This window comes from Paenibacillus sp. FJAT-27812 (assembly GCF_001273905.1).
GTDB lineage: Bacteria > Bacillota > Bacilli > Paenibacillales > Paenibacillaceae > Pristimantibacillus.
Genome location: NZ_LIGH01000001.1, coordinates 3402225 through 3517567, shown reverse-complemented (window position 1 = coordinate 3517567; position 115343 = coordinate 3402225). Strand labels below are relative to the sequence as shown.

The window sequence follows — 115343 nt, the reverse complement described above, 5'->3', positions numbered from 1 at the left end:
TTGCGGGGGCTCTCGATCTGGTGGCAGGTGCTTTTCCCGGCATTATTTCCTTTCTTCGTCATTTCGGAGCTGCTGCTCGGCATCGGTATCGTGCATTTCTTCGGTAAACTGCTCGATCCGTTAATGAGACCTTTATTTCGGCTTCCCGGCATTGGCGGCTTCGTCATCACGATGGGTTATATATCCGGATATCCAGTAGGGGCAAGGCTAACGGCTCAGCTGTGGGAGCAGCGGCTCGTCAATCGTGCAGAAGGAGAGCGGCTTGTCGCTTTTACAACGACATCTGACCCTATTTTTCTAATAGGAGCCGTATCGATCGGTTTCTTCCAAAATGTAGCGCTCGCGCCTGTGCTGGCAGCAGCCCATTATGGCGGAGGGCTTATTATCGGCCTCCTCATGCGATTCCACGACCGTCATGCACCGCCTTCCTCTGTCGATAAAAATCGGGCTGTCGCTGGCGAAGCAAGAAAACGCCGACCTTCGCGAATCGCCGAAGCGCTCAAAGCGATGCATGATGCACGCTTGCTTGACGGGCGCGGACTCGGAAGGCTGCTGCAGGATGCCATCCAGTCAGCGCTTAAGCTTATGATTGTCGTGGGCGGCCTGGTCGTCTTTTTCTCCGTCGTCATGGAGATGCTGACGCATGCGGGGATCGTTGAGGCGATGATTGAGGCGCTCCGTTATTTATTCAACGCAATCGGATTGCCGGAGAAGCTGGCGGATGCCGGCATATACGGCTTGTTCGAGGTGACGCTCGGCGCGCGGGCTGCCGGAACAGCCGGTACAGGGCTCATGCACCAAGCCGCAATTGCTGCCTGGGTGTTGTCTTGGGGCGGCATATCGGTCCACGCTCAAATCGCGAGCCTGCTGAGCAAAACGGATATGCGCTACCGTCCCTTGATGCTCGCCAGATTGCTCCATGGATTTATCGCCATGGCGCTTGTCTACTTGCTTTGGGGCTGGATGGCCCCTTAATTCGCCGCAATGCTTTATGACAGCGCCGCGACTCATTGAATTTAAAGGCAATTTCCTTTATCATCTTAAGTACTATGGAGATCGGAAGGAGATTTACCTTTGAAGTATGCGGTTATTGATCGAGGCGATGCTTTATCCAAATCGTTAGCGGAGAAATTTCACACCCTAGCTGCTGAGCGCGGCTTCAAGCGAAACGATGAAACGCCAGAAATCGTCATTTCCATCGGTGGAGACGGTACGCTTCTGCTGGCTTTTCATAAATATGTCGATCAAATTACGAATGTTGCGTTTGTTGGCATACACACCGGACATCTCGGCTTCTATGCCGATTGGCAGGCAGACGAGCTTGAGGATCTAGTTGCTATGATGGCCGAGGAAACACCTAGAATAGTAAGATACCCGCTTGCCGAGATCGAGCTTGAGACGCCGACTGAATCCCGTCATTACTTATCATTAAATGAGTTCACCCTCAAAGGTGTCGACGGAACTTTGGTTGCCCAAATTAATATCAATGACGAAATGTTCGAAATGTTCCGAGGTGACGGTATCGTAATCTCCACCCCTTCGGGCAGCACCGCGTATAACAAAAGCTTAGGCGGAGCCATCGTTCATCCGTCCATTGAATCTTTGCAAATCGCAGAAATCGCATCGATCAACAATCGCGTTTATCGTACGCTTGGCTCTTCGGTACTGCTGCCGCAGCATCATCATTGCGATATCATCTCCAAAAAAGAACAGCGGCTGCAGCTCACCATTGATCATATCAGCATCATGCGCAGCGACATCCGCTCGATCCGCTGCAGCGTGTCCAGCCGAAAGGTCAGCTTTGCCCGGTATCGCCCTTTTCCTTTCTGGAACCGGGTCCGCGAGGCTTTCCTCGGGTACGACGTACGGTAAGCCGGTAAAACCAAACAAACAAAAAAAGACACGACAGCGCCTGTTACAGGCGCTCCGTGTCTTTTTTGTTTGGTCGGCTCGTTTCGGTGGAAGCGGCCGCTGTTTCACTGGCTGCAAGACGGAACGGTTTTTTGCCACGATTGTCGTTGCCCTTAAATCCGCCCTTGCGCTGCTGCTGTTGCTCACGCTTGCCGCCTTGTTGTTCACCGCTATTTCGGCCTTCGCCGGCAGTCGAGCTGTCGCTGCCGGATTTGCTTTCATTATTATTGCTGCGGTTAGAGCTTCTATGGCGATTTTCTCGGCTGTGGGTATGGTTCCGATTATGTCTTTCATGCGATGGCGCAGAAACAGCTTCCTTCGCGCTTGCAACCTCATCATCGTCTGCATCCGCGCCCTCGGAAACCTCTACTAAACCAGCTGCTGCAGCAAGCAGATCTGCAGCTTCTATACGAGGCCGCTGATCGTCCGCGTCCAAATCATAATCGTCTGGCTCCCGCTTTGTGCTTTGCGTTTTTTCGAGAATGAAATAAGCGCAGCCAAAATTGCAATATTCATTAATATAATCCGGCATGCCGGAGAGATTGCTCTCCTTCGTAGCCTTCTGATGATTATCGCGGAAAAAGCCCTTCAGCCTAAGCTGGCTATAACCCCAGTCGCCTACGATAAAATCGTAGCGCTCGAGCACCTCGCTGTACCGATCGCGAAAAGCTTCTGGATTCCAGCCGTTTCGATTTTCTTGAACAATTTCGTATGATTTTCCGCCGATATGAATTAAAGCCATGTTCTCCACCTCATCTTGAGCGTCAGTTACATACTGCTCGAGCAAGCACCGGAGGAAATCTCCCGGTCAAATCCCGCTTCTACGGTTTCTGCAGCAATCGCTGCGTGTGCCGAATCGGTTTGCTCATGCGCATGGTAAGAGCTGCGTACTAGCGGTGCGGATTCTACGTGTCTGAAACCGCGCTTCAGCCCTTCTTCTTTTAATTTTGCAAATTCATCTGGGTGGACATAACGTACGATCGGCATATGCTTAGGCGTTGGCTGCAAATATTGACCTAATGTCAAAATATTGACGTCGTTGGCGCGAAGATCATCCATCGTCTGCAAAATTTCATCCCATTCCTCGCCCACGCCAAGCATGATGCTTGATTTGGTTGGAATTTTCGGATTCATTTCTTTTGCCCGTTTTAGAAGCTCCATCGTACGGCTGTATTTCGCTCTCGCGCGAACGCGATCCGAAAGCCTCTCCACTGTTTCTACGTTATGATTCAGTATGTCCGGATTAGCATTCATTACAATTTGAAGCGCGTCTTTATTGCCTAGGAAATCAGGAATAAGCACCTCTACGCGGCAAAACGGCATCCGTTTGCGAATCGCATGTACTGTAGCGGCAAAAATAGAAGCTCCGCCATCCTTAAGATCATCGCGCGCTACCGAAGTAACTACGCAGTGCTGCAGACCCATTTGCTCCGCAGCTTCCGCGACGCGTTCTGGTTCGTCCAAATCAAGTTCGGTCGGCATGCCGGTCTTAACTGCGCAGAACCGGCAGGCACGCGTACAAATATCGCCCAAAATCATAAAGGTAGCCGTGCGGTTAGCCCAGCACTCATAGATGTTTGGACAGCGCGCTTCCTCGCATACAGTATGTAATGTCTTGGAGCGCATCATATTTTTAATTTCGGCAAAGTTGCCGTCTGTCGCTAATTTTATTCGAAGCCAATCCGGCTTTTTAAGTGTTTCTTGCTGTTTCATGGGGTTTACCTGCTTTCAAGTTCATTTATAATTCGTAAACTCATGGGGTTATTATAACATGTTTCGAAAAAAAAAAGCACTTTCTCAGCTATTCGTTTCCTTACGATCACAATATCAAGTGCGGATAGAAATTTGTGTTTACGACTTCATTCCTGATTCTCCTGGCTATGGAACGTTAAAAGGCTGTACGCCCGCTTCAGAGGACCATCCCTCCAGCATCTCGCTGCACACTCAAAATTAAATAAACAAGCTCATATATCGCCCTGAACGAATAAAAACCAATGATTTGCAAATTATAACGTCATATCCGTCATGCTTTTGGAAGGGTGAGACGTTTGAAACTGACTATTTCTATTGTCGCAGCCATAACTGCTGCTTCCATGCTCATTGTCTTCCCTGGCGGTCATCAGGCAAAAGCATCATCAGCCACCAAACCGCAGAATCAGGCGGAAAATGAGCAAGCGGCAGCAGCCGAACCCGATCCTCTTCCGGCTAGGAGAGGCTTGTATGAAAAATTAAGTTTGTTTACCGAAATTCCATGGAACTGGATTGCGGCAATCGATCAGTATGAGCGGTCCATGTCTAAGGTTCGGCCCAAGGCTCGTCCAATGCTTGGCAGCACCGTAGGCGTATTTATCGATCAAGAGAACTGGGTCGGCCCGCTTAATCCAAATACAGAGGACAGCTCGCCTGCCTCGATTCGTTTCTTTAACGGTATCGGGCAAGATGGAGACGGCAACGGCCAAGCCGAGCGAACGAGCGATGTTGATTTGCTCTACTCGCTTGTAAGACGCGTTGCTTCCTATGGAGTCTCAGAGGATGACTTTGCAATCGGACTTTGGGAATATTATCAAAATAATCGTTCTGTACAGCGCATTCAGCAGTTTGCCCGCATTTATGCAGCGTTTGGAAATCTTGACCTATTCGAGCACGCCTTTCCCCTCCCGGTAGGCAACAACTATGCCTATAACAGCACCTGGGGAACCGGCCGAAGCTGGGGGGGAAGACGAACCCATGAGGGAACCGATATTTTCGCCAATCATGGCACTCCTGTCCGAAGCACCTGCTACGGCATCGTTGAAGTAAAGGGCTGGAATCCTTACGGGGGCTGGCGTATCGGCATTCGTGACCTGAACAACTTTTACCATTATTACGCGCATCTGTCCGGCTACGACAAAACCGTCAATATCGGCGATGTGGTCAAACCCGGTCAGGTCGTAGGCTGGGTCGGCAGCTCCGGGTACGGCAAGCCGGGAACCTCTGGCAAATTTCCCCCGCATCTCCACTATGGCGTATACAGCGACCGCGGCCTCATTGAGTGGTCGTTCGACCCCTATCCCATGCTGCGCCGGTGGGAGCAAGCGGAGCGTAAACGAATTCGTGCCGGCAATTAATGCAGCATACGGCTTTACAAAAAAAACGACTTTATCGTCTTCTTATGCAGAGGACAATAAAGTCGTTTTAATTATGGGGCTACTCTGTGGAAGCATTGCCCGGATGGTTTGAAGACTTGTTTTGTGCGTTCGAGCCGCCTGATTCCTCCGTTGATCCTTCCGTTGACGCTCCCGAGTTCGTGCCTCCCTCATTAGAGGATTCGGCATTACCGTTATTTTGAGGATTTGCCGTCACGCCGCTTCCTGTGCCTTGGCCAAGCGGAACGGATATGTTAGGCGCTTGCGCGGCAGATTCGCCAACCGGCTTGCCGGTATTGTCATAATAGTACATAGGCACATCGCCGACCACGAGCAGATACGAAATCGGGATATCGGTCTCCACGATTTCCGGCTCGGTATCAAACGGGATAATAATCGTAACCTCCGCAATGATCCGTATATAGACTTCCACTAAAATCATATTGATGCCGGCGTCCTTCTGACGCGTGCTAAGATCAACCTTTACGGCGCCTACCGGCTCGAATTTAACCGGCACTCTAGGCCCGTAAGAGGAAATGATCGCACTGTTCAGCGCATGCCCGATCGGAATATGCTCAGGGATATCCTTCATCTCGTTTAAGGTCTTTTGAACGGTGTTGATCGTTTGCGAAGTAATGCTCATATGCTCGGCGTAATTCAGCATGAATCCCGAGATTTTACCGTTGCTGTTCATTTTCCAGTCAATCAGCTTATCGGTATCCGACCTTGTCGCAACCTGCTCCGTTATGGCTTTGTTAATCGCCTGCGTTGCGACCTGCTTGACCCGAATCTTCGCGATATTCATAAGCGGCGGACGTAAGTTCCGTTCAATATATACGAAGGACTGTATCGAAAAAACCATCATCACGACAAGTGTAATAATGACGATTGTACGGCGCCTTATCCGGGGTCTTGTTGGATTTGTGCCCCAGCTGCCTCCCGTGTCGCTGCTCTTGCTTCGCACACCGCTTCCAAATCGCAGCGCTTTGCGCCGAGTTCCCCATTTTCCGCCGCTTGCGCTTGGTCGCACTCCCCATTTGGGTGAGGATGTGCTTGCTCCCGAGCCCCATTTTTTCGGCGTGGAGCGTGACGAGGCCGAGCTGCCGCGGCTTCCCCAGCTGACCGTTCTTACCTTTGAGGATGGACGGCCTGACCACAGCTGCATCCGGCTCCCGCCAAAAGGTCTGAACCGCCAGCCTCTCCTCCCCCATTTCGCCAATCCGATCCCCTCCCGCATCATCCTGCCCGCTTCTCTTACCCATACTTATGCCATACTCGGCCAAAAAAGAAGACGACCTTACCCTGATCAGGAAAACGGAAATCGGGATGGGATGCCGCCCATCAACAACAAGAGAGGATAAGCCCCATTCGGCTTATCCCCTCTTTCTTGTTATCCAGCTTGCTTCATTATTACTTCGCAAGCGTTACAGTAATCTCGTCTCCAACTGCCCAAGGAGAAACCGCGCTAACTTTGTACGTCATGCCGGCAGCCAGCTTGCCGCCATTTGCCAGGTCAAAAACGCCTGTTGCCCCTTTGCGCGATGTCAGCTTGTAGGTCGCCGTCAGCTTGCTTCCGTCCGCTCCGGTCAATTCGATGCTGCGTACCGCAAACAGCTCATCCTTCGGATCTGCTTTTAGCGTAAGCTCAAGCGAGGTCTCGTTCAGCGCCTTGGCCGATTGCATCTCAAGCGGCGCAATCTCCTTCGCGACAAACGTGCTGCTCGCGATATTTGCCCATTCCGAGGTTACCCTATAGTTGACGCCCGGCTTTAGAACTTCACCTGCTGGCAGACGGAACTTCGGCGCTTGGCGTCCGTCTGTCGCTTGTGTGAACAAGACGTATGCCGCTGTCATCGGCGCTCCGCCCTCCGGCGTAATCGTCACCTGCTTGGCGCGCATGGAAGATATAATTTCATAGGTTTTGCCGTTGTAGCTATTGTTTTCATCAAGAATGAAGGCCGTTGCCGCCCGGCCAACGGAGTAAGCTGAAATGACGTTGCCGTAATCCGTAATGCCTTTAGACAGCTCCGATTCCACCTCGAATGTATCGTATGAAACCTGTCCGACGCTGCTCATTTCTATTTTTTCTCCGCTTCCGGTTACCGTTGCCGCAGCTTCTCCTTTATAGGTTAGCTCGTAAACCGTACCTGCCTTCTGAGGCGTTGTAGGCACAATATACGTGGAGATGGAGCCGGTTTTGAGCTGCGGCACGTTCTGCATCGAAAGCCCGTTATCGAAGCTGAAGTTTTTGAGCGCCTGATCAAGCGCAGCATCCTCAGCTGTTAACGGCTCCGAGAATGTAACCTCTAGCGTAATGGTATTCAATGATTTTGCCTGCACGACTTTGGCATCGGCAGAAGGCTTCGCCTTTTGCGAGGTTACGACAAGCTGAGCCAGCTCGCCGCGCGTGATCGTTTCCGGCTTCGCATTCACGGCTTGCGCCCAGTGCTTCATGGAAGCGGCATCACGGCCAAGCGCCTTGGAGACAACATTCGTCAGCTCAGTCTCGGTTACCAGCGCATTTGGCTTCATCTGTCCGCCATCTGCCTGCATAACGCCCATATTAACTAAAGTCGCCGCATAGTCGAAATACCATTTGCCTGCAGCTAAGTCAGTTACGCCTGCCGGCTGTTCCTTGTTTATCGTAAGTCCAAGACCAGTTACGACGAGCTTCGCAAGCTCAGCGCGCGTTACCGGCGCATTTGGCTTCAGCAAGCCGTTTCCGTAACCGTTCAATACGCCTTGCTTCACKAGCTCTTGAATCGCTGCCAACGATGCCCCGGCATCCTTGATATCCTGAAAGCCTGCGGCCGCCTTAACTTGTACGCTGCTGTTTGCTAACACGTTAACAGGTCCTGCCACCGCTGCCGAAGCGCCAATTGCAGCTGCCAATACGATTGCTGCCATTTTATTCGAAACGAAATTCATTATTGTTTCCTCCTCATGAGTGCTGTTCCTTAACTTAACCCCATGATAAAGGACAATCCTAAACCTCCTGCAAACAAAACATTAACAAAAGATAAACGGCGCCGAAACTTTTCTGAAACAATGCTAATTATTTGCGCTAAACGGTCAGACGATAGCCTGCGCCCCATATCGTATCTATATATTGCGGATTGGACGGGTCCGCTTCGATCTTCTCTCTAAGCCTGCGTATATGAACGGTTACCGTTGCAATCTCGCCAAGCGAATCCATTCCCCACAGCTGCTCGAAAAGCTCCTGCTTGCTGAATACATGATTCGGATTTAAAGCTAGAAACGTGAGCAGGTCGAACTCCTTCGTCGTAAACTGCACCTCTTGATCGTTAACGTACACCCTGCGCGAGGAGGAATCGATCACCAAGCCGCGAATCCGAATCTTATCCGAAGCTTTAGCCTCACGCTTGCCCATCAGGCGCTGATAGCGCTGCAAATGCGCCTTCGCGCGGGCAACCAGCTCGCTAGGGCTAAACGGCTTCGTAATGTAATCATCCGCACCGAGGCTAAGGCCGCGAATCTTATCGATCTCCTCTTTCTTGGCGGATACGATTAGAATCGGAACTTCCTTCACCGCTCGTATTTGGCGGCAAAGCTCGTAGCCATCCATCCCCGGAAGCTGCAAATCGAGCACGATCAATTCATATTCGACGTTCATCGCGGCACGCAGTCCTTCCGTTCCAGTCAAGCAAATATCCGCCGCAAAACCATGCAGCTCAAAATAATCCTTCTCCACCTCAGCTATAGAAGCTTCATCTTCGATGATGAGTATTTTCGTCATGATCGTCCTCCAATGTCCTGAGCGAGCGGCAGCCTGATAATAATCGTGGTCCCTGCTCCAAGCTTGCTCTCGGCTTGAATCGTGCCGCTGTGGCCTTCAATAATTTGTTTCGTTATCGCGAGTCCGAGGCCGCTTCCGCCGGATTGCCGGCTGCGCGACAGATCCTCCCGGAAGAACCGTTCAAATATAAACGGAACCGCTTCCTCCGATATGCCCGGGCCGTTGTCGTGAATCGACAGCCGGACAAAGCCATTTTCCACTTTCAAATCAATCCTGATTTTTTTGGGCTCAGACGCCATATATTTCACGCAATTATCAATAATATTGGTCAAAACGCGCTTCAGCTTATCGCGGTCGGCAAGCACTACGGAAGAAGCAGCATGATCCATGCTCCATTCCAGCTCAATGCCGATATCCTGCATATCATAGTGCAAATCCTCGGCGTAGTCCTCTATGAAATGCCCGATGCTGATCGCCTCAAACGTGAACGGCAGCTGCTTTAAATCAAGCTTCGAATAAAGAAACAGCTCATCAATCAATTGATCCATATCGTCGGCCTTCGTCAAAATCGTATTCACATAACGATCCATCTTCTGCTTCGTATCCGGAACGCCATCCCGAATGCCTTCGATGCTCGCTTTGATGGAGGTGATCGGCGTTTTCAAATCATGGGTAATATTCGCGATAAGCTCCTTGCGATTTTGCTCGTACTGCAGCTGCTTCTCGACGGACTGCTTCAGCTTCATGCGCATATCCTCGAACGCTTCGCTTAAGCGGGTAATTTCATCATTGCCTTCCGCGCGCAGCTCGAACTCCAAATTGCCTTCCTTGATTCGCTCCGTCGACTTCCGAAGCAGATCAAGCGGCTTAATGATACTGCGCGTGAATACGAAGTACAGCAGCATATTCATCAATAGCAGGACGAAGAAAAGCACCCCAAGGATGATCGGCAGCAGCGTGCGGATAACCTCGGCGAACGGACTGCGCTCCCGGATAACATACATGCTGCCCCTCGTCCGATCAGGAAAATAAAAATCAAATTTGGCATAGCCGTAAAAGTGATCCCCGATTTGCAGCGTGCTGCGGATCGCATTATTTTCCATCTCATAGCCAGGCAGATACGTAATGAGCTTCGGCTGCTTGACGGATAGAGAGGAGTAGACCTGTTTATCCTCCTTACGTATGAACAGCTCCGCTTGCACAGCGCGAAGCTTATAATTATATTCGTCAAGCAGCGTCTTATCGAGCAGCGCATCCGGTTCATTTTTGGCCAAATACTTCAGATCAAGAAAGATCGTCTCCTCCTGCCCGGACAACGGATTAACGGAATAATGAATGTTGTAAAAGTCCTTTACGCTTCGCACATCGCCCGTGATCGCCACCACAAAAAGCAGCGCAGCAGCAAGAAACAATACGATCGTAACGATTAAAATAAAGGTGTAGGACAGCAGCAAGCGTACGCGTATCGACATAATGGTCTCCTTCTGGCCATTCGGCTCTCGTGACTACAATGTAACATAGCTACAGCCAAACGAACAAAGAGGACTTTGCAACTCCAATAGACATGGGATAGACTATAAGAAATCATTTTCCGTATTGAAGGAGTTTACCTATGGCCATAAACCGACGACTGAGCACCGATCAGGATTTTGAAGAGGTTATCGAGCAGCAGCAGCGCATCCGCGTTTTTCAGGACAATCAGCTTATCGATTCCAGCTCGCTGGTCGTACGCTTTGACGATAGCATCATCGTGACTCAGTCAGGAGTCAGTGATATTGCCTATCACAACCGTAAGGAATGCGAATTTTTTGTCCTTCGAAAGCGCTAAGCCACAGCCTAAAAAACGGTGTCGTCCTGTTCGCGTACGCGTGACAGAGTGACGCCGTTTTGCTTTTAAAAAAAAGACCGCTTCGCGCACCCATTAAGGTCGCCAAGCGGTCTCTTTTTGAAGTTATGTTATCGCTAGTCGGCTACTTGTTTAACAAGTGAACGAATTGCAGCAGGCGCATAATGATCGTCGCTGCTTCGGCACGGCTAGCCAGGTCAAGAGGAAGGAACCTGCCTTCGCCTTTGCCTTCCAAAATTCCAGCGTCAGCCACAGTGTTCACTGCCTCCTTCGCCCAGTCATGGATTGCCGCCTCGTCTTTAAAGCTGTCAGCTGCAGCCTTTGACTGCTCACCAATTGCTCCCGCGGACTCAGCGAATTGCAGCGCATTGGCAGCCATTACCGCCATTTGCTCGCGCGTAATCGTCGTATTCGGACGGAAGCTGCCGTCTTCAAACCCTTTTAGAAGACCATGTGCTGCCGCGGCTCCCACTGCATCTGCGTACCATGCTGTCGATGCAACATCGTTGAAGGAAACCGATGACGTGGCTGCTGCATTTTGAAGGCCAAGCGCCCGCACTAGCATGGCTGTAAATTCCGCTCGCGTAACGGTTCGGTTTGGCGCAAAGCTTGCTGCGGTTACACCGCTCACGATCTGCTTGGAAGCGAGCAGCTCGATATTTGCTTTTGCCCAGTGGCTGCTAATGTCTGCGAATGTTTTGGCATGTATAGCTGCCGCATAAATGCTATTGCTCGTGCTCATGACCGTCACAGTCGTCTTCCCTGCCGCTGGCTGGAACAATGCCGGCACGTAACGGAATTCGCCGGTCGCCGGATCATAGACGAGCGCTGTCGCTGTTTTGGCATCAAGCTCCCCTTCCACCATTAGTACCCGCTTCACATATACCCCTCCGAAGCTGTTCACCTCTGCCGACTTCCCGCCATCCGAGACGAAAATACTGAATTCAACTGGTGTGCCTGCAAGCTTCAAGCCTGCTGTCGTTGCCCGCTCGCGAATATCGTCCAGCGCCTGTGCGGCAAGCGGTTTAATGGTAAAGGTTAAGATGAGCTTCTCATTAATAACAAGCTTCGTCTGCTCCAGAACGCCGCTTACAAGCGAAAGCGGGAATTCATAAGCTGCATCCTCATGCTGTGCGACGATGACAGCTTTGGGACTGCTCTTTGCTGCTTCCAATAAAGCCAGGGCGGAGAAGGCTAGCTCTCCTTTTGCGGTGAGCGCCCCTTTCTCGAAGACGATGCGCTCCAGCTTATTTGCAGCTTGTGCTTTCAGCTTGCTGTCATTTTGCGCGGTATCGACTGAGCCTCCTGTCGTCTGTCCATTCGAGCCAACATTTCCGTTGCCGCCTTCGCCTTCCGATCCCTCTTCCGTCTCATCATCCGGGCCGCCTCCCGGAATAATAACTTCTTTTACTTCAACCGTATACACTCTGCTTTGCGTGCCATAGGTTACGGTAAGCTGCGCCTTGCCTGCTTGAAGCGCGCTAAGCTGTTTATCCTCGCTAATGGCGGCAATGGCAGGCTGCGCAATCGTTACGACTGCATCTGCGGTAACGTCTACGCCTGCCTGATCAAACACCTTCAAGGCTTGCTTATCGCCTATTGCCAGTGACAGCGGTCCTCTGCTGCCGTCGTCAAGCGAAATTCGGAACGGCTTAGGCCGATTCGCGAAGCCTTCGTTCTGCTCGGAAAACGCAAGCTGTCCGTTCGAATGCGCAAGCATCGCTATTCTTTCGCCGCGCACAATGACGTTATCTACTTGAACGGAGCCTGACACCCTGCTTGTCACATCAATGCCGTTCGTGCCCATGCCGTCGAGCACGATATTTTGAAGAGTCACATTGCTGATGTTGAAGCCTTCGCCATGGACGATCAAGCCCGCATACGTGCTGTCCAGCGCAACGTTGTTGCGTACAATGACCTCGCCATTCAAATCCTTCTCGCCTGCAAAAATCCAAATCGCCCCAAGGTTGATGTTGTAGGCCGAGTCGGCGCTGCCCGTGCGGAGCAGCGTATTGCGCTCAACAATCGTCGTGCCGCTGAACGCCACCGGATTAAAGCGCGTCGATACGGCGATGCCCGCTCCGTTCGTAATCGTATCCGTACCGATATTATCCTGCAGCTTATTGTCCTGCCCGCCAAAAATAACGAAGTTATCGGCAAGCCAAGGCAATGCCACCGTATTAAAACGGGCCGTGTTGTTGATGCTTGCACGTCCTTCTGCCGACCACATCGCAAGGCCGTCGTCGCCCGGATAACGAATATCCGATTGCTCCATCATGCTATTGCTTGTGCCTACGGAGAAGTTGATGCCATCGGCCATCAAATTGCGCAAGCGCAGGCCAACCATGTGCAGGCCATCCGTTATTTCATCGTTTCCCCTAACCTTTGAAAGCCAAAGCCCTGTTTTGGAGTGCTCGACCCAAACATTTTGAATGACCGAGCCTGTGCCGAATCCGCCATAAAAAGCATGGGTTAACGCTTCGTCATCGCGAATGTTAAGATCGCCGTCGATAAGCAGATCGTACACCCCAATATTGTCGCCTTTCCCGATGAACCTCGCTCCAATGAGCTTCGTATACCACATGCCCGCTCCGCGAATCGTCACGTGATCCAAATCGATGACATCCGCCTTAAGCTCGAATTCGCCGGCTGGGAACCAAACGCCCTTGCCTTGCTCCTTCGCCGCCTTCATCGCTTCATGGAAGCTTGCCGAATCATCGCTGCCGTCAGCTGAAACAGCGCCATAATCCGTAACCGAGAGAAAACCTTCCGGCATCGCCAGCGGTGCAGCGACCTGCTCAAAATCGACGAGGTCAATCACGTAATAGTCCGCGGCATTGCCGGCATCCTTTTGCAGGCGAATCGTTGCGCCCGCCGGCACATCGCCGATCCGTTCATGAATTTCATCGAAGAACCGATGCGCATTGCCCTGCTTCGGATCATTCGACCAAGGGTAGCTGCCGTATTCCCAGCCATGCTTCGAGCTTAACGCGACATTTTGCTTAAACACGCCGTTCACGTAAAGGGCTAGCGTCTCATTGCGTCCCGCTCCATCTGCGCTGTCGGGAATGACATAACGCAGCACGAGTGAATTCGCCGCCTCAGCCAGCGTGAATTCTACATAGTCGCCTTCGTCCGTCAGCTTAACCGCTTGCCTGCCAGACGCCTCGGAAGCCATTTCGCGATAGCTGCGCGAAGGGCCGATCAGCTCGCCGTTTGTCGCACCATGCTCTGCTTCATAGGTCACATATGGAACGGTAGCTCCGCGGTATGCGAAACCAACGCTGTTCTTCACGAGCAGGCTGTCGAGCAGCACATTGCCCGAATCTGCCGTATCCTTTTGCAGCGTAATCGTATTGATGCCCTTGCGGAGCTGTGGAGCAATAACCAACTTGGACCAAGCTTGGGAGCTGCCTGCCGGCTTGAACGTTACCTGCTTCATCCGCTCGCCATTCACGTATAGGCTCAGCTGCGCTGGGGCGCCGGACAAGTTCAAATAACGAAGCTCAGTCCCAAAGCTGCCTGCCGCTTGCGCATGGACGGTGAAGCTGATTTTGTCGCCTGTTTCCGTGAAGCTGCCCGCGTATCCCTCGCCCTTATAACTTTTTTGCGAAGCGTTAAATTTGATACTGCCTGAGACAAAAGCTTTCTCCGCTTCATAGCGCTGGTCGGAAGCTACAGGCTCAAACTGCCATAGCTCCTCTCCTGCTGCGCTCGAAACGCCGTATTGCGCTTGACCTTCGGCTAGCAGCAGCGATCCATCTGCTTGCGAGGCATTGCTAAGCCGCTTGTAGCCCACTCGCTCCTCGATCGTCCACTGTGCGTTGTCATAACCTCTAATCTCGCCCGAGAAAGCTTCAAGGCCGTTGTCGCCAAGCGACAATAGATGCCCGGTAGCTTTATTTTTCAGCAATCTGCGTCCGTTGAAGTCTTGAAGCAGCCAGTGCGAGCTTCCATTGTCTGCGCTTGGCGCTCCGATCAGCACCTTGCCGCTGCTTTCATATAAATAGCGCTGGCCGGTTTTCGCTTTAATGCGGACATAGCCCGTATCGTCAAAAATAGGCGTAGCCGTATCGTTTGTTTTCGCTTCGCCCATCGGCGGTGTCTTAAACTGCTCCGGCGCGTTCTCGAAGGTCCACTGCACCGTACCGAAGGAGGTTGGATACAGACCGCGTTCAGCATATCCGGCGTTGTTTTGGACATGGATAAGCTCGTCATTGTACTTGCCGTTTAGGCTGCGAATAAAATATTCGGCGCCGCTTGCCGAATTCTCGACCGCCCAACGGGATGCAACATCTGCTACGTCAGCCTGCTTGCTCTCGATAAACGCATAATCTCCGCTCATCGCCATGTAATGGCCGGTCGCACGGTTTTTCAGCCTCTGCGCGCCGCCATCGGACTCGATAATCCAATGGCTGTAGCCATTGCTCTCGGCAAGGGCGCCGTACAGCACAATGCCTCCGTTATTTTCGTACAAAAACTGGCCGTTCGCCTTATTCTTAATGCGGATTGGCGCTTCGGACAACGGCTCCTGCCTCAGAACAACCGGCTCGATGGCGAATTGCGCGCTGTCTGACTCCGCTACAAGCTTGCTCACCTTCGTAAAACCGTCGCCGTCGGCATATAGAAAATGGCTCGCCCAGCCGCTTTTCAGTACAACATAGCTGTCTGCCGACCCTTTCTCCATAAGCCACTTCGCGCTGCCCCAGCAGGTGCAAATGTCGCCTTGCGCCACTATTTGCTGCGTTGGGGCATCCTGCTCGACGTCTCCGCCGATATGCTCCATCGAGATGTAATGGCCGCTCTTCAGATTTTTCAAGCGTACCGAGGTTGGCCCGTCGCCTGTTTTCTCCAAATACCAAACGGAGCTAGAATCGGCTTCGGGAAGGTCGCCGTATTTCACCTTGCCAAGCTCATCGCCTGCTTCGGCAACTTCATAGAGATAGCTGCCTGTTTGTTTATTTTTCAGCCTTACGTTCGTGAGCACTGTGTCTGCCACGGGAACGAACCGCCAGCGCGGACTGCCCCAGCTTGGATTAATGACGCCATACTCCGCGTACTTGGTCAAATTTTGCAGGCTTATATATTTTTGTTGGCCTGGGACGTCATTGGCATCCTGCACGCTGTGGATCAGCTTCGAGCCGCCGGCGTCCTCAATGACCCACACCGCACTCGTCCAATCATCCTGAACCTCCGTTACATCCATGCGCCCATCGGTCATATTTTGAAGGTTGATGAAGTGGCCTGTCGCTCTATTCTTTATCCGTTTGCGTCCATTAAAGCGCTCAACCAGCCATTGTCCCTTAAAATCATTTTCTGCGATGTTCCCGTATTTCAACTGCCCGGCATCATCCTCGTACAGCACGAAGGTTTGCCATTCGTTCTGTATGCGAATATATTGGGGCGATCCATCCCCGCTAAAGGCAGGGTCCTCGAACAGCCACTGTGCCGCGTCCTCGTTTGGATGAATCACGCCCGCTTGCGCAGAGCCGATGCCATCCTGCTTGTGCAGGTACTCTCCCGTACCCACCATGCTTTGCACCGTTTTGTAATCGTCATAGAGAGTAGAATTGCTGATAGACCATTGATCCTCTGGGGCACTTTCCGTCAGAGCAGCCGCTTTAAGAGGATCGGTTGCATGCTCAAGGCCGGCCCTTGTCATATAATGAGCAGTCGCTAAATTGCGAAGCCGCTTCTTGCCGTTAAAGTCCTCTCTCACCCACTGGTAGGACGACTTCTGGCCAGCCTGCGCCGTAAGCGCGCCATATTTCACCTGGCCGGCCTCTTCGTGCAAATAAGCAGTGCCTACCGCCTCGTTCGTAAAATTAACGATTCGGTACGGCTGTGCATCCGGCGCGAGCTCGATTCGCCAGTGGGCATTATCACGGTCCAGCACCGACCAATTGTTCGAGCGCGCATGAATATCGTCAAACTGCGTATTCAGCACAAAAGGCTGCGCCGGGTCGGCTTGAAACGCTTCGACATTTTGAAAAGTAACAAAGCTTGCATCCGCCGCTCGCGCGACCATCCACTCGCTTTTGACCGTATCGTCGAGCGTCAACGCTTTGATCGGCTCCCATAATACGCCTTGCGTAATGTAGTGACCAGTCGCCCTGTTCTTGATGCGGTACGTATCCGGCGTCGTTCCGGCTACCAGCACCCAATGCGAGCTTCGATCCGTTGCAGCTATATCCCCGTAATCGACAAAACCATCCGCAGCCTCGTACAAATATTGTCCCGCTCGGAACTTATTCGCTAGACGAATCGGCGCGGCTGACTCCACCGGCTCAAGCGCCCACTGCGGGCTCTCAAAGGTGATGTTGATATCGTTGCTCACCTCGGCAAAGCCTAGCTGATCCTCCTGATGAATGACAAGATTCGCATTTTCAGCTACGGTCGCGCTCTTGATCACCACGAAACCTGCGCGGCTGGACTCATGGATCGTCCATTGATCCGCCAGCGTGCTTTCCGTAATCTCGCGGCTGGTCAGAGCATCTCTACGCTGCCCTACTTCAGCAATCGTGATGTAATGGCCCGTCGCCCTGTTCTGAATTCGTTTGTTGCCGTCATGCTCCAGAATGAGCCATTGCGAGGACTCGTCCTCATAGCTCGGGAAGCCGTACCGAACGACTCCGCTCTCGTCCTCGTACAAATAATTGCTTTGCCATTTGTTCTGAATGCGAACGTAGGTAGATTGCGTAACGGAAATGGCCGCCGTCTCCAGCTGCGCCTCGACTTCCGTTTCTTGCGGTGGCGGTGCCGCCTCATTCGCATAAACCGGCACAGCCGTCAGCATAAGAAGCAGCGCCAGCATAAATGCCAGTATCGACCTGGATCTTGCACGTTTCATTGCACAGACCTCCCAAAGGTTTGCAAGTGCAAACTAAACTCGAAAGCACCCGCATATGTAAATCGATCATCCTCTTTCATCATAATTTGGAATCGCTTTCATAACGATGTGCATTTCTAAATAAAGTAGGTGTTATATTACGGAGACCGTGACAAAAGAAACGAGCCTGAAGAATCGCTTCTTCGGCTCGTATCGTGTGTAGGGCGATGCAACGGGATTAGCAGGAAAAGCTCCATCTAATTTTCCTCAATAAAAGCTGTGAGATCATTTAGCTGGAAAAGCTCCCGCTAATCGGACCATTTTCTCCGAAAAAGGACCAAAATCAAAAAATTAACAGGAGAAATTCCCTTTAATCCTAATTTCCGTTCAAAATCGCTAGAATTAACGGGAGCTTTTCCCGCTAATTATGAAATAACTAGAAAACCTCCTGCTAATCGCACCGCTTCCGCCGAAACGGCTCACACTTCCCTACGCACACGAAAGGGCACCGAAAAATCCAACTTTTTCAGCACCCTCACTTATAATCGCTCGGATTCATCCCTACGATCCCAGCAATCCTATTAACTTAAACAAGCCCCTACTCTTCCTCTACTACGCCAAGCTCGCGGTTTTTCTCCTTGAACCGCTCATTATGGGAGGAGACATAAGCCATCGTCGGAGCTTCCGGGTCCATATACAGCTTAGCGCTGTTAAGCGCCAATACGCCGTCCGTGAACGTACCTGCGATCAGTCCAACCTTGCTGCCATAGCTCACGAAATCGCCTGCGCCGAAGATGCCGGGAATGTTGGTCGCCATTCTCTCGCCGACGTTCGCATTCCATACGCCCATATCGATGCCCCAGTCGCGGATAGGCCCAAAATCGCTCTTCATGCCATGGTTCACGATGACCGCATCAACCTCAAGCTGCATGCTCTCCTCCGTGTCCACATGCGCAATCGTCACCTGCTCGATGCTTTCCCCATTGCTGCTATGCAGAGCCAGCACCTGATAAGGCGTCATCACATGAACCGAGGATTGCTTCATCTTGGACACATTTCTCTCATGCCCCCCGAAGCTGTCGCGCCGGTGCACGACCGTCACGCTTTCAGCAATGTACTCCAGTTCATTTGCCCAGTCCACCGCTGAATCGCCGCCGCCGGATATCAGCACCCGCTTGCCGCGAAATTTTTCCAGCTCCTGCACCGTATAATAAAGGTTCGTTACCTCGTAGCGGTCGGCTCCTTCGATCTCCAGCTTCGCCAGCTTCTTAATGCCATAACCGATAGCCATAATGACCGTTCTTGTACGATGACGTTCACCGCTTGCTGCCGTTAAAATAAAGGTGCCATCCGCCTGCCGCTCATAGTCCGTAATTTGCTGGCCGAGTATGATCGTTGGATCAAACGTTTTGGCTTGCTGGATCAATTGGGCAGTTAGTTTCTCGCAGCGAATGGGCGTCACTCCGCCGACATCCCAAATAATTTTCTCCGGGTAAGAAAGCATCCGCCCGCCAAGCTGATCCTGCGCTTCAATCAGCTTCGTCTTTAAATCGCGCATGCCGCTATAAAATGTAGTATATAAACCGCCTGGCCCTCCGCCAATTATCGTAACATCATATAATTCCAATTGTTCGTTCATCGTTTGCCTCCAAACGCTCATTATCATCGCTTTTTTTGATACTGATTATCAATATCACTCAATACATTGTAAGGCACAATGCCTAACGATGACAATGGACAAAAGTGATCATTTTATAAGACATATCCAACATTTCTCAGCTTGCCGACGATTGCTCCTGTTTCTCGCCTGTAAGCCAAGCAGCCAGCTCCTCCGTCTGTGACAGAGTGGCAATCGGGTCAAAATACCAGGAGCGGTCCTTGCTCCAAATATAAACGCGGTCATTTTTTACAGCGTCGATCATTTTCCAAATGGGATCTGCTTTCAAATCAGCAAGCGTTAGCGCATCAGACGTCAAAACAATATAATCGCCAGCAAAATCGGCAAGCTTCTCACCGGAAACCTCAACAATCTGCTCCTTCATTAATTGCTCTGATACTTCAACAGGAGCTTTAAGCCCGAGCGCTTGATAGACTGCTTGACCGCCCCTGCCGAAATTATCGCCGAATACGCCCGTGTTCCCGCCCCAATCCTGCATTACGGAAAAAGTAGTCTCGCTTGGAATTGCCTGCTCTACCTTCTCTTTGGCTGCGGCTATACGTTTGTCGTAATCAGCCAGCCACGCCTTTGCCTCTGACTCTTTCCCCAGCACCTTGCCAAAAAAAGCGAGCTCTTCATGGGCATTTTTCAGCTCGCCAAATGGAACAACAATAGTCGGCGCTATTTTACTATATTGCTCATGTGCTTCCGCATTGCCTGTAACGATCAAATCCGGCTGCAAATCGACTACTTTCTCTAGCGATACGCTCTCGTACTCTCCGATATTTTCCACGCCTGCAAGCGCCTCTGCAAAATACGGGTTTTTCAAATTCAGTTCCGGCGTTCCGATTGGCTTCACATTGAGTGCAATAAAGCTGCCTAAGTACAGATCAACAACGATGCGCTCCGCCTTGGCAGGAATCTCGATATCTCCTTTAACCGTAGCGATCACTCTCGTCTGGGCTTGTGTCTCAGCCGTAGTGGAAGGCGCCGATTCCCCCTTCGCAGCCGCTTGTGTTTCCACGGTTGTGCTATTGGCGTTTAACGCTCCCGTAGAGCAAGCGCTCATAAATAATGCAAAACAAAACAATAGAGTTGCTGCCATTGATAATTTCAGACCTTTGTACATGGGTAAGTTGTTCTCTCCTTTGCATTGATAATGATTATCATGTCGATAAACATTGTAACGCCGGAGTTTGCTTGGAACAATGGACGATCGGCTCGATCTATATAGACGATTTTCCCCTCTTCTGCTGGCTTCTTTGTAGCTGCCCGGCGAAATGCCGGCATACTTTTTAAACACTCGGGTGAAGTATAAGCGATCCGAATATCCGACGCTTTCGGCTATCTCCTGAATCGTTGCGTCAGTACGCGCCAACAGCTCCTTAGCGTTATTGATTCTTACTTGAATGACATAGTCAATGAGACTGTACCCCGTCTCCTTCTTAAACACCTTGGACAAATTTTTGGCGCTATAATTTAAGGTTTGTGCCAGCTGGTCCAGCGTAATCGGGTCCTTGTAATGCTCATGAATGTAACGGAGCGCTTGTGCTGCAAGCTCGGGTTTAGTTGTATGTATGCCTTGATCCTGCAATTGACGGAATGCCTCATATACAAATTGATAAAACAACGCATTCACATGAAGCCGCTCGAGCGGCTGCGCCGCCTGCCACTCCTCAGCCATCGCTTTAACGATATGGAACAAGGAGACCGGATATTGCGGCGCAAAGCCATATTGAAGCTGAAATGGGCTTAGTCTCTCCGCTAGCGACAAAATCTCTTGCCTGCATGAAAGCGAAATTACCGCCTTATAGAAAATTAAATAATATTCAAACTCCGCCTCCGTCAAAATAATATCCAGGCACATTCCCTTGCCGCCATGCAGCATATGGAACCTCTCCGCCTCATGCTGCTGACCATCCAAACTCACCTTGGCGCTGCCTCTGCTCGTAAATAAAAATCCGCTGGCAGGCAGCCGATAGGCATGCAGTTTCTCACCAAGCTTCATTTTATGATGACGTATATCGAGCACTTTAATCGAAGCATGATTCCACAGCTTGATTAGGTCATTCCATTCCATCTTCTCACCTCAACTTCTTCCCGATAAGTTTCCCGCGCAGCATGCATTAAGAAGTATTTTAGTGATAATCATTCTCAATGTCAATTTCTTTCTTCCTGCCGCCCAACGGTCTATCCGATCCATCCATCTACACTAGCACCTGGTACTATAAGAAGTTGGTACTTTTGGTTATAGGAATATGCTGTAAACTAAAGACATCAACAACAACTCGATTCGGGAGGCCATTTCAAATGGAAAAAATGGAAACTGTTCATGTTCGTAAGCCCGCAAACTTTTATCGCCGCCGCAACACCCCAACTTACACGTTTATGGCATGGGCCGCCTTTCTGCTCGCTTGCGGCTTCGAATTCGTCGGCATCTACACGCTCAAGCAGCCTATGTCCGTGCAAGGCTATTACGCCGTAACCGGCATTCTACTAATCATTACCTCCTTCCTCTTGCAAAAGGTAGCGCGCGACAACGATGAGGATAAATTTCTCAAGGATTATAATCCCGGCTACAGAAGCCGCAATACCTCAGCTTTTTCGTTCATGGCATGGGCTGGCTTCATCCTCGCCATTCTTGCTCAATATATCGGAATTTATGTGCTTGAGGAGCCGCTTTACGTCAAAGGCTACTACGCGATTGCCGGCGCATTCCTAATCGTAGCTTGCCTAGTCCTGCAGAAGACCATTAGAGACAACGAGGAAGACGGATTGCATACAAATGCTGCGGAGGATTTCGAAGGTTAAAAGATAACGAAAAAGCCTCCCCTCTTGAATACAGAAGGGAGGCTTTATGGTGTACTACTATTCTACTTTTCTACTTTAATGGAGTCAAAAAACTTCTCTTGCACGACCTTAGCCGACTTATCCAGCAAGCCTTGAAGATCGGCGCCTTTTTTGGAGAATATTTCTTGCAGCACGTTTGTTACTTCGCCGTAATAGTCCTGCGTGTTGTATTGTGCTTCCGGCTTGCCGTCTAGCAAGGAATCGGATTCTGCATTGTATTTGTATACGTTGTCGTATTTGTTAAAGATCGCTTGCGCTTTTTGGCCGTATTCCGATGATGGGCTGTAGTAGTTCATTTGCGGCGGAATAAAGAATTTGCCTTCTGCTTGGCGCTTCTTGATATCCGCTTCAAGCGACTCTAAACCTTTATCCGTGAAGTAATCAAATGTGATGTAACGGAATGCCATTTCTTGCTCGTCTTTCGTAGCGTTCGGGTTGATAACAAGGTAGTCTCCGCCGAGCACGCCTGTATGCTTGCCGCCCTTTTCAGCTGCCGGCATTGGGAACGTCAACACATCCTCAGGCTTCAAGCCGCCTTGGTTAAGCGCTTGCTCAAGTACGCCCTCTGCTCCTGCAATAACCATTGCCGTACGGCTTTGTCCGAAGGCTCCAACCGCATCGCCCCATCCAAGTGCCCAGTCCTGAGGAATCGCATTCGCTTCCCATCTCAGCTTGTTATAGAACTCAAGTGCTTTCAGTCCAGCCGGAGAATTAAAGGCAGCTGTTACTTTGCCGTCAGCTACGGTTTGAATCTCGCCGCCTGCTTCAAACAGGAAGTTGGTCCAGTTCCAGCCTGCTTCCGTGCCTTTGCCCATCGGTGCGATACCCGCGATGCCTTTTTTCGGATCAGCAACTGCTTTGGCTGTGTTGTACATATCATCCCAGGTCCAGTCATACGACGGAACCGCTACGCCTTTCTCATCAAGCATTTTTTTGTTTACGACAGTTGTCGTAACGTATGCTTTTTGAGAAACGCCGTATACCTTGCCATCAATGATGAACTGGCTTTGCAGCACCGGATTGATTTGATCCTTGAATGGATAGGAATCCCAAAGCTCAGTAATATCGGCTACCCAGCCGCGCTCTTGCAAAAATTTCGCTTCAGTCGCCCAAGTGTTAAAGAACGTTGGCGCTTCGTTAGCTGCCATTTTAATGCCGACTTCGCTTGGGTTGTAGTGCCAATCGCTTTTCACGATTTCAACGTTAGGGTATACCTCGTTAAAGCGTTTAATTTTGTCGTCTTCCAGCTTGCGGTTTTCAACTTGGTCCGGCAATGGATAATAAATGCTGATCGTAATTTTTTTATCTTTAATATCTTCCTTAGGCGGCTCCGTTTCTTTGCTTCCCGCATTGTTTGTTGCCGCATTTGACGGTTTATCGGTTTCCTTCGGATCGTTTTTCGTGCCGCTGCCTCCGCTGCAAGCAGCCAGAATCGAGCATAGCATAACCATGCAAATCACGATTGCTACATTTTTCTTTAGCATTGATATTCCCCTTCTCATTTCGTATTTTCGCTACATCCCCATCATAAAGGAGGCGTTTTCATTTGGGCGAGGTGTATTCTTATTCCGATCATGTGTATGTCTACGAACTGCTTATCCCTTCACCCCGCCGAGCTGGAGCCCGCGCATAATGAATTTTTGGAACACTAGAAACACAACGATCGGCGGCATCATCACCATGGTGAGGATAGCGAAGCGAATATTGGTATTCAGCCTTTGCGCGCTAATGACGTATTTATATACCGCTGTCGCAAGCGGGTATTTGTCATCGCTGTGCATAACCAGAGAAGGCCAAAACCAATCATTCCATGCGGTCGAGAAAACGAATATGGCCAGCGTCGAGAAGATAGGAATCGATAGCGGCACCGCGATTTGAATGAAGCATTTCCAGTCCGATGCCCCGTCAATGCGCGCCGCTTCGATCATTTCATGATGAATGCCGTCGAAGAAATTTTTAAGCAGCAGCAGGTAAAAGGCGCTGGCACTCGCCGGAAGCCAGAATGCGGCATACGTATTCAGTAGTCCGAGGTCCTTTAGGTTCAGGAAGTTCGGAATAATATAGGTGCTTGGCGGGATGAACAGCGTAATCATAAAAAAGAAGTAAATCCCCCGTTGAAAAGGCACATTGAGCTTAGACAGGCTATACGAAGCTAATCCAAGCACGACTATCGTCATGATCATATTGCCGCCAAAAATCATAAGCGTATTTTTCAAAAACAGGGGCAGATTCATAAAATCCCAGCCGGCACTGTAATTGTCAAAATGCCATTCCGAAGGCAGGAAACGCGGCGGGAACGAGTTGACCTCCGTATTGGTCTTTAAACCGTTAAACAATGCGGTTAAGACCGGATAAAGCATGGAAGCGACCATGCCGACAATGACAATAACGACAAGCAGAAAACCAAGCTTGTTTGTATTTTTACGGTGGTCATAACTCGATAAGATTCCTCTGTCTAAGCTCTTCATTGCTTGCCCGCCTCCTTGTTGTTCAGCCTGAATTGCAAGAGCGCCAACCCACCAAGGACAACGAACATAAGCACGCCAAGCGCCGAGGCAACCCCGTAATCCAGCCGCGTAAATGCATATTTAACGATAAGCAGCGAGTATGTGAGCGTTGCTTTGTTCGGGCCGCCGTCGAGCAGGGCAAGCTGCGATTGAAAGCCTTGCGTAGTCGCGATCAGCTGCAGCAAGAACAGCAGCAAAATTAAGCCGCGAATCGACGGAAGCGTAATATGCCAAACGCGGCGGAAGATGCCCGCTCCGTCAATCTCGGCCGCTTCATACCAATCCCGCGGGATGCTCAGCACGGCTGCCAAATAAATGAGCATGCCTGATCCGAACTGCTGCCAGGTCTCCATAATGACCAGCGAGATCATCGACCAGCTTTTATTCGTCAGGAAGGCGATTTGGTCAGAGCCCAGCTTCGTCAGCAGTCCGTTGATCGGTCCGACCGGATCATAAAACCATCTCCATAAGCCGTAAAGCACGACCGCCGGAATCACGTTTGGCAAATAGGCAGCGACGCGCACGAAGCCTTGAAAGCGGCGCAGCTCGGATATCGCAATGGCGAACAAGATCGGAACCCAGAAGCCAATGGCCAAACATAAAAACATGTAATACAGCGTATTTTTCACGCCGATCCATACGTCCGGATCATTGAATATCGTCTTGTAATTATCAAAACCGACAAATTCATTCCCTTTTACAAAGTCAATCGTGTAGAAGCTGTAAATAATCCCTTTCGTTATCGGCACCCACAAAAATAAAATAAAAATGATGGCTGCCGGCAACAGAAACAAATAGCCCGAAATATGCTTTTTCCACCTGCCAGCCTTCCTCTGTACCTGGGTATCGAGCGGCTCGCCTACTGCAACTGGTTGGTTCATCAGGTCTCCCTCTTTTCTTTTCTATCGCTCTATCCTATTTTAGAAGCAAGGCGGCTGGCTGGTAATGTGCATATCTAAGGCAATGATAGCTATTTTTACTTCATCTTATTTCTTGTCATCCTTCTTAAGCTCGCTCGGGCTCATTCCGTAATATTTTTTGAAAATTTTGCTAAAATGCTCAGGCGATTCGTATCCGACTCGCTCGGAAATTTCATACCTGCGCAAATCGGTGTGCAGAATAAGCTTCCGGCTTTCCTCCATCCGAAGCTTGATTACGTATTCCCACAGGTTGTAGCCCGTGTCCTTCTTAAACAAATAGCTTAAATAGTTCGGGCTGACATGGTTTTTCTGGGCAACCTCATGCAGCGTAAGCCCCTTCTGCGCAAAATTGCGGTCGATATAAGCCTTCGATTTCTCGACGATTAAGCTATTTTGCTCGCTTAGCTCCTCTGCCGTCGGGTCCTGCGTGTACGTGCTCCAATTAAAATCGCCGTAATAAAACACGTAATGGTCGCGATGCTCCCGGTTCCACATAATCGCCTTGCGCGCCTGCTCGTCAAGCATGCCGACAAACTCGATGCCCCTCACGATTTGGCTAATGCCGATAATGCAGTGCAGCCCTAAATATTTATGGATGTTGTAATAGAGGCTGCGTCCGATCATATCCAGCTGATTAATTTTGTTTACGCTCGACTCGCCAAACTCGCTCTCATCCCATTGGATAAGAATGCTGATTTCCTGATTCGGCGAGTAAAAGGCAACATGATTCCATTCCTTATCCAGCAGCTCATTTGCAATGTTAAGGGCGGCATATTGCAGCAGCAGCGCATCTCTAGCTGGAATCTGATGATCCTTTACCGCTAAATTCAGGCGCAGCTTGATTACGGCAAAATAGGGTCCCTGCAGCTTAATCGCATAACGCTCATAGAGCATTTTTGTCAGCTCTCCCGAGCTTTCTTGCGAGCCGGACAGCAGCCGATTAAACAGCTCCGTTCGCTGCGGCAGCGGCTCTTCCATATGAAAATGCTCCTGCAGCTTCGATAAGAACTGATCCTCCGATGCGGCAGGCTTATCCATTTTGAGCAGCACGTTCCGAACCGAATCCAGAAACTGCTCGTTATTCAGCGGCTTGATCATATAGTCCTTCGCCCCGAGGCGAATAGCCATTTGGGCGTATTGGAACGTTTCATAGGCGGAGATGATAATCGTCTGCACCCAGGGCTTCAGCAGCTTGGCTTGATGCATCAGCTCGATGCCGTTCATGGAGCCCATTTGAATATCCGTAATAAGCAGGTCAATCTCTTCGATTCGCAAATAGTCAAGCGCCTCATAGCCGCTGTGGGCCATGTACACATTCGCTAGATTGATGCCAGAAGCAGACAGCAGGCTGCATAATCCCTCACAAATCAACGGTTCATCATCCACAATCAATATATTGTACATGCAGCTGCCTCCTATTTCTTGATTCTTTCACTCAATTTGTCTCATCATGGCTTACAGGCAAAATGATCCATACCGCCGTTCCGCCATGCTCTCCTCGTTTGTAGCTCATCCCGTACATATTGCCAAAATGGAGTTGAATCCGCTGCTGGATATTCCGGATGCCATAGCCTAATGTATGATCCGGCTTATCGCCGCTTAGCAGCCGTTCAATCGCTGAATAATCCACTTCCTTATGGCCGTTGTCCTCTACCTTGATCGTAACCCGCTCTCCTTCTACGACGGCGGAGATATGGATTTCGCCATCCTCGCCCATAAACTTAACGCCATGGATGATCGCATTTTCGATAAGCGGCTGAAGCGATATTTTCGGTATCAAAATGTCGCGCGCAGCATCGGGTATGCTCCAAGTGACTTGGAATTCATACTTGTAGCGCTTCTGCTGCAAGCTGACATAAGCGGACGCATGCTCCAGCTCCTCCTCGAGCGGAATGAGCTCCCGGCCCCGGCTTAGACCGATTTTCATCAGCTTCGATAAATCTTTGATCATTTCTGCCGATTCCGTATTTCCTTCCAGCGAGCTCTTCCAATAAATACTCTCAAGCGTGTTGTAAAGAAGATGCGGATTAATTTGCTGATAGAGGAGCTGCAGCTGCGACTCCTTCTGCTTGATATCCATATGGTACTTATAGTGAATAAGCACATTGAGCCTGCGGGCCATGTCGTACAAAGCGGCGAACAGCACGCCGACCTCGTCGTTTCGCCCTTTCCCCGGCGTCTCCGGCACAAGCTTTCCGGGCTCATAGGTATGCACAAACTGCGCCAGCTTCTGAAGCGGCGTCATGAGCGAGCGCCAGAAATAGACCATCACGACGCAGCCGAACAATATATAAGCAACCGATATGAGCTGAATGACATGCTTGAGCTCGCTTTGCTGCTTTAATAAGGAGCTTACCGGAATTTGGTACACCAGCTTGTGGTTCATGAGACGGTTGTAGTTGACGACATAAATATAATCAGAGGTCATGATATCAAAGGTACCCTCTGCCTCCATCTGATCTGCAATGACCATCTCGGGCGGCAGCTCCAAAGTCGTTCCCATCAGCTTCGCATCCGTCGCGGAGAGGACGCGGTTCTCCCAGTCTGTGAACATGATTTTGCCATCCGGCAGCGAGACCGATCGGAGCGACTCGGCAATTTTCATATCCATTTTTGTCGCAACCAGCACGCCAATGATACCGTTTCCATAAGTGACGTTATTGACGGCACGGATATAGGCAAGCGTGCTGATTCTCGAAAGCCCTACGTTCGAATCAATAATTTCCATGTAGCCCTTGCTTCTTAAGTTGACGGCATCATCAAACCATTCCGGCTTCTCGTTATCAGAAAAAAAGTAAACGCCGGTCTGCATGAGCTGCCGCTTGGGCGCGAAAAAATAATAGTCGTTGGGATCATAAATATATAGCGAGTAATACACTGCTTCCCCGCCGTTTAGTGGAATTGAGTTTGCAGCAAGCAGCTTGTCGACCTTATCGTATTTGCGTACCCGTTCAATAACGGAATCGCTCTCGAGCGGGATAAGCTGCTGGGTAATCGGGTTTTGAATAATGGTCGTCGTAATTTTGCTGATCGTATCCATATCGCGCTTGATCACCGTATAATTTTGCTTGCTCAGCTCGACATATGCGCTCGTCACATGATTTTTCAGCAAATGCTCCGCTTTCATGTTTCCATACCAGTGAAGCAGAAAAATAGGACTTACCATCACGAGGAACAAGAGGATCAATTGCTGCTTGACGTTCAATTTGGTCATAGGATTGCTAAGACGCTTCCGCATGCTGGCACCTCCGGTTAATAATTGTACTATAGCAAAAAAAGCAGTCATTCTGTGTGGCTATTTCTATCCGTTTCGGAATGGTCTAAACAGAGAATCGTAGAAATGCACATACTTATGACGAAAAAAGGCTGCTAATCAACAAGTGTTGGTTAGCAGCGCTTTGACTCGTTTATTTTAAGCGATAATGGACTTAATATGAACGTCACGCTCTTGGCTTAAATCGAGGAAATAATCCGCCAGCTTGATTAAAGGCGTCTCGATATTGTGCGGATTGATGTATACGACCTCACCCTCGCGGCCATCGGTCAGCAGCACTTGCTTTCCTACTAAGCGCTTCATCATATTTTCAATAAACACCGAAATGATTTGCGGGTTTAATGCGCCAAATCTGCCATCGCTCATCTGGCTGACGATTTCGTGGAAGGACAAGGGCTCATGATAAGGCCGCTTTGAGGACATCGCATGAAAAATATCCGCTACCGCAACGATCGAGCTGAATAGATCTATATTTTCTTTCTTGAGCCCAAGCGGATAACCTTTCCCGTCCTCGCGCTCATGATGCTGAAGCGCTACGCGGGCGATCCGCAGGCTTAAGCCCGTCGTTCCTTTGAGCAGCTCATAGCCAAAAATAGTATGCTTTTTGATTAATTGAAACTCAACCTCGTTCAGCTTGCCTGGTTTGTTGAGCACCTCAAGCGGAAGCTTCACTTTGCCTACATCATGCAGCGTCGCAGCCAAAGACAAAATCATAAGCTCCGAATCCTCTAGATTCATCCATCTGCCTATGAGCGTCGATATGACGCCAACCCCTATATTATGCTGGTAAACGTATTCATCCTTGGCCTTTACCGCTTCAAACAATTCAAATATATCTTGATTTTTGGAAAGCTGAACAATAGCCGGCAGAACCTCATTGCGAATCTCCATCAAAGGCACCTTACGGGACACCCGAATCGACTCGAAAAGTTCCCTGGATACATTAACCGTCTGCTGCACGAACTCCCCGATTTGAATATTTTTTTGTGGCGTTGATTTCTGCTCAGATGCCAGAACTATAGCATTTAAATCTATCCGATGGTTCATCATAATTTGTAGTGATTCACGAGAAACAACAGAATTAGCTGGTACAATCGTCACGCCATATGCGTTCAAAATATCATGCTGTATTTTCTTCCCGATCAATTGTTCCATCGTTCCACTCCCTCGGACTTGGCGTTTCCAACATTTAGTTTACCATATCTGAATCAGGAAGTGATCTACTCGATAAGAAATTGATAGAAATACTAGAAACATTTTCTTAGCTCTCAGGGAACTCCATCCACATTTCGAGCAGTCGATCCAGCTGCATTTGCTGCTGCTCCTGCATGCTCCAAGCCGCCTCCAGCCGGGATGCATCCTCGCCGCTCGCAGCAAGCTGCTCCATTTCCAAGCTTAGTTCGGCTAGCTTTGCTTCAAGCACGGCAATTTCGCTTTCCAGCTGCTGCTTGCTCTTGCTCCGAGTCTCGGCAGCGTTTTGTTTATGCGCCGGCTGTTCGCTCACCCGTTTTCGCTCCCGCGTCTTTTCCGCCGGATTTGCGATAGGCGTCTCATTTGCTCTAACCTGCTGCTGCCTCGCTTTAAAATCGTCGTAATTGCCCAAATACTCGGCAATCGTCCCCTGCTTCAGCTCCCAAACTCGCTTAGCTAGCCGATTGATAAAATAACGGTCATGCGATATCGCCAGCACCGTTCCGCCAAATTGCTCCAACGCTTCCTCTAACGCCTCTCGGGAGCTGATGTCCAGATGGTTGGTTGGTTCATCGAGCAGCAGCAGATTCGGTTTTTTGCGTATGAGCAGCGCGAGGCGCAGCCGTGACCATTCTCCGCCAGACAAGGCATAAATGGGCTTAAAAACATCCGCCCCGTAGAACAAGTAGCCCGCCAACACATTTCTTGCCTCGCCTTCCTCATAGCCGCCCTCCGTACGAAAGAAGTCGAGCACGCTTTGCTGTTTGTTCTCCGCCTTTTCCTCCTGAGCCAAATAGCCGATGTTCACTCGTGCCCCATGCACGAGCTCGCCTTCGTCGGGCTGATGGTCTCCGAGCAGCAGCTTGAACAAGGTCGTTTTGCCTGATCCGTTGTCTCCTACCAGCACAACCTTCTCGCCATATAACAAGCTTCCTTCTGCTTGATCCAGAATAACCCGCTCACCGAAGCGTTTGGTCACACCCTCGAAAGCAATCACCCTACGTCCGGAACGGTCAAGCGACAGCAGCTCAAAATCAGCCGTTTTCTGCTCGAGAACAGGCTTCTTTATCATCTCCAGCTTCTCCAAAGCTTTACGAATCGAGGCTGCCCGCTTAAAAAACTTCTCGTTTCCGCCGATACGTCCCCAATCCTCAAGCTGCTTGATCGTTTCCTTCATTTTCTTGATTTGCTTCTGCTGCTCTTGAAATTTTGCAAATTGCCCGAGAAGAAGCTCCTCCTTCTCCTTCATATAACCCGTATAATTAGTATGGAACGTCTGCGCTGTGCCGTCCTCCAGCTCAATCATTTTGGAGCTGACGGCATCGAGAAAGTAACGGTCATGCGACACGATGACGCACGCGCCTTCATATTGCCGGAGAAACTGCTCCAGCCACTCCATGCCGCGCAAATCCAAATGATTCGTTGGCTCATCCAGCAGCAGCAATGCGGGACGGACAATTAATTGCGACGCCAGCGAAATTTTAGTCTTCTCACCGCCTGAAAGGCTGCTGAAGCTTCGCGTATAAAAAGAACGGTCGATTAGCAAGCCTGTTGCCACTTGATCAATCATCGTATCCATCTCGTAACCGCCGTCTCTCTCGAATCTCTCCTGCGCGAGCGAGTACGTTTTCAGCAGTCGCTCCATAGCTGCCGGATCTGCGATTGCTTCGGAACTCGACATTTGCTGTTCCATGTCCGTCATTTGCTTTTTGCATGCCATCAAATGCTCGTAGCCATAGGCCAAAACCTCATAAACGGTCCGTTCGTTAAAAGCCTCAGGAATTTGCGGCAAATAGCCGATTTGCAAATCTTTCTGCACCGTCAGCATGCCTTCATCCACCTGGTCATGGCCGGAAATTAAGCGGAGCAAGGTTGATTTGCCGCTGCCGTTGCGACCGATCAATCCAACTCTGTCACCCTTATGAATTTGAAGCGTAAGCCCATCAAACACCAGGTTTGCTGCGTGAAATTTTTTAATCTCATTTATGTTAACGATAATCATCTAAAGAGCCTCCTAATGATGAAGACCCTGACCCGTGGTGCACAAAAAAAGAGCCGCAGCAACAAGCCTGCGACCCTTCGGATGATACAGCTATCCGTTGTGGCTAAAGTAGGCGTCTTCTCGCGAATGGTTTAATCGTATTAGCATATTTGGACAGACCTCTCCCGTTTGCGGAAAATGTATGAACGATGCCAGCCATAGCAATCGGCAGCCGGCTAATACGGTTATTGACCATTTCGTGATTCACCTACTTCACCCCCCTTTTCATTAGTTCCTTTAAAATAACATATTTAGCGGCGATTTCGCAAATTTTTATTCAAAAACGCTGTCAGGACCAAGCGTGATATTGCTGCCTGGCGCATCAAGCTGTCCGGTTTCCTCTAAGTAGCGGTCCACTAGCGAGCTCACGTCAGCGGTGCTGGAGAGCAGCCAATCGGCATAAAGGTCGCCAAACTTTTCATAAAACCATTCGGATGTGTATTCGCTGAACGTTCCAAACATTTTATAAATTTCGCCTACTGTATTTTGTCTCTTTTTCCCGCTGTCATCAACCCAAGATACTTTTTTCTTCAAATCTACCTTTTGTATATCCTTTACCTGCGTGCTTACGATCGTCCCGTTTAACTTATAGTAAATTTCCAGCTTACCTTCGTACTCGTGTCCTTTAAGCAGCCTCCAGCCCTTCATGGAACCGGTCGCGGCAACATCATACATCTTACTGGAATTATTGCTAGCAGGCTTCGGATTATCGAAGGAAAGATTCGCAGGGACCTCTCCGATATATACAGTCGAAGTCGGCACATGCACTTTCACATCATAACCAAGCATCTGTGCTACAGCGCGCATAGGCGCATATGTACTTCCCTTATAGATGATGTTGTCCGAGGATATCTTTTTACCGTTCACTTTTATGGAGACTTCATTTAAAACGAAGCTTATTTTTGCTTTTCTCGGCTTCTCCAGCTCAACGTTCGACTTGGCCGGAGCGGTCATGCTCCAAGTTGACAATACCTTTTCCGGGACTTCGCCTTCCGGCACTTTCCCAATGTAGACCGTCTTCGTCTCTTTGTAAAAATTGACGGGCAGCTTCAACATTTCAGCTACTGCTCGAATGGTCAAATAGGTCGTATTATTGTACAAAAGATTATTGCTTGCTACCTGAACATTGTTAACTCTAACCTTAACCTTATTGATCTCTACCTCAGCAGTCTTATTCTGTGCTGCAAAGGCACTCGCTTGAAATAGCAGCATTAAAGCGAAAATGATCAACGTCATTTTTTTAATCATAGCGACAGCTCCTTGGATATATTTTCTACGAGTATATCATAGGACCTATTATGGGATATATACCCAATGTAGTAAATTGATAGAGTTTGTTCTTCTTTGTCGATAATTGCCTTGTGAATAACGAGATGAAACTAGAGCTTCCGCACCATCGTAATATAGAAAAAACATCGGAGGTGTCTGAATTGGATAAGAAAAACAATGGGATCAGGATTGGCGATCGGTATCGCTCTTGGAGTCGCATTTGGTGTCGCACTGGACAATATTGCGCTTGGAATCGGAATCGGAGTTGCGCTTGGCGTTGCATTTGGCTTTTCATTCGGATCTAAAAACCCGCCAAAGGAGTAATAAACGGAAAAAAGAGTCTACGATTGACATAGACTCTTTACGCATTATTTGTTAGTTATAAAATTATTTGATACAAGTTTTATTTGATAATTCGAGTCAAAAAAATAAGAGCAGAATTACTTTGATACTTTCTTTATTATTACCACCTCAGTATGGTAACCCTCTAAAGCCTCGGCTATATTTATTCCTTCTTTGCCTTGATCATGGCATCGCAAAGGCCCCGCCGAAACAAAAGCTATACCAGCAGCCTTGGTGAGTATTAAGCTATAGCTTCCAGTTATCGCAAGATACCTAAGGAGCGAGAACAACCGAGCTTAGATTGACCTCTGTTTCTCCCGACTCTCCAATCTGGAGATGAATTTCGGCAAAGCCGCTACCAGACGTTACGGCAAATGAGCTTACCACTGCATCTGCATCATTGCTGCTTAGCAGCACATTTCCGAGACTCGTAATCCCCTGTACGAAGATTGTATAAGACCCTGGAGATGAGAACCCGGCACGCAGCTGAATGGATGCTGACGAGGTGCTTAAGACCTCGATATCGGTTGCAGCGCTAATCCGAATCTCCTTAGTTCCTATTGGAACGGTTTGCGTAATCGGATTCGTCTTTGAACCAAGCAGTGCGCCAAGCAGCTCGGCTCCTTGATAATTGGGATACAGGTAATCCGATGTTTCCCACTTCAACAAGCTTGCCGCATCGTACAAATGAGCAGGATACAGATTGTCGGCTGCAGTTGTCTGTCTGGAACCGCTGACCGACAAGCCCAAGCTGATCGTCCGATAATCCGTCCCGCCTCCCATCAAATAGGCATTCCACAGCCCGTTACGCTCCATCGCCTCATACAGCTCCATCAGCGCGATGCCGAAATCATGTCCGGACCATTGAACGGGACGTCCGAACCAAGTTCCCGGCAGCGGCTTTCCATCGCTGCGGTACGTCGATTGGCCAAATGCAGCAATCGCGCCGTATCGCATAAACGTATGGCTGCCGAACGAGCCACCTAGCCCATTCGCCTTATCGATCCCGTAGCTGCCATCATCCCACAAATAGATAAATGGCATGCCTCTTCCAGCCCAAAGCTGGGCTTGCTCGATATAATCCGGATTCTCCGTTATCTTATAAGCTTCTACATTAGCCCGAACGGCCACAGCTGCTGTTTCCAGCTCAGGGATCATATTTCTCAACTCCCAAGACTGAGAGCCTCGCGGCAGAGCAAAGTGTTCATTCATGTAATCCACTCCTGCGAGACCATAGGTTACAGCCGATTCATTTCCCGTAATTCGCGCGTGCCGGAGCATTCTGAATAGAATCTCCGCATTTGAGCCCGCCGTTACGTCGGTTAGCCCGCCCATATGAACGCTCGCCGGGAAGCCTTTGCGTGTGATATACGTTTGATAATCCCAGTACACGCCATCGGACACATTCGAAGGATTCACTTTCTGGGCCGAGCTAATGGCAGAATCCACATTAATTGATTTCAAGGCTTCCAATGTTGGGCCCGCTATGCCTTCTAGATAGAACGGCAGGACATATCCATAGGTGGAGTAATTCCCTCCCACCGAAGTCATCGCAGAATCAACGCGTGCTTCGGCAAGATCGCGGAAGGTTGAGCCTCCATAACGGCCTAGGACTGCATAAGGCATAACAAAAGCAGAAGTGATGGTTGGCGTAGCCGGCGGCCCGATCCGGTTCATCCATTTATTCTCCGAAGGAGTCCATAAATTCTCGAAGCTGGTCAAGATCGCTTCACTTTCCTGCTCCATCGTCCCATGCGCATAATCAAGCTGCTCAGGGAGGCCATATTCCTTTATCCAATCCTGAACAACAGACGAAACTTCTGTGCTTTCCTTAACAAAAATACGAGATTGCAGAATGATTTCTTCATTCGCTCCAAGCTCATAAGGCTGCCTGACCGGGTTTTCATTGTTCGAATTGGCAGTAATTCGATTATAGAAATCTGGAATGCCCGTGGCAAAGGTTGCATTCTCATTGATTCCGTTAAGCATCGAAGGTATAAACAAGCTCAGCTTCGTAGACACGGTATCCTCCCCCCGCTCCAGACGGTTGGGAAGACCAAAAAACGCTGAAGGCTGATCATGAACACCGTCCCACTTCTGGCGGGCATCCCACATCAAGCCAAATAACAGATTATCCTTGCGCACCGCCATCAAGGGAACCGTAATTTTGCGCGGATTTGGTACATAACGATAAGCGTCTACGGAATCAATAACCGCAGCCGTATCGGACGAGCGATTGTTCAGCTCCATCGCATCCAGCCATTCCAGTCCTGGAAATAACGCCTCGTGGATATAATCTCCTGTCGCTTCGTCTGCAGACCTGATTACCTTATGCTGCTCATTTAGCGATGGAATTCCTGCCTCGCCCAGCAGCAACGTAGGACCGACTATAGCCGCGATATCACGTGACGCATCGGCCTGCAGCGCGTGCTCAAGCTTGAATTGTTCATCGCCGTCCATATTTATGCTCAATTTCCCCGTCCAATCAGCCCCCTGCGGATCTGTGAACCCAATCGGGAATTCAGAGGGGCTGGCGGCCGTTGGTGCCACTGCATATAACTCCTGAACGTAAATTTGACCGTCGTTTGCCAATTGCTGCACACTTCCCAGTGAAGGCATTACAGCCATCCGGCTCCAGTTGCCATTGCGCTGCGCCTCCAGCCATGCAAAACCGTAGCCACTAAGCCCCGTGTTATGTGGCGATGGAAATACCAAACGCCGTTCGGCATTGCCGATAATGACATCATCGGCCTGGCCACTGGCTGGGAGCGAAGCCCTGACACTGAATATACGCGATAATCCCCTTGTCGATGGGATCCCTGATCCCGAAACAGTCAGCGATATTCCACCCGCTCCCGTCCCCGTCACCTCAGCCTCATAGGTCAAAGTTACCGATTGACCGGATAACAAGCCGGATTGGCTCCAATCGTCCACTGGCGTTACTTCAATAAAATCAGGTACAGACAAGTTCACGGACATCGAATCGATGTCTTCCCCTATATTCTCCAATACCGCTTTGATCTCGAAGGTGTCGCCCGGAGATAAGATCTCCTTAGACGATGTTTCGAACGTTGTTAGCCTGACTTCAGCCGGCAAATCCTGTTTCCTCAGCATCTGAATATCCTTCACTGCGATTTCGATTCCATCCTTCATGCTCGGATACGTAGCCATCGGATCTATCCTCAGCTTCGTAATGCTGCCCGTCCAGCCCGGATTTTGTCCCATATCGATAATGTATCGCTGGAAGGACGGAATCTCTGAGGCTGTATTTCGGAAGGCCACCTTCCTAGACTCACTTAGCTTATTCGTATCCGCACTTACATCCGTGCCAAAATAGACGGCAGCATTCGCCGTATGGTTCACCTTCATCCAGATGCTTAAGTACCGATATTCAGCAGGAACCTTAAGCAGTCCCGCATCATGAAAATCCAGATAGAAATTAGGATTGGAGGTCGTTGCTTGAATTTCGTTAGACGTTGTAAACAGATGCACGCCCTCCAAATCTCGGAATACGTTATCCGTCACAATATGATTGGCCCAAACTCCCTTATCCGCGTTTACATCCCAACCGAGCAAATTTGTCCATGGGGCTGAAGCTTTTCCATATGCATCATCTTGCTCTTGAGCGTAAACAACGGAGCTGTTGGTGAAATTCCAGGAGGTGATAAGCTGGCTATTCAGCGCCACCTTTGTGTAGTGGGCCGAGGCGATTGCTCCAGCAACCCCATCCCGTACTGCAAGCACCTGTACCTGAGACGTTTCAGTTAACGTAATCGAAGCCGACGAGGCGCGCACCATCGTACCATTGGCTGCTGTATCCGCAGCCGCTTCATAGAGCGGACTCGAGCCATCTGCTGTGTAAATAATCGCATCGGCATGCTCCGAGCTTATGTTCACCTGCTGCGTATTGTGAAATACGGCTGATCCGGTCAGTTGCACGGAATTCACACCAGCCACATACGTTTCCTCGGCGCTGCTCTTGATCTCTCCATCCAAAATCGCTGCCGCTTTGAATGTCAGCGTATGATCGATAACAACCGAATCGCTGAAAATGTAGTCCCCGCTGATCGCTGTTCCATGAGTGAGCGTTGGCTCTGAGCCATCCAGCGTGTAACGGATACTGTCTGCGCCGATGACGGATACATCAACTTGCTTCGTAGCCCCGAGGAAGGTTTCACCTTCGGATAGAATCAACTCCGTTTGTAGAGGCTGGCCGATTTGAACCGTCTTGCTTTTATATACGGATATTTCCGTATCCACATTCGACCGGTCACTGGTATAGACCGGAATTAGCTCAACCTTGTATTCCTTGCCGGCCATCAAACCGCCTACATAAAGATAATGATTTCTCTCACCCGTATAGGAGAGCTGTTGTACGGGTGCTGCATCCGTCAGGTTCTGATAGCGAACGATCATTTTGGTAACGCTTTCATTTAAAGGCGGAATATACACATACATACCTGCCGTATCCCCTGACAAAGCAAAATCATCCCGCTCCGCCTCAGGCTTCAGCTTATTAAACAAATAATTGTCCAGCTTAAAGCCTGTATTGGCATTGCCGAATATTCCTACGAAGCCCTGACCTACCGGAGAAGCACGCAGCACGTCGACTACAGGCGCCGAATGGCTGTTCATAAACACCTGTACCCGGTTACCATCAGCTACCAGCTTGACGCGATACGTTTCCCATGGCATGACTTCTCGATTCAGTCCCGGAGCACCGTAATCCTTGAGGCTGCGATATTTACCCGCATCGGTATTGGCGATAGAGGTGCTGCCCTCGAAAAAATTCATTTTGCCGTCATATGTGAAGTGAGTCTTTAACTGGGCATCCCAACCATCGTTCCAAGCATTCTTCTGAAACTGGATGCCGACCTGCTTGCCCGCCTCCCGGTGTGTCATGGTCATATCGAATGAAACTTCGAAGTTATCATATTTGTCTAAGGGCACGCTGGAGAAGCCGTAATCGAACACCCCCACAGTGGAGCCCGTTAACGAACCCATCACGAGCTGTCCGTCATTCAACGAAATATGAGTCGTATCGCCGGAAAATTTTAAGGCGTTGCTCGTTCCATCATGATAAGTTCCGCTTGCTAGCGATCCTGTTTCAAAATCCAGCAAATACGTAGAACCCTCGCGGATAACGGCCGGGTTAACAGCAGGATCGGCATCCGCCTTCTGAGGACCGGGAATCAGAACCATAGGAACCACCAGCATAACCGCTAACAGGGATAAGCCTAATTTTTTCAACAACAAAGTCTTCACTCCCTTAAGTGATGTTGTTCACGATATTGGCCTGGAGTCATGCCTTCCTGTTTACGAAAGTACCGGATAAAATTTTGCGAATTATTGTAACGCAGCCGCTCTGCTATCTCTGCAATTTTCAATTCGGTATCGACAAGCAGCTCCTTCGCCTTCTGCAATCGAAAGCTAGATAAATAATCACTGAAATTGACGCCGGTCTCTTTGCGAAATACGCCCCGGATGTAATCCGGATGGTAGCCCAAACGAACAGCGCATGCATCCAGTGATAGATCCGTCTCCGCTTCATGGTGAATCATCGCCAGCATCTGATCCGAGATTCGCATATATTGCGTTTTTCTTTTCTGCTCAAACAGCTCCATCATCGGATACATTAGCGCCTCGCGGAACCACTCACTTATTTCCTTCACCGTTCTCAGCCTGTACAGCTGATCGATTAACGATTTCTCCCCGTCATATAGAGAGGACGGCGGTTCGCCAAGGTTCTGCGCCATACGGACCAATTCAAGCAGGAAGGCGGTTAATGGAACAAAATATTCGCGGTGATTCACTTTCTCCTGGAAGATTTCCTGCAAATACTGCTCAAGCAGCTGCTCGGCCCGGGCAATATCGGCCAGCTTCACCGCATCCAGCAGCTCCTGCTCAATTCGCCCCTGAAAGAGGGAGAGAATCGTGCCTTCCGGTTCGACATCTTCGATATAGATAACAGAGCCTGCCCCCGTCCTGATCGTATACTTTAAAGCCTCTGTCGCATCCTGATACGCCATTCTCGCATCCTCCAGCGCCGGATAGAGCCGACTTATGCCTATGCTGACCTCAAGCTCCAGAAACTGGCTTACCTTTTGTTTAATCTCGGCAGCTAATTCATTCACTCTCCTCTTCCACGCTTCCTCCTGCTTCCCACGGCATTCAAGCAATGTGACTTGTGTGCGGTGCATAACGGCCGGCTTCAACCGCTCCGAGGCGGGCACGATTTCATCCACGATATTGTTAATGGCGAACAAGAGAAGATCCTCATCCACATCCTTATAACGCGTGTCCTTCAGCGTATCAATTTGAACAGCCATCACGCAGATCGGACCCCACTCTGGCTTGTAAGCAAATCCGGATACCTTTTCCTGAATTTCTTGTACCCGCACTTCGCCTTGAAACAGCTTGATCATGAACAGCTCCTCGACCTGCCGCTGCTGTCCTTCGATAATGCCCGTTAATCGATGCTTCGTATCCAGCATTTCATTCACTTGGTGTCCAATGAAGCGCAGCTCGTCCGCGTCTGCGGTCTTCCCATGTTCCGGCTCGGCCTGTAGGGAGCGGTAGATCATTTGAATCGGGCTGTACATCCGTCTGGCACCGAGCCAGGACGGCAGTAATGTAAAGGCAAGAATAAGCAGACAAGCTGTAATCGTATACCATTCAATGGCTTTCGAATCCTTTGTAATCAGCTCCACAGATGAAACGGATATATACACCCAGCCATTATAAGGCGATTTTCGGAACGTGACACCCTTATCTCCATTGGCTGAAGTCGTGTAGGCTCCTACTGTAGCCGCATCATTGCGAATCGGAAGCAATTCCGCTCTCCCGCTGAAATCCTTGCCAATTAGCGACAGATCGCTATGCGCCAGTACAAGGCCGTTCTCATCCAGAATCATTACGTCCCCAAGCTCTCGGTTATTTGCCAGCAGCTTATTAATCTCCTTGCTTTTGAACTTCACGATGATTAAGCCCGACGGCGCAGCGGAATGAAGCGGAAGCTTCTTGACCAGATGCACCTCCTCATTAGTAGTGCCGGCGTGCGTCCAGAAGCTGGTTTTGTCAGACGCTGCATACTGACTTACCATATCCGCTTGTTCAAAGCTTTCTAGGCGAAGTACCTCGGAAGAGTTATCGATTGCCCATTCACGTTTCAAACTAACTAGCAAAATATCCGAAATGCCCAGATCAAAGCCTTGAAGCTGGTGAAGCCCTTGCAACAAGCTGTTCACCGTTTCGAATTGATTGGGAGTTAAAGACATATTTAAAGCGGAATTTACAAGCGAAGAGCTGATAAATTGTATGGCTGATTTGTCTGCCGTCTTCAGAATCTGCTCCACCCTCTGCTGGGTTTGCTCCAAATTCAGCATGTTGCCCTTGGCGACCTTATCCTGAATGATCTCAGAGGATTTCTGATAGGATAGAAACCCCAAGACGAGAACGGGTAGCGTTCCCAGAAGCACGCTGAACAGAAACAACCGTAGTAAAAACTTGGGCGGACGAATTCTCATGATCGGACTAACCTCCAAATGATGCGAAATGAGCGAGGAATTCATTTTCGCAAGGGAAAAAGAATTCCTCTACTCTATTGTATCCGAGCATTCTTTGTACGAATAGCAGTTGACTACTTCTTCAACTGTAAGTATTGAGCGGTGTATTCCTCGATAACATTGTCGCCACCGCTCTTCTTCCATTGCTCCAAAGCCGCATTCCAGCCTGCTTCGTCAATATCGCCCATAATAAACTTCACTCTTGCATCCTGAATAATTTTCGTAATCTCGGAGCCCTTCTCTGCAAGTGTAGGCGATTGGAAAGATTCTGCCGGATTTGCTACAGCAATATCGGCATTGTCCTTGAACATTTGCTTATATTTGCGCACGATTGGGGCATCTTCTCCAGCATCCGCCAAGCTACCATCATCAAAACGGATTTGATAGATCGAATTGATGTCGGTCTCATAGGCTTTTCCGTCTGTGCGTACCGGTTTACCGTTCTCAACCTTGTAATGCTTGCCTTCAATTCCCCACTCGAATAAATTTTGCATATCCTTATCTGCCAGCTTATCCATGAAGCCCAGTATTTGCTTCAGCTCTTCTTCTGTCTTCACGCTGGTTTTCGGGAACATATAAGCCCCCACATAACCTCCATTAAACAGCATCAGTCGCTCGCCCTCTGGTCCATTAATCCGGCTGACTACGTCAAGTACAGCATTGGGATTAGCTTTGGCCAAGTCGTTAAAACCCGCATTCACATCATCCAAGGTACTGATAATTAAGCCTGCTTTGCCTTGATTAACCGCTTCCTGGCGTTTTGTTCCCGGTACGACAGCGAAATCCTGATTAATCAGCTTTTCATCATACAGTTTTTTGTACAGCTTAAGCGCTTCCACATATTGCTTCGTTAAAAAATCAGGAACAACCTTATCATTTTCGATTCCGTACAGATTCGGTCCGCCATACCAGCTTAGAATCGTCTGAAACCCGTTGAGCCCTCTGCCCTCATACATGCCATACGTGTCTGCCTTTCCGTTCTTGTCGGGATCCATCGTACTGAATGCCTTAATCACATTGTAGAAATCATCGATCGTCTTCGGCTCCGCTAGCCCAACCCCATCAAGCCAATCCTTTCGTAAAATAATCCCTTCACGCGCCAGAGGCCTGCTGCGGAAAATACCGTATACCTTGCCTTCTACCGATATGTTGCTGAGCACCATCGGATTCAGCTTGCTCAGGTTCGGATAATCCTTCAGATACGGGCCAATTTCCCAGAATAATCCCGACTGTACCGCATTAATGATGCCCTGCCCTTTATTGCCGGCAATCATCATAATCTTTGGTAGTTCGCCGGCGGCAATCGTCGCATTGATCTTATCGTTGTAGGCGGAGTTAGGCACCCAAGTAATGTCCAGCTCAGTTCCTGTGTACTGTTCGATCATTTTCACCGCTTCATTGTCTGTTTTAGGCGGTTCAGCCGAATAATACATATTCATCATCGACAGCTTGAGCGGCTCGCTTGGTTTGGCCGTTGCTTGATTGTCCGTAGATGGGCTATTATTCACCGCCTTATTCTCCCCTTGTCCGCAGCCTGCCAGCAGACCTGCCACAATCAGCAATGCCCCCGCGATCTTCCATCCCTTGCGTCGTTGCCCGTTAGATCCCCTCATTGTGATCCTCCCTTTTCTTCCTTGTATTTTATATTAAAAGATTATGTGCCTACCGTCACTCTGAAAGAATGTAGCAGAGTGACATTCAGCACTATCCTTTAACCGAACCCAAGAGTACACCCTTCGCAAAATGCTTCTGCAAAAACGGATACACAATTAAAATAGGCAGAGTCGATACCGTAATAACGGCCATCTTAATCGACTGCGGCGGAATGGTGAAGGTATCGTTCACCTGGCTGGAATCGCCGATCCCACCTTCGGACATAATCACGACCTGCCTGAGAATAACCTGAATCGGCCACTTGGCTGTATCATTGATATAAAGAATCGCGGAAAAAAACGAGTTCCAATGACCCACTGCGTAGAACAAGGAAAAGGTCGCAATCGCCGGAAGCGATAGGGGCAACACGATCTTAATCAAAATGATCAGATCATTGCACCCATCAATTTTCGCTGACTCTTCAATGCCTTCCGGCATTTGCTGAAAAAAGTTTTTTAATATAATTAGATTGAAAGCGCTGATTGCTCCCGGCAGCAATAAAGACCAGAGCGAATCTATCAAGCCTAACGACTTAACAACTAGAAAGGTAGGAATCATGCCTCCGCTGAACAGCATCGAGAAGATAACCATCAGCATGACCGACCTGCGCCCTAGCAATTCTCTGCGAGAAAGCGGATAAGCCATTAAAGCGGTAAATAAAATATTGATGAAGGTGCCCGCTAGTGTAATATAAATGGTGTTAAGCAAGCTGCGGACGATTGTGTCCGTGGAGAAAATATAGCTGTACGCCTCCACTGAAAACTTAGTTGGGATTAATACCATACCCTGCTTGGCAAATTGCTCCGGCGAAGCGAACGAGCCAAGCACCATGTATAGAAACGGCAGTACGGTTACGGCTGCGAATAAAAGCAGCAGCGTCAGATTAGCACCATCAAATAACCGTCCACCCCATGATCGGTCTCTCATTTCAATTCATCCTTTCCCCTTAATAAATGCCTTCTTCTCCAGCCTTTTTGGCTAACGCATTGGTAGCGAGCACCAGTACCAAACCGATCACGGATTTAAACAATCCTACTGCTGTGCTGTAGCTGAATTGAGATTGGTTAATCCCCACCGAATACACATAGGTGTCGAAAACCTCCCCTACCTCGCGATTCATTGCGTTAAGCATTAGAATGATCTGCTCAAAACCCGTATCCATAAAATGGCCAAGCCGCAGGATGAACAAAATAATAATCGTGCTGCGTATGGCAGGAAGCGTAATATGCCACAACTGGCGACAGCGCCCCGCACCATCGATTTTGGAAGCCTCATACAGACCGGGATCTACGCCTGCGAGCGCGGCAAGGAAAATAATCGTCCCCCAGCCCGTTTCCTTCCACACTACTTCGCTCATAATCATGGTTCGAAACCAATCGGCGCTAATGAGAAAATTAACGCGTTCCCCGCCCACATTCACGATCATCTCATTCACGATGCCGCCCTCAACCGTAAAGAGCATGTAGAAGATACCGACTACTACGACCCACGAGAAGAAATGCGGGATATAAACCATCGTTTGGATAAATCGTTTCACGGACTCCTTTCGCACCTCATTGAGCATCAAGGCGACGACAATCGGCAGAGGGAAAAAGAAAAACAAATTGTAAAGCGCGAGTATAACCGTATTTTTAAATAGCATCCAGAAGGTTGGCTCGCCAAAAAAACGAGTGAAATGCTTGAGCCCTACCCAATCGCTTTGCCAGAAGCCCAAAAAGGGCTGGTAATTCTTAAAGGCTATCAATACGCCCCACATCGGCAAATACTTGAATAGAATGAAATAAACAATGCCAGGCAGCAGCATAAAATACAGCCATCTGTCACGAGCGATAATTTTACCGATTCGGTTCCTCTTATTCGGCTGCGGCCCAGAACCTATGCTGGCGCCAGCCGTCATGAAGGGTCTTTCCCTCATCTCCATTTAAGTACCTCCATTTCTTTAGCATTCATAGACAAAAGGCTTTCCTAAAAGCCATGCAATCCTGTTCATTAACTTGTTCTGTTATGGCGAACAATCGTATAACCTTCGATTTGTTCACCCGTCACTTTGAATTCATTTTTCTGCAAATCATAGATCACCTGCGCCACCTTATCGAGGGAATTCAAAATGACAGAAAATTCCTTCGTGATCAGATAACCAGCGACAGTAAACACGCCAGTGGCCGGTATTTCGATAGGCACGTTGTACTTCCGGCGATTCTGCTCGCTCAACTCTCTCATCTGCCGCATCTGTTCCTCCGTCGCATTTCCCCAATGCTCTCTCGTCCCGACCCCCTCCAGCTCCAGATAGCTGACACGCTCCTGCTGTCCAAGATCCATCACTCGTTGCATATAGAGATGTGCATGCTGGACAGGGACACGGATATCCGACTCTCCGTGTGCGATGAACAAAGGAGTCAGAACATTGCCTAACAACGCCAAGCCGCTTCGCGATTGATAAGCCTCAACGTTCGTCTGTGGAGGAAAACCGATCCACACATCCAATTCATCGCGAAACTCGCCAATCTCATCCTGCTCGTACCACATCCCATAATCGGTAATGCCGCACATCGCTGTTGCAGCTGAAAAAAAATCAGGAAACTTCCCGATGATCGCATAAGCATTTCCTCCGCCGCCGCTTCCCCCTTCGAAATAAGTAACTTCAGGATTAATGATGCAATCAGCGTAATGCTTCCGTACATAATGAACGGCATCGATCACGTCGAGCAACTCCCAGCCGTTGCAGTCCGGCTCGCCATCAGAAAATGCACGTCCCCGCATATCCACCTCAATGATTAAATAATCACCTTCCTGATGAGGTGTATCCATATAGGTAAAGGCAGGGATGCTCATATGCCAGCCGTGGGTTGTTACACATATAGGGGAGGGCTTTCGCGGCTTCAATATTCTCATCGCGAGGCTTAGCTCCGGGTGAATCGAAGAAGGATAATAAATGAGATCACAATAAGGAGAGTGTTGGTTTACGCGTTGTTCGTCGCTTCTCTTCTGCACTCTGACCCGATCCTCGTATTTCTCGTAATTCATAGAGCATAGCCTCCTGTGCCAGTGTAATCGCTTGACTACACCGAGCTTACTGGGCATCCCTAAGTGCCGTCTACAATCATTACCGAGCAACATACCTGAATACGCCAAATAATCTTTAGCGAGTGAGTGAATAATCATTAGCGTGTAAAGGAACGGATCGAAGAACATGCAAAGAGCCCTCCTGCAAATACAGGAGGGCTCAAGCTGTCGAGAAAGTGATATGCTACCCAAAGAGTAGACAGGCGAAATAATAAAAACCTTCCGCTTCTTCTGGAAATTTCCTTTTATGGCTCTTTTCGATAAATCCTTTGAGTTTATTCTTGGATTGACGTTACAATTTTTTCTTCCATTATAAGCGTTCATTAATTTTGATCAACATTTCCTTTAAGACTTGCTTTTCCTCGTCGGTAAGGACTTGAACGATTTCTTCCTCCACCTTTTGGAATGAGTCTTGAAAGTCTTCAATCAGTTCAATCGCTTTTGGCAATACATATATATTTTTTTGCCGTTCATTATTGGCCGGGATTTTTCGCTCGATGAACCCTTTTTGCTCTAGACCTTGAAGCATGCTTGTAATGCTGGCCCCACGTAAATGAAACCGATCTGCAAGGTCCTTTTGAATAATATGATTATTTTGGTTCTGGTAAATATAATCGATTACTTTTCCTTGTTGAGCGTTTAACCCCAGCTCTTTTATACTCTCGTCCGCTCTTTTCTTTAACTTAAGACCGATAATCTGAAACAAATCCAGATAAGGCGTATCCTTTCGGGATTGCATGATCGTCCCCCCTGCGATTGTTAGGAATCTAACTGTAAGTAACTAAACTATACAGTGATCCTATAGGGTTGTCAAACGAATATTAGTTTATTGACAGTTAGATAACTAACAGTTATACTTCGAACTGTTGGACAACAAACACTTGGGAGGAATTCAAATGGAGAAGGTAACTCAACATGCTGCGTTAGAACAAGTTACGGCGATTACAAATGTACGTATCTTTGATGGAGATCAAATTATTGCGCCCAGACATGTTGTCATTAAAGGGGAGTCCATTATTTCAGTGGGCGGAGACCTTCCGGCCGATGCAACGATTATCGATGGAGAAAATGCGACACTAATGCCGGGTCTCATAGATGCACATGTCCACACCTCAATCGGCGGATTACGAGATGCCTTAAAATTCGGCGTTACAACAGAACTCGAAATGAACGGCGATTTTACTAAAAGAGGGCGCGAGATTCAGTTGAAAAATGTGAATGGTGTCGCAGACGTCCGTTCTGCAGGCACAGCGATCACAGCTCCGGGCGGACACCCAGATGAATTACTGCCGGATGGAGATGAAATACCGGAATTCGTATTAAAGGAACTAGAGAAGTTATCGGAGGAAGACCGGGAAGCGATGTTGGCTGCATACGCTCACGATCACGAAGAAATACCGCAAGTGACGACGGTGGAAGAAGCGATTAAACATGTGCATACCCAAGTAGATAATGGAGCCGACTATATTAAGATCATGATTGAAGAAGGAACGGTTATGGGTGCACCTGGCCTGCCTGTACTAAGCGACGAGATTCTAAAAACAGCCGTGACAGAAGCCCACAAGTTCGATAAACTGGTCATCGCCCACGTTTTGACGGCTCTTTCATCGCAAGAAGCCATCGATTTAGGAGTCGACGGTTTGGGCCACTTGTTTATCGACAGACCCGAGTACACGTCCGAGTTAGTGAAATCCATAGCGGGTTCAGGCGCTTTTGTTACACCGTGCTTGGTGTTGAATTCATCGATTATTGGAAATCCGGCATCGGAATTGGCGAATGATCCGCGTGTTCATTCCAAATTAAGTCCGGATTGGATCGATATTTTGAACTCAAGCTTCAATACGTTTCCGCAAGGCAATATGGAGAACAGCTTTAAGAATGTGATGGACCTTCACCGTGCCGGAGTTGATATTCTGGTAGGGACGGATGTTGCGCCGGTTCCCGTTCCGAATCTTGGTGGCCTTGCTCATGGAGCCAGCGTCCATCATGAAATGCAATTGCTGGTGAAGGCAGGGTTCACTCCGATAGAAGCGCTTCAGTCGGCTACTACCAAACCGGCCCGTTGCTTTGGTCTTCACGATCGCGGCCGTATTACCGAAGGTGCGCGCGCTGACCTTATACTAGTAGACGGTGATCCGACATCCAACATCTCAGATACCTTGTCGATCAAATCCGTGTGGTTCAAAGGTGTGCAACAACTATGTTAATCAGAGTCGATATCCCCGTACAATGTCGTCAGAGCGATTGCATACGCCATTAACGAACCAGACGATGCCAGTGTAAACGAAATAATTATCTATCCGCCCCTACAAACCATATAAAACATTGACCGCCCTCGACATGCTAAGCGAATGAAGATGGCGGTTATTTCCGGTCTGCGTACCTGGTCTGCATGTTTTCCTATGCTTTTTTAACGTTACTTGTGATACATCTCTCAGCGAATAATCTTAAACTATCCAGCCCGTAGCTCAACAAAAAGGCAGCCGATCGTATTGGACGGCTGCCGCAGTGTTGTTATTCAGCTATCATTACCCGTTAGGATTCCTGTAGAGCGTTAATTTTGTACTATCCCAAAAACGATAAGTCTTTTATAAACCAAGCGTCTGTAGCATTATGCTCTGAACCATCTAATGGTCTTTCAAGTTGCCGGAAACCCAATTTGATGTAAAGGAGATTTGCTGCTTGAAGTTTCTTCAATGTTTCTAAGTAACAGTGTGTATAGTGTTTCTTGGCGAAGTCGAGTGCTACTTTCATAAGATCATTCGACAGACCCACGCCTTGAGCTTCGGGTGTGATGTATAGCTTTTGCAACTCGCAAATTCCCGATTCCTGCCCAAACGGTGCAATCCCCACACCGCCTACCACTTCATTTTGTTCATTCACTGCAACCCAATACTTTGCATTTGATTGTTCCTTGTAATATTGTGCCATACTGTTGAGTTGAGGGTCAAAATATGCTGTTCCCGGAATGTTTAGGTTAAATGATTCCAATGAGCGTTTAATAATTCGCTCTATTGTTTGATTGTCCTTTTCTTCAATTTCACGAATTTGCATTGTTTCATTCCCCAATATCAAAGTAATTATAATTTATTAACTCTAATATTATTAGCCAAATAATTCAATTTCAAGTATCCTCCCTCTATGGAGAATTGCTTATCTCTTAAATACTCACGTTTTCTTATAATATTGCCCTAGTTTGTTTATTGCAGATAGCGTTTCAGTGGAACGATGTTGTAGATGAATAAATTCATGGGACCGGTTAAAGTGCAAAAAAGTCTCCACATAGGCTCATGGCGGTCAACCCTCCCACATTCCTTCATTCAACCTGTCCATGAGGTGGAAGTCAGATATGCTGCCCGGCAGGATCTTCATCCGTATGGATCATCGAGGGATATCCTGCATCATTTTTTTCTTCCTTGAACTCATGTCCTTTTTTCAATATGCCGAAAAGAATGCGAATGAGTTTGTCACACAATGTCGATTAGAGACTGCATCTTTTTCAACGGATTCGACCAGTGGCATCATCATTGGGATTTGCATGTTCGAATTTGTTTTGAATCCATTCGTACTGGGTCAGCAGCAATTCAAGCTCCATTTTAGCCAACTCTGCACCTTGTTGGATATCAACAGAACGACTAGCCGCTGCCTTGATTGTTATTAAAATTCGAAGCAGACGGCCGTGCCTTTATTTAGGTCTAACAGAGAAATTAAGCATGGGGAACGCCGTTTCTCCGACTTCCTCTACATCATTCAAATACATCACAAACGTACTAATTCAATTGTTCGCACTTGCTCGACTCGTTTCAGCGAAGAAATCAAAATGAGGCAAATCATATTCCTATTTCCCACATTTCCGCTGCAACTTTCTCGACCCTGCCATCCATATCTGTCCCGTCAAACTTTGAAAGCTTCAGTTCGCTTACGATTTTTCCGTCGCGCATAAACATAATGCGCTCCGTCCGCGCTGCAACCTTTGCATCGTGAGTTACAAGCATAACCGCAGTACCATCCGCGTTAATTTCAGAAAATATATCCATAATCTTCTCCGCAGATTTTGAGTTGAGCGCACCCGTCGGCTCGTCGCCGAAAATGATTTTCGGGCTGTTCATAAGCGAGCGGCATATTCCCGCACGTTGAAGCTGACCTCCCGAAACCTGTGTCATGTCTCGCTTTTCAAGCTCTTCAATGCCAACCCTTTTCATAAGCGCTCTTGCCTTCTCCGATATTTTTTCGACGTTTTTTCTGTTATCGCGCATTGATGGAAGAATGATATTGTCGAGAATATTCAGATTTTTCAGCATAGTCGGCTGTTGAAAAACAAATCCCATCTTTGTCCTACGTATATCTGAAAGCTCATTCTCAGAGGTCGCCGATAATTCCCCGCCGTCAAAAACGACCTTTCCTCCGTCAACTTTGTCCATTCCGCTCAACGCAAACAGCAGCGTCGATTTTCCCGATCCAGAAGGTCCCATAACCGCTACAAACTCGCCCTCGTTTATTTCAACGGACACTTCATCAAGAACATTACGCTGTTCATCTCCCGCACCGAAAGACTTTACTATTTGATCACCGATAATAATCTTCTTCATAGGTCTACTCCTTTATATTTTCGGATATTTTTATTAGTCCCGCGCCCGATGTACCGATCTTTGTTGCGATAAGTACCGCGCATATCATCATTAGCGGACTAAACAGATACGCCGAAAGAGGATTTACCGCAAAATTAAACGTCGACGCTCCAAACGAAGAAATAACCAAACCCGCAAGCTTCTCTCCAAGAGTGTTTGCCAGAAGCGTGCCGAGAACTATTCCCGCAATCAAAACGAATACCGTACGCGAAACATACTGAGCTTTAATATCCGAGTTTGTAAAACCGAACGCTTTCATTACGGCAATAGAATATCGGTCCTTTGCCACAAGCATTTTCATAAATAACAATGTAACTAGTGCCGTTATAGACAGCGCAACGGCGACTGCGGCGTAGGAACCCATTTCGACGGAGCTTATTGTCGAGCCGAGGGTCTGTGTAACAAATTCATCAATGTCTGAAGTCTTTGCAAAATCAAACTTGTCTGCATATTCCGCATACTTCGCGTCAATAAAGGCTTTGTCCGAAAGCTCAGCACTAATAATGCTCCACATAATGCCCGCCGAATTGTCGGTGAATACGGCTTTGGCGGTTTTGCCGCCGTTGGTAATGTCGGAATAAATTCCGCTTACCGTAAGTTCTTTCTCCCGTCCATCAATCACCAGCGTATTGACATCGCCGACCTTTTTGCCCATCTCATTGGCATATATAGTTGAAAGAGCAATTTCGTCATCTGCGGCGGGGGCTTTTCCCTCAGAATATTCGATAGGAAATATGGAATGGTCGCCTAGTTCAATTTTAATATTTTCCTCTGATCCGTCTTCCATTTTTGCCTTGAATGTTTTTGTTGTAAGGACAGCAACCTTTGAAATAGCTTGATCGCTTTTCACCGTCTCCACGACTTCAGCGACTTTTTCAGAGCTATTGTCGATATTGCCAGACAACTGTATGCGCAGATCGTAGTTTCCAATCCCCATATAACTGATGAAGCTTTTTGAGGAAATCGTATTGTATAGGTTCAGCGGAACGATCATGATAAAAGCCGAAATCACCAGCACAGCTAGCATTGTGGCGTAAAGTCTTTTCCTTGAGAGAACATCTTTGATACCGAGAAAAACATTCGTGTTAAACAGCTTGTTTCCGTTCAGGGTAAAACGATTAGCACCTGTGTTTTGCTCCTGAGATTTGCCGAAGCGTATGGCTTCCGCGGCTGAAATTTTCCGAAATCGTTTCAGCACTCCGTTCACATAGACCATAATGGCAAGGAATACTAGCAATATGCCGATGATCCCTAAGACATAAGCAAAAGAAGAATTTTCGCTTTCCCCCATATAAAGCCGTATATTTTTAAGAAGCATGCCATTAAAAACAAATGAAAGAGCAAAACCGAGAATAGAGCCTGCCGCCGCAATTGCCGCGTATTTCGCTATATAAATCTTCTTGATGTCGGAGACACGCAGCCCTATAGCTTTCATAACACCAATTTCTCGATAATCGTCTTCGATTTTCGCAAGGAGCGTAAAGCGTATGCACATGAACGCGATGGCAACGACAAGCAGGCTTACCAGCAGAATAACCCCAATCATCATCCCGTCGGAAATTGCATTCATCATTCTAAATAGCGCATATGTAACCGTTGGACCGTTCATTTCAAGTTTTGCAGAGGCATATGCGGTTTCAAATGCACTTAACGCCGACATATCCTTGAGTCTGAACTCAATCAGATACTCTGTATTTCCAAGGCTTTTTATTTCCTTATAGTCATTGCTGCTTACAAGAAATCGCTTAGAGGCGGAAAGCGATGAATTCATTGTCGAATCGCGGAGAAATCCTTCAACGGTAAATTCTTTTCCGCTTATTACGGCCTTGTCACCGATCTTTGCAGTGTTATCCTTCATATAGCTTACCGGAACATAAATCTCTCCGTTAGATACGTTGATGACGTTTCCGTCCAAATCAAGAAGATAATCGAATTTTTCGCTCTGTACGCTTAAACCGTTGTCCTGAACGCTGTTCGCAAGCGAATTATCGCCCAATATAATCTCCGATCCGTCAATGTTCAGAAATTCCACCACTTGAAATTCATCGACGCTGCTGTTTTGTTCCGCAAAAGCCGAAAGCCGCGCAGTATCAATCTCACCCGAATGCATCTGCATAAAATGTGGCGTTTTCGCTTGTGTCATTAGCGTATCCAGCGCGCCAGAAAGATTAACGACGAGTATCGCCGCGAGTGAAACAAGCATAGCTGAGGCAGCGACGAATATCATTGTTGTCAACGTTATCGCTTTGCTCTTTAAAATGTCATTGCGGATTATTCTGTTAAACATAAGTCACCTCTGTTTTTGAATAAGAAAATCCAGCTTTAGCCAAGCACCAATGGTGCCCTTCCGACTATAGAAGAAAATATTTCACGAATTATTCTTTGCTTCCTCTATCCACTGCCAAACATCTGCATTACGTCTACAAGGCTTCCGCTATTGACACCAAGCAACCTCTCTACATTGAAAACAAAAGCTTGTATGCGTGAAGCGCGCTCCTCGTTCGTCATTTGAACCATATCATCATCAAAAACGGTATTCGCATAGATCACAACCATTTCCATGCATTCATACGGGTACGGCGTGTTGAATATTCCCTGCTGGATACCCTCGTTGATGATTCCCGTCAGTATCGGCGTAACGCCATTGATGATGACCTTTTCTATTTTCTGATGCATAAGTGCGTTCTGCGGCTTATGAATATGTTCCATAATATCCTTGCTGCTCCCGCCACTTAAGTTCAGTGCCATAACAACGCGGATAATACGCTCGACTACAGGTATGCACTTGTCTGCTGCAATTTCCTGCGCTGTGCCTAAAAGTCGGACGCTATACCGCTCAATCAGCGCGTCCATAATATCCTCCTTCGACTTGAAGTGATGATATAATGTTCCTCGCGCAATTCCGACCTTTTCGAGAATATCGTTTGTACTTGTGCCGTCAAAGCCCTTCTGACCAAAAAGCTCATCGGCTGCGTCAATTATTTCGTTCCTGCGCTCTTCAGCTTCTTTTACAACTCTCATCTTTGCACCTCCTTCACAAACAGACCGACTGTCTGTCTATCTAATTTTCTAATCATATCACGTTATTCTATCATGTTGTCAAGAAGTCGATTTTAATATCATCAAAGGCAGTAAACAGAATAAAAAATGACTAATAAAAAAGGGCTTCCGCCCAAGTTTATTAGTCTATTCATGAAAAATGAGAATAAAAAAGAAAACATGGTTATTTCTTTGAATAAGTCAATAATTTGGATGGACCTTTGAAGATTGGCTTCAGCACCAAGCTAGGCATTGGTTCATGATAATGAGCGCTTCATTCGAGCTCAAAACTCAAAACATTTGAGGAAATGCGTATCCTTTGTACGTTTTCGAGACACTTGAAGGAATTGTCAGATCGAGGTCCAAGTAGGTGGTTAGTATGAACACCTAAATAGGTCGAAGCCCAATCACGCACTAGAGACGAGGTACCGTGCTATCAGCTTTCTCAATAGAATATATCGCTTGTTCAGCTCCGAATCTTTGTACTTTCCGTTCTAATTTCATTCCAATCCGCTCTAGAAGTCTGCAAGATGAAGCATTGGCAGTCTGTGTCTCTGCTAGCACCCTTGATATTTCCAGATCATTAAATGCGAAATCAATTACTTGACTGAGTATCTCAGTTGCATATCCAGCCCTCCACCAAGTGGGGAGAAGCTCATAAGATACCTCTATGCCACCATCTACATGTTTGTCTAAAGAGATTAAACCAATAAACTGGTTATTCATTTTCAACCGAACAACCCAAAAGTGAGATTCTATCTGGGAACGATTCAAGGTCTCTATAAACTTGGTTCGCGTATGTTCTTCGGGAATCACACCGCCTAAATATCTTCTGACCAAATCATTTACAAATATTTTTTTAACGTCTTCAAAATCATCAATCTTTATCTTAGCAAGAATGCATCTTTCCGTTTCAATAATAATCCCCCCGTTCTTGTGTTCCATTGAGAAAAAGTGTCCCGTTAGTTCAACAGGCATCCGAATGATCTTAACGGCTGCTATCCGTTATCCATAAAATTGAATTGGGAGAGGATGATTGATCCATTTTCAATCATCTCTTTTCAACAAATCTTAAACCCACCCACACGGGGACAGCTATCGTCGCTAACTATTTTTAACCGCTGATAGTCAAATCACGGATCTCAAGCTTTCGTTGCTGTTGTCCATAAAGACCAGCCAACGCAGCGGCAATCGCCATAAATATTGCGCTGGATGCCACGCCGAATTGCAAGCCGTACCGTTCGACCACCACGCCTCCAGCGACGGGACCGATAATCTGTCCAGAGGCAAAAAAGGCAGTGGCTATGCTAAGACATGCCGCATACGCGTGATGAGGGACATGACGACGAAGAAGCGCAGTCGTCATCAGCGGCGGGGTAATAAAGGAAACCAGTCCAATCGTGGCGGCTCCGAACACAGTAAATAACATATTATTGGTGATTACCCCACTCACACCGATCGTCCCCAAGGTTAACCCCGATGCAAGCGTATACCCGCTCGGCCATCGGTCAATGGCTTTGCCTCCGATCCATCCGTTAAACAAACCCGCAAATCCGATTCCGGACCATATCAACCCGGCATAGAGCGATGGAATGCCTTTGCTCACCAGATAAGGAATCAAATACGTGAAATAGATGATGTATCCTGAGCCGAAGAAGAAATAAGAAGCGATTAGGAACAAGAGCCTCTTCGGGCTCAACAGGAGACGATACACATTTTCGCTTTCTTTGTCCCATGGCTTCGATTCGGTTTGCGAGTGTATTTTTTCGGCTCCCCTTTTTCTGGTGACGACCTCGAAACCGATCGCGGCAATTACCCCGAATACGCCCATGGCCACCCAAGCATACCGCCATCCCTGCAAGTGTGACGGATCTATGGTCAAGGGGGCGAATAAACCCGTCACTAGAATGCCGGCAGATCCACCCAGCCATATAAGACCCGATGCCGCTCCTCGTTCCGCCGGTCGAACGGCATCCAATGCAATGGACAGAACTAACACTGTAGCGAAGGCCGATAACAATCCAATTGCGAACCGCCAAAGCCCAAGTTGGGCGAAATGATCACTAAATGCCGAGCCGATTAAAGTCAATCCGAGCAATAAGCAAGACACCCGATTAATGACATGTTTGCGGTCTGAAAACAGCGAGATCAAAGGAGAAAGACACAATGTCCCGACCAAATAGCCGATAAAGTTGACTGTGCCCAATATACCCAACTGTCCGTAGCTCCCCCCGATCTCCCTCTGAATCCCAGGCAAGAACATGCCGTAGGAGAGCCGGGAAAAACCGAGTATGACGACAAACAAAAACGATGCCCATAGAGTAATCCAATTAAATGCGGATTTTGTACCCATATGCCCCATCTTCCCCCAAAATTAGCGGACTTTAATAAGATAATGTTCTAGTCACCCAACATCTGATGATAATTATTGAAGCTTCAAGATTCATTTTAATTTCTATCGCTGCGATCTGGCCGATCGCACCTCCACTTGTTGGTTATGCCTAACAAATGAAACGTAGTTTATTAAAAGGACGGTCTATTTATATAGCTCACTCCATTTACGCGACTCTCTGGCGAACCTGAGTCATATCATTGTGGTTGTGCTGTATGGGATATATGTCTTCTACTTAGTGGCTATCCTTCTTGCAAAACAATCTCCGCTTCGAAGCCCAGCTGTTCACACAGCTTGTGAATACGGCGCATGTCCTGTGTGCTGGCAATCCACTCGCAACCCAAGGTTGCTGCCTCGTGAGCCGCCCATTGCAGGATATATACCAAGGCATCCGCATGGGCTTCCTTCGTAGCGAAGTCATCCAGCACCAGCGCGCCGCCGCGGACGGAAGCACGCACGTATGCCCAGTGCTGGTCGGCAAAGCTGCGGGCGACAAAACGCGTTTCGCCATCCGACTCGACCTGCATTGAGAGCGCTTGCAGCCATTTTCTATAGGCGCCGGACCCTGTCGGGGCTTTCGGGTTCCCCCATTCAAGCGAATCGGCGGCCAGCTTCCGCAATTCATCTTCCCCAGCTACACTTTCCCACTGCTCACTATGGAAAGAACCTTGGAGGGTCGGTTTGAAGCGGACTTGCCAGCTGCGTTTGCCTGTTGAGATGCCATCAGCATGAAGCAGTTCCGATATGGGAACCACGGCAAGACCTTTGGCTTGAGTATGGTGTACAAGAGATTTTACGGCCTGCGGCGTCTCTTTGGCGATTTCATTGGCATGAAACATAAAAATCGACCCATTGACCAGCTTAGGGATCACCCGCTCCACAATCTGCGCGCTTGGCGGTCCCGGCCAGTCGACAGTATCCTCCCCCTCGATGTGCAGATAGTTCCACTCCCTGAGCCATTCCAAATTCTCCTCCCGATAAGAGGCGTAAGGAAAACGCATGAAGGTCGGAACCGGCCTTCCCGTAGCTTCTTGAAAAGCGAGCTCAGCCAGCTTCAGCTCTTCGAAGAATATGGCTTTGGGCACATCTGCCATTCTGCGGTGATGGTAGGTATGCGTTGTGAGCTCATGGCCCCTGGCTAGCATTTCTCTTGCTTTCGCCGGGTAACGATCGAACCACTCACCCGTAAAAAAAAACGTCCCGCGCGCGCCTCCCTGCTCCAAGGCATCCAGCCATGCGTCAACAGGAATCCGCATCGGGCCGTCATCAAACGTAAAGGCACAGTGGGATACCGCTGGATTGCCGCGAGTAATTACCGAGTTTGTCATCATAAATCCCCCTTCTGTGGTATCCTTTCACCATGATACCGTTGACCCTATTGTAAAATCCGGGGAATGTTTTGTAAAATTGAATTATATGAACAAATAGTTCGAATAACTTAAACAAAGGTGATGACAATGGATCTTCGAGCTTTAAAAACCTTCGAGGCTTGCGTGCGTCTTGGACATTTTCTGAAAGCCGCCGAGGAACTCCAATATGCTCCCTCTACGGTAACCCTTCAGATTCAGCGTCTCGAAGCTGATCTGGGCGTTTCTTTATTCGTGCGCGACGGAAAACGCATGATCGTGACCGAAGCCGGCCGATGGCTCCATCATGAGGCCTCGGCTTTACTGAAGTCGATCGGAACCATGAGGCAGACCGTCTCGGATATTGCTGTGGGAGATAACGGCTCGGTGCGGTTTGCCGCTATCGAGCCCGTCGCAAGCCAGCAGATAGCGACCGTTATAGCTGACTTTTGCAAGACTCGACCGAAAGTGGAGTTAACCATGGAAGTAAGCGGCAGCAGAGCGATTGCGGAGAGGGTTCGGGCCGGCGAACTGGAATTCGGCGTTTGCTCGGCTCCCCCTTCGAGGCTCATGCTGGAGTTTGAGCCACTGATCGAGGAAAGATTAGGGGTCATGTTAAACATAAATCACCCATTAGCCGATCGAGATAGCATCATGGCGAGCGACCTCGAGGGGCTAACCGTTCTAGTCAAAGAACCGACTTGTATCTATCGAGAGCTTTGGGAAACAGCGATTTATCCAACTGGACGAAACCTGTTCTCTTGTATGGAGGTTGGAAGTTTCTTTGTCATTCAACAAATGGTTAAGGCAGAGTTCGGCATCGGGATTGTTCCGATTTACAGCGGCCTGGAACAGGAAGGCTCCTTGGTCATAAGACCTATAGCCGATTTGAATCCTGTCATCACGATAGGCATCGCTTATAAAGACAAAAACTTCCTAGGCAAGGCAGCATTATTGTTAATGGAAGCAATTAAGGGCATCGGTGAACCCAACCCTACGCTACCAAGTGCATGAGTAAGGACTCTAGCCCTGTTAAGCTATTCGCAAGATTCATTGAAAAGGAAAAAAGCCCTTACTGGACAATGCGATGGCGTGTTAGTTTTTCAATACGCACATCATAGGATTGAATGGTTGGAGAATACTACTTCCCCTGTAAACGGTCGTAATGACCAGCCTATTAGCAAGGATTAAGTTACTTCTCCTGCTCCTTTATCACTTGCTCAATCCCCAACAGAATCAGCTTCAATCCGAACTCAAACGCTCCGTCGGTCCCCATCAGCTCGAATAGCCCGTTCGTGAACATCCTCCGGAATAGTCCCGCTTCCGTCTCGCTCATGGTGTCCAGAAGGCGAATCATCTCCTCACCCGGAAGAGCTTCCTGGTCCTTAAAGATGGCGGAGACATTGCGCTCATGCTGATAATCGTCCAGAACGAAGTAGAAGACATAGTTCACAAGTGTAGTAACAACTTGCATTTTCTCCTCTTGCTCAAGCGGCGTCGATTCCACGCAGAGCAGCATACGGTTGGTGAACCGGATGATGTCCGGTTCGTGGGGCAGTGTCATCATCATGAGCTGCGTGGAGCAGGGATACCGGCTGAGAACACTCCGTACCGTTACCGCAAGCCCCGTCAGCTGCTCCTTCCAGTCGCCCTCGGAGTGGAACTCCTCCAGAATCATTTTCGATACCTGGTTGGCGAGACGTTGATAGAGATTCTGCTTGCTCTTGAAGTACCAGTACAAAGAGGGAGCCTGAATCCCCAGTCGGTCGGCCAATCGTCTCATGCTGAATTTCTCGATGCCCTCCTCCCCCAGAAGCTCCCACGAGGCTTCCAAAATCTTATCCTCCGAAATTTGAGGCTGCTGCTTTTTCATCGGTATCCGTCCTTTTATCTAACAGTGTAAGTTTATGCTTTACAGGTTCATAGGTTCATGATATCATCTAACACTGTAAGGTTCAACCTAACACCGTTAGACTGAAGACCAAAATAAATAAAGAAAGTGGTGACCCGTATGGATGCAGAAAATCTCCATTACTTTGAAAAAGCACCGGTCGCAAAAGCCGTAGCTCACTTCGCTGTACCGATGATGCTAGGCACGTCAATGAGTGTCATATATTCCATCTTGAATGCCTATTTCCTTGGTACACTTCACAATACTGCCATGTTAACCGCACTCGCGTTAACCTTGCCTTTATTCGCGGTGATTATGGCGTTAGGCAACTTGATTGGTATCGGTAGCGGTACATTCATCTCCCGTTTGCTGGGAGAGAAAAAATATGATGATCTAAAGCATGTGTCTTCATTCGCCTTTTACAGCAGTTTAGTTCTCGGTCTTATCGTGATGGCCGTTGGCCTCCCGTTGATCAATCCAATCGTTCAAGGCCTAGGAGCAACGACTGAATCCTTCGGATTCACGAAGGATTATGTCACGATTATGCTTATTGGTTCACCATTCGTCGTATTATTCTTCACGCTGGAGAATATCGTGCGCTCGGAGGGTGCAGCAATCACGTCGATGATTGGTATGATTCTCAGTGTTGTCGTAAATATTATTCTCGATGCGCTAGTCATCTTCGTCTTCCATTGGGGCGTGAACGGCGTTGCATCTGCTACGGTCATCTCTAACGTGGTTGCAAGTGCATTCTACGCCTTCCATATAGGATATAAGAGCCAATTCTTAACCGTCTCCGTAAAATGGTTCAAGGCTTCCAAGGACATTCTAAGCCATATATTCAAAATTGGAGTTCCCGTCTTTGTTATGAGTATCTTCTTGGGTGCAATGTCGCTCATCTTTAACCATTTTCTTGTCGAATATGGAGATCAGGCCATAGCAGGGTTCGGAATATCATCACGTTTACTACAATTTCCTGAGTTTATTCTGATGGGCTTATGCGAGGGAGTCGTTCCGTTGATTGCCTTTTCTTTTACAGCGAATAAATTACGCATGAAGCATACCATTGGATTCACGATCAAAGCGATTGTGGTGTAAGCAATCGTGTTCGGCGTTATCGTCTATCTGATTTCCGACCATTTAATTGGTTTATTTACGAATGATCCGCAATTAATTGAAATGGGCAGCTACATTCTACATGTGACGTTCTTATCCTTGTTCATTACAGGAATGACCTCGTTGTTTACGGGGATCTTTCAAGCAACCGCGCAAGGAACCGCCGCGTTTATTATGTCAGTTATTCAAGGAATTACTCTAATTCCTGTGTTGTATATCGCCAATCGAATGAACGGCTTCCACGGGGTAGTCTGGTCGATCGTCATTTCGGATGCCGTCGCGTTCCTTGTTGGCGCCATCATGCTGTATGTTCTTCGGAAAAAATTGCAGCCGGATTTGGATAATTTAGTACAGTAAAAAACATATAATACGAAAGAAGGCAGGATAAGGGCACTCCCCGATCCTGCCTTTTATATGTGATACGGTTCTCCGCGCTGCCTGTAACGGCTAGTATGTAAAATGACCACCCCGCTAAAAGGATGGCTTTTAGAATCGTTAAGCTATTTTAATTGCCTCGATATAAAGCTCGATCCTCACTTCATTTCCGACGATAATACCGCCTGTTTCCAGCGGCGAATTAAATGTCAATCCAAACTCGTTGCGTTCAATACTAGCAGTTGAATGAAATCCTGCACGTTCCCGACCACGAGGATCTTTGTTTAGTCCTTCAAAAACGGTATGAAAAGTGATCGGTTTCGTTACGCCATGCAGCGTTAGATTGCCCGTAAGCTCGTATTGCCGTTCGCCATTAAGGATGCAGCTGGTGGTTTGAAACGCAATGGTTGGATACTTGGCTGCATGCAGAAAGTCCTCGCTCCTCAGGTGTTCATCTCGTTGCGGCTGGCGAGTTGAGATACTATTAGCATCTATGGAAGCCTGAATACCGATCGTTGTTAGATCATTAGGGTCAAGGCTCAAGTTCGCTTGAAAATGCTCGAATACGCCTTTGATTCTACTAATCATTAAATGCGACACCGAAAACTCGACGGAGCTGTGGTCCGGGTCCACTTCCCAATTGACATTACTCACGATTAAATTCCACCTCTAAGATAAGATTGTAAGAAAGGTCGCCCCATCTCCAAAACACTGCGATATTCGCATACTCCGACTATACAAAAACGCTACTGACAACGTAATGTCAGTAGCGTTTCAACATTTTTTCGGCTTCCTCGCGAATCTGAATTCGAACTGATTCAAGCTCCACTACCCCCGCATTCGCTCCCAAGCCCAGCACCCACGGCATCAATTCGTCCAGTTGACGAACGCGCAAGACCACATCCAATCCATCTGGATGCACTTCCATCTCCTCGATAAAACGATTGTTCGGTTCCTTCACTTTAGCTGCCACTGCATAATTGAATCGAAGGCGAACTCGTAGGTTCCGATCATCTAAAGGCCGATACTCCCTTAAGTTAAAATGGGCGGTTGCTCGATCTTCCAGAAATCGAAGCTCAGTCATTCGGGACTAACGGAAATGGCGAATAGCTTGAATTAGATCGCTATAGGCTACAAGCATCCATAATCCTTCAACGAGTACCAGGCTATACCGTTACTTATGATATGGCTCACCAGAATGTATCTTCATCTAAACTGCCAGTTAATTTAATGAAAAGAGCAGGCTATCGTAGCGCCTGCTCATCAATAGGTGTTATTCATCTATCGTTGCCTGTTAGCTTAACAGGCCGCCGATCGTACCGGCAGCCTGGTGTTGTTGTGCTATCGTTACCCGATATTGGAAATTCTTGTACGGCACGGCTATTTCTCCAACTCATAGCGGGCCGCGATAATGCCCGACTTGAGCGTTCGGCTGGACAGCAGCTTGAGCCTGATTTTCTCACCATCGCCGTGGAATGCCGATTTTCCGCCGCCCAAGATGATCGGACAAATCGTCAGCAGGAATTCGTCGATCAGGCCGAGCTCAAGCAACGTCTTCGCCGCCCCCGGACTGCCGAAGATAACGAGGTTTTTGCCAGGCTGCTCCTTGAGCGCCTTGATTTCATCTGCAATATTGTCCTTGATCAGCATCGTATTGTTCCATTCGACAATGTCCATCGAGCCGGAAATAACGATCTTCTTAACATCCTGCAGCCATTTGGCATGCTTCATACCGTGCCTCGACGCATCCGGATTGTCAAGCACCGTGGGCCAGTAGCTCTCCATCATCCGATACGTCGTGCGTCCGTATACGGGAGAGCCGACTTCTGCTACGACCTCCTCGGCGTATTTCTCTAATTCCTCGTTGTACGGAATCCAATCTAGTCCTCCGTTCGAATCCGACGCATACCCGTCCAGCGACACATGCATGAACAATACGAGTTTTCTCATGTTTGCTTCTCCTCCGATTTCGAATTTAGTTGTTCGATTTTTTGGCAGTTGGCCGTGTTTCGTCCTGCTCTTACGTTCACTATAAATCATTACGTTACGTAAGGATCAAGTGGAAATCTGAAGACCAATAATGTTGCACAAATCTGCCGTTAGCGTAACGACGAAGGGCTGCCACGCGGCAGCCCTTTTAGTTTTCAACTATCATTTCCCGATAGCGTAATCGTCACTCGATACCCACGCTTTAATTGTCATATATTCAGACGAATTCCTTTTTAGTTATTTTTCAAAATTTACGCTTCCGAACCGATGAATTCCAGGATCGACTGTCGTCTATATAAACGAAGGCATAAATGATCACAAACTAATTTGACGAAGAGGTGTTTTGAAAATGGCATTAACGTCCGCATTCACGAGCTTCAACCTGCCTGTAAAAAATGTGGAACAATCGAAAGCGTTCTTCACCGGACTCGGATTCGAGCTCAACCAGCAATTCCCCGAGAATGAGAATTCGGTAGCCATCGTGATCGGCGACAACCTGCAGGTCATGCTGATCAAACAAGCATTCTTTAATACGCTCACGGATAAGGAATCCGTCGATACGAGCAAGTATGCGCAGATGACGATCGCATTGGCCTTCGAGAGCCGGGAAAAGGTCGATGAAATCGTGAATACCGCAGTCTCCTTGGGCGGGAAATTGCACGCTGAACCTGAAGACCATGGGTCCATGTATCATTGGGGCTTCGTGGACTTGGACGGTCATCTGTGGGCCATTAACTACATGAACATGGATGCGGCACAAGGTTAAGGCAAACGGAGAGCACGTTCCTACTAGGGTTCAAAAAGAAAGACGCCGGGCATCTTCCCCGGCGTCTTCTTCGCAATGATTAGTTTTGTTCGGTAAAGGCTTTGAAATTGTCCACGATCGCTTGCCAGCCTGCTTGCTGGAACTCGACGGGATTGGAGCTTTCCGCGTCGAACGTTTCAATGACCTTCGTCTCATTCCCTTGATCGACGAAAGCAATTTCCACTCTTCTTCCGTCTTCCATGGTGTAGCCGATCGCCTCATGTCGATTCACGACATCGTAGACGCCGCCAAAATCAAAGCCCATGCTGCCATCCTTCGCTTCCATCCGTGTCAAAAACTTGCCGCCGACCCGCAGATCGTTTTCGGCTCTCGGCGCATGCCAGTCCTCGGACGCATGATTCCACTTCATGATGTGATCCTGCTCGGTCCAATAGCGCCATACCTTCTCGACAGGGGCTTGAATGACGGCTTGCACGGTTACTTTCGTCGGTTGAGTCGTTTCCATTTTAAATAGACACTTTTCTCATAATATTCGTCGTTTGGTTATTCTCAATGATATAGACGTAAGCCAATGACGAAATTCATTGGTCAATTCGCTCAGGCAGCCCAAATCGCGAAAATAATGGCGTATGAATGAAGTTTTGAACGTGCAGGATTTGATTTTCTTTGGTTTCGATGACGTGGATGCCCCAGGGTACCAGGCCAGAGCCCTCTTTGCCCAGCATATACTGGGCCAACGCCGGATAACCGCCATTCACCGTAATGGGTACAAATCGCGAACCTTCGCAATGCCAGCGAGTAAGCGAATAGAAGGCGGACAAATCTTCCTTGCCGCGGATCCACATCTCGAAGGGCGGCATCGACATGCAGCCTTCCTCGTGGAACAACGCGACGAGCGCAGCAATATCGAATTGCTCGAAGGCCTCCACATACCGGGACAGCAGCTGCTGCTCCGGTTGAACGTCCATGCTGCTGAGTTCATCCGAGCGAAGCTGCGCCCGGTCCATCGTCTCTCGGGCTCTTTGCAAGGCGCTGTTCACCGCTGCCGGCGACATCGCCAACGTTTCCGCGATCTGCTTGGAGGACCATTCAAATACATCCTTCAAAATGAGTACCGCGCGCTGCCGCGGAGGCAAGGTCTGCAGGAGAGCGATGAAGCACAGTTGAAGGGTATCTCTGCGGACGAGCAGATCCTCCGGATTGCCCCCAAAGTCGGGAGACGGCCAGATCCAGGCAGAGTCCGGCAGCGTGTCGCGCGGCTCGACGATGGCGACGGCCGGGTCGAACAGGTCAACGGGAAGCGCGCGGCGTTTGGATTGTCTCAGCTTGTCCAAGCACAGGTTGGAGGCAATCCGATAGACCCAAGTTTTGAACGAGGAATCCTGTCTGAACATGCTCCAGCTCTGCCAGACCCGAATACTCGTCTCCTGAACGGCATCGTCCGCATCGTCCATGGAGCCTAGCATTCGGTAACAGAACGAGGTTAAGCCCGGCTTCAAGCTTGCAAATAATGATTCGTCAAATGTGGTCTCGTTCATCGCGGCCTCCCTTAACTATCTCCCCAAAGGGTTGTACCTTCATTATATGCAATGAAGCGGACAGCCTCAATCCGAATAAATATATACTTTAGAAATGCAATACCTCACGCCAGGACCTGAATACTGGAGCTATCCTGCTCGTTAGTTGAGAATAGGCAGCCGATTTAGCCCGGCTGCCTTTTCCTGTGGTTTATTGAGCTATCGTGTCCCGATTTTTCAAAAGTAGAGGAACACCCGATAACAAAAGTGCGAATTCTTTATATACGTTGACACGTATATACGCTTTCGTGTATATTCCTTTTATGAACACAACAACAATGCAGTTAACGTTACTTACACTCGCCGAGCCGAATCGCTTCAACATTGTTGAGCTATTAAAGAAAGCACCACGATCGGTGAGCGAAATCGTACATGCCCTCAATATCGGTCAGCCGCAAGTGTCTCGCCATCTGCGGATTTTGAGCGAGGCCGGGTTAGTGCGCGCCCGCAACAAAGCACAGCAGCGTATATATAGCCTCGAAGCTCAACCATTCCAGGATCTAGATGAATGGTTTGATTCATTTAGTATCCTTTGGAAAGAGCGTCTCGATAATTTCGAGGATTATATGCTCGACTACAAAAGTAAGGAGGATCTCTGATAGCTTTTATCTCAAGCTTTATCGCAGTAACATTCGAAATTACCATGCCATCTGGAAAGAGCGGTTTGACGCTCTAGAAAATTATCTGAAAAGGATGAAAGATGATGAAATCTAAAACAAGAATTCATAAAAATCGCGATTCTCGTGAGCTTACTGTGGAACGGATGGTAGCCTTACCTCAACAACTTGCTTGGGAAGGTTGGACAAAGCCGGAACACATTGCGCGTTGGTGGGGCCCCAAATTATGGACCTCCACCGTGTATGAGATGGATGTAAGACCCGGCGGCGTTTGGCGTTATAGTCTAAAATCAGATGACAATAACGGGGAAGAAGCCTTCTGTAAAGCTGTTTATCAAGAGGTTAATGAACCCTCTTTACTGGTATATACCGACTCGTTTGCCGACAAGGACTGGAATATTGTAGAGAACAGCGAGATGTTAACGACCGTACAATTCGAGGCAGCGACAAATGGTACGAAGCTTAGCATCGTTACGCGATTTTCAAGTGCCGAAGAATTGGATAACGCCGAAGCTATGGGTATGGTTGAAGGCTTTACCGAAGCATTTGACCGACTTGAAATATACTTAGAAACCTTAACGGGAGGACATATAAACACAGTTATTTCAAAGGATGGAACAAAGATCGCTTATAAAAAGCAAGGAAACGGACCTGCCGTTATTCTCATTGCATCGGCAATTGCTGACCATCGCGATGCAGCCAAGCTCGCCGAGAAACTCGCCGCTCATTTCACCGTCTACAACTATGATCGTCGCGGCCGTGGCCAAAGTTCTGATGTCATGCCGTATGCCGTCCAACGCGAAGTCGAGGATATTGAGACTCTAATTCATACTGCCGGCGGCAACGCTCGCCTGTTCGGAAGCTCATCTGGCGCGGTTTTAGCCCTTGAAGCGGCTAGCCGATTAGGAGACCAGGTGACAAAGATATATCTGTACGAACCGCCTTTTATTATCAATGACAGTCGTAAACCCGTGCCGACAGATTACGTTCAACATTTGAACACGCTAAACGAAGCTGGCAGAAGAAGCGAAGCGGTCGAATACTTTATGTCGGAAGCTCTCGGAATTCCGGCGGAATATATCGGCTACATAAAAGCCGATCCGTCTTGGCAGGCAATGGAAAGCATGTCTCATACTCTAGCCTATGACGGCATGATTATGAGTGACACGCAATCAGGCAAACCACTTCCAACCAACCGTTGGAAAGTAAACGTTCCCACTTTGATCATGACAGGTGAAAACAGCGAGCCGCTATTCCACGACGCAGCCAAAGCGCTTGCCAAGCTGCTACCTATAGTTGACTCCCGCACGCTGACCGGACAAGACCATTCTGCAGTCGTGATGGCTCCGAACATCATAGCGAAGACGATTTTCAATTATGACATCGTCAGCAAGGAGAAGGAAATTGGCTAAACCGCTATTGATAGCAAAACCGATATCCGCGATTGTTTCAAATGCAGCACGATTGTCCGTCTTTTCGGGAGCATTCTTCGTTTTCATCCTTGGTATCCTCCACCTGCTGGAACCGGAATTCGATCCGTCGTGGCGCTTTATCAGCGAATATGCTCTAGGCAACTTCGGCTGGATGATGCATCTTGCATTCGTATTGCTAGCTGCGAGTCTGCTAAGCGCTGGAGTAGTGGTCTTCTCGCAAGTTCGTACCGTTGTGGGATACATCGGGCTCGCTATCCTTGGACTAAGTTCCTCAGGTTTATTAATCGCAGCTATCTTTGTGACCGACCCAATATCGAATAGTCCGGATGCTGCGACTTTCAGCGGTAAGATGCATGCAATAGGCGCTACGCTCGACTATACGCCTGTAGCAGCCCTCTTGTTGAGCTTTGCTCTAGCTCGTAACGAAGCCTGGAGACCCATTCGAGGACGCCTGTTTGTTACCAGCACCATTATGTTGGTCGTTATGGCATTATTTATACTTCAACTCCCGCAAGATGGCCAGTTCACTCCAGACGTTCTTGCAGGTTTGTTCGGACGTTTCTTGATTGTGTCCTACCTTGGATGGCTCTTTATCGTCGGGATTCATGCGCTCAAGCTTCGAAAGCTGAGTGTGTAATAATCGAACATATTTAAGAACGATTACAACTGAAAGTAATTTGACTATTTCAAAAGACGAATTCAACGGGAGATCCTACCCGAAATGTTCTAACGCTTTAGCACCTCACGGGGTGCTTTTTCTCTTATCTTACATGGGACCAATTAACGTAATCTTCCATTTTTCTTTCAGCTATCAGTTAGTTTAATAAATTTGATTAGGTCGATCTTACATTAACAGAACCTTTCTAATAAAAAATTAATGGAAAAGTAAATGTAACGAAAGCTGCCCAAAGTCCATAGACCGGCAAATACTTCGTAACGGCATTTTGGATAGTAGAAGGCCCGGTTTTGTTTTGTAGAAAATGCATATAGGAGATCATAATCCAAATTAGATTGGCCCAGATAAGTATGTTTACGCCTAAAACTGCAAGTCTGTTGGGCGTAATCCCATAAGAAGAAAGCCTGAACACTATGGCTGATAAAGCCACACTGTCAATGATAAGAGCAAGAACGATTAGGGCAAAATTTATATAATCAGAAATGTTCTTTTTCTCGTCTTTGCGGCTTTCGGTAATGGAAAATATGGTGACAGCCAATACACAAATGAGTATTCCGTTGAAGGATAGAAGGAAATCGCGGTCCAAGAATGGATTTTTTCCGACCCAAATAACCGTTATTAGGTAGACCACCAATGTGACAAGTACAAGCGGACTAAAAATTTTGGCTATATAGGGTGCAATATTTTTAGAAAGTTTAAGGTTCCTTGATACCAGGAATGTGGACACAATAGCGAGAGCCGCAGCACCAAATAATACGACATTTTTAAAATAAAATTGAGATATATCCATGCCGACAAATCTAAATAACTGCATGGTTAATGCTGTTAGCAGCATTCCGCTGATTGCCATGGCGGCGTAGAGTATGCAAAATTCCCCATTAAATTTAAGATAAGCTAATCTCGTGCTGCCTATCCTATATTCATTACCTGTAAATGCAAGCCCTAATACTACCCATAAGAAAATAGGAAGGTGAAGATAAGCCAGGATAATACTATCTTTATGCTCTAGTGGCAGCACATTAAGATAAAATCCGGAGATTAGAAATAACGATGCAAGGGTATAAATAACATTTTTTTTGGGGGTACTGCTATATACAAAATAAGCTGCAATAAAGGGAAGTATACCAAAAACAAGGTTAATCGGAGCTATTGCTTGCTGTTCGGTAAAATGAAAAATTATTCTGGTGCTTATCCCGGCAAGAATCGCTAAAATGCCCATGAATAAGAAATTCTTTTGAAGCAAGGAAGATTTTTCTGAATTTGCCGTCTCCTTGAAATGCAATCTTTCATACCAAATGGCAAGAACCTGCGAATCAGGATGATGTTCCCGGGCGTATGAGAATGCTTTTTTAAAAGCTTCGGGTTCTTTTCTATACATTCTCTCCAGCTCATGGGGGTTAGCAATATTTTCAATAATCTGATTGTTAAGGTCCATGTTATACCTCCTCTCTGTCATTTTTATATTCTAAAATGTCTCCAGGTTGGCATTCTAATGCTTTGCAAATTGCCTCTAAAGTTGAAAGCCTAATTGCTTTTGCCTTTCCATTTTTCAATATAGAAAGGTTAGCCATTGTTATTCCAACCCTCTCCGAAAGCTCTGTTACGCTCATTTTTCTTTTAGCCAACATCACATCAATATTGATTATAATCGCCATGTCATTCACCTCAGACCGTCAAATCATTTTCTGATTTTATATCAATAGCCTCTTTTAAAAGCTTTTGGAGAACAGCAGCAAAAACGGCAATCACCATGGAGGCAAAAATCAAGACCAATCCGATGACTATGATACCTGGGGCATCGTCTTTCTCCGCAATGAGATAGAAGAGTGGCATGCCTACCACAAACAAGCTGCTGATTGTGATTGCACAGTATTTTATATTCTTTAAAGCTCGTACAGATAATTCGGAGAATGCTTTGCTCTTGTCAATATAGCTTAAAAGTTTAAATGCTTGATACAGAGCAAAGTAAAAAGGTATCGCTGGTGCATACAATTCGATAAACACGAGATATTTCAAATAAGTCATATCTGGATACAATTCTGCCGCAAAATTCGCGATCTCTGGCACCAAAAATATGCACAAAGCAAGAACTGGGATTCCAATAAGAATAACAGCCGCCTTTAAAAAGAGTGTTGTTCCTCGTTCCATAAAAAGCCCCTCACTTATCGTTAAATTTAAATCGACTTTAACATATAATTTATCGTTTTACAATAAAAAAATACCGATATTGAATACATTTTTGTTGTTACGAAATTCCTTTTCCAACCAAAAAAAGCATTCCTATCTGGGATTTCGTTGCCTTTCCACGGCGTCCTCTTCGATCGGCAACTATATTCGTTTATGCTTCCGAGACATGTCGCAATAACGATTGAGCGCGACCCTGTACAACCACGCTGGAAACTTATCCGGCACGATGGAATCAAGATAAAGGAGCGCTTTGTATACCGTGTCCTAAACGATATCCTCGGCGTCAGCCTGACTCGCTCCCACGCGAATCAAGTACCGCTGTAAATGCTTCATTTTGTGCTGCAGCAGCAGCAACATCCGCTCGTTATTCACTTTCAACCTGCCTCACCCTATACAACGTATTGACGGGCGAAATGTAAAAAATTCGGAACATACCTGTTAGCCTTATTTTCTTAAATATCTAATATTTCCACCGCTATAAGACATTCGTGCCCTCCTATTTTACGGTTTGTGCCATTTATCATTACATTTATTTCGATACTAAAAATCGCAATGAATATTTCACCTTATTATACTCTTCGTAAATAATCACACTGTTGTAAAGACAAAAAAAGCCCTGATAATCAAGGTTTTCTTGATTACCAGGACTGACTTTGATGTGCCAAAATGAATTATGACTCACAAGCGTGATTACGGTTACTTGCCCGAATAACTCCGCTGCCTCAAGCTCTCATAAAGCAATACCGTCGCCGCCATCGCTACATTCAGCGACTCCGCTTGTCCAACCATCGGGATGATGACCGACTCGTCAACGAGCTCGCGTACGGGCTGCGACAATCCTTCCGATTCATTGCCCATAAGCAGCCAAGTGGACTGCGTCCAGTCATAGCCATAGCAAGTATGCTTCGCCTGAAGGCTCGTGCCTATAAGCTTAATGCCTTTTGCTTTTGCCTCAGGAAGAAGCACCTTCAAATCCGCTTCCATAATTGGCAAATGGAACAACGAGCCCATCGTCGACCTGACGGTCTTCGGATTGTAGAGATCCACGCAACCTTTTCCTAATATAACAGCATCTGCTCCAACCGCATCGGCGCTGCGAATGATCGTGCCGGCATTGCCGGGATCACGTACGCCATCCAGCACAACAACGAGGCCTTTTTTACGGAATAAAGCTGTTTTATCTGCGGAGAGCTTGGACAATATCGCAAAAACAGGTGGAGGCGTATCCGTCCCTGTGCATTTTGACATAACCGCCCGTGAAGCCTGTACCCATTCCAAACCGAGCGTTGCCGCCGAATCGTTCGTTTCCCGCTCTGCCATAAGCTCTGCAGGAATGCCTCGTTCGGTATCGTAGACGATTGTCGACACGTCAGCATTGCCCTTGAGCGCTTCAAGCACAAGATGAACGCCTTCGATAAGAAATTGGACGCTTCGATCACGGTATTTCTTGTCAAGCAGCGACGCCCATTGCTTAACCTTTTCATTTTGCAGAGATGAGATCAGTGGATCAAAATGTTCATTCATAGTTAGATTTAACCTTCCGAATACGCGATTTCTAAATTTGATAAATCTGAGTTTTTGCCGACGATAACAAGGACATCCTCCGGACCGATTAAATCATCCGCATAAGGCGCAATGTTCATCTTAGAGCCCGTTTTGATAGCCATAACATTGCATTTATGCCTCGCTCGAATATCAAGCTGCTTCAAGCTTTGACCAATCATTTGGGAAGGAGCTTTGATTTCAATAATGCTGTAGTCGTCCGAAATCTCGATATAATCGAGAATGTTAGGCGATACCAGATGATGTGCGACCCGAAGTCCCATATCCCGCTCCGGGAAAATAACCTTATCGGCTCCGATCTTATGTACAACCTTGCCATGGAGCTCATTTTGCGCTTTGACAATTAACGTTTTGACGCCTAAATCCTTCAGAATGAGCGTCGTCAAAATGCTCGATTGAATATCTTGCCCAATCGCAACGACAACAACGTCAAAATTTCGTATGCCAAGCGCCCGAAGCGCATCCTCATCAGTGGAATCCGCCGAGACTGCATGCGTAACCGTATTAACAACATCCTGAATCCGCTGCTCGTTTGAATCGATTGCCAGCACCTCGAAGCCCATCTCCGTCAATGCTTTTGCAACGGTGGAGCCAAAACGCCCCATGCCAATTACTGCGTACTGTTTCTTCGCCATCTGTACAAAATCCTCCTTACAGGATGATTGCTGTAGTCGTCTCATCAGTATACCATAGCTTGCACATTCGAATGAAAGCAGCAAGCGATGGACATAGTAAATAAGTAAATCCGAATGCGGCAGGAGGGTATTTAGCATGGAAATTATTGATTTGCGCCAAGCGATCGTTAGACGTGTCCAAGATAATTCAGCACAGGAGCTATCGGAAGTCATTGAAGATTCCATTGGTGCCGATGAGCGTGCATTGCCAGGACTCGGCGTTCTGTTCGAGATGATCTGGCAGCAATCCTCAGAGCAGGACCATAACCAAATGGTTGACTACCTTTACAAGCATCTTCATCATGCCGAAAACGCCAATCCGTCTCAATAACGAACTGCAGCTGTGTAAACCACTTGGCCTCCGACGATCGTATTCGTCACCCAAGGAAGGCCTTCATAACGATCCACAATAATAAGATCCGCTGCTTTGCCAATCTCTACGGAACCAAGCTCGCTGCCCGCGCCCAAAGCCTGCGCAGGATGTAGCGACGCCATCCGTACAGCCGCCGGCAAAGCAGCAATCCCTTCATCGGCCAGCTTGAACACCGCTGCAAGCATGGACGAAGGATGATAATCGGAGCATATAATATCAGCAGCGCCTGCGCTAATCGCATCGACTGCCCTTAAATTTTTATCATGTGACGCTCCTCTGACGACATTTGGCGCACCTACGCATACCCGCAATCCCCGCTCTGCAGCATGCTTAGCAGTCTCCAAATTAATCGGAAACTCACAGACGGAAACGCCATAACGAGCTGACTCCTCCACTTTTTGAACGGAATCATCATCATGTGACGCAATCGCGATGCCGCGCTGCACGGCTAGACTGCTGAGCTGCAGCAAATGCTCTTCGTTTACAAGCTGTCTTCGCTTAACCAAATCCTCGACAATGGCACGAACCTCTTCAACGCCGACACCTTGGTTTTTCATCACATAGCGCTCGAAAGAACCTGGTTCACGATATTGCCCCTGCCCTGGCGAATGGTCCATAAAGGACAAGTAATCAATTGCATTCTCGTTCAAATATCGCTCCACAATCGGCATGCCCGCCAAATGCGAAACCTCGAATCTAAGATGAATCCGATTGCGAACGATCGATCTTTTGCTTCGATAGCTGTTAATATGGTCAACCATCCCCGTTAGCAAGTGATCGCCGCGCAGGCTGAGCCCAACGCCGAGCGATAACGAGTGATACATCGTCGTAATCCCGTGAACAGGCAGCTTCCGTTCAAATTCGAGCATTGCCATATCCAGCGGGAATAATGTATTCGGCCGAGGCTGTATTTCCTTCTCAATTGCGTCGCAATGAATGTCAATAAGACCTGGCAATACGTAATGCTGCTTCGCATCGATCACGTTAGGGTCCGGAAACTGCCGCATCCAATTTTCTACAGCCGCTTCGTCTTCAAGAATAGCATCGATTCGGCCATCAACGACCGCTACAGCAGCCTCCACCGCCTGATCCGGCAATACGATCTTTCCATTCGTAACGATCATAGGCTTCAAGCCAGCACTCAACCGATCATTCATCGTTTTGATCGTCCCCTTACCCTATAGTTATTGAATAAGCTTACCATAATCCGCTCATCAAAATCATCCTTCTGCACTTGCCGCAAACGCCGCTCTGCTCTTATCCATGAACCCCTTCAGCTTAACCCTTAAGCTATCTAGCCGCTCCCCAACATCAGAGGCTGAAAGCTCTCCGACCGAGCGCAGCAGCTTCGCAAATCCGAGAAGCTCATCGATCCGCTCAAATAGCTTCATCTGGCCCAGCATATCTTCAGAAAGTTCCGTTTCCTGCTTATACCCGTTCATGAATGCCATCACGCGATAGTCGCTCAAATCGATTCCATCATCCGACAGATCACCAAGCGCATACGCAATATCAGCCGCATACCAATGCATACAGCAATCGTCAAAATCAAGAATTCCGATTTCTCCGTCCTTCCACCGATGATTGTCCAGCTCAAAATCATAATGGATCAAGCCGTAATTGCTGTTATCCATAGGAAGCTCTTCTGCCTGCTTCATGCAGCGCATAAGTTCCGACCTAGCTGCCTTCTCTTCAGCAGGCAAAACATCCAGCGCGTGCTCTAACAGCTCCCTCCAGCTAGGGCGGGACGCCGTAAGCTGCTCTGGCGCACTCTTCATAGCCTCATGCAGCTGTCCAAGAGCGCTTCCCCAATCATAAAACTGCTTCTCATCCAGCTCATCCAGCTCAAGATGCTCGCCAGGCATCGCTTCAAATACGACGGCATGATAGGTACCGAGCTCACTTTCAACCGTCTCGATAAATTGCCCATTCGTAGACATAACCGGCTGCGCCGTCTTAAGCCTTCTCTTACCCATATAAAGAACCACGTCGAGCTCAGACTTAATCATAGCAAGCTCTCTTTCCGATGCCTCGTTAAACCGCAGGTAAAATTCACGGCCCTCACGCCGAAAAATAAATACAAAGTTAGCGCTGGCACGCCAGAAAAATACCGTTCCCTCATCGTAGCCCCAGCGCTCCAAAATCTGATTCGCAAGCGGGCTTCTCCAGCCGCCATCCACCGTATCCAACACTGTTCTCATTGTGCTTAACTTCATCATTGGGCAAAACCTCCGTTTTTAATTTGGGTAAAACGGTTGCCCCGCACATCGCTAAGAACAGCAAAAAAACCGCAGGAAATAACGCTCCCGCGGCTTTGCAGCAAAACAAAATAAAAGTCTAGGCATACCTGCGCCTAGACCTCGTTTTATCCTGCTGTCATCGGACTTCCGACCTTAGGAGTGAGGGGCAACGAAATGAATGTGTAACGAATATATTCCGGTTTCCGTTCATCATCGTATTTTGCTCACTCCCTTCGGCATTTGTTATCGCTATTATAGCCTGCCGGCCATCATTTGTAAATCTTTTCCTTACGCTATTCCTCTTGCGGTATAAAGTTATAAATATCTCCGCTCTCAAAGGAATCGATTAAACGATCCAGCCATCTATAATACTTTAAAGCCTCTTCAAGCTTTTGCGTATCATTCTCAAGCACCTCAAGAAACGCTTGATCGCCCTCGTGCTGCTGCTTAAGCGCATCGATTTCCTTCATGGAACGCTTTAAGGCGCTCATGTTCTGCTCGGCTGCCTTCCTCCATTTAATAGAGAAAAAATCCGTGAAATTTTGATGCCAATTCGGCTCGACCTCGTACAAATCTTTTCTTGAGCCCTTGCCCCATACTTTATTTATCATCTTCAAGTCATGCAGCGTACGCATGCCCGTACTCATGGACGTTTTGCTCATGCCCATCGTCTGGCTCATCTCATCTAGTGTAACCGGCTCACGATTAAAGTACATATTCCCGTATAAATGACCAATAGATAACGTGATGCCGTACAAATCCATGTTCTCACCAATTGATTCAATCACCCGGCGACGCGTGTTTTGCAGCTTTGTGAGCTGCTCTTCCGTTAATGCTGCAAGTTCATTCATGTCGTTCCTCCTGAGGAGTGTCGTTCCCCTATCAATCCTACATCAATTATTGTAATCAAATGGCTGTCCATATGTAAAGAAAGCTTTTGGGTTGAAAAAGGGAGTTATCAAGAGTATACCGTATGTAAAGTACGTAAAGTTATAACTGTACAAAGTATACGGAGACTCACGCCTTTTGACCTTTACAATGATAACCAACTAGACTTATGGGAGTCGAAATATTCCACAAGGGGGCACAACATGGCGATTATAGAAGCCAAGAGGCTAACCAAGATTTTCGGAGCCGATCCGAAAAAGGCGATCCCGCTGCTGGATAAAGGATGGTCTAAAGAAAAGATTTTTGCAGAAACGAAGCTTACGGTTGGGGTCAACCAAGCTAGTTTCTCCATTGAAGCAGGACAAATATTTGTTATTATGGGCTTGTCCGGCAGCGGCAAGTCAACACTTGTTCGCCTGCTTAACCGATTAATTGAGCCAACGCTCGGCCAAGTGCTGTTTAATGGAACGGATGTGCTTCGCATGTCACCTGAGCAGCTTCGGAAGTTTAGAAGAAAAAATGTAGGCATGGTTTTTCAAAAGTTCGCGTTGTTTCCGCATCGCACCGTCATTCAAAATATTGAATACGGACTAGAGGTGCAGGGCATCGACAAGAAAAAACGCAGAGAAATGGCAATGAATTCGCTGGAGCTTGTTGGCTTGAAGGGCTGGGAGAACAGCTACCCTGACCAATTAAGCGGCGGCATGCAGCAGCGTGTAGGCCTTGCAAGAGGGCTTGCCAACGATCCCGATGTTCTGCTTATGGACGAAGCATTCAGCGCGCTTGATCCGCTTATTCGGAAGGATATGCAGGATGAGCTGCTAGAGCTCCAATCTAAAATGAAAAAAACGATCGTATTTATTACGCATGATCTGAACGAAGCACTTCGTATCGGCGATCAAATCGCGTTGATGAAGGACGGCAGCATCGTTCAAATCGGATCTCCAGAGGAAATATTGATGCAGCCCGCCAACAAATACGTTGAACGGTTCGTCGAGGATGTAGATCTATCCAAAGTATTTACAGCTTCGCATGTTATGATCAAACCCGAGACGATCACGATCGAGAAGGGTCCTCGCGTTGCTTTGCAATTTATGAGAGACCGCGGTGTCTCAAGTCTCTACGTCGTTGACAAAGGCATGCAGCTGCTAGGCGTAATTACGGCCGAGGACGCAGCTAACGCCATTAAAAACGGATTAAAGCTTGAAGAAGTAATGGAGCGTGAAGCGCCTTCCGCCCTTCCGGACACTCTGCTTAATGAATTGTTTGAATTAATGAGCAATTCGAAATTCCCCGTATCCATCATTGATGACAAAGGACGCCTGAAGGGCATCGTCATCAAAGGCGCAGTTCTGGCCGCATTAGCCGGAAATACCGTACTAGAGGCTGGTGATCGTAATGAATCTGCCTAAAATCCCATTAGCTGACTGGATCGAATGGCTCGAAGCATGGCTCGAAGCTCATTTGGACCCGTTCTTCCAATTAATCCGTACCGTCGTTGGCGAAACCGTAAACGGACTGGATACAGCGCTCAACTTTTTTCCTGCGCTAGTGTTAATTCTTATATTCACTTTTTTAGCGTGGTACATTGGCAAGTGGAAAATGGCTTTATTTACACTTATCGGACTGCTTATAATCGAAAATCTCGGCTTATGGAGCCAAACGATGCAGACGCTAGCGCTCGTTTTAACCGCGGCCTTCATATCGGTGTTAATCGGCGTTCCAGTAGGCATATTATGCGCCCGCAACGCCACCGTCCAAAAAATCGTTACGCCTGTGCTTGATTTCATGCAGACGATGCCAGCATTCGTTTACTTGCTGCCTGCCGTTACCTTCTTCTCGCTCGGCGTAGTTCCTGGCGTCATCTCATCGATCATATTCGCGATACCGCCAACGATTCGTCTGACGAACCTCGGCATTCGCCAGGTGCCTGAAGAATTAGTGGAAGCAGCGGATGCCTTTGGCTCAACGCCAATGCAAAAGCTGTTTAAGCTTCAGCTTCCTATTGCTATGCCGACCATTATGGCTGGTATCAATCAGACCATTATGCTTTCGCTCTCAATGGTCGTAATCGCCTCTATGATCGGGGCGCAAGGCGTTGGCGCATACGTTTATCGCGCCGTTACGCAGGGGAATACCGGTGTCGGCTTTGAAGCCGGCCTTGCCATCGTTATATTAGCGATCATTTTGGATCGCCTGACGCAGCAGGTCATTCGCAAAAGCAAAACGACCTAAATGGTTATAAAAAAATGAACAATTGGAATTCGCAGCTTGCTTGCTGCGCAAACTTTAAGGAGTGATTTTTTGAATTTCAAAAAAATGAGTGTTATTGTAGCAGCCGTTATGGCATTTGCACTGGTGGCCGGATGCTCCTCTTCCGGCGGAAGCAGCAACAAAAAAGTGACGCTTGCTTATGTCGCTTGGGATTCCGAGATTGCAAGCACCTATGTCGTAAAAGAAGTGCTTGAGCAAAAGCTTAATTACAACGTTGAACTGATGCAGGTTGACGCTGGTCCGATGTGGGCCGGTATTTCCGATGGCAGCGCGGATGCAATGGTAGCTGCTTGGCTGCCTACGACGCATGCTTCCTATGTTACGAAGTATAACGGCAAATACGATGATCTAGGACCTAACCTTGAAGGTACAAAAATCGGTCTTGTCGTTCCAAAATATATGGATGTTAACAGCATTGAGGAGCTGACCGATGTGGTTGGCGATACGGTGGACCATACCATTATCGGCATCGAGCCGGGCGCCGGCCTTATGATGTCGACAGAGAAAGTAATGGATGAGTACAAGCTGCGGGACAAATGGACGCTGCTCGAAAGCTCCTCCGCCGCGATGACGAAGCAGCTTGAGAAAGCTTATGCGAACAAAGAGCCGATCGTTGTTACAGGCTGGACGCCGCACTGGATGTTTGCCAAGATGGATCTCAAATATTTGGCAGACCCCAAAAATGTATACGGCGGCGACGAGCAAATTCATACGATCGCGCGTAAAGGGCTTAAGGACGATCAACCGGAAGCTTTCGCTTTCCTAGATCAGTTTAACTGGACGCCGGACGATATGGCAGCTGTCATGATTAAAATTCAAGAAGGCGAGACGCCTGAAGCAGCAGCCAAAGCATGGGTTGAACAAAATGCAGATAAAGTTGCAGCTTGGATTAAAGCCTAACCATAAGAAAAAGCAGAGCGATTTCCGCTCTGCTTTTTTTTGCTATCAACAGCTATTTTTCTTTCTCTTCGTTTAATCCAAACAATAAGGCTGCAAGCCAAGCGGCAGCGGTGCCGGACGTTCACAAGTGCTTTTCATCACATAATGCGCGCCTTGCTCCGATGCGTCATGGAAGCCATGCATCGCTTCAAGCACATGATACGCAAGCTCGCCGTTCGCGCGGTGCTTGCGGCCGGTTTGAATCGCTTTGGCCATATCGGCTGCGCCTACGCCGCGTGCGTTTTCTGTATAGCCGTAAGCTAGCGGAATATCCGACCATTCGTTCGAGCCCGCTCGCCAAATTTTGATTTGGCCGCCAAAGCCGTTCGGATCTGGAACAAGCAGCGTGCCTGCACTGCCGTATACTTCGATGCGAGGCAGCATAGAGCCGCCTTTCACGTCAAAGCTAGTCAGCAGCGTCCCGATCGGACCGGATGCAAAATCCATCACGCCTGCGATATGCGTCGGTACTTCTACTTTTACCTGCTGACCATACTTCGGCTTGCTTGTAATCGTCCTCTCCGGAAAGGAGATGCGTGCCGAGCCGGTTACGCGGGTAATAGGGCCAAGCAGAGCTACGAGTGCGGTTAAATAATAGGGTCCCATATCAAACATTGGGCCGCCGCCTTTTTGGTAATAAAACTCGGGAGCAGGATGCCAGGATTCATGCCCGCCGCAGACCATGAATGCAGTTGCGCCGATTGGCGTGCCGATCCAGCCATCCTCCAGCAGCTTAATGCTCGTCTGAATGCCGCCGCCAAGGAAGGTATCCGGCGCGCTTCCGACATAAAGACCTTTTTTGGCCGCAAGCTCCAGCACCTGCTGAGCTTCCTCGCGCGTTACGGCAAAAGGCTTCTCCACGTATACATGCTTGCCTGCCTCAAGAGCCTGCAAGCAAACCGATGCATGCGCCTGCGGAATAGTCAGATTAATAATCATTTGAATATCCGGGTCAGCGAGCAATTCCTCCACCGAGCAGCCGCGAACGCCAAATTCCTCGCCCTTCGCTCTTGCCCGTTCCACATCCAAATCCGCGCAAGCGACTACCTGAAGCGCATCGAAGCGATTGCCATTTTCAAAATAAATGCCGCTAATATTACCCGTTCCAATAATGCCTGCTTTAATTTTGTCCATTTTCGCCCATCCCTCGTCCCATATCCTATTCATTTTATAATTCCGATTTAAAGCTGATTATCTGCCATGCCGCTATAAGCCGAAGCTTTAGCACCCGCCTCTAACGCTTTAGCCTTGCCTTCCGCACACCATAGGAAGCCGCGTCGCATAAGCTCCTTAACGGTTGGAATATCGATAATATTAGCCTGATGGCCAAGCGAGTTATAATAAACGCGTCCAACGCCCCAGCGCTTCGTCCATACAACCGGCATATCCACCGCTTTATTAAGCGAATGAGGTCCCGGCGTCAGCGGGAAACGTGTAGTCGCGAGCACTTCGACCGCAGGGTCTACATGCAAATAATATTGCTCGGAGCTTACGACAAAATCTTCGATGCCTTCAGTAAGCGAGCTTGACGAGTTATTTATGTTAACCGTATATTCAAGGCCGTCATTGCCCGGATGCGCAACCCATTGGCCCCCGGTCATAAACTGCCAGTCCACGTTTTCACGGAATGCGTCGCACATGCCGCCATGGCAGCCAGCAAGACCTACGCCGCTTTGAACGGCTGCTGATACGTTATCAACGAGCTGCTGCTCTATTCGTGCCATCGTCCACACCGGTACGATTAGATCAAGCCCTAGCAGCTTCTCCGCGTCCGCGAACGCCTCAAGCGTATCGGATACCTCTACCTCAAAGTCTTCTGCGGCCAGCACCTCGCGAAAAATTTCGGCTACTTCCTTAGGCTGATGTCCATCCCAGCCGCCCCATACGATCAAAGCTTTTTTCATTGCTTCTCCCTGCCTCTCCGTTGCTCATCTTCATTCATTGCTTCTCTTACGATAGTTCGCTTATTGCAACCCAGCGGCGTTCTGCAATCGAGCGATCAACCGCCTCGAGCACCTCTTGGCATTTCACGCCATCTACAAAGTTAGGAACGGGCTGGCGATCCTCAGCGAACGCCTGCATCAGCTCGTGGACCTCATGCGTGAACGTATGCTCGTAACCGATCGTATGACCCGCCGGCCACCAAGCATCCATGTAAGCATGCGATGGGTCCGTAGCAAGGACGCGGCGGAAGCCCTGAACATCCTCGGCATCATCGGTAAAATAAACCTGAAGCTCATTCATCCGCTCAAAATCAAATTTGATGCTTCCTTTGCTGCCGTTAATTTCAAAAGCATTCGTGCAGCGATGACCGGCTGCAAAGCGAGTTGCCTCGAAGCTGCCGAGCGCGCCATTCGCAAAACGTGTCATGAACAATGTCGCATCATCAACCGTTACCTGGCCGCGTGGACCGTCCTCGCTCCCTTTGGCGCTAAGTCCCGTCATAGCAGCAGCGATCGGCCGCTCCTTGATGAACGTCTCGTTCATTCCGATTACCTCGTTGAACTCGCCGACAAGAAAGCGTGCCATGTCAATCAAATGCGCCCCTAGGTCGCCATGGGAGCCGGAGCCTGCAATTTCTTTCTGAAGGCGCCACACGAGCGGAAAGCTCGGGTCAATGATCCAATCCTGAAGAAACACGGCGCGGAAATGGTAAATTTCGCCGATACGGCCATCCGAAATAAGCTTTTTCGCCAGCTGAACGGCGGGTGCGAATCGGTAGTTGAAGCCAACCATATGCTTCACGCCAGCCGCCTCCGCCGCTTCAAGCATTTCACGCGAATCCTCAAGCGTCAGCGCGAGCGGCTTCTCACAGAACAAATGCTTGCCTGCGGCTGCCGCAGCGAGCGCGATTTCCTTATGAGCATCGCTTGGCGCATTAATATCGATCAAATCGATGTCATCGCGTTTCACGAGCTCCCTCCAATCGGTTTCCGAGCTTTCCCAGCCGAACTGCGCCCGCGCTTGCTCCAGCCCCTCTGGATCGCGACCGCAGATCGCCTTCATCTCCGGCTTAATCGAATTCGGAAAGAACATCGGAAGCGCGCGATAAGCATTGCTATGCGCCTTGCCCATAAATTTATAGCCGACCATGCCAACTCTCACTTTATCCATAGAAACCCGCCTCTCACAAGCGTAAACGGCTAGCGTTCCGCGATTGAATTTTGATGCCAAAAAACGGCTTAATGATTGCTTTTTTTAAGTTGGGATGTCTCCCTTTGAACCAAATTTACAGGCAGCACGTCCCGTGCCGGTTCGGCTTCGTCCTTATTTTGAGCCGTATCAAGCAGCCTCGCGGCTGCAAGCTTGCCCATTTCATAAAAAGGAACCGCTACCGTCGTCAGGCTCGGACTAATAATACGCGAGCCATCGGAGTCATCATACCCAACTAACGCGTAATGCTGGCCTGCCTCAAGCTCCAGCTCCCGCAAGCCCTGCATCAAACCTATTGCCATCCGATCGTTGGCACCAAATACCGCATCGATGGAGCCTGCACGTATCAGCTGAGCTAGCTGACCCGCAAGCTCATAGCCGCTCTTGCGGCTGTAATTGCCCACGAATACATGCTCTGGCTCAAACGCTAGGCCGGCTTGCTCCAATGCTTCCTTATAGCCTTCGAGCCTATCTGCGCTATTGGAATACTGCTGCGGGCCGTTTACGAACGCAATGCTGCGGCTGCCATACTCGATCAGATGCTTCACTGCAGCTTTACTCCCTGCTACATGATCCGCATCCACCGTCCGATACGACTCCTCGTCATACCGCTGGTTCACAAGGCAGAAGGGAAAGTCTCCAGCCTTCAGCTCCGCAAGGGCAGCACGTTCTTCCGGCACGTTTTGGGAGCCGAGCACGATACAAGCGTCAATCTTTTGCGTTCGAAAAAGCTTCGCGTAGTCTCTTACCCCATCCGGCTCCCGGAAGATCAGCAGCAGGTCATAACCGCAGCGCTTCGCCGTCTCGCCGATTCCGCTTAAAATTTCCGAGAAATAGTAAGTGGAGAACAAGTGAACCTTCGGCACAAACGGAAGCACAACGCCGATATTGCCGCTCTTCCTCCGGGCAAATTGCTGCGCGAGCGCATTCGGGACATACCCAAGCTCTGCAGCAGCCTGCAATACGCGCTCGCGCGTATCGTCCTTCATCGGGCCAACATTGTTCAACACTCTGGATACAGTTGCCTCCGAGACACCTGCCAGCTTCGCTACTTCTTTCCTGCTAATGATCGTTTTCCTCCTGAAAAGCTAATATGCTAAACATCATTTCCGTTTAATGTACACGCGTACATTATGGCATGAAAACGTTTTATCGTCAACCGGCTTGCAGAGACTTTTTTCCAAAAGGCTGCCAGCCATCCAAAAAGGCGATCCGGAACGTTTGAAGCCACGCTCTGGATCGCCTTGTTATTACTTGCTATCGCATATAAGTAACCTTACTTCTTCGCAATTTCATTGATCCACTCAAAAACGGATGCTAACGCATTCGCTTCCTCGCTCATGTTCATCCGCTCGATAAAATCTTTACGGTTATCGTACAGTCGTTCTACGCTCTCCGTCAGCGTGCTGGCTGTCAGCTTCTCTTCGTACAATACGTCGGCATAACCCGATTTTTCAAACGACTGCGCGTTTAAAATTTGATCGCCCCTGCTCTGCTCCTTCGTGAGCGGGATAAGCAGCATCGGCTTCTTCAAGGAGAGAAATTCAAAGATTGAATTAGAGCCCGCACGGGAAATGACTAGATCCGTCATCGCTAGCACATCCGGCAACTGCTCATTCACATATTCAAATTGCTTGTAGCCAGCGATATCGATCGAAGGATCAACTTGATTTTTGCCGCATAGATGCACGACCTGAAATTTTTTCGTAAGTGCGGTCAGAGCTTGCCTTACCGTCTGATTGATTTTGCGGGCGCCTAAGCTTCCGCCCATGATCAGAATAACCGGCTTGCTCCTCGTAAATCCGCAAAAAGCTCTGCCGCGATCAGCGTTGCCCTGCTTCACTTCCTCGCGTATGACCGCTCCCACATGCCGGCTCTTGTCTGCCTTCAGCATGCTTCCCGTCTCCGGGAAGGTCGTACACACGCCGGTCGCGAACGGAATCGACAAACGATTGGCGAGCCCAGGCGTTAAATCAGACTCGTGAATGAGCAGCGGCACCCTGTTTAACCATGCCCCAATGACGACCGGTACAGATACGAAGCCGCCTTTGGAGAAGATGACATTCGGTTTATTCCGCTTAATGATCCGGTACGCCTGATAAAGCCCTTTTACCACCTTGAACGGATCCTTGATGTTCTGAATGTCCATGTACCTTCTCAGCTTGCCTGTCGCGATCGGAAAATATGTGACCTGCGGAATCGTTGCGATAAGCTGCCGCTCGATACCGCTCTCCGACCCGATATATTGGACTGACCAGCCCTCTTCCAAAAATCGCGGGATCAAGGCCAAATTTACGGTAACGTGTCCGGCTGAGCCTCCCCCGGTGAACATGATTGTTTTCATGAATGACTAGCCACCTATCGTTTTTTATCCATTTATTATACGGGTAAAGATTCGTTTTAGCACTGAAATTCAAGTCTTCGGAAACAAAAGCATCCTCAGCTGCAAGCGCTGCTGCGCCATTGGCTGAGGATGCTTTCTGCTTGCCTATATCCCAATCCTTAAGGCGCGGTTTCCAGAAACTTAGATGTTGGGTTTTTGTCAATTGCCGTACGCATCGCATACTCGTTCTCGAACAAGACGACATAATTGCCCTTCTTGTCCTTCACAAGCGTCGTATTAATACGGAATTTGCTTGGATCGATTTTATCGTCAACGATCCACCGCGCAAATTGGAACTGCATGCGATGCAGCTGAATATCTACGCCGTACTCCGCTTTCATCCGGTGCTCGAACACTTCAAATTGCAAGTGACCGACAACGCCGAGAATCGTCTCGTCGAAGTTGCCCGTTGAATGGAACACCTGAATGGTGCCTTCCTCTGTAAGCTGATCGATGCCCTTCTGGTATTGCTTATGCTTGAGCGCGTTTTTGACGGTTACTTTTGCGAAAATTTCCGGCGAGAACGTCGGCAGCTCATCGAATACGACCTCTCCGCCCTGCGACAAGGAATCGCCGATGCGGAAGATGCCCGGATCGAATAGCCCGATAATGTCCCCTGGGTAAGCCGTATCCACGATATCGCGATCCTGCGCTAGAAATTGCTGCGGCTGCGCCAGCTTAATATCTTTGCCGTTGCGAACATGGCGAACGCTCATGCCCCTCTCGAATTTGCCGGAGCAAATACGGAGGAAAGCAATCCGGTCGCGATGCGCCGGGTTCATATTGGCTTGAATTTTGAACACATAACCAGTGAATTTCTCATTCGTCGGATCAACTTGGCCCGTCGTGCTATTGCGCGGGGTTGGCTTAGGAGCCAGCTGCAGGAAGTTCTCAAGAAACGTCTGCACGCCAAAGTTGTTAACTGCGCTTCCGAAGAAAAGAGGCGTGAGCTCGCCGGCTTGCACCTTCTCGAAATCGAATTGGTCGCCTGCAACGTCAAGCAGCTCCAGATCTCCGATAAGCTGATCGGTCAAATAATCGCCAGCCATCTCACGGATCACCGGATCGTTATAATCGCTCACAGGACGAACTTCAATCGTGGAATGGTCATTGCCTTGGAACAGCTCAACCTGCGTTTTCATCCGGTCATAAACGCCGCAAAGCTCGCGTCCCATGCCGATCGGCCAGTTCATTGGCACTGCGCGAATGCCAAGCACCCGCTCCAGCTCCTCCATTAATTCAAACGGGCTTTGCCCTTCGCGGTCCAGCTTGTTGATAAACGTAAAGATAGGAATGCCGCGCTTGCGGCAAACTTGGAACAGCTTGATCGTCTGTGCCTCCACACCTTTTGCAACGTCGATAAGCATGACGGCGCTGTCGGCTGCGGTAAGCGTACGGTAAGTGTCCTCACTAAAATCTTGGTGACCAGGCGTATCGAGAATGTTGACGCGGTGTCCCAAATAATCGAACTGCATAACGCTGGACGTTACCGAGATCCCCCGCTGCTTCTCAATTTCCATCCAGTCGGACGTGGCGTGACGGCTCGCTTTGCGCGCCTTGACTGACCCAGCAAGCCGAATGGCTCCTCCGAATAGGAGGAGCTTCTCGGTGAGGGTTGTTTTCCCTGCATCAGGGTGAGAGATAATCGCGAACGTGCGGCGTTTATCAACTTCCTGTTTAATTTCTTCGCTTAACGATTGGCTCATGCTTGCCTTCCCTTCATTACGTAAGGTATACGGCAGCGGCTATTTTCCGCTGTTCGACACCCAAATGACGTTATCTTCCTCTTGGCCGTTAACCGGCCACCAATGGAAGCCATCTTCTCCAAGCAGCTGATTCGCTGCATCCGGACCCCAAGATCCAGCTGGATATAGCTTCAAATCACTTTTCTCTTCGCGCCAAGCCTGCGCGATGCGATCTACGAACGCCCATGCTTGAGAAACCTCGTCCCAACGCGTAAAGTACGTGGAATCACCGCGTGCTGCATCGTGAATGAGACGCTCATAGGCTTCAGGCGTGTTCAACCCGATTTGGCAGCTTTGGCAGAACTCCATCGCTACCGGCTGAACCGAATTGTTCTCGCCCGGCGTTTTTGCGTTTACTTTAATATATATGCCCTCAAGCGGGTTTACGCGAATAACGAGCAGGTTCGGCGCCAAATCATGGCGCTGTGCGAACAATACATTTTGCGGCATCGATTTGAATTCGATTACGATTTCAGTCGTTTTTACCGGTAGACGTTTGCCCGTTCTAATGTAGAAAGGCACGCCCGCCCAGCGGAAGTTATCGACAAATACTTTTGCTGCAAAATAGGTTTCCGTTGTGGAATCCTCGCCAACCGAATCCTCTTGGCGGTAGCCAGGAAGCTCCTTGCCGTGGTGGCTGCCTTCGCTATATTGTCCGCGGACTACGTTCGAGCGTACTTCATCGCTAGAACGGTAGTTGCGCAGGGAACGAAGCACCTTAACCTTCTCATCGCGTATATCTTCGCCGTGCAAGCGGCTTGGCGGCTCCATGGCGATCATCGTAAGCATTTGCAGCATATGGTTTTGGCCCATGTCGCGTAATGCTCCCGATTTGTCATAATAGCCACCGCGATCCTCTACGCCAACGGTTTCGGATAACGTAATTTGAACGTTCGCAATATGGTTATTATTCCACAATGGCTCAAAAAAAGCATTAGCAAAACGAATAACTTGAATATTTTGAACCATTTCCTTGCCTAGGTAGTGGTCAATGCGGTAAATTTCTTCTTCTTTGAACACTTGGTTAATTTGCTCGTTCAGCTTCTGCGCAGACGGCAGATCGTAGCCGAAAGGCTTCTCGATGACGACGCGGTGCCAGCCCGTAGACTCTAGCAGCCCACCGTCGCGAAGGTTGAAGGAAACCGGACCGAACAATGAAGGTGCAAGTGCCAAATAGAATAGGCGGTTGCCCGGAATGTTAAACTTCACATCCAGCTGCTCGGACAATTTGCTAAGCTCGCGGAAGCCTTCCACATCGTTGATATCCAGTGACATGTAAACGAAATGCTCTGCAAAACGATTCCAAAGCTCGGCATCGTCCGCTTTGTAGCGACAAAATTCCACAATGGATTCGTACAAGTCCGCACGGAATTGCTCATTTGTCCGAGGGCGTCTAGCAAGGCCCACAACGGCAAAATTTTCGGATAGCTTACCTTCTTTATATAAACTGAACAGGGCTGGAAACAGCTTGCGCCGAGCCAAATCGCCCGTTGCTCCGAACAGATAATAAACTGCGCCTTCTGCGGAGACGGAATCTAGATTATTCGTATATGTCATTTGCCTCATTCTTTCCCTATGTATTTTTATACAGTTTCACATGATATGTAGTTTAGCATATAGTTCTTTAATTCGCTATTCAACATGTCATAAAAAATACTGATAAGATACGTTACTTATTCTAATTCCGATTTGGCTGTTAGGGGCTTTCTGCCTTGGAAACGCTGTATTCTCCGGTAATGACAGGTATTCCGATCGCCAATTCCGTGTTATCGGAATTTGTATCCTTATGCAAGGCGATTTGAAAATTTGCCGATTTCCCGTTTTCGACAACAATGGCGGAGTGAAGCATCCGGGTATAAAAGGTTTCGCTGATCGTTCCCCGATCCTCATAGCGGTCAACCGATCTGGCATCCGTAAGCCTCGTTAGCCGCTGAATCGTCTGCTCATGATCCGTATACCCTTGAACCTTCATGCTGCTAGTGAACGCCGGAGAGAACAGGACAAGCTGCCCCGAAATATCCGCAGTCGCTTGAAGCAGCTTTTTCGGATCAAGCGGCTGTGAAGCGCCTGTCTCAAGCACCACCATCAGCTCTTCGTTGCGGCTGTCGCTCTTGACGAGGCTGATCGTTAATTTTCCGCTGTATTTAGGCAGGGCGCCCGTGACCGTTTTCCCTTCATTTTGCTCAATCTTATCGCTTGCGATCCCTTTCTCATCCACAAAAAGGTTCTGTACAAGCTCCTTCATTGATCCGACCTTACTCGTTGCATTCCATCTTATGCTCCAGCTCGCTCCCTGCGAGCCGCTTCTTAGCTGATCATCGCTCCACTCCCAGAGCGCCTTCAAATCATGCTGAAGCACCTGTTCCGCGGAGGTCGTATCCCTTGGAGCCCGGTCCGCTTGCCATATCGCCCATGACGCGCTTATTAATATAACGAGCAGCGCTAGCAGGATGCCGGCTTTCGTCTGCTTAGCTCGCTGCTTGGCTGTTAGCCGCTGTTTTTTGGGTACCGATTTTGCCGGAATGTACATGATTTTTCGCTCCTGTCCTCTTCCGAATGGGTAAACATCCATACACGTTTGCCTGTAGGTGAATACACTGGTTGCAGGATTGATTCATCTTATCCTTTTGGAGGTGCTTGGCGAATGGAACAAATTTATCCGCTGCACGAGGAAGTGGTTAATCGATTTTGCGGATATCCGGTAGGCGTAATTATGAAAGACGGCACGCGCCATGTAGGCATACTAAGCTCCTGCGGCAGCGGTAAATTGCAGCTTAATGCAGAGGCTGGCGGCATGGAGGCTAGCGTAACTCAATCACAAGCACAATCGCAGGTTTCAAAAAAGAAAAAAGGCGGTAAAGGTAAAACAGAAGAAGCGCATCAGTCATCCGGAAAATCCAAGCTGCAAACGCAGGCCTACCCCTATGATCCCTATTACTACGGGCCGCAGCCTTATTATCCATGGGGCGGAGCGCTGTCACTTGATTTCGCGCTAGTCGCATTTCTATTTTTGTTGCTTTAAAACAAGCGAAGCGGCGGGCCCGGCGCAGAGCAGCCGCTTTTTTTTATTTCATTAATCCGATAGCTGACAGCTTTCGCCAGTTTTTTTGGCTACGGTATAGTATGCTCACGCTAAACTATCCTTCAAGCCAGAGAGGAGATCATAATGAGCACATCCATACGCTCCATTCGGAGCATCGAGCGAACAAACGCATACACGCCGGTACAAGCTGTAAGTCCGTATGCTTATTACCCTTATCGCGACGGCGAGCCTCAGCAGCCTCCAGAGCAGGACTATGATTTGCATCGAATTTATCAGAAAGCCGCTAGTAGCGCAGCTGACTGGTTGCAAATGGCTAAGCAAGCCCAATCTCATATCGATCAACTCACAGTGCGGCTAAGCAACCAGTTGAATAACGGCCTTCCGATTGCGGATAGTTTAACGAGCCTTGCAAAAATGCTCCAGCAGCTGGAATCGCAATACAAGCAGCATGACGATGCTTTAAAGCCTGAGCTTTGGGCTAGCATAGAGCTGGCCCTGCGAGCCCCCGCTGCCAGGGAGCTTGGCCTACGGCGAAGCAAACGCGGGGATGAAGAGGCTTATATGTGGTCGAAGCCGCTTGCCCTAGATGAGTCTAAGCGAATGAAGCAGCTTTTGCTCGGGGCGGACGGTATGCTAAGCGATTTGAAGCATGCGCTCACCTACGCTGAGCAGCAGAAGCCGATTGATCTGCTCCAGCCGCAGCTAGGCGCTACGCTGCCGTATTCCGCTTATTACGGGGCGATGCAAGCCTACTGGCCGCTTCCCTATGCCGGATTGATTTTAAATCGATATATTTAAGGTAAAGCTGATAAAAGGCCTTGGCGAATCAGCGGCAGTCGCAGGCTTTTCCCAGGACAATGCTGCATTCATTCTATATTCGGTTTCCTCGCATGCATATCCTGCCAAATAAAATGATATTTCCCAATTACCTTTCATAAATCTCGCTTCATGGAATGAGGACAACTTCGATGAGTTCACCCGCTTCAGCTCCCTTTGAGCCGGAGGGGATGACCGCTAGTCCTTCCGCATCGGCAATAGAAGCCATCATGCTCGATTTGGAGAAGGCTAACGGATCAGCAAGCAAACGCCCCTCCGAATCGTTGATCAAGCGGGCGCGGACATAGCGGACATGCGGGCTTGGCTTGTCTATCGCAGTCAGCAGCCTCGCCCTAACCGTTCTTGGCAGCGCCTCTTTGGCGCCTTGCATGCTGAGCAGCGCTGGCCGAACAAATAGCTCAAAGCCTACGAAGCAAGCTCCCGGATTGCCTGACAAGGCAAAAAGCAGCTTTCCTCCTACAACGGCAGCCGATGTCGGGCTGCCCGGTCTCATCGCTACGCGGTCGAATAAAATTTTATTTTGCCTTTCATTAATTGGAGCAGGGGCTGACGAGGCGCTGTTCGCACTTGAGCGAGTTTGCAGCGGCTCCGCCAAGCTACCCTTTTTCAGGGAGTGGAGCAGCTCTGACATCACATCAAAGTCACCTACGGAGACGCCTCCGGTCGTGATGATCAGGTCTGCGCGCTCGCGTACGCTTGCGAGAGCGGCTTCAACCGCGCCAAGCTCATCGGGCAGCGAGCCGCATAGAATCGGCTCAGCTCCGCTTTGCTCTACCATGGCCGCGACCATATAGCTGTTGCTGTCGCGGATTTGCCCCGGCGCCAGCGACGCCGCAACCGGCAGCAATTCGCTGCCGGTCGCGAATACCGCTACGCGCGGCCGCTTTTGCACCGCCACCTCGGCATAGCCGAAGGTGCCGAGCAGCGCAACATGGCCCGGCCGCACAACTGTGCCGGGCACTGCAAGCACGCTCCCGCGGCGGAATTCCTCGCCGCGGGGCGCGATGTGCTGGCCGGCCAAGCCGGCGTGCTTGATCAGCACCGCCGGCGAGCCATCGTCCAGCATGGCTTCCGCGGTCTGCTCAAGCATCACGACCGCGTCAGCCCCCTCGGGCACAGCCGCGCCTGTCATGATGCGCACGGCAGTGCCCTTCTTCACGGCCGCGAGGGCGAGCCCGCCCGCCGCGACCGAATCAACGACGCGCAGCGTCGCCGGCTGCTCCGGCGACGCTGCCGCGATATCTGCTGCGCGCACGGCATAGCCGTCGAGTCCCGAGCGCGCGAAGGGCGGCCAATCGCTTGACGCCACTATCGTCTGCGCAAGCCTGCGGCCGCCGCTAGCCTGCAGCGGCACAAGCTCGCTGCCTAGCTGCAGACCTTCCGCAGCAGCAAGCACACGCTGCTGCGCTTCTCCAACCATCACGGCCTTCCGATTAAATCGGCCGGCCCGCTCGCTCCCGCCCGTCATCCCAACGCCATTCTCCTTCCCCATTACAATCACCGCTCCTATCGCCGCCAGATCATCCGGCAGCTTATTCAGCATCCATTTTACAATGTATGTTAAACTATTGGCAATTAACGTCACCGAACGCGCGAAGGAGCTTGCCATGCAATCATCATCAGTAAGCCAACAATTGATTGTCCAAATCATTGGATACAAAAACACCGGCAAAACCACTTTGGTTTGCCGGTTGACGGAACGCTTTAAGCAAGCGGGTTATACAGTTGGAACCATTAAGCGCGATGCGCATCATTTTCAAATCGATAAGCCCGGAACCGATACTTGGAAGCACCAAGCAGCCGGGGCAGACATAACCGCTATTACTTCATCCAAAAGCACGGCAATTATGAAGGCATATTCCGAATCGCTTGAGCAGCTTATAGCGCAAATGCCCGAAGCCGATGTCGTACTCGTCGAAGGCTTTAAAGATGCAGACTATCCCAAAATCATTATGATTCGATCAGAAGCGGATCATGAACTCTTTAAAATAGCAAAAAACAAGATTGTTGCCGCACTCTGGCCCGAAGCAAGCCTCCCTGCACTAACGGGCGAATCCATCCATGGAATAGCTGTCGATCAGATCGAAGAGCTGTTCCAAACCCTAATAACAATCCCCAAATATTTGAAGAGCTAATATGAAATTAAGTCCTTTAATCGGCAATCCCTTGCTTATGCGCATAAATAGCCGCTTGCGTACGATCATCAACATCCAGCTTGTTAAAAATGTTCGTAATATGGAATTTCACCGTCTTCACGCCTATAAACAGCTCGTCGGCGATTTCCTGATTGGAACGCCCCTGCGCTACCCGCTTGAGCACGTCCATTTCGCGCTCTGTCAAATCATGATGCAGCGGCGTTTGCTCCTGCTGCTTCGGCTGGCGGAACCGGTTCATCATTTTGGCCGCCACCTGTGACTCCAGCACCGATTGTCCACGCGCTGCGGCACGAATCGCATCGGCGATTTCCGTAGCCCGCGACGTCTTGAGCAGGTAGCTGAATGCGCCTGCTTCAATGACAGGGTACAGCTTGCTGTCATCCAAATAGCTCGTTAATACGATGACTTTGCATTCGGGGTACAGCTCAAGCAGCTTGGCTGTCGTCTCAACCCCATCCATGCCGTCCATCACCAGATCCATCAAAACAACGTCAGGTCTGTACGCCTGTGCTAATCGAATGCCGTCCATGCCGTTGCTGGCTTCACCGACAACCTCGATTCCATCCTCGGTATCCAGCACCGCCGCAAGACCGATTCGCACCATTTCGTGATCATCGACAAGCAGCACCTTTATCGGCTGACTCAATTGCTCAATTGCCTCCACACCTAACACCGTCCTTCTTTTATCGTACATCCATTTTAATTGTCATGCTTGTGCCTTCGTATCACGCAATCCATCCGCGGGAACCCAAATATGAATGGCCGTGCCTTCGCCCGGCTTCGAAATCATCTGCAACGATCCGCCCAGCTCAAGCACACGCTCCTCCATCGTGAGCAGCCCGTAAGAGGTCTGCTTCTTCGACTCCAGATCAAACCCGATGCCGCTGTCCAGCAGACTCATATGCACTTGGTTGCCTGAACGAATCAGCTTGATTTCCATTCTGTCCGCTTTGGAATGCCGCAGCGTATTGGACAAAGCTTCTTGGGCAATTCGGAACAAATGATCCTCGGCATTTGGCTGAAGCACAATGGTCTCATCTACCTCAAGCGTAATCGTCATCGGTACTTTCTGCTTCAGCTCATCCACTAGAACAGTAAGCGCCTGCCCCAAGTTTTTGCCGTCCAAGTGGACGGGCCGAAGATGAAGCAGCAGGGCGCGCATTTCCGATTGCGCAACGGCAGCCATTTCTTCAATAAGCTGTACCTGACGCTTTGCTCGCTCCCAATCCCGCTCTATCGTCCGGCTGACAGCCGTCGCCGTCATCGAGATCGCGAATAGCTGCTGGCTAACCGCATCATGCAGCTCGCGGGCAAGGCGCTGGCGCTCCTCGATCACTGCCGTGAATTTGACCTTTTCGGTCCAATTCGGATCGACCTGCTCCTGCTCTGATATTTCATTTTCCGTTTTCTCGCCATTGCTTAGCGTTACGGTAAATCTACGTTTTACCTGCTGATCAGTCAGCCGCTTTAGCGATTCCTTCAGCCGCGAATTTTGCAAATAACCGTTCAGCGCCGCAGCAGCCAGTCCCGCGCCAACGATAGTCAATCCGATTACCGCCCACTTCCCCTGAAGCGTGAACAGCTCAACGTAGCCGATTCCTTGCAGCACGATGACAACCAAGCTGACGATAATAAGCAACCACAATATCGTTTCCGTCGTATTGCGCCTGCGGGCCGCATGATTCGGTTGGTTTCCCTTAATTTCCTTCTCCATACGGCTCACTTCCTTCTTCTATGTACTATTTTAACCCTTAATGCCTGCTTATGTCATTTTTCATGCAAACGCATGAAAGAGCAGACCGTTAAACGGTCCGCTTCTTCCGTGAGCTGGATCCTATTCTTCAGATGGAGCTTTTGTTAAAGAAGGAGCCGGGTTCAGCTTATTTTTGAGCGCTTGCAGCTGCTCATCCACTTTAATTTGTTTCTCAGCGTCTGCCGCATTAAAGCTGTTTGTTGCTCCGCTGTATGAGTATGGCGTGCGAAGAACGTCTGCTTCCGCTTCCAGCTGCATGATTTTCTCTTCCATACGGTAGAAGCCGCGTGATGCAGAGCCGCTGTCGATCGTATGGTTTGCTGTCAGCTGTGCCATTTGTTTTTGAGCTTTAGCTACTTGTGCACGGGAAGCAAGCTCATTGCGTTTGTTGCGCAGTTGGTAGAACTCATCCTTCATCGTGTGCAATTGCTGCAGCAATTCCTCAGCTTGCGCTTTTGATTGTGCATGAAGGTCAACATATTCCGTTACCTTTTGATCGAAATAAAGCTTCTCTTCCAGCAGCTTGCGAGCAAGCTCCTCTTGGCCGGCTCTTAAAGCCGCCTCTGCTTTAGACTCACGATCAGCCGCGCTGCGTACAGTTTCCTCAAGGCGCTGCTTCATGCGGCGCTCGTTTGCCATTTGCTTAGCTACTGTAACCTCAGCTTGATGAATTTCGGACTCCATGTCGCGCAGGTACTGATTCAACATTATAATCGGATCTTCAATTTTATCCAATGCCTCATTTACCGATGCCTTCGTCATATCTTTCATGCGTTTGAAAATTCCCATATTAAAAATCTCCCTTCTCGTATTTAGCAATTTTGGCTTTCAATTCTTCAATTTCACGGCGCAGCGCTTTTTTCTCCAAATCGTCCATCATGCTATCGAACTGTGTCGATGCTGCTGGCTGTGGTGCCGGTCCTGGCGTATTCCAAGAACCCGGTGCTTGCGGCGGGTTTTTGTACGGGCCGCCGAATTGGGAATTAGCTTGTTGGCCAAATCCAGGATTATAGCCGCCGCCATAACCGTTGCCGTAACCGCCGTTTGGTCCAAAGTTCGAGTAGATCGGCGGTTCTTTAGGAACAACCAAACCTGCGATGATATAGATCAGAATGACAGCGCCGCTTGTAAAAATCGTAATGACGATAAGTAATATCCGCAGCAGCGTGGCATCTACGTTCAACATTTCCGCTAATCCGCCGCAAAGACCAAATAGCTTTTTGTCTCGTGAGGAACGATAGAGTTTCTTCAAGACGACCAGCCCTCTTTCTCAAGCTTTCGCTTCAACTGCTCAAGCTCACGTTCTATAACGGATTGTACGGTGTTGCCTGCTTCCGTTACGAATTCTTGCCCCATTCTGCGAATGTCGCGCAAGCTTTTCGCTTCGTGCTCCATGCCGCTAATCCGATCTTCCAGCCTTCTGAATACGGAACCCGACTGAATGCCTTGTTCGCCGAAGCCGCTGCTGTAGCGGCTGTTCATCCGCTGTTGAAGTCTTAGTGATTCCATGCGAGCCGCATAATATTCGCGTTTGTCATATACCGATTGGTATTCACTGCGCATCTCGCGAAGCTGCTCTTCTAGATCCAACGTATTTTGTCTGCTTTGCTCGAACAACTCACGGTATTGAACCGAGCGTTCTTCGCAGCTTGCTTTTTCATGCAAGGCGATTCTAGCCAGCTGCTCTTCGCCTGCTTTCAGAGCCGTCAACGCTTGATTCTCGCGCCGTTCCTTCTGCTCCTCGGCTTGCAGCCATTGTGCCTTTAAGTGATTGCTGTGGCCAGCGTACTGCTGGTACAACTTCTCCGCTTGAATGATATCTTCTCTGGTAGACCAGAGGAACTGATCGATCATCCGAACCGGATCTTCTGATTTCTCAAGACGTTCATTTAGTGTAGCAACTGTAATGTCGCGAACTCGCTTCATAATACTCATTCCATGTCCTCCTTAACGTTTTGCGAATAAAACCGTTCTTTCTTTTATCTCTCGCGGCTATTAGTAAGCTCTGCGTTTATCTTTTTTGAAAAGGCTAACTCCAGCTGCGATCAACCCGATTGCCAGAAGCAGCAAAATGACGCCGCCGAGCTTGCCGAGAACCATCATACCGCCGATTACGATAAGTATGCCGCCAATCCATTTCTTGCTGTTCATCCAACCGACGATACCGAGTCCGATTAATATGAACGGGAGCAAGAATCCGAATATAGCACCAAAGTGGACACCGACAAAATTAAGTACCGCGATAACACCGACGACTACGAGCAGTGCGCCTAACGCGCTTTTTCCATTCATCCCATTTCATCTCCTTTCAAACCTTTAGAATGTTTTTTCTTTGTTTTTTGCCATGCGTGTGTTGCTCTTGCTTATGTACTTAGTTTAGATCAATTTTCAGCTTTATAAAACGGACCTTCGGCGGTTTTCTAACTGGACTTAGGTCGAGTCGGAAGCCAGCCTCTAGGGGAAAAAACCGGCTTTCTCCTCTTTTTCACCGTCAAATCGCCCTCACTCGCGCATAACGCTGCGATAACGAGCACACGCTAGCAAAAGGACGATGAACCAAAAAACCGACTTCGCAGCTTGCGCTTGGCCGGCACTTCAAACCATCTGCTTCTCTTATTTGTTCGCTAGAAATTGATCGAATTGCGATTGCTTCTCCGCAACAATCTTCTCGATGCCAGCCGCTTTCAGCCTCTCAGCATATTCAGGCAGCACTTTATCGATATCGACAGATCCGGTTTCCAAAGCCGTCTGATATTGTCTGTCAACGTTGACGACAGCCGCTATCTCAGCTCGAACCGCATCGCCGTTGAATACGAAGCCAAGCCCGGGCGAGAGCTTTGCATTTTGATTAAACTCCCTGAAGTTATCCCATTTGTCCGCATCTTCTGAGTCCCACACATAGTTTAGAAACTGGTTGCCGAACATCCAGTTGGAGCCTGGATTATAATCCACGGTGTGCTCGGTCGGCTTGATCACGTTTTCGTTAACCTTCAGATAGTGTTTGCCTTCTATGCCGTAATTGAGCAAATTGTTCAAATAGGAGTCCGTATGCAGCAGATTGATAAACATCATCGCGCGCGCAGGGTCCTGCGAGGTTGAGGAGATCGCCAGCATAGAACCTGCTGTCTCCGATGTTGCAATCGTCTTTTCGTTTAATGGCAGCTGCGCCAGCTTGCCGATAAGGCCGGTCTGAATCGCCAGCTCCTCGTCCTTCCCCGGCTTCAATGCCGAGGTGATGGAGAAAACGTCTCCCGATTTTAAAGCGTCATTGTTCATCGTCTGATTGGTGGCCGCATCTTTATTGATATAGCCTTTTAGATAAAACTGCCGTGTAATGCGCAGCGTATCCACATAACGCTCCATCTCATAGGCGGGCATTACCTTTGTGCTTTCTCCATCCTTAAGAATAATGCCGGGAATCGAAGTATCTCCCAGCGCATCAAAATTTCCGATATAATGCGCCGTAAACGTCTCCCCTAGCTTCATATAGAGAGGCGTCATGCCCGGCTTTCTCGCTAAAATGATTTGATACACCGCGTCCAAGTCCTCAATTGTTTTTACATTGGACATGTCGATGCCGAGCTCCTCGGCAATATCCGAGCGATAAACGATGCCGCCCTGCGCCGCTAATTCCTTGTTCGTAGGAACCGCATAGTTTTTGCCGTCGATTTTGGCGCCAGCTAGAAACACCGGATCAAGCGATTGCAAAATGCCTTGCCCATACTGCTCCAGCAGCTCATCGACTTCCAAAAATGCACCCTTTGACACATTTACCGCATGCTTATTCCACTGCGCTGTAAATAAAATATCAATCTTCTCGCGCGATGCGACCATCAGATTTATTTTATCGTCCCACGGTCCCCAATCAATCGGCATGAGATCAATTTTCGCATTGATTTTATCTACTAAATACACATTCATTGCCGCCTCTACTTCTTCCTCGTCCTTCTGCGGCGATCCCGTATATACAAATTTCAGCGTATAAGGCTCCAAGGTCTGGCTCTGCTGCGTTCCGCCGCCTTTTTTCGCCGCAGGTGAAGCGCTTTCAACTTTGCCGTTAAGCGGCCTGTTCTCATTTGCCTGATTAGAGCAAGCGCCTAGTACAATTAAGCTAGCCAGCAGGAGCATCCTTGCACGAGTCCAAAGGATCGTCGTTCGGGTCATAATCGAATTGCCCCCTAATGGGTTGATGAAATGCGTTCATAGTTTAATTGTAAATAGTATGCCAAAAAATGCAAGCAACAAAAACCCGCTCCTCTTGCAAGGCGCGGGTTTTCATTATTCGCGAACTAAGCTATGCTTATCGCTCATTTGCTAGCCAGAAATTCGTCGAATTGCTTCTGCTTTTCAGCTACGACCTTGTCTACGCCGGCGTCCTTCAGTTTCTTCTCATATTCGGCAAGGATTTTATCAACGTCGACGGAGCCTGTTTCAAGCGCTCTTTGATATTGGCGGATAACGTTCGCAAGCGCTCCTACCTCAGCTTTTACCGGCTCGCTGTTAAATACGAAGCCAAGCGCAGGGGAAACCTTTGCATTTTGGTTGAACTCTTTGAATTTTGCCCATTTGTCCGGGTCCTCTGTATCCCAAACGTAGTTAAGGAACTGGCTGCCGAACATCCAAGCGGAGCCTGGGTTATAATTTGCCGTATTGCCTGTTGCGGTAATGATTTCGCCATTTCTCGTATAGTGGTCGCCTTCGATTCCGAAGTTCAGCAGATTGTTGATTTCTTTATCGGTGTGCAGCAGGTTGATCAGCATCATAGCGCGGGCCGGGTCCTTCGAAGTGGAGGAGATGCCGAGCATCGAGCCAGCCGTTTCAGACGTCGCAACCGTTTTTTCCGTCATCATAATTTGCGCAAGCTTGCCTGTCAAACCTGCGGCGCTTGCAATTTCAGCATCCTTGCCCGGCTTCATTGGCTCGATTGTAGAGAATACAGTTCCTGCTTTCCAAGCATCGGCGGATGCGACCTGCGTTGTCGCGGCATCTGCGTTAATGTATCCTTTTTTGAAATAATCGCGAGTAAGGTTCAAATATTCCTTGTAGCGGTCGATTTTCTCCATCGGCGTTACGGTTGTTCCATCTTGATCCTTTAGAATAGCTCCCGGGATTGTCGAATCTCCTAGAAAATCATAGTTGGCGAAGAAATGTGAGTTAAATGCTCCTGCTGTTGTGTAAAGCGGGGTCAAATCCGGCCGCTTTGCTTTTACCACGGCGTAGACCGCGTCTAAATCCAGAGGCGTTTTGACGTTGCTCATATCGATGCCCAGCTCATCCGTCACATCTTTGCGGTACACGATGCCGCCTGCGGCTGCTAGCTCCTTGTTCGTTGGCACGCCATAGTTTTTGCCGTTGATCTTCGCGCCTTCGAGGAAAGCAGGATCAAGCGAATCGACGATGCCTTTGCCGTATTGGTCGATTAGTTCGCCTAGCTCAAGGAATGCGCCCTTGGAAACGTTATTGGCATGGCCGTTCCACTGTGCCGTAAAAATAATGTCAACCTCTTCGCGGGATGCGATCATGAGATTGATTTTATCGTCCCATGCGCCCCAATCTATTGGCATAAGATCGATTGTGGCGTTGATTTTTTCGGTCAGCAGCTTATTAAGCGCCTCTTCCACCTTTTTCTCATCGGTCTGAGGCGTTCCTGGATAAACGAGCGATATTTTATAAGGCTTCAGTTCGGATGCAGGCGGCTCTTCTTCTGTATTCGCTGGTTTGTCCGTCTCGGCGGCGGTATCCTTTGTAGGCTCTGGATTGTTGCTTGTTTTGCTGTTGTTTCCTGAGCATGCGGACATGACGAGTACGATGGCCAGCATCATCAAGAGAAGCATCGATGTTTTTTGTTTCATTTGCTTCATAGCGGGTGGACCTCCCTTAAAAATTTGGTTTATATGCTCAACCGGCAATGCCGGCTACAGCCATTTTCGCGACAGCATCACTCATTCTGCGCAATTACCCCTTAACAGCGCCTACCGTTAAGCCTTTAACAAAATACTTTTGAAAGAACGGGTATGCGAAAATAATCGGGCCGATACCAACGACAACCATCGCCATCCGAACCGTCTCGCTTGGGAATTTGAAGGTTCCGCCTGCTGCCGTAATGGCCGCTGCCGCCGTGCTGTTGTTCGCAAGGAATTGAATGTTCAGCATCGTCTTGTACATCAAATATTGCACGGTTATATTGCCATCCTTCGTAATGAACACCAAGCTGAGAAACCAATCATTCCAATAGGTGAGTGTCTGGAAGAGTGCCACCGTTGCAAGCACCGGAAGCGATAAAGGAAGGACGATTTTTGCGAAAATAGTAAGCTCTCCCGCACCGTCAATTTTTGCGGACTCCAGCACGGCTGCGGGAATCGTCGTCTGAAAGAACGTCCGAATGATGAGCACGAAGAAGGCGGCGACGAGAAGCGGCATAATGAGGGCAAGCAGCGTATCCTTTAAGTCAAGAACGCGAACGTACACCAAGTACCAGGGCACAAGCCCGCCGGAGAACAGCATCGTAAAGAAAACGAAGAAGGTAAAAAACTTGGCATGCGGGAAATCCGTTCTAGAGATCGGATAAGCGTACAGCGCCATAATAATAAGGCTGAGCGTCGTGCCTGCGATGGTGACGAGTATCGAGATGCTGTAAGAGCGAATGATTTGGGTCGCGTCCTTGAACAAAAATTGATAGGCGGCCAAGTCCAGCTTAGAAGGAATGAATTGATAACCCTCTCGCACAACCGTCGCCTCATCCGAAATCGATACCATCACGATCAGCACGAGCGGTATGATGCAGAGAAAGGAATAAATGATGAAGAAAACATTGATGCCTAGAGAAGCCGGAATCGACAATTGATTTTTTGGGTTGGACCCGGACGATATTTTCTCGACTGCTTCCATAGGTTCACCTCCATAAATTTTTCATAGAAAATAAGGACGGCTTTAGCCTCTGCTAAAATAATGCGTTATCCTTGTTGATGCGGCGCACAACCCAATTGGATAGAAAGACCAGCGTAAAGCCGACGACTGACTGAAGCAGTCCCGCGGCGGAGGACAAGCCGATATCGCCTACGGTGAGGAACGTCCGATACACATAAGTGTCGATGACGTTCGTAACCGGGAACAGCACGCCCGATTCTCTTGGCACTTGGAAGAACAAGCCAAAGTCCGCATTAAATATTTTGCCGATCTGAAGCAGCGTCATTATCGTAATGACAGGCATAATGAGCGGGATCGTAATCCGGGTCATTTGCTTCCATTTGCTCGCACCGTCGATTGTTGCCGCCTCGTAATACTCATCGTCGATGCCGATGATGGCAGCCATATAGATGACGGTAAAGTACCCCATGCTCTTCCACGTGTTTACGATCGGCAGGACGTAAGGCCATACCTCTTGGGTAAAATACCAGCTCACCTTCTCAAGCCCCAATGCCGGAAGCAGCGAGCTGTTCAAGTAACCATGCTCATCGCTCATGAAGCCGAAGACGAGATAGCTGATTACGACCATGGAGAGGAAATAGGGAAGAAACATGATCGTTTGATGGAGCTTGGCGACGAACCGGCTGCGAATCTCATTGAGCATTAGCGCAAACGCAAGCGGAATGATCAGATTGAGGACAATGAAGCCGGAGTTGTACAATAACGTGTTACGCGTAATGATCCAGGCATCCGATGTTTTGAACAAATACTCGAAGTTGGTTAGCCCGTTCCATGCGCTTCCTAGTATGCCGTCCGCGTAGTTGATGCTCTTAAACGCGATAATGATGCCGAACATCGGAATATAGTTGTTGAACACGAGCAGAACGATGGCTGGGAGCATCATCACATAGAACATCCAGTATTTGCGGAATATGAGTAGATGCGATGTCTTCCTAGCTTTAATTTTTGGAATATAGGCCGTTGCCGCAGCTTTAGGCGTCTGATCCGCCATCGTCTTCTTCCTCCTCTTTCTAAGGCTTTGAGCCATTTCTCTTGTATAAATTGTATAAAAAAAAGACGCCGACATCTGTCGGCGCCGTGACCATATTAACGGTGCTGTGACTTCTCACTCATACATCCTGATACTTTTTGCGATATTCCTGCGGCGTCAGGCCGGTCATCTTCTTAAATAGCTTGGAGAAATGCGAGAAGTTGGCATAGCCTACATTAAGCGCGACATCGCTGACTCGGTTATTCGTTTGCTCCAGCATGCTGCGTGCTTTCGTAATTCGCATTCTCACCAAGTAATCCGTTAGTGAATAGCCGGTTTCCCTCCGGAATAAGCGAGATAGATAGGCTGGGTTCAAATATACTGACTCTGCCGCTTGCTCGCGGCTGAATTCCTCGCCAAGATGCTCCTCCATATAGCGTTGAACCTTATCGACAACCTGCGATACGTCCTTCCCGTTCAAATGGGCGTATTCCGTTACTTGAGCGCTCATTTGCTGTGACCACACTCGCATTCGAGCCAATGACTTTATAACGTTTTCGCCAACCTCCCATTCTCTGTTCGTGAACACATCGGTCATCTGGACCGATTTTTTATTGAGCCACTCAATCAGCATATTCATAAAGCCATAATAAAAGGAAGCCATAAACGTGTAGTCGACGCTGCTCTGCTGCATTTGATCAAAGCACTCGTCAATCCGCAGCGCTAGCTCGGCCCGCTTGCCTGATTCAAGCAGCAGCGCCCAATCGGAGAATGGCGCCTGTTGGGGAGCGCTTTGTCCTTGCTTCTGCTTATTGTCCCGCTCCATAATAATCGCGCAACTGCTGCTGACGTTGCAGCGCTCTAAAGATAGCAGCGTCTGAACGGCAGTGCGCAGCTGCTTCACCTCTGCGTTCTCTCCGATATAACAGGATAGGTGGCAGTGCAGCATGCTTTTGCACTGATCAATAAACGTTTTGCATCGTTCTTTGATGACGGCGTTTGATGGCTCTGCCCCTTCTTGCATGTTATACAGCAGCACATACAAAATACCGCTGCCATCTTGTACAACTACGCCTGGGCCGCTTTGAAGCACAAGCTCCTCGGCTGCATTTTTAATGCCATAGGTCATAATTTCTTCGTCGCGTGCCGACCATTCCTCACGCCACTGCTCGATGCTGATGAGAATGACACGAATCGGGCTATCCGCTTGAAGCGGCAAAGCGTAATTTTGCAATGCGGAATCTAGCTGCTGCGGCGCGGCGGAGAGGCGGTAATGGATAACGTCCTGCCAGAAGCGCTCTATTAATATAGGACGCTGCTTGCTCCACTGCTCGTAAAATAAGCTGTACGTCCCGCGAATCTTTGCAAGCTGCTCCCGATCTCGCACTTTATCGAGCGCCTCGTTCACGCATGCCTTCAGCGCGTTGTGATCGATAGGCTTAAGCAAATAATCGAAGCAATCCAGCTGCACGGCCTGCTGCGCATATTTGAAATCCGCATGCCCGGTAAGAAAAATCGTCACGGTGGAGGGAGAATGCTCATTGGTCCACTCCAGCAATTCAATTCCGCTTTGATTCGGCATATCGATGTCCGATAACATAATATGTATCGTGTGCGCGGCCAGCACGGACTGCGCCTCCTCCGCATCAATTGCCGTATAGAAGTTGACAATAGGAAGCGTCGACCAATCTATTCCCTCTACGATGCCGCGAATCGCAATCTCTTCATCATCAACGACCAATAAGTTATACAACGGCCTTAACCCCTTCCACTAGCTTTGGAAATACGATAATGACAATTGCGCCGGTGCCTTCCGTTTGATTGCGGAATGTAATCGACGTCCGCTCTCCATAAAGGAGCTGCAGCCGGTGAATAACGTTCATGATGCCAAGGCTGCCCGACTCATCTTGCTGCAAAGGCTCCTTATTGTGCAGCTTCTCCAGCACTTCTGCGCTAAAGCCGATCCCATTGTCGCTGATCGTAAGCGTGAAACCATCGTCGGGATCGATTACCGCCGCTATTTTGATCTGGAACAGCTGTCTCCTGTTCTTGAATCCATGAATGATCGAGTTTTCTACGAACGGCTGAACCGTCAATGCGGCAATCGGGTAATTTAAAATCGTGTCCATCCCCTCAAACGTGCATTGAAGCTTGTCGGGAAAACGGATTTTTTGAATCGTCATGTAGTTCTCGATATGCATCAGCTCTTCTTTGAGCGTAATCGTGTCGCGATTTGCCTTCATGATGAAGCGGAAATAATCCGCAAGGTGCAGCGACATCTTTTTGACCGATTCCGTGTCATTCAGCGCTGCGAGATTATAAATAATATTCAAGCTGTTCATATAAAAATGCGGGTTGATTTGGGCTTGAAGCTGCTTCAGCTCCCCCTGCTTCACGCGAAGCTGCTCCTCGTACACATCGATTTTGAGCGTTTTGATTTGCTCCGCCATGACGTTGAAGGTGTTGCCTAGAAATTCAAATTCGAGCGTCTTGTTTTTGCGGAGTCTGACATCCAGCATGCCAAGCGATATTTTCTTCATCGCCAGAATCAGCTCATGCAGCGGTTTAAACAGCATGTTCCGCATGAAGAATAAGTAAATAAGCAAGATGGCTAAAAATCCAATAGGAGCAAACAGTGTAGCATTTCGGAAAAACAACAGGTTGCGAAGCAGCGTTTCCTCCGGAATGACGACGCGGTAGGCAATATTGACCATTTCGCTCATTCGGTTCATCACCAGATAGGTCGCGCCAGTTCCCCGGTCCGTCAGTGATTCATACGGTTTATCCGTTATTTTATAGCTCAGCTCGAATGGCGCCATGTTCTCCGTTAGCGATTGTACGAGGCGATCCCCATCATGCAAGTAGATGCCGTTATGCCCGATATCTCCGTCGCTCCACTGGATCGAGAGCATTTTGTTTATATCCTGCACTTTTATCATAGCGCCGACATACAGCCCTTCCGATACTTTAATAAAGTTGATCAGAAAAAACTTGCCGGGCATCCGCTCGTCGGCTCTAACCTCCCACGAATGCTGATCGTTCAGAAGCAGATTTTCTTCCGTCGTCATCGCATCCATATGGGATTTAATAATTTTTCTCGTATCGTTATATACGCTGTCGGTTCCAAAAATAATATCGTCCTTGTGGTACAAAAACACGGCATCGATAAGATTATAGACACCGACGTCGCGGTTCAGCTTCGAATCGATTCTTATTTTAGTTAACGTGTAGCCGTCGCTGTCCATCGGAAAGGACATAAGCAGGCCGACATCGGAGTCAAGCACGGACATTTTATAGAGGTAATCGTTGATTTGCGCCAGGTTGTGATCCGTCTGTCCGACATAAATATCGAGCGTATTTCGGTAGGTTTCCGATACCTTCTCTCGAACGATATCGCGTGAATAGCTATTGTTGATTAGCATATAAATGACGACCGGCAGCATGACTGCCATAAATCCGATAATCAGCCGAGTTCTTATCGATTTGCCGAACCTCACGCTCCGCTTTCCCCCTATCCTTAATTGAATCCTCTCTTATACTATCATTTAAAGCGCTTTCTTAAAATCAGTTAAATGATGAAATATTCAAAGTTAAGCGATACGTTTTGTAGCTTTATAACTGATTTTTGGTAGAAAAGCACTGGTTTTTGCATGTTATGTCTGATTCATAGCTTCTATACTGAAATGGAGTTTCATAATTTGCTGCTCCTAGCGCTAAGCATTGCGAGGTGAGCCAAAGTCTATATTGTAAGCGCAACCAATATAGGAGGGTAAAATGACAAAGGATGGTGGACGGTTAATGGGTTGGAACACGGCCAAAGCAACGAAGAAGGTACTCGCAATAACGACGGGACTAGCTTTGCTTCTCGGAACAGCGCTTCAAGCATCTGCTTCTGACATGAACAACAACCAATCAATCAGCAACTCTTCAGGCTTGCAGCTGGAATATTTAGACCGAGGACTTGTAGCCGCTGCCACGAATCAAGGCGTATTTTTGAGCTGGAGGCTGCTTGGCAATGAAGTTACAGGCTACTCCGCTGCGGGGATGACGGGCACTAATTTCAATGTCTATCGTGACGGCGCCAAAATCGCGTCGGTTGATGACAGCACCAACTATGTGGATACGAACGGCACAACCTCTTCCCAATATTATGTGGCGGCGGTCATAGATGGGCAAGAGGTGGATCAAAGCGATGCGATCTCCCCATGGAGCAATGCTTACTATGATCTCCCCCTGCGCAAGCCGGCTGACGGCGTCACCCCTGTCGGCGAAGCCTACACCTATGCAGCGACAGATATGAGCGTAGGCGACGTAGACGGCGATGGCGCGTATGAGTATTTTGTCAAATGGGACCCTTCCAACTCGAAGGATGTCTCGCAAAAAGGGTATACCGGGAATGTCTTTATCGACGCCTATCGATTTGACGGAACGCTGCTCTACCGAATTGATCTCGGCGTGAACATTCGGGCTGGCGCCCATTACACCGAGTTTATGGTTTATGACTTTGATGGCGACGGCAAAGCGGAACTGATGTTCAAAACCGCGCCAGGCACAAAAATCATCAAATTTGACGGGCAAGGCGCTGTTACATCCGAGCAGTACATTACGATGCCGCAAGCGGATATTGCAGCAGGCTACAGCCACACCGATGATTACCGGGTAAGCCGCCAAGATTATTATAACCATGTCGTAGAGATGTTTATGGGCTGGCAATCCCATGAAGAGGTTGTAAACGGCAATTGGCCTGCGACTTTGGAGGAAGCTTTCGGCATGGCGAAGCAATATAACTACCCGCTCTCACGCGCGGATGCAGAAGCCTTAACCGATTATTTCATGGATGTGTATGCGCCAAGCAGAAGCGCCAACAATAAGCTCCGCGAATTCGAAGGGTTTATTTTGAAGGGACCCGAATATTTGAGCGTATTTGAAGGCGAGACGGGATCAGAGCTCGAGACGATCCACTATAAGCCAGGGCGCGATGATGATGGACTTATGTGGGGGGATTACGCATTAGGCCGAATTGAGCCGGGCAACCGCGTTGATCGTTTCCTCGCCGGTGTCGCCTACTTGGATGGCGCAAAGCCTTATGCGGTCTTTGCCCGCGGCTATTACACAAGAACGACGCTCGTATCATACGCTTGGGATGGCAGTCATTTGAAGGAGCACTGGTTTGTGGATAGCGGCTGGGCGCCGATGACGAATCCATTCAACGATAGTCCGCATGGCAGGCCAGGCACCGATCCTCTTCTTGGATCATTGAATACCCAAGGTGCCCATTCCCTTAGTACGGCGGATGTAGATGGGGATGGCAAGCAAGAAATCATTTACGGCTCATCAACGATCGATCATGACGGTACTTTGCTTTACAGCTCGTCGGATGTCCTTCCTCCGGGCAGCGCTAATCCAGGCGTCGTTGCTGGACTCGGACACGGCGACGCGCTTCACGTTGCCGACATCGATCCGGACCGTCCGGGGCTTGAGATCTTCATGGTGCATGAAGGCGGCACCTATGCGCCTTACGGATATGCGCTTCGGGATGCTAAGACGGGCGAGATCATCTATGGCGGATACACAGGTAAAGATACGGGCCGCGGAATGGTTGGCGACGTTGATCCTGACCATCGTGGATTAGAAACATGGGCAGTCGGCTTATGGACTGCTGCCGGCACACGGATCAGTACGTCTGCTCCAGGCACGAACATGAATATTAAATGGGCTGCGGATATGACAACGCAAATCGTGAACGGCTCCGGCAACAGCACAACTACGATAGATGATTGGAAACGCGGACGACTGCTTACGGCAACAGATACAAGAACCAATAATGGCACGAAAGGAAATCCGTCCCTTGTTGCTGATATTTTTGGAGACTGGAGAGAAGAGCTGCTCGTTCGCACTGCGGACAGCTCTGCTATTCGTATCTTCGTCAGTACCGAGGTAACGAATCGCAAGCTGTATACGTTAATGCATGACGTTCAGTACCGTACCGGCATTGCATGGCAAAATACGACCTACAATCAGCCAGCATACCCGAGCTTCTATTTTGCATCCGATACAAGCTTCGCGAATGTACCGATACCAAATTTCTGGACACCTCGCGTAGATGAAGAGGTATTAAGCGGGGGCTCCTTATCCGGGCCAAAAGCAGCTGAAATCGGACAATCATTCACCCTTACCTATGCGCTGAACAAGGAGCAGAAGGAAGTGGTCGCACAGGATCTGACCATCGCCTTTGACGCAGATCAGCTGGAGCTTAGCGGACCACCGGAAGCAGTGGATGCGAACAAAATAACGATTGTCGATTCCGATACGGATACGCCTGGGCAATTGCGAATTCTCGCCGTACATCTAGGTGAACAAGCGCAACATGCCAGTGGCGAACTCATCAAGCTAAGTTTTAAAGTCAAGCCGACCGCCTCTTCTGGCATCTCCAACATCAGCATCGCTAAGCTGCATATCGCCGATAGCAGCGGCGTAGAAACCGTGCTCCAAGGCCATACGCACAGCATTGAAATTGGCGTTGATAAAGCCGCATTGAACGCGCTGATCACAAATGCTCAGCAGAAGCATGATGAAGCAGTAGAGGGCAATCGAATCGGTCAATACCCTGCCGGCTCAAAAGCTGCGCTGCAAGCTCAAATCGAGATTGCCAAAGCAACCGCAAATAACCCGGCTGCAACGCAAGCCCAAATCGAACAGGCTGCGCTTGATTTAAATGCAGCGCTCCAAACCTTCCTTGCTCTAGCTATTCAAAAGGTTGAAGGCGACTACAACAATGACAATACAACAAGTATCGGCGACCTAGCGATCATGGTCAAAGCATACGGCAAATCATCGGTTGATGCTGATTGGAATACCGTTAAAGCGTTTGACCTCAACAAAGATAATATGATCGATATTCAAGATCTTGTTGCGCTTGCCAAGCTCATTCTCAAATGGTAGCTATGGCAGCTAATTAATAGTTGATTGAACGTGGTGAGGGGAGGACAGGAAGCTGTCTTCCTCTCGCTCATTATGATGAAAGAAAGGATGATCATCATGAGGCGCAAGCTGACTTCGGCTTTATTAGGCATCATTCTCGCAGTAGTATCTATCCCTTCCATCGCTATGGGTGACAACGCTCCCTCATTCTCGCTATCGCTTCCCACTACAGCAGTCTCGACCAACCAAGATGTACGTGTAACGGTAAAAGGGGAGCAATTGGTCGACTTGTACGGTTACGAACTTCGGCTTCAGTATGATAACACGCGACTACGCTTCAAAAGCGCGGCTGCCCATTGGACAGGCTTATCCGTTCCAGCCTCCGATAAGGACGGTGTCATCACGTTTGCTCATACCAAACTTGGAAAAGCATCCGGGGAAAGTGGCACCGCCCAGATCGCTACGCTATCTTTTGAAACGATAGCTGCAGGTCCCGCCACATTTAAGCTAGAGCGCGTCAAGCTTGTGGACAGTAAGGTCGCGGCCACCACCTTAACGCCTAACGTGCAGGCAAAAATAAATATTTCTTCAAACAACCAGCCTATCCTTTTTGTTGATCTAGCGGGTCACTGGGCCGAAGCAAACGTGAAACTCGCAGTTGAGCTCGGTTTCATTAATGGTTATCCAGATGCTACGTTCAGGCCGAACGCCCAAGTGACAAGAGCCGAATTTACTGCTATGCTCGCTCGTGCAGTGCCATTGCCAGCCGGTGCTGTAGGAGAAGTGGCTCTAGATTTTGCAGACATCAGCGTGTTTCCAGACTGGGCAAAGCCTTACATAGCGGAAGCAGCGGCTGCCGGCATCATTTCCGGCTATGAGGATCGAACGTTCCGTCCCTGCGGCAAAATAAACCGTGCGGAGATGGCCGTTATGATTGCCCGTGCAGCAGGCTTTGTTTTAACGTTAAACCAGACCTCAACCTTCTCAGATGAGGCGCAGATTCCTAGCTGGGCCAAAACTGCCGTTACTGTTTCAGTTGATAAAGCGCTACTGATCGGCCGGGGCAATAACCGCTTTGTTCCGCTTGGGGATGCCACCCGGGCAGAGGCGCTTACGGTCATTCTCAAATTACGCGATCTACGCTAACATGCCAAAAAGGCGCTTAAGGGGATTGAACCCCTATGCGCCTTTTTCGATTGAGTTGTTACAGCTCTACTTTTTTGTTTAATAAATAATTCATCAAAAACAAGAATCCAACGGTAAAAGCCAGCTCAATGAGGAACGGACCTGCAAAATAGCTTAAATCATTGGAGGCGCCGAATGCAAATGAGCCTTCTGTCGATGTGCCCTTAATGGAGAAGAACCCCATCGAACCATCATCATGATTAAATACTACACTTGAAAGCCAAGCGATCAAAGCTTGCACGCCGAAGAAAAAGAGAATGCCAATCCAAGTTGATTTTTTAAACCTAAAGCTCCTAGCCACCGTAATGGATGCTAGGACCGATATCGTAAAAGTCGTGTAGGTCCATATTATGCTTAAAATCATGTAAAATATCGAGCCTTTTTCAAATTGAATATTCTTGTTCAAAAAGCTGTTATCGATATCCGAGAAAGCCGTATAGATGGGAATATGAATAGCTGCAATGGCAATGATCAGAACCGCGCAAATCCAGCTTAATAGGATAGTTGTGCCTGCTGCTTTCATTGGATGCAGCGGCAGCAGCCGGCGGCTGAACGACTTAATGTTTTGGTCAAACGTTCGGCAGCAATGGATGAACAACAGGATCAATGCCAGCGAATAGCCGAAAATACTGAACGAAATAACTAACGCTTCATTCCAGTTCCGCGTTATTCCGGTAATCGAGAGTGCCGCTTCTAAAAGAATCAATATGGCAAGCGTGCTGAGGATGCCATCGCTGCTTCGCTTCCAATCATATTTCAACAGCTTGATCATTCCCCAAACACCTCCTTAAACATTTCATCGACGCTTTTTCCGTGCGTGAGCCGAATATTTTCCACTTCATCCTGCAGCACGATCTTACCCTCCCGTATGAAAATAACTTCATCAAAGATACGCTCAATATCGCGTACAAGATGGGTTGATACGAGCAGGCTGCTCTCTTCGTTGTAATAGTTTACGATAGCATCCAAAATTTTCGCTCTTGCGACCGGATCTACCCCGCCAATAGGCTCATCGAGCATATACAGCTTAGCATTTCGGGATAAGGTGAGGGTAAGCTGCAATCTTTCGTTCATGCCCTTGGATAAAGCACTGACGCGATCCTTTTTGTTCAGCTTCATAAAAGCTAACATTTCATTTGCTTTCGCAACATCAAAGTCAGCATAAAAATCTTGATAAAACATGATCGCGTCCTCTACGCGCATCCAGCTCTCCGTAAGCGGCTGATCCGGCATAAACGAAGTAATCTCCTTTGTTCCTTGGCCAACTGATTTACCGTCTACACGGACAGAGCCGGAGGCTGGCTGAACAAGGCCTGCAGCGATTTTCATCAGTGTGCTTTTGCCGCTTCCGTTGCTTCCTAGCAAGCCAACAATCTTGCCGGGCGCTACGCTAAGCGATATATGATTTAAAGCCGTCTTGCCTGCATACGATTTTGATACATCCGTTAGTTGCAATACGCTTTCCACGTTTTCTTCACTCCTCTTTGTTATCCTTCTCTTCTACCGCTTGCGCAACAATCGTTACGATATCGTTGCTCGCAAACCCAAGCTCCTGCATTCCCTGTATGAAGCGACCGAGCAAATCGCCAGCCATCTCCTTTTTGATCTCCATAATTTTCGTCTCCTCGCTAGTCACATATCGTCCAAGCCCGCGCTTCGTCTCAACGATTTGTTCACGTTCAAGCTCCTGGAAGGTCCGCTGTATCGTATTCGGATTAATTTGCAGCTCAAGCGCCAGCTCCCGCACAGCAGGTATTTTATCCCCAGCCTTTAGCTTTCCGATGACAATCTCTTTCTTGATATAATTCATGATTTGCAAGTAAATCGGCAAATTATTATCGAATTCAATGCTCACAATTTTCCCTTCTCCCCTCCGCTGCTCTTAACAAAATTTGTTTTGCTAGGCAATATCCCGTTTTTTGAAAGTAACAAAGCTCACTGCAAGAAATAATGCGACATACGCAGCACATACGAGACTAGGGAATGTTATCCCTCCCGCGGATTCACTGCCTGTAAAGAGTGTCAAATCCGTGTTCATAAATAGAAGATATTTGGAGAAGTCATAGCTCGACAATAGCATTTTAAGCAAGCCCTCAAGCAATACAGCAGTCATCCCGATCCCAATGGTAGCTCCTGAGGAGCGCGTTAAAATGCCGAACATAAAGGTTAGAGTAACATAGATCGTGGTGTATACGGTTTGGAAGAGCATTGACTTTGCGACATCAAGCCATGTCACGTCGCCTGCCGAACCTTCAAAACCAAATGCGATTCCGCTTGCGGCAAGAGCAGCTGCTATCGTAAAAATAACGAGCGAGCAAACAAACAAGATAGCTGCCACATATTTTGAGGCTAAAATGGTGCTTCTTCTATGCGCTCTGATTAGCAAAAATTTGACTGTGCCTAATTGATGCTCCTTCGCCACGATCCCGGCTGTAAATATGATCGCTACTATCGTTACAATCTGCCCAACTCCGTTGGTGGACATAATCGATGCCGCAAATTCAAGCATAGATGGCAATCCCTCTTGAGCCAGTTCCTTAATTAAATAAGTGAAGCCGGCAACTGTTATGAGCATGACCGCGTATGCGATAAAGAAGCTTCGCTTCTTCGACATTTTTAACCACTCGTTCAAAACTAATTTATTAAAATTAAGCAATGCGGCTACCTCCCGTCCATTTCAAAAACTCATCCTCAAGCGACAGCTTCGTTTCCGTAATTCTATAAATTTTTATTTGCTCACTGCCTAGTTTGGCAACGACCTGTGGAATAAGCTCATTATCTAACGCCAGCAGTAGCTCATTCCGCTCCGACGTAAGCGGTGCAACCTCGACCCCTTTAATCGTTGCAGCGACCTTAACTGCGAGTTCCGCATCATCTACCCGGATGGCAACCGTAATTTGCTGTGATGGCTCTGCTGCGTCAATTAAGGATCGATGGGTTACATACTTCCCTTCCTGAATAACGACTACTCGGCTGCACATCAGCTCCATCTCGGATAATAGATGGCTGGATACGAGAATGGATATGCCCTCCTTGTCAGCAATTTGCTTCAAATATTGCCGCATCTCGCGAATTCCCGCTGGATCAAGGCCATTGGTTGGTTCATCCAGTATGAGCAAGGAAGGACGATCCAGCAGTGCTTGCGCAATGCCAAGTCGCTGTCTCATACCAAGAGAATAAGCCTTCACCTTCTTCTTCATAGCTGCCTCCAAGCCAACAAGCTCGACGACTTCTTTAATCCGCTCATCCGTAATCCCTTCAGACATCCGCTGATATTGCTTCAGATTATCCTGACCGGTCATGTAAGGGTAGAACTCCGGATTTTCGATAATGGCTCCAATATGGCGAATGGCCTTCGTGAAATCGTTGCGGATGCTATGGCCCTGGATGATCACGTCACCCTCCGACATTTGAATAAGTCCCACGATCATGCGGATTGTCGTTGTTTTCCCTGCTCCATTTGGGCCAAGCAAACCAACAATCTCGCCTTTATGAATATCAAAAGACATGCGATCTACAATTGTTTTGCCTGCAATACGCTTCGTTACGTTCTTTAACGAAAGAACGGCCAATGCTTCTATTTTCTCAGTAGCTGCTTTCATCTTCGCTTACCTCCAGTGTCCTTGTGTGTTAGTTACATAGTACACTAGGAAAATGGTTGTGTAAAGGGGGTAATTTAGGAAAATAATGAAATAGGTGAAAACACAAAAAAACTCTCAAGATCCTAAGGATCTCAAGAGTTTATGTAAGTAATTATGGTGCCGATGAGAGGACTCGAACCTCCACGGTTTCCCTCACGATTTTGAGTCGCGCGCGTCTGCCATTCCGCCACATCGGCATTTAGGTAAATATGGCGTGCCCTAAGAGATTCGAACTCCTGACCTTTTGATTCGTAGTCAAACGCTCTATCCAGCTGAGCTAAGGGCACATATTTATTTCTCAAAAAATCTGTGGAGGCGCCACCCAGACTCGAACTGGGGGTAGAGCTTTTGCAGAGCTCTGCCTTACCACTTGGCTATGGCGCCAAATAAATGGAGCGGAAGACGGGAATCGAACCCGCGACCCTCGCCTTGGCAAGGCGATGCTCTACCGCTGAGCCACTTCCGCATATAAATGGCTGGGGATTCAGGGATCGAACCTGAGAATGACGGAGTCAAAGTCCGTTGCCTTACCGCTTGGCTAATCCCCAACAAAGTATGCAATGCTAATTTTTGAATTAATGGGGCGATCGAGGGGAATTGAACCCCCGAGTGTCGGATCCACAAACCGATGCGTTAACCACTTCGCCACGACCGCCACGTTCAAAAATATTTAATTGGCAGGGGCAGCAGGAATTGAACCCACACCAAAGGTTTTGGAGACCTTTGTTCTACCTTTAAACTATGCCCCTAAGGTAAACTGGTGGAGGATGATGGATTCGAACCACCGAACTCAGAGAGAGCAGATTTACAGTCTGCCGTGTTTAGCCACTTCACTAATCCTCCATGTGGTGCCGTCGAGAGGACTTGAACCCCCAACCTACTGATTACAAGTCAGTTGCTCTACCAGTTGAGCTACAACGGCATATTCACTTGTCAAGCATGTACATCTAATGGTGGCTCGGGACGGAATCGAACCGCCGACACGAGGATTTTCAGTCCTCTGCTCTACCGACTGAGCTACCGAGCCTGATGTTGTTTAAGTGGCGGAGCTGACGGGATTCGAACCCGCGGTCTCCTGCGTGACAGGCAGGCATGTTGGGCCACTACACCACAGCTCCACATCATAATCTCGGAAAGATCCGAATGGTAAAGAATTTTGGTTGCGGGGGCAGGATTTGAACCTGCGGCCTTCGGGTTATGAGCCCGACGAGCTACCGGGCTGCTCCACCCCGCGTCGTTAATATTTAAATGGTGGAGGCTGACGGGATCGAACCGCCGACCCTCTGCTTGTAAGGCAGATGCTCTCCCAGCTGAGCTAAGCCTCCGTGTTGAGCGACCTTCATATCATATCATAGGCCTTTGTTCTGTGTCAAACACTTTTTTAAAAGAAATGTTGGTGACCCGTAGGGGACTCGAACCCCTGTTACCTCCGTGAAAGGGAGGTGTCTTAACCACTTGACCAACGGGCCTTACTGGCAGAGAGGAAGGGATTCGAACCCTCGAGACCCGGTTAGAGCCTACACGATTTCCAATCGTGCTCCTTCGACCACTCGGACACCTCTCTACAATGGCTCCCCGAACAGGACTCGAACCTGTGACAACTCGATTAACAGTCGAGTGCTCTACCAACTGAGCTATCAGGGAATATTAACACTTTCAAAGCAAATTGCGCCCTGAAAACTGGATACGAAAGATTAGGTTTGCTGAAAACCTCTTTAACTGTGTCTGCTGGATGTATGGGTCGCAGCAAACGGTTTTAGGATAAGCCCTCGACCGATTAGTATTCGTCAGCTACACACATTGCTGTGCTTCCACCCCGAACCTATCAACCTCGTCGTCTTCAAGG

The 115343-nt window shown here is 48.6% G+C and carries 93 protein-coding genes, 16 tRNA genes and 4 pseudogenes (1 of these 113 only partly in view); 24 read left to right on the top strand and 89 right to left on the bottom strand.

What is annotated here, in order from left to right; translation table 11 throughout:
* A protein-coding gene (gene ylbJ, locus ADU23_RS14780) for a sporulation integral membrane protein YlbJ (protein WP_442950652.1) crosses the window boundary here: on the top strand, positions 1-975 show its 3' portion. 36 nt of this gene lie to the left of the window's left edge; only the last 975 of its 1011 coding nucleotides appear in the window; its start codon lies off the left edge, out of view; its stop codon occupies positions 973-975.
* Positions 976-1074: 99 nt separating this feature from the next.
* On the top strand, positions 1075-1872 hold the full coding sequence (locus ADU23_RS14775) for an NAD kinase (RefSeq protein ID WP_053374421.1): 798 nt from the start codon (positions 1075-1077) through the stop codon (positions 1870-1872).
* 43 nt (positions 1873-1915) lie between these two features.
* Here the strand turns inward: ADU23_RS14775 and ADU23_RS32140 are convergent, their stop codons facing one another.
* On the bottom strand, positions 1916-2653 hold the full coding sequence (locus ADU23_RS32140) for a YutD family protein (RefSeq protein WP_082311296.1): 738 nt from the start codon (positions 2651-2653) through the stop codon (positions 1916-1918).
* 26 nt (positions 2654-2679) lie between these two features.
* Positions 2680-3624, bottom strand: a complete 945-nt coding sequence (gene lipA, locus ADU23_RS14765; protein ID WP_053374420.1) for a lipoyl synthase — start codon at positions 3622-3624, stop codon at positions 2680-2682.
* 380 nt (positions 3625-4004) lie between these two features.
* Between lipA and ADU23_RS14760 the strand changes: the two genes are divergently transcribed.
* Positions 4005-5018 (top strand): M23 family metallopeptidase, encoded by a 1014-nt coding sequence (locus tag ADU23_RS14760; RefSeq protein WP_082311295.1) that lies wholly within the window; start codon positions 4005-4007, stop codon positions 5016-5018.
* Positions 5019-5097: 79 nt separating this feature from the next.
* Here the strand turns inward: ADU23_RS14760 and yunB are convergent, their stop codons facing one another.
* The 4 genes from yunB to ADU23_RS14740 form a co-directional block, all read right to left on the bottom strand.
* Positions 5098-6255, bottom strand: coding sequence for a sporulation protein YunB (gene yunB / locus ADU23_RS14755; RefSeq protein WP_231637393.1), 1158 nt, complete (start codon positions 6253-6255; stop codon positions 5098-5100).
* Between the two features lie 191 nt (positions 6256-6446).
* On the bottom strand, positions 6447-7964 hold the full coding sequence (locus tag ADU23_RS14750; protein WP_053374418.1) for an S-layer homology domain-containing protein: 1518 nt from the start codon (positions 7962-7964) through the stop codon (positions 6447-6449).
* Positions 7965-8100: 136 nt separating this feature from the next.
* Positions 8101-8796 carry a response regulator transcription factor gene (locus ADU23_RS14745; protein WP_053374417.1) on the bottom strand — a complete coding sequence of 232 codons (696 nt, stop codon included), beginning with the start codon at positions 8794-8796 and terminating at the stop codon, positions 8101-8103.
* Entirely contained in the window at positions 8790-10265 is a 1476-nt protein-coding gene (locus ADU23_RS14740; RefSeq protein WP_053374416.1) for a sensor histidine kinase, read from the bottom strand. Before ADU23_RS14740 ends, ADU23_RS14745 begins: the two co-directional genes overlap by 7 nt.
* Positions 10266-10405: 140 nt before the next feature.
* Here ADU23_RS14740 and ADU23_RS14735 point away from each other — a divergent pair, with 140 nt between their 5' ends.
* Positions 10406-10621 (top strand): hypothetical protein, encoded by a 216-nt coding sequence (locus tag ADU23_RS14735; protein WP_053374415.1) that lies wholly within the window; start codon positions 10406-10408, stop codon positions 10619-10621.
* 142 nt (positions 10622-10763) lie between these two features.
* Here ADU23_RS14735 and ADU23_RS14730 read toward each other — a convergent pair whose 3' ends face one another.
* The 3 genes from ADU23_RS14730 to ADU23_RS14720 form a co-directional block, all read right to left on the bottom strand.
* Positions 10764-17489 carry an S-layer homology domain-containing protein gene (locus tag ADU23_RS14730; protein ID WP_053374414.1) on the bottom strand — a complete coding sequence of 2242 codons (6726 nt, stop codon included), beginning with the start codon at positions 17487-17489 and terminating at the stop codon, positions 10764-10766.
* 577 nt (positions 17490-18066) lie between these two features.
* A complete protein-coding gene (locus ADU23_RS14725) occupies positions 18067-19107 on the bottom strand; it encodes an NAD(P)/FAD-dependent oxidoreductase (RefSeq protein WP_053374413.1) in 1041 nt (346 codons plus the stop codon).
* 136 nt (positions 19108-19243) lie between these two features.
* Positions 19244-21205 carry an AraC family transcriptional regulator gene (locus ADU23_RS14720; RefSeq protein ID WP_053374412.1) on the bottom strand — a complete coding sequence of 654 codons (1962 nt, stop codon included), beginning with the start codon at positions 21203-21205 and terminating at the stop codon, positions 19244-19246.
* Positions 21206-21282: 77 nt separating this feature from the next.
* Here ADU23_RS14720 and ADU23_RS34055 point away from each other — a divergent pair.
* A pseudogene (locus ADU23_RS34055) lies at positions 21283-21651 on the top strand (YiaA/YiaB family inner membrane protein); the annotation flags it as partial.
* An 84-nt stretch (positions 21652-21735) separates the two neighbouring features.
* Complete coding sequence (locus ADU23_RS33610) at positions 21736-21936, top strand: YiaA/YiaB family inner membrane protein (RefSeq protein ID WP_231637608.1); 201 nt, start codon at positions 21736-21738, stop codon at positions 21934-21936.
* 62 nt (positions 21937-21998) lie between these two features.
* On the opposite strand, the gene ADU23_RS14710 is transcribed toward ADU23_RS33610, so the two are convergent.
* The 9 genes from ADU23_RS14710 to ADU23_RS14675 form a co-directional block, all read right to left on the bottom strand.
* Positions 21999-23459 (bottom strand): ABC transporter substrate-binding protein, encoded by a 1461-nt coding sequence (locus ADU23_RS14710; protein ID WP_053374411.1) that lies wholly within the window; start codon positions 23457-23459, stop codon positions 21999-22001.
* 111 nt (positions 23460-23570) lie between these two features.
* Positions 23571-24443 (bottom strand): carbohydrate ABC transporter permease, encoded by an 873-nt coding sequence (locus tag ADU23_RS14705; RefSeq protein WP_053374410.1) that lies wholly within the window; start codon positions 24441-24443, stop codon positions 23571-23573.
* Positions 24440-25363 (bottom strand): carbohydrate ABC transporter permease, encoded by a 924-nt coding sequence (locus tag ADU23_RS14700; RefSeq protein ID WP_053374409.1) that lies wholly within the window; start codon positions 25361-25363, stop codon positions 24440-24442. Before ADU23_RS14700 ends, ADU23_RS14705 begins: the two co-directional genes overlap by 4 nt.
* 105 nt (positions 25364-25468) lie before the next feature.
* Positions 25469-26806: a response regulator transcription factor gene (locus tag ADU23_RS14695; RefSeq protein WP_053374408.1), complete on the bottom strand. Its 1338-nt coding sequence runs from the start codon at positions 26804-26806 to the stop codon at positions 25469-25471.
* Between the two features lie 31 nt (positions 26807-26837).
* A complete protein-coding gene (locus ADU23_RS14690) occupies positions 26838-28640 on the bottom strand; it encodes a sensor histidine kinase (protein WP_053374407.1) in 1803 nt (600 codons plus the stop codon).
* 174 nt (positions 28641-28814) lie between these two features.
* Entirely contained in the window at positions 28815-29831 is a 1017-nt protein-coding gene (locus ADU23_RS14685) for an HD-GYP domain-containing protein (protein WP_053374406.1), read from the bottom strand.
* A gap of 106 nt (positions 29832-29937) precedes the next feature.
* Positions 29938-31869, bottom strand: a complete 1932-nt coding sequence (gene abc-f, locus ADU23_RS14680; protein WP_053374405.1) for a ribosomal protection-like ABC-F family protein — start codon at positions 31867-31869, stop codon at positions 29938-29940.
* A gap of 103 nt (positions 31870-31972) precedes the next feature.
* Entirely contained in the window at positions 31973-32116 is a 144-nt protein-coding gene (locus tag ADU23_RS33205; protein WP_176707701.1) for a hypothetical protein, read from the bottom strand.
* Between the two features lie 65 nt (positions 32117-32181).
* On the bottom strand, positions 32182-33156 hold the full coding sequence (locus ADU23_RS14675; RefSeq protein WP_053374404.1) for a stalk domain-containing protein: 975 nt from the start codon (positions 33154-33156) through the stop codon (positions 32182-32184).
* Between the two features lie 198 nt (positions 33157-33354).
* On the opposite strand from ADU23_RS14675, the gene ADU23_RS33200 reads away from it, so the two are divergent.
* Complete coding sequence (locus ADU23_RS33200) at positions 33355-33501, top strand: hypothetical protein (protein WP_197286066.1); 147 nt, start codon at positions 33355-33357, stop codon at positions 33499-33501.
* A 291-nt stretch (positions 33502-33792) separates the two neighbouring features.
* On the opposite strand, the gene ADU23_RS14670 is transcribed toward ADU23_RS33200, so the two are convergent.
* The 7 genes from ADU23_RS14670 to ADU23_RS14640 form a co-directional block, all read right to left on the bottom strand.
* Complete coding sequence (locus tag ADU23_RS14670; RefSeq protein WP_157265790.1) at positions 33793-38772, bottom strand: FN3 associated domain-containing protein; 4980 nt, start codon at positions 38770-38772, stop codon at positions 33793-33795.
* Between the two features lie 8 nt (positions 38773-38780).
* Positions 38781-41045, bottom strand: a complete 2265-nt coding sequence (locus tag ADU23_RS14665; protein ID WP_053374402.1) for a helix-turn-helix domain-containing protein — start codon at positions 41043-41045, stop codon at positions 38781-38783.
* 113 nt (positions 41046-41158) lie between these two features.
* The gene (locus ADU23_RS14660) at positions 41159-42697 is read right to left on the bottom strand and encodes an extracellular solute-binding protein (RefSeq protein ID WP_053374401.1); all 1539 of its coding nucleotides are present in this window, start codon (positions 42695-42697) and stop codon (positions 41159-41161) included.
* A gap of 91 nt (positions 42698-42788) precedes the next feature.
* Positions 42789-43664 carry a carbohydrate ABC transporter permease gene (locus tag ADU23_RS14655; protein ID WP_053374400.1) on the bottom strand — a complete coding sequence of 292 codons (876 nt, stop codon included), beginning with the start codon at positions 43662-43664 and terminating at the stop codon, positions 42789-42791.
* Between the two features lie 19 nt (positions 43665-43683).
* Positions 43684-44658, bottom strand: coding sequence for an ABC transporter permease (locus tag ADU23_RS14650; protein WP_442950608.1), 975 nt, complete (start codon positions 44656-44658; stop codon positions 43684-43686).
* A gap of 68 nt (positions 44659-44726) precedes the next feature.
* Positions 44727-45761 carry an alpha/beta hydrolase family protein gene (locus ADU23_RS14645; RefSeq protein ID WP_053374399.1) on the bottom strand — a complete coding sequence of 345 codons (1035 nt, stop codon included), beginning with the start codon at positions 45759-45761 and terminating at the stop codon, positions 44727-44729.
* 349 nt (positions 45762-46110) lie between these two features.
* Positions 46111-46539, bottom strand: a complete 429-nt coding sequence (locus ADU23_RS14640) for a MarR family winged helix-turn-helix transcriptional regulator (protein WP_053374398.1) — start codon at positions 46537-46539, stop codon at positions 46111-46113.
* 157 nt (positions 46540-46696) lie between these two features.
* Between ADU23_RS14640 and ADU23_RS14635 the strand changes: the two genes are divergently transcribed.
* Positions 46697-48007 carry an amidohydrolase family protein gene (locus ADU23_RS14635; protein ID WP_053374397.1) on the top strand — a complete coding sequence of 437 codons (1311 nt, stop codon included), beginning with the start codon at positions 46697-46699 and terminating at the stop codon, positions 48005-48007.
* Between the two features lie 358 nt (positions 48008-48365).
* Here the strand turns inward: ADU23_RS14635 and ADU23_RS14630 are convergent, their stop codons facing one another.
* From ADU23_RS14630 to ADU23_RS14595, 8 genes and pseudogenes are all read right to left on the bottom strand, one after another.
* A complete protein-coding gene (locus tag ADU23_RS14630; protein ID WP_053374396.1) occupies positions 48366-48854 on the bottom strand; it encodes a GNAT family N-acetyltransferase in 489 nt (162 codons plus the stop codon).
* A 606-nt stretch (positions 48855-49460) separates the two neighbouring features.
* Positions 49461-49623: pseudogene (locus ADU23_RS32130) on the bottom strand (2OG-Fe(II) oxygenase); the annotation flags it as partial.
* Positions 49624-49630: 7 nt separating this feature from the next.
* Positions 49631-50389 carry an ABC transporter ATP-binding protein gene (locus tag ADU23_RS14620; protein ID WP_053374394.1) on the bottom strand — a complete coding sequence of 253 codons (759 nt, stop codon included), beginning with the start codon at positions 50387-50389 and terminating at the stop codon, positions 49631-49633.
* Positions 50390-50393: 4 nt separating this feature from the next.
* Positions 50394-52715 (bottom strand): ABC transporter permease, encoded by a 2322-nt coding sequence (locus tag ADU23_RS14615; protein ID WP_053374393.1) that lies wholly within the window; start codon positions 52713-52715, stop codon positions 50394-50396.
* Positions 52716-52819: 104 nt separating this feature from the next.
* Positions 52820-53449, bottom strand: coding sequence for a TetR/AcrR family transcriptional regulator (locus ADU23_RS14610; protein WP_053374392.1), 630 nt, complete (start codon positions 53447-53449; stop codon positions 52820-52822).
* Between the two features lie 432 nt (positions 53450-53881).
* A complete protein-coding gene (locus tag ADU23_RS14605) occupies positions 53882-54412 on the bottom strand; it encodes a GNAT family N-acetyltransferase (RefSeq protein WP_231637386.1) in 531 nt (176 codons plus the stop codon).
* Between the two features lie 169 nt (positions 54413-54581).
* Positions 54582-55820: a YbfB/YjiJ family MFS transporter gene (locus tag ADU23_RS14600; RefSeq protein WP_053374391.1), complete on the bottom strand. Its 1239-nt coding sequence runs from the start codon at positions 55818-55820 to the stop codon at positions 54582-54584.
* A gap of 281 nt (positions 55821-56101) precedes the next feature.
* Complete coding sequence (locus tag ADU23_RS14595) at positions 56102-57187, bottom strand: polysaccharide deacetylase family protein (RefSeq protein ID WP_053374390.1); 1086 nt, start codon at positions 57185-57187, stop codon at positions 56102-56104.
* Positions 57188-57316: 129 nt separating this feature from the next.
* On the opposite strand from ADU23_RS14595, the gene ADU23_RS14590 reads away from it, so the two are divergent.
* Complete coding sequence (locus tag ADU23_RS14590) at positions 57317-58219, top strand: LysR family transcriptional regulator (protein WP_053374389.1); 903 nt, start codon at positions 57317-57319, stop codon at positions 58217-58219.
* 178 nt (positions 58220-58397) lie between these two features.
* Here ADU23_RS14590 and ADU23_RS14585 read toward each other — a convergent pair whose 3' ends face one another.
* Positions 58398-59078: a TetR/AcrR family transcriptional regulator gene (locus ADU23_RS14585; protein WP_053374388.1), complete on the bottom strand. Its 681-nt coding sequence runs from the start codon at positions 59076-59078 to the stop codon at positions 58398-58400.
* Positions 59079-59216: 138 nt separating this feature from the next.
* Between ADU23_RS14585 and ADU23_RS14580 the strand changes: the two are divergent.
* Positions 59217-60569 (top strand): annotated as a pseudogene (locus ADU23_RS14580) (MATE family efflux transporter).
* 138 nt (positions 60570-60707) lie between these two features.
* Here the strand turns inward: ADU23_RS14580 and ADU23_RS14575 are convergent.
* From ADU23_RS14575 to ADU23_RS14565, 3 genes are all read right to left on the bottom strand, one after another.
* Entirely contained in the window at positions 60708-61241 is a 534-nt protein-coding gene (locus ADU23_RS14575) for a YceI family protein (RefSeq protein WP_053374387.1), read from the bottom strand.
* A gap of 109 nt (positions 61242-61350) precedes the next feature.
* Positions 61351-61671 carry a WYL domain-containing protein gene (locus ADU23_RS32125; RefSeq protein ID WP_082311100.1) on the bottom strand — a complete coding sequence of 107 codons (321 nt, stop codon included), beginning with the start codon at positions 61669-61671 and terminating at the stop codon, positions 61351-61353.
* Positions 61672-61967: 296 nt separating this feature from the next.
* Complete coding sequence (locus ADU23_RS14565) at positions 61968-62537, bottom strand: dihydrofolate reductase family protein (RefSeq protein WP_053374385.1); 570 nt, start codon at positions 62535-62537, stop codon at positions 61968-61970.
* Positions 62538-62925: 388 nt separating this feature from the next.
* Between ADU23_RS14565 and ADU23_RS14560 the strand changes: the two genes are divergently transcribed.
* Entirely contained in the window at positions 62926-63342 is a 417-nt protein-coding gene (locus ADU23_RS14560; protein ID WP_053374384.1) for a VOC family protein, read from the top strand.
* A 79-nt stretch (positions 63343-63421) separates the two neighbouring features.
* Here ADU23_RS14560 and ADU23_RS14555 read toward each other — a convergent pair whose 3' ends face one another.
* Together ADU23_RS14555 and ADU23_RS14550 are read right to left on the bottom strand one after the other, a co-directional pair.
* The gene (locus tag ADU23_RS14555) at positions 63422-63847 is read right to left on the bottom strand and encodes an SRPBCC family protein (RefSeq protein ID WP_053374383.1); all 426 of its coding nucleotides are present in this window, start codon (positions 63845-63847) and stop codon (positions 63422-63424) included.
* A gap of 76 nt (positions 63848-63923) precedes the next feature.
* Positions 63924-64880 carry a sigma-70 family RNA polymerase sigma factor gene (locus tag ADU23_RS14550; RefSeq protein ID WP_053374382.1) on the bottom strand — a complete coding sequence of 319 codons (957 nt, stop codon included), beginning with the start codon at positions 64878-64880 and terminating at the stop codon, positions 63924-63926.
* Positions 64881-65182: 302 nt separating this feature from the next.
* Between ADU23_RS14550 and ADU23_RS14545 the strand changes: the two genes are divergently transcribed.
* The 3 genes from ADU23_RS14545 (at position 65183) to ADU23_RS14535 (ending at position 67606) form a co-directional block, all read left to right on the top strand.
* A complete protein-coding gene (locus tag ADU23_RS14545) occupies positions 65183-65518 on the top strand; it encodes an ArsR/SmtB family transcription factor (RefSeq protein WP_053377638.1) in 336 nt (111 codons plus the stop codon).
* Between the two features lie 101 nt (positions 65519-65619).
* A complete protein-coding gene (locus ADU23_RS33605; protein WP_231637384.1) occupies positions 65620-66948 on the top strand; it encodes an alpha/beta fold hydrolase in 1329 nt (442 codons plus the stop codon).
* Complete coding sequence (locus tag ADU23_RS14535; protein ID WP_053374381.1) at positions 66941-67606, top strand: DUF998 domain-containing protein; 666 nt, start codon at positions 66941-66943, stop codon at positions 67604-67606. Before ADU23_RS33605 ends, ADU23_RS14535 begins: the two co-directional genes overlap by 8 nt.
* A 226-nt stretch (positions 67607-67832) precedes the next feature.
* Here ADU23_RS14535 and ADU23_RS14530 read toward each other — a convergent pair whose 3' ends face one another.
* The 5 genes from ADU23_RS14530 to ADU23_RS14510 all read right to left on the bottom strand — a co-directional run bounded on the left by ADU23_RS14530 (position 67833) and on the right by ADU23_RS14510 (position 72075).
* Positions 67833-69080, bottom strand: coding sequence for a DUF4153 domain-containing protein (locus ADU23_RS14530; protein WP_053374380.1), 1248 nt, complete (start codon positions 69078-69080; stop codon positions 67833-67835).
* Between the two features lies 1 nt (position 69081).
* The gene (locus tag ADU23_RS14525; RefSeq protein ID WP_053374379.1) at positions 69082-69300 is read right to left on the bottom strand and encodes a helix-turn-helix domain-containing protein; all 219 of its coding nucleotides are present in this window, start codon (positions 69298-69300) and stop codon (positions 69082-69084) included.
* 10 nt (positions 69301-69310) lie between these two features.
* Positions 69311-69793 (bottom strand): DUF2975 domain-containing protein, encoded by a 483-nt coding sequence (locus ADU23_RS14520; RefSeq protein WP_053374378.1) that lies wholly within the window; start codon positions 69791-69793, stop codon positions 69311-69313.
* Between the two features lie 735 nt (positions 69794-70528).
* On the bottom strand, positions 70529-71356 hold the full coding sequence (locus tag ADU23_RS14515) for a TrmH family RNA methyltransferase (protein ID WP_053374377.1): 828 nt from the start codon (positions 71354-71356) through the stop codon (positions 70529-70531).
* Positions 71357-71364: 8 nt separating this feature from the next.
* On the bottom strand, positions 71365-72075 hold the full coding sequence (locus tag ADU23_RS14510; protein WP_082198093.1) for a potassium channel family protein: 711 nt from the start codon (positions 72073-72075) through the stop codon (positions 71365-71367).
* Positions 72076-72166: 91 nt separating this feature from the next.
* Between ADU23_RS14510 and sspI the strand changes: the two genes are divergently transcribed.
* The gene (gene sspI / locus ADU23_RS14505) at positions 72167-72400 is read left to right on the top strand and encodes a small acid-soluble spore protein SspI (RefSeq protein ID WP_053374375.1); all 234 of its coding nucleotides are present in this window, start codon (positions 72167-72169) and stop codon (positions 72398-72400) included.
* On the opposite strand, the gene ADU23_RS14500 is transcribed toward sspI, so the two are convergent.
* The 3 genes from ADU23_RS14500 to ADU23_RS14490 form a co-directional block, all read right to left on the bottom strand.
* On the bottom strand, positions 72394-73599 hold the full coding sequence (locus ADU23_RS14500) for an alpha-D-ribose 1-methylphosphonate 5-triphosphate diphosphatase (protein WP_053374374.1): 1206 nt from the start codon (positions 73597-73599) through the stop codon (positions 72394-72396). The genes sspI and ADU23_RS14500 overlap by 7 nt on opposite strands.
* Before the next feature lie 63 nt (positions 73600-73662).
* The gene (locus ADU23_RS14495) at positions 73663-74661 is read right to left on the bottom strand and encodes a phosphotransferase enzyme family protein (protein ID WP_053374373.1); all 999 of its coding nucleotides are present in this window, start codon (positions 74659-74661) and stop codon (positions 73663-73665) included.
* Positions 74662-74975: 314 nt separating this feature from the next.
* A complete protein-coding gene (locus ADU23_RS14490; protein WP_053374372.1) occupies positions 74976-75533 on the bottom strand; it encodes a GbsR/MarR family transcriptional regulator in 558 nt (185 codons plus the stop codon).
* 240 nt (positions 75534-75773) lie between these two features.
* On the opposite strand from ADU23_RS14490, the gene ADU23_RS14485 reads away from it, so the two are divergent.
* The 3 genes from ADU23_RS14485 (at position 75774) to ADU23_RS33595 (ending at position 78744) form a co-directional block, all read left to right on the top strand.
* Positions 75774-76982, top strand: coding sequence for a quaternary amine ABC transporter ATP-binding protein (locus ADU23_RS14485; protein ID WP_053374371.1), 1209 nt, complete (start codon positions 75774-75776; stop codon positions 76980-76982).
* On the top strand, positions 76969-77805 hold the full coding sequence (locus tag ADU23_RS33600; protein WP_053374370.1) for an ABC transporter permease: 837 nt from the start codon (positions 76969-76971) through the stop codon (positions 77803-77805). Before ADU23_RS14485 ends, ADU23_RS33600 begins: the two co-directional genes overlap by 14 nt.
* Positions 77806-77874: 69 nt before the next feature.
* A complete protein-coding gene (locus tag ADU23_RS33595) occupies positions 77875-78744 on the top strand; it encodes a glycine betaine ABC transporter substrate-binding protein (protein ID WP_331459246.1) in 870 nt (289 codons plus the stop codon).
* A gap of 72 nt (positions 78745-78816) precedes the next feature.
* Here ADU23_RS33595 and ADU23_RS14470 read toward each other — a convergent pair whose 3' ends face one another.
* The 8 genes from ADU23_RS14470 to ADU23_RS14435 all read right to left on the bottom strand — a co-directional run bounded on the left by ADU23_RS14470 (position 78817) and on the right by ADU23_RS14435 (position 88594).
* Complete coding sequence (locus ADU23_RS14470; protein WP_053374369.1) at positions 78817-79917, bottom strand: Gfo/Idh/MocA family protein; 1101 nt, start codon at positions 79915-79917, stop codon at positions 78817-78819.
* A 47-nt stretch (positions 79918-79964) separates the two neighbouring features.
* Positions 79965-80687 carry a ThuA domain-containing protein gene (locus tag ADU23_RS14465; RefSeq protein ID WP_053374368.1) on the bottom strand — a complete coding sequence of 241 codons (723 nt, stop codon included), beginning with the start codon at positions 80685-80687 and terminating at the stop codon, positions 79965-79967.
* Between the two features lie 46 nt (positions 80688-80733).
* The gene (locus ADU23_RS14460; protein ID WP_053374367.1) at positions 80734-81897 is read right to left on the bottom strand and encodes a Gfo/Idh/MocA family protein; all 1164 of its coding nucleotides are present in this window, start codon (positions 81895-81897) and stop codon (positions 80734-80736) included.
* Positions 81898-81965: 68 nt separating this feature from the next.
* Positions 81966-83006, bottom strand: a complete 1041-nt coding sequence (locus tag ADU23_RS14455) for a LacI family DNA-binding transcriptional regulator (RefSeq protein WP_053374366.1) — start codon at positions 83004-83006, stop codon at positions 81966-81968.
* A gap of 206 nt (positions 83007-83212) precedes the next feature.
* A complete protein-coding gene (locus ADU23_RS14450) occupies positions 83213-84280 on the bottom strand; it encodes an undecaprenyldiphospho-muramoylpentapeptide beta-N-acetylglucosaminyltransferase (RefSeq protein WP_053374365.1) in 1068 nt (355 codons plus the stop codon).
* Positions 84281-84438: 158 nt separating this feature from the next.
* A complete protein-coding gene (locus tag ADU23_RS14445; RefSeq protein ID WP_053374364.1) occupies positions 84439-86025 on the bottom strand; it encodes a peptide chain release factor 3 in 1587 nt (528 codons plus the stop codon).
* A 39-nt stretch (positions 86026-86064) separates the two neighbouring features.
* Positions 86065-87621 (bottom strand): glucose-6-phosphate dehydrogenase, encoded by a 1557-nt coding sequence (gene zwf / locus ADU23_RS14440; RefSeq protein WP_053374363.1) that lies wholly within the window; start codon positions 87619-87621, stop codon positions 86065-86067.
* Positions 87622-87760: 139 nt separating this feature from the next.
* Positions 87761-88594, bottom strand: a complete 834-nt coding sequence (locus tag ADU23_RS14435; RefSeq protein WP_053374362.1) for a YwmB family TATA-box binding protein — start codon at positions 88592-88594, stop codon at positions 87761-87763.
* Between the two features lie 114 nt (positions 88595-88708).
* On the opposite strand from ADU23_RS14435, the gene ADU23_RS14430 reads away from it, so the two are divergent.
* Together ADU23_RS14430 and ADU23_RS14425 are read left to right on the top strand one after the other, a co-directional pair.
* Positions 88709-89086 carry a hypothetical protein gene (locus ADU23_RS14430; protein WP_053374361.1) on the top strand — a complete coding sequence of 126 codons (378 nt, stop codon included), beginning with the start codon at positions 88709-88711 and terminating at the stop codon, positions 89084-89086.
* Between the two features lie 144 nt (positions 89087-89230).
* The gene (locus ADU23_RS14425) at positions 89231-89905 is read left to right on the top strand and encodes a hypothetical protein (protein ID WP_053374360.1); all 675 of its coding nucleotides are present in this window, start codon (positions 89231-89233) and stop codon (positions 89903-89905) included.
* 148 nt (positions 89906-90053) lie between these two features.
* On the opposite strand, the gene ADU23_RS14420 is transcribed toward ADU23_RS14425, so the two are convergent.
* Complete coding sequence (locus tag ADU23_RS14420) at positions 90054-91553, bottom strand: molybdopterin molybdotransferase MoeA (RefSeq protein WP_231637381.1); 1500 nt, start codon at positions 91551-91553, stop codon at positions 90054-90056.
* Here ADU23_RS14420 and mobB point away from each other — a divergent pair.
* Positions 91552-92079, top strand: coding sequence for a molybdopterin-guanine dinucleotide biosynthesis protein B (mobB, locus tag ADU23_RS14415; protein ID WP_053374359.1), 528 nt, complete (start codon positions 91552-91554; stop codon positions 92077-92079). The two genes, ADU23_RS14420 and mobB, sit on opposite strands and share 2 nt — an antisense overlap.
* Positions 92080-92095: 16 nt before the next feature.
* Here the strand turns inward: mobB and ADU23_RS14410 are convergent, their stop codons facing one another.
* The 12 genes from ADU23_RS14410 to ADU23_RS14355 all read right to left on the bottom strand — a co-directional run bounded on the left by ADU23_RS14410 (position 92096) and on the right by ADU23_RS14355 (position 105247).
* Positions 92096-92794, bottom strand: coding sequence for a response regulator transcription factor (locus ADU23_RS14410; RefSeq protein ID WP_053374358.1), 699 nt, complete (start codon positions 92792-92794; stop codon positions 92096-92098).
* Positions 92795-92806: 12 nt separating this feature from the next.
* The gene (locus ADU23_RS14405; protein WP_053374357.1) at positions 92807-93814 is read right to left on the bottom strand and encodes a sensor histidine kinase; all 1008 of its coding nucleotides are present in this window, start codon (positions 93812-93814) and stop codon (positions 92807-92809) included.
* A 120-nt stretch (positions 93815-93934) separates the two neighbouring features.
* On the bottom strand, positions 93935-94642 hold the full coding sequence (locus ADU23_RS14400) for a PspA/IM30 family protein (RefSeq protein ID WP_053374356.1): 708 nt from the start codon (positions 94640-94642) through the stop codon (positions 93935-93937).
* 1 nt (position 94643) lies between these two features.
* Positions 94644-95105 (bottom strand): PspC domain-containing protein, encoded by a 462-nt coding sequence (locus ADU23_RS14395; protein WP_063846008.1) that lies wholly within the window; start codon positions 95103-95105, stop codon positions 94644-94646.
* Positions 95102-95788, bottom strand: a complete 687-nt coding sequence (locus ADU23_RS14390; protein WP_053374354.1) for a PspA/IM30 family protein — start codon at positions 95786-95788, stop codon at positions 95102-95104. Before ADU23_RS14390 ends, ADU23_RS14395 begins: the two co-directional genes overlap by 4 nt.
* A gap of 60 nt (positions 95789-95848) precedes the next feature.
* Positions 95849-96145 carry a LiaF transmembrane domain-containing protein gene (locus tag ADU23_RS14385; protein ID WP_053374353.1) on the bottom strand — a complete coding sequence of 99 codons (297 nt, stop codon included), beginning with the start codon at positions 96143-96145 and terminating at the stop codon, positions 95849-95851.
* A 321-nt stretch (positions 96146-96466) separates the two neighbouring features.
* Positions 96467-98017, bottom strand: coding sequence for an ABC transporter substrate-binding protein (locus ADU23_RS14380; protein WP_053374352.1), 1551 nt, complete (start codon positions 98015-98017; stop codon positions 96467-96469).
* A 143-nt stretch (positions 98018-98160) separates the two neighbouring features.
* Complete coding sequence (locus tag ADU23_RS14375; RefSeq protein WP_053374351.1) at positions 98161-99714, bottom strand: ABC transporter substrate-binding protein; 1554 nt, start codon at positions 99712-99714, stop codon at positions 98161-98163.
* 94 nt (positions 99715-99808) lie between these two features.
* Positions 99809-100741 carry a carbohydrate ABC transporter permease gene (locus ADU23_RS14370; protein WP_053374350.1) on the bottom strand — a complete coding sequence of 311 codons (933 nt, stop codon included), beginning with the start codon at positions 100739-100741 and terminating at the stop codon, positions 99809-99811.
* A gap of 52 nt (positions 100742-100793) precedes the next feature.
* The gene (locus tag ADU23_RS14365; protein ID WP_053374349.1) at positions 100794-101771 is read right to left on the bottom strand and encodes an ABC transporter permease; all 978 of its coding nucleotides are present in this window, start codon (positions 101769-101771) and stop codon (positions 100794-100796) included.
* Between the two features lie 118 nt (positions 101772-101889).
* Positions 101890-103503, bottom strand: coding sequence for a helix-turn-helix domain-containing protein (locus ADU23_RS14360; protein WP_053374348.1), 1614 nt, complete (start codon positions 103501-103503; stop codon positions 101890-101892).
* A complete protein-coding gene (locus tag ADU23_RS14355; protein ID WP_053374347.1) occupies positions 103496-105247 on the bottom strand; it encodes a sensor histidine kinase in 1752 nt (583 codons plus the stop codon). Before ADU23_RS14355 ends, ADU23_RS14360 begins: the two co-directional genes overlap by 8 nt.
* Positions 105248-105548: 301 nt before the next feature.
* Between ADU23_RS14355 and ADU23_RS14350 the strand changes: the two are divergent.
* From ADU23_RS14350 to ADU23_RS14345, 3 genes and pseudogenes are all read left to right on the top strand, one after another.
* A pseudogene (locus ADU23_RS14350) lies at positions 105549-108230 on the top strand (rhamnogalacturonan lyase family protein); the annotation flags it as partial.
* Positions 108231-108233: 3 nt separating this feature from the next.
* Positions 108234-108692, top strand: coding sequence for a dockerin type I domain-containing protein (locus ADU23_RS34230; protein WP_442950651.1), 459 nt, complete (start codon positions 108234-108236; stop codon positions 108690-108692).
* Between the two features lie 96 nt (positions 108693-108788).
* Positions 108789-109817, top strand: coding sequence for an S-layer homology domain-containing protein (locus ADU23_RS14345; RefSeq protein ID WP_063846197.1), 1029 nt, complete (start codon positions 108789-108791; stop codon positions 109815-109817).
* 58 nt (positions 109818-109875) lie between these two features.
* Here the strand turns inward: ADU23_RS14345 and ADU23_RS14340 are convergent, their stop codons facing one another.
* From ADU23_RS14340 to ADU23_RS14240, 21 genes are all read right to left on the bottom strand, one after another.
* Positions 109876-110628, bottom strand: coding sequence for a hypothetical protein (locus ADU23_RS14340; protein ID WP_053374345.1), 753 nt, complete (start codon positions 110626-110628; stop codon positions 109876-109878).
* A complete protein-coding gene (locus tag ADU23_RS14335) occupies positions 110625-111323 on the bottom strand; it encodes an ABC transporter ATP-binding protein (protein WP_053374344.1) in 699 nt (232 codons plus the stop codon). Before ADU23_RS14335 ends, ADU23_RS14340 begins: the two co-directional genes overlap by 4 nt.
* Positions 111324-111330: 7 nt before the next feature.
* Positions 111331-111711, bottom strand: a complete 381-nt coding sequence (locus ADU23_RS14330; protein WP_053374343.1) for a GntR family transcriptional regulator — start codon at positions 111709-111711, stop codon at positions 111331-111333.
* 45 nt (positions 111712-111756) lie between these two features.
* The gene (locus ADU23_RS14325) at positions 111757-112512 is read right to left on the bottom strand and encodes an ABC transporter permease (RefSeq protein ID WP_063846006.1); all 756 of its coding nucleotides are present in this window, start codon (positions 112510-112512) and stop codon (positions 111757-111759) included.
* Positions 112505-113458 (bottom strand): ABC transporter ATP-binding protein, encoded by a 954-nt coding sequence (locus ADU23_RS14320; protein WP_053374342.1) that lies wholly within the window; start codon positions 113456-113458, stop codon positions 112505-112507. Before ADU23_RS14320 ends, ADU23_RS14325 begins: the two co-directional genes overlap by 8 nt.
* A 154-nt stretch (positions 113459-113612) precedes the next feature.
* Positions 113613-113694 (bottom strand) — tRNA-Leu (locus tag ADU23_RS14315).
* 13 nt (positions 113695-113707) lie between these two features.
* A tRNA-Arg gene (locus ADU23_RS14310) sits at positions 113708-113784 on the bottom strand.
* A 23-nt stretch (positions 113785-113807) separates the two neighbouring features.
* Positions 113808-113881, bottom strand: a tRNA-Cys gene (locus ADU23_RS14305).
* Positions 113882-113888: 7 nt separating this feature from the next.
* Positions 113889-113963, bottom strand: a tRNA-Gly gene (locus ADU23_RS14300).
* Between the two features lie 7 nt (positions 113964-113970).
* Positions 113971-114045: transfer RNA gene (locus ADU23_RS14295), tRNA-Gln, on the bottom strand.
* 31 nt (positions 114046-114076) lie between these two features.
* Positions 114077-114152 (bottom strand) — tRNA-His (locus ADU23_RS14290).
* A gap of 20 nt (positions 114153-114172) precedes the next feature.
* Positions 114173-114246, bottom strand: a tRNA-Trp gene (locus ADU23_RS14285).
* Positions 114247-114255: 9 nt separating this feature from the next.
* A tRNA-Tyr gene (locus ADU23_RS14280) sits at positions 114256-114340 on the bottom strand.
* 3 nt (positions 114341-114343) lie between these two features.
* Positions 114344-114419 (bottom strand) — tRNA-Thr (locus ADU23_RS14275).
* 29 nt (positions 114420-114448) lie between these two features.
* Positions 114449-114524, bottom strand: a tRNA-Phe gene (locus ADU23_RS14270).
* Positions 114525-114538: 14 nt separating this feature from the next.
* Positions 114539-114615: transfer RNA gene (locus tag ADU23_RS14265), tRNA-Asp, on the bottom strand.
* A 39-nt stretch (positions 114616-114654) separates the two neighbouring features.
* Positions 114655-114731, bottom strand: a tRNA-Met gene (locus ADU23_RS14260).
* A gap of 15 nt (positions 114732-114746) precedes the next feature.
* Positions 114747-114822: transfer RNA gene (locus ADU23_RS14255), tRNA-Val, on the bottom strand.
* A gap of 69 nt (positions 114823-114891) precedes the next feature.
* A tRNA-Glu gene (locus tag ADU23_RS14250) sits at positions 114892-114966 on the bottom strand.
* Positions 114967-114970: 4 nt separating this feature from the next.
* Positions 114971-115061 (bottom strand) — tRNA-Ser (locus tag ADU23_RS14245).
* Between the two features lie 4 nt (positions 115062-115065).
* Positions 115066-115141 (bottom strand) — tRNA-Asn (locus tag ADU23_RS14240).
* Between the last annotated feature and the right edge of the window lie 202 nt (positions 115142-115343).

Coding starts and splice junctions, on each gene's coding strand:
- ADU23_RS32140 (WP_082311296.1), bottom strand. CDS start 2,653: ATGGCTTTAATTCATATCGGCGGAAAATCATACGAAATTGTTCAAGAA.
- lipA (WP_053374420.1), bottom strand. CDS start 3,624: ATGAAACAGCAAGAAACACTTAAAAAGCCGGATTGGCTTCGAATAAAA.
- ADU23_RS14760 (WP_082311295.1), top strand. CDS start 4,005: ATGCTCATTGTCTTCCCTGGCGGTCATCAGGCAAAAGCATCATCAGCC.
- ADU23_RS14740 (WP_053374416.1), bottom strand. CDS start 10,265: ATGTCGATACGCGTACGCTTGCTGCTGTCCTACACCTTTATTTTAATC.
- ADU23_RS14735 (WP_053374415.1), top strand. CDS start 10,406: ATGGCCATAAACCGACGACTGAGCACCGATCAGGATTTTGAAGAGGTT.
- ADU23_RS14730 (WP_053374414.1), bottom strand. CDS start 17,489: ATGAAACGTGCAAGATCCAGGTCGATACTGGCATTTATGCTGGCGCTG.
- ADU23_RS14725 (WP_053374413.1), bottom strand. CDS start 19,107: ATGAACGAACAATTGGAATTATATGATGTTACGATAATTGGCGGAGGG.
- ADU23_RS14720 (WP_053374412.1), bottom strand. CDS start 21,205: ATGGAATGGAATGACCTAATCAAGCTGTGGAATCATGCTTCGATTAAA.
- ADU23_RS33610 (WP_231637608.1), top strand. CDS start 21,736: ATGGCATGGGCTGGCTTCATCCTCGCCATTCTTGCTCAATATATCGGA.
- ADU23_RS14710 (WP_053374411.1), bottom strand. CDS start 23,459: ATGCTAAAGAAAAATGTAGCAATCGTGATTTGCATGGTTATGCTATGC.
- ADU23_RS14705 (WP_053374410.1), bottom strand. CDS start 24,443: ATGAAGAGCTTAGACAGAGGAATCTTATCGAGTTATGACCACCGTAAA.
- ADU23_RS14700 (WP_053374409.1), bottom strand. CDS start 25,363: ATGAACCAACCAGTTGCAGTAGGCGAGCCGCTCGATACCCAGGTACAG.
- ADU23_RS14695 (WP_053374408.1), bottom strand. CDS start 26,806: ATGTACAATATATTGATTGTGGATGATGAACCGTTGATTTGTGAGGGA.
- ADU23_RS14690 (WP_053374407.1), bottom strand. CDS start 28,640: ATGCGGAAGCGTCTTAGCAATCCTATGACCAAATTGAACGTCAAGCAG.
- ADU23_RS14685 (WP_053374406.1), bottom strand. CDS start 29,831: ATGGAACAATTGATCGGGAAGAAAATACAGCATGATATTTTGAACGCA.
- abc-f (WP_053374405.1), bottom strand. CDS start 31,869: ATGATTATCGTTAACATAAATGAGATTAAAAAATTTCACGCAGCAAAC.
- ADU23_RS14675 (WP_053374404.1), bottom strand. CDS start 33,156: ATGATTAAAAAAATGACGTTGATCATTTTCGCTTTAATGCTGCTATTT.
- ADU23_RS33200 (WP_197286066.1), top strand. CDS start 33,355: ATGGGATCAGGATTGGCGATCGGTATCGCTCTTGGAGTCGCATTTGGT.
- ADU23_RS14665 (WP_053374402.1), bottom strand. CDS start 41,045: ATGAGAATTCGTCCGCCCAAGTTTTTACTACGGTTGTTTCTGTTCAGC.
- ADU23_RS14660 (WP_053374401.1), bottom strand. CDS start 42,697: ATGAGGGGATCTAACGGGCAACGACGCAAGGGATGGAAGATCGCGGGG.
- ADU23_RS14655 (WP_053374400.1), bottom strand. CDS start 43,664: ATGAGAGACCGATCATGGGGTGGACGGTTATTTGATGGTGCTAATCTG.
- ADU23_RS14650 (WP_442950608.1), bottom strand. CDS start 44,658: ATGGAGATGAGGGAAAGACCCTTCATGACGGCTGGCGCCAGCATAGGT.
- ADU23_RS14645 (WP_053374399.1), bottom strand. CDS start 45,761: ATGAATTACGAGAAATACGAGGATCGGGTCAGAGTGCAGAAGAGAAGC.
- ADU23_RS14640 (WP_053374398.1), bottom strand. CDS start 46,539: ATGCAATCCCGAAAGGATACGCCTTATCTGGATTTGTTTCAGATTATC.
- ADU23_RS14635 (WP_053374397.1), top strand. CDS start 46,697: ATGGAGAAGGTAACTCAACATGCTGCGTTAGAACAAGTTACGGCGATT.
- ADU23_RS14630 (WP_053374396.1), bottom strand. CDS start 48,854: ATGCAAATTCGTGAAATTGAAGAAAAGGACAATCAAACAATAGAGCGA.
- ADU23_RS14620 (WP_053374394.1), bottom strand. CDS start 50,389: ATGAAGAAGATTATTATCGGTGATCAAATAGTAAAGTCTTTCGGTGCG.
- ADU23_RS14615 (WP_053374393.1), bottom strand. CDS start 52,715: ATGTTTAACAGAATAATCCGCAATGACATTTTAAAGAGCAAAGCGATA.
- ADU23_RS14610 (WP_053374392.1), bottom strand. CDS start 53,449: ATGAGAGTTGTAAAAGAAGCTGAAGAGCGCAGGAACGAAATAATTGAC.
- ADU23_RS14605 (WP_231637386.1), bottom strand. CDS start 54,412: ATGGAACACAAGAACGGGGGGATTATTATTGAAACGGAAAGATGCATT.
- ADU23_RS14600 (WP_053374391.1), bottom strand. CDS start 55,820: ATGGGTACAAAATCCGCATTTAATTGGATTACTCTATGGGCATCGTTT.
- ADU23_RS14595 (WP_053374390.1), bottom strand. CDS start 57,187: ATGACAAACTCGGTAATTACTCGCGGCAATCCAGCGGTATCCCACTGT.
- ADU23_RS14590 (WP_053374389.1), top strand. CDS start 57,317: ATGGATCTTCGAGCTTTAAAAACCTTCGAGGCTTGCGTGCGTCTTGGA.
- ADU23_RS14585 (WP_053374388.1), bottom strand. CDS start 59,078: ATGAAAAAGCAGCAGCCTCAAATTTCGGAGGATAAGATTTTGGAAGCC.
- ADU23_RS32125 (WP_082311100.1), bottom strand. CDS start 61,671: ATGACTGAGCTTCGATTTCTGGAAGATCGAGCAACCGCCCATTTTAAC.
- ADU23_RS14565 (WP_053374385.1), bottom strand. CDS start 62,537: ATGAGAAAACTCGTATTGTTCATGCATGTGTCGCTGGACGGGTATGCG.
- ADU23_RS14560 (WP_053374384.1), top strand. CDS start 62,926: ATGGCATTAACGTCCGCATTCACGAGCTTCAACCTGCCTGTAAAAAAT.
- ADU23_RS14555 (WP_053374383.1), bottom strand. CDS start 63,847: ATGGAAACGACTCAACCGACGAAAGTAACCGTGCAAGCCGTCATTCAA.
- ADU23_RS14550 (WP_053374382.1), bottom strand. CDS start 64,880: ATGAACGAGACCACATTTGACGAATCATTATTTGCAAGCTTGAAGCCG.
- ADU23_RS14545 (WP_053377638.1), top strand. CDS start 65,183: ATGAACACAACAACAATGCAGTTAACGTTACTTACACTCGCCGAGCCG.
- ADU23_RS33605 (WP_231637384.1), top strand. CDS start 65,620: ATGATGAAATCTAAAACAAGAATTCATAAAAATCGCGATTCTCGTGAG.
- ADU23_RS14530 (WP_053374380.1), bottom strand. CDS start 69,080: ATGGACCTTAACAATCAGATTATTGAAAATATTGCTAACCCCCATGAG.
- ADU23_RS14525 (WP_053374379.1), bottom strand. CDS start 69,300: ATGGCGATTATAATCAATATTGATGTGATGTTGGCTAAAAGAAAAATG.
- ADU23_RS14520 (WP_053374378.1), bottom strand. CDS start 69,793: ATGGAACGAGGAACAACACTCTTTTTAAAGGCGGCTGTTATTCTTATT.
- ADU23_RS14515 (WP_053374377.1), bottom strand. CDS start 71,356: ATGAATGAACATTTTGATCCACTGATCTCATCTCTGCAAAATGAAAAG.
- ADU23_RS14510 (WP_082198093.1), bottom strand. CDS start 72,075: ATGAGACGACTACAGCAATCATCCTGTAAGGAGGATTTTGTACAGATG.
- sspI (WP_053374375.1), top strand. CDS start 72,167: ATGGAAATTATTGATTTGCGCCAAGCGATCGTTAGACGTGTCCAAGAT.
- ADU23_RS14500 (WP_053374374.1), bottom strand. CDS start 73,599: ATGAATGATCGGTTGAGTGCTGGCTTGAAGCCTATGATCGTTACGAAT.
- ADU23_RS14495 (WP_053374373.1), bottom strand. CDS start 74,661: ATGATGAAGTTAAGCACAATGAGAACAGTGTTGGATACGGTGGATGGC.
- ADU23_RS14490 (WP_053374372.1), bottom strand. CDS start 75,533: ATGAATGAACTTGCAGCATTAACGGAAGAGCAGCTCACAAAGCTGCAA.
- ADU23_RS14485 (WP_053374371.1), top strand. CDS start 75,774: ATGGCGATTATAGAAGCCAAGAGGCTAACCAAGATTTTCGGAGCCGAT.
- ADU23_RS33600 (WP_053374370.1), top strand. CDS start 76,969: ATGAATCTGCCTAAAATCCCATTAGCTGACTGGATCGAATGGCTCGAA.
- ADU23_RS14470 (WP_053374369.1), bottom strand. CDS start 79,917: ATGGACAAAATTAAAGCAGGCATTATTGGAACGGGTAATATTAGCGGC.
- ADU23_RS14465 (WP_053374368.1), bottom strand. CDS start 80,687: ATGAAAAAAGCTTTGATCGTATGGGGCGGCTGGGATGGACATCAGCCT.
- ADU23_RS14460 (WP_053374367.1), bottom strand. CDS start 81,897: ATGGATAAAGTGAGAGTTGGCATGGTCGGCTATAAATTTATGGGCAAG.
- ADU23_RS14450 (WP_053374365.1), bottom strand. CDS start 84,280: ATGAAAACAATCATGTTCACCGGGGGAGGCTCAGCCGGACACGTTACC.
- ADU23_RS14445 (WP_053374364.1), bottom strand. CDS start 86,025: ATGAGCCAATCGTTAAGCGAAGAAATTAAACAGGAAGTTGATAAACGC.
- zwf (WP_053374363.1), bottom strand. CDS start 87,621: ATGACATATACGAATAATCTAGATTCCGTCTCCGCAGAAGGCGCAGTT.
- ADU23_RS14435 (WP_053374362.1), bottom strand. CDS start 88,594: ATGTACATTCCGGCAAAATCGGTACCCAAAAAACAGCGGCTAACAGCC.
- ADU23_RS14430 (WP_053374361.1), top strand. CDS start 88,709: ATGGAACAAATTTATCCGCTGCACGAGGAAGTGGTTAATCGATTTTGC.
- ADU23_RS14425 (WP_053374360.1), top strand. CDS start 89,231: ATGAGCACATCCATACGCTCCATTCGGAGCATCGAGCGAACAAACGCA.
- mobB (WP_053374359.1), top strand. CDS start 91,552: ATGCAATCATCATCAGTAAGCCAACAATTGATTGTCCAAATCATTGGA.
- ADU23_RS14420 (WP_231637381.1), bottom strand. CDS start 91,553: ATGGCAAGCTCCTTCGCGCGTTCGGTGACGTTAATTGCCAATAGTTTA.
- ADU23_RS14410 (WP_053374358.1), bottom strand. CDS start 92,794: ATGTACGATAAAAGAAGGACGGTGTTAGGTGTGGAGGCAATTGAGCAA.
- ADU23_RS14405 (WP_053374357.1), bottom strand. CDS start 93,814: ATGGAGAAGGAAATTAAGGGAAACCAACCGAATCATGCGGCCCGCAGG.
- ADU23_RS14400 (WP_053374356.1), bottom strand. CDS start 94,642: ATGGGAATTTTCAAACGCATGAAAGATATGACGAAGGCATCGGTAAAT.
- ADU23_RS14390 (WP_053374354.1), bottom strand. CDS start 95,788: ATGAGTATTATGAAGCGAGTTCGCGACATTACAGTTGCTACACTAAAT.
- ADU23_RS14385 (WP_053374353.1), bottom strand. CDS start 96,145: ATGAATGGAAAAAGCGCGTTAGGCGCACTGCTCGTAGTCGTCGGTGTT.
- ADU23_RS14380 (WP_053374352.1), bottom strand. CDS start 98,017: ATGACCCGAACGACGATCCTTTGGACTCGTGCAAGGATGCTCCTGCTG.
- ADU23_RS14375 (WP_053374351.1), bottom strand. CDS start 99,714: ATGAAGCAAATGAAACAAAAAACATCGATGCTTCTCTTGATGATGCTG.
- ADU23_RS14370 (WP_053374350.1), bottom strand. CDS start 100,741: ATGGAAGCAGTCGAGAAAATATCGTCCGGGTCCAACCCAAAAAATCAA.
- ADU23_RS14365 (WP_053374349.1), bottom strand. CDS start 101,771: ATGGCGGATCAGACGCCTAAAGCTGCGGCAACGGCCTATATTCCAAAA.
- ADU23_RS14345 (WP_063846197.1), top strand. CDS start 108,789: ATGAGGCGCAAGCTGACTTCGGCTTTATTAGGCATCATTCTCGCAGTA.
- ADU23_RS14340 (WP_053374345.1), bottom strand. CDS start 110,628: ATGATCAAGCTGTTGAAATATGATTGGAAGCGAAGCAGCGATGGCATC.
- ADU23_RS14320 (WP_053374342.1), bottom strand. CDS start 113,458: ATGAAAGCAGCTACTGAGAAAATAGAAGCATTGGCCGTTCTTTCGTTA.